The sequence below is a fragment of the Pectobacterium aroidearum genome (assembly GCF_015689195.1).
GTDB lineage: Bacteria > Pseudomonadota > Gammaproteobacteria > Enterobacterales > Enterobacteriaceae > Pectobacterium > Pectobacterium aroidearum.
On the sequence record NZ_CP065044.1, the window covers coordinates 4,437,059 to 4,552,401 of the forward strand.

General features: G+C 52.1%; 106 protein-coding genes, 1 tRNA gene, 5 pseudogenes and 1 CRISPR repeat array (1 of these 113 cut by a window edge). Of the genes and pseudogenes, 60 read left to right on the forward strand and 52 right to left on the reverse strand.

The features are described from left to right. The 10 genes from rtcR to I2D83_RS19790 form a co-directional block, all read left to right on the forward strand. Nucleotides 1–1,273, forward strand: the 3' portion of a protein-coding gene (rtcR, locus tag I2D83_RS19745; RefSeq protein ID WP_205947175.1) for an RNA repair transcriptional activator RtcR. The gene continues 305 nt to the left of window position 1, outside the view; 1,273 of the gene's 1,578 nt are visible here — the last part of the coding sequence; the start codon falls outside the window, past its left edge; it ends in the stop codon at nt 1,271–1,273. Between the two features lie 160 nt (nt 1,274–1,433). Then, nucleotides 1,434–1,703 carry a hypothetical protein gene (locus I2D83_RS19750; protein WP_181829915.1) on the forward strand — a complete coding sequence of 90 codons (270 nt, stop codon included), beginning with the start codon at nt 1,434–1,436 and terminating at the stop codon, nt 1,701–1,703. 14 nt (nt 1,704–1,717) lie between these two features. After that, nucleotides 1,718–2,062, forward strand: coding sequence for a type II toxin-antitoxin system RelE/ParE family toxin (locus I2D83_RS19755; protein WP_181829916.1), 345 nt, complete (start codon nt 1,718–1,720; stop codon nt 2,060–2,062). A 482-nt stretch (nt 2,063–2,544) separates the two neighbouring features. Next, on the forward strand, nt 2,545–2,880 hold the full coding sequence (locus tag I2D83_RS19760; protein ID WP_205947176.1) for a hypothetical protein: 336 nt from the start codon (nt 2,545–2,547) through the stop codon (nt 2,878–2,880). A gap of 592 nt (nt 2,881–3,472) precedes the next feature. Continuing rightward, nucleotides 3,473–4,468 carry a LysR family transcriptional regulator gene (locus I2D83_RS19765; protein WP_012773112.1) on the forward strand — a complete coding sequence of 332 codons (996 nt, stop codon included), beginning with the start codon at nt 3,473–3,475 and terminating at the stop codon, nt 4,466–4,468. Between the two features lie 251 nt (nt 4,469–4,719). Then, complete coding sequence (gene aspA / locus I2D83_RS19770; protein ID WP_012773111.1) at nt 4,720–6,159, forward strand: aspartate ammonia-lyase; 1,440 nt, start codon at nt 4,720–4,722, stop codon at nt 6,157–6,159. 382 nt (nt 6,160–6,541) lie between these two features. Further along, the gene (locus I2D83_RS19775) at nt 6,542–7,963 is read left to right on the forward strand and encodes a TolC family protein (RefSeq protein ID WP_012773110.1); all 1,422 of its coding nucleotides are present in this window, start codon (nt 6,542–6,544) and stop codon (nt 7,961–7,963) included. Further along, nucleotides 7,960–8,952 (forward strand): HlyD family secretion protein, encoded by a 993-nt coding sequence (locus I2D83_RS19780; RefSeq protein ID WP_181845041.1) that lies wholly within the window; start codon nt 7,960–7,962, stop codon nt 8,950–8,952. The genes I2D83_RS19775 and I2D83_RS19780 overlap by 4 nt, the downstream gene beginning before the upstream one ends. Further along, nucleotides 8,952–10,067, forward strand: coding sequence for an ABC transporter permease (locus I2D83_RS19785; protein WP_205947177.1), 1,116 nt, complete (start codon nt 8,952–8,954; stop codon nt 10,065–10,067). Before I2D83_RS19780 ends, I2D83_RS19785 begins: the two co-directional genes overlap by 1 nt. Further along, nucleotides 10,061–11,254, forward strand: coding sequence for an ABC transporter permease (locus I2D83_RS19790; protein ID WP_205947178.1), 1,194 nt, complete (start codon nt 10,061–10,063; stop codon nt 11,252–11,254). Before I2D83_RS19785 ends, I2D83_RS19790 begins: the two co-directional genes overlap by 7 nt. A 77-nt stretch (nt 11,255–11,331) precedes the next feature. On the opposite strand, the gene I2D83_RS19795 is transcribed toward I2D83_RS19790, so the two are convergent. The 8 genes and pseudogenes from I2D83_RS19795 to I2D83_RS19830 all read right to left on the reverse strand — a co-directional run bounded on the left by I2D83_RS19795 (nt 11,332) and on the right by I2D83_RS19830 (nt 19,387). Next, a complete protein-coding gene (locus I2D83_RS19795) occupies nt 11,332–12,492 on the reverse strand; it encodes a lipase family protein (RefSeq protein WP_181845039.1) in 1,161 nt (386 codons plus the stop codon). Between the two features lie 176 nt (nt 12,493–12,668). Continuing rightward, nucleotides 12,669–13,790 (reverse strand): ribosomal protein uL16 3-hydroxylase, encoded by a 1,122-nt coding sequence (locus I2D83_RS19800; RefSeq protein WP_205947179.1) that lies wholly within the window; start codon nt 13,788–13,790, stop codon nt 12,669–12,671. A 90-nt stretch (nt 13,791–13,880) separates the two neighbouring features. Further along, nucleotides 13,881–14,309 (reverse strand): GNAT family N-acetyltransferase, encoded by a 429-nt coding sequence (locus tag I2D83_RS19805; RefSeq protein ID WP_205947180.1) that lies wholly within the window; start codon nt 14,307–14,309, stop codon nt 13,881–13,883. A gap of 249 nt (nt 14,310–14,558) precedes the next feature. Beyond that, nucleotides 14,559–15,889, reverse strand: a pseudogene (locus I2D83_RS19810) (IS4 family transposase). A 355-nt stretch (nt 15,890–16,244) separates the two neighbouring features. Beyond that, complete coding sequence (locus tag I2D83_RS19815; RefSeq protein ID WP_205947181.1) at nt 16,245–17,114, reverse strand: DNA adenine methylase; 870 nt, start codon at nt 17,112–17,114, stop codon at nt 16,245–16,247. A gap of 65 nt (nt 17,115–17,179) precedes the next feature. Continuing rightward, nucleotides 17,180–18,601, reverse strand: a complete 1,422-nt coding sequence (locus I2D83_RS19820; protein WP_205947182.1) for a ParB N-terminal domain-containing protein — start codon at nt 18,599–18,601, stop codon at nt 17,180–17,182. A 119-nt stretch (nt 18,602–18,720) separates the two neighbouring features. Further along, on the reverse strand, nt 18,721–19,044 hold the full coding sequence (locus I2D83_RS19825) for a helix-turn-helix domain-containing protein (protein WP_205947183.1): 324 nt from the start codon (nt 19,042–19,044) through the stop codon (nt 18,721–18,723). Then, entirely contained in the window at nt 19,028–19,387 is a 360-nt protein-coding gene (locus I2D83_RS19830) for a type II toxin-antitoxin system RelE/ParE family toxin (RefSeq protein WP_039522019.1), read from the reverse strand. The genes I2D83_RS19825 and I2D83_RS19830 overlap by 17 nt, the downstream gene beginning before the upstream one ends. 999 nt (nt 19,388–20,386) lie before the next feature. Between I2D83_RS19830 and I2D83_RS19835 the strand changes: the two genes are divergently transcribed. From I2D83_RS19835 to I2D83_RS19865, 8 genes and pseudogenes are all read left to right on the forward strand, one after another. Then, on the forward strand, nt 20,387–21,265 hold the full coding sequence (locus tag I2D83_RS19835) for an integrase domain-containing protein (protein WP_205947184.1): 879 nt from the start codon (nt 20,387–20,389) through the stop codon (nt 21,263–21,265). 2 nt (nt 21,266–21,267) lie between these two features. Beyond that, nucleotides 21,268–21,468: a helix-turn-helix transcriptional regulator gene (locus I2D83_RS19840; RefSeq protein ID WP_005971237.1), complete on the forward strand. Its 201-nt coding sequence runs from the start codon at nt 21,268–21,270 to the stop codon at nt 21,466–21,468. Next, nucleotides 21,465–22,001, forward strand: coding sequence for an ash family protein (locus I2D83_RS19845; RefSeq protein WP_241007247.1), 537 nt, complete (start codon nt 21,465–21,467; stop codon nt 21,999–22,001). The genes I2D83_RS19840 and I2D83_RS19845 overlap by 4 nt, the downstream gene beginning before the upstream one ends. After that, nucleotides 21,994–22,830, forward strand: a pseudogene (locus I2D83_RS22435) (primase-helicase zinc-binding domain-containing protein); the annotation flags it as partial. The gene I2D83_RS19845 and the pseudogene I2D83_RS22435, both read left to right, overlap by 8 nt. 111 nt (nt 22,831–22,941) lie before the next feature. Beyond that, the gene (locus I2D83_RS22440) at nt 22,942–24,030 is read left to right on the forward strand and encodes a helicase RepA family protein (RefSeq protein WP_241007320.1); all 1,089 of its coding nucleotides are present in this window, start codon (nt 22,942–22,944) and stop codon (nt 24,028–24,030) included. Nucleotides 24,031–24,315: 285 nt separating this feature from the next. Further along, complete coding sequence (locus tag I2D83_RS19855; protein WP_005971241.1) at nt 24,316–24,636, forward strand: type II toxin-antitoxin system RelE/ParE family toxin; 321 nt, start codon at nt 24,316–24,318, stop codon at nt 24,634–24,636. Continuing rightward, nucleotides 24,626–24,910, forward strand: coding sequence for a helix-turn-helix domain-containing protein (locus I2D83_RS19860; protein WP_039499229.1), 285 nt, complete (start codon nt 24,626–24,628; stop codon nt 24,908–24,910). The genes I2D83_RS19855 and I2D83_RS19860 overlap by 11 nt, the downstream gene beginning before the upstream one ends. A gap of 498 nt (nt 24,911–25,408) precedes the next feature. Continuing rightward, the gene (locus tag I2D83_RS19865; protein ID WP_205947186.1) at nt 25,409–26,320 is read left to right on the forward strand and encodes a hypothetical protein; all 912 of its coding nucleotides are present in this window, start codon (nt 25,409–25,411) and stop codon (nt 26,318–26,320) included. Nucleotides 26,321–26,406: 86 nt separating this feature from the next. Here I2D83_RS19865 and I2D83_RS19870 read toward each other — a convergent pair whose 3' ends face one another. The 5 genes from I2D83_RS19870 to lptF all read right to left on the reverse strand — a co-directional run bounded on the left by I2D83_RS19870 (nt 26,407) and on the right by lptF (nt 30,569). After that, nucleotides 26,407–26,568 (reverse strand): CopG family transcriptional regulator, encoded by a 162-nt coding sequence (locus tag I2D83_RS19870; RefSeq protein WP_205947187.1) that lies wholly within the window; start codon nt 26,566–26,568, stop codon nt 26,407–26,409. Nucleotides 26,569–26,587: 19 nt separating this feature from the next. Next, nucleotides 26,588–27,844, reverse strand: coding sequence for a tyrosine-type recombinase/integrase (locus I2D83_RS19875; protein WP_205947188.1), 1,257 nt, complete (start codon nt 27,842–27,844; stop codon nt 26,588–26,590). Between the two features lie 220 nt (nt 27,845–28,064). Beyond that, nucleotides 28,065–28,149 (reverse strand) — tRNA-Leu (locus I2D83_RS19880). Nucleotides 28,150–28,377: 228 nt separating this feature from the next. After that, nucleotides 28,378–29,454, reverse strand: coding sequence for an LPS export ABC transporter permease LptG (gene lptG, locus I2D83_RS19885; protein WP_205947189.1), 1,077 nt, complete (start codon nt 29,452–29,454; stop codon nt 28,378–28,380). Further along, the gene (gene lptF, locus I2D83_RS19890) at nt 29,454–30,569 is read right to left on the reverse strand and encodes an LPS export ABC transporter permease LptF (RefSeq protein WP_205947190.1); all 1,116 of its coding nucleotides are present in this window, start codon (nt 30,567–30,569) and stop codon (nt 29,454–29,456) included. Before lptF ends, lptG begins: the two co-directional genes overlap by 1 nt. A 283-nt stretch (nt 30,570–30,852) precedes the next feature. Between lptF and pepA the strand changes: the two genes are divergently transcribed. The 4 genes from pepA (at nt 30,853) to I2D83_RS19910 (ending at nt 36,484) form a co-directional block, all read left to right on the forward strand. Continuing rightward, nucleotides 30,853–32,364 (forward strand): leucyl aminopeptidase, encoded by a 1,512-nt coding sequence (pepA, locus tag I2D83_RS19895; protein WP_010284628.1) that lies wholly within the window; start codon nt 30,853–30,855, stop codon nt 32,362–32,364. A gap of 104 nt (nt 32,365–32,468) precedes the next feature. After that, a complete protein-coding gene (locus I2D83_RS19900) occupies nt 32,469–32,918 on the forward strand; it encodes a DNA polymerase III subunit chi (protein WP_012773101.1) in 450 nt (149 codons plus the stop codon). Between the two features lie 12 nt (nt 32,919–32,930). Further along, complete coding sequence (locus I2D83_RS19905; RefSeq protein WP_181845806.1) at nt 32,931–35,786, forward strand: valine--tRNA ligase; 2,856 nt, start codon at nt 32,931–32,933, stop codon at nt 35,784–35,786. Between the two features lie 137 nt (nt 35,787–35,923). Then, nucleotides 35,924–36,484: an RNA 2'-phosphotransferase gene (locus I2D83_RS19910; RefSeq protein WP_205947191.1), complete on the forward strand. Its 561-nt coding sequence runs from the start codon at nt 35,924–35,926 to the stop codon at nt 36,482–36,484. Nucleotides 36,485–36,561: 77 nt separating this feature from the next. Here the strand turns inward: I2D83_RS19910 and I2D83_RS19915 are convergent, their stop codons facing one another. The 4 genes from I2D83_RS19915 to I2D83_RS19930 form a co-directional block, all read right to left on the reverse strand. Continuing rightward, entirely contained in the window at nt 36,562–38,181 is a 1,620-nt protein-coding gene (locus tag I2D83_RS19915) for a methyl-accepting chemotaxis protein (RefSeq protein ID WP_205947192.1), read from the reverse strand. A gap of 219 nt (nt 38,182–38,400) precedes the next feature. Continuing rightward, nucleotides 38,401–39,480, reverse strand: a complete 1,080-nt coding sequence (locus tag I2D83_RS19920; RefSeq protein ID WP_181829935.1) for an alpha/beta fold hydrolase — start codon at nt 39,478–39,480, stop codon at nt 38,401–38,403. 374 nt (nt 39,481–39,854) lie between these two features. After that, nucleotides 39,855–40,892 (reverse strand): M48 family metallopeptidase, encoded by a 1,038-nt coding sequence (locus I2D83_RS19925; RefSeq protein ID WP_180778931.1) that lies wholly within the window; start codon nt 40,890–40,892, stop codon nt 39,855–39,857. A gap of 218 nt (nt 40,893–41,110) precedes the next feature. Further along, on the reverse strand, nt 41,111–42,292 hold the full coding sequence (locus tag I2D83_RS19930) for a YjgN family protein (protein ID WP_012773092.1): 1,182 nt from the start codon (nt 42,290–42,292) through the stop codon (nt 41,111–41,113). 294 nt (nt 42,293–42,586) lie between these two features. Here I2D83_RS19930 and I2D83_RS19935 point away from each other — a divergent pair, with 294 nt between their 5' ends. Beyond that, nucleotides 42,587–43,090, forward strand: a complete 504-nt coding sequence (locus I2D83_RS19935; protein ID WP_205947193.1) for a GNAT family N-acetyltransferase — start codon at nt 42,587–42,589, stop codon at nt 43,088–43,090. 68 nt (nt 43,091–43,158) lie between these two features. On the opposite strand, the gene rraB is transcribed toward I2D83_RS19935, so the two are convergent. After that, the gene (gene rraB, locus I2D83_RS19940; protein ID WP_012773090.1) at nt 43,159–43,584 is read right to left on the reverse strand and encodes a ribonuclease E inhibitor RraB; all 426 of its coding nucleotides are present in this window, start codon (nt 43,582–43,584) and stop codon (nt 43,159–43,161) included. Between the two features lie 161 nt (nt 43,585–43,745). Between rraB and argF the strand changes: the two genes are divergently transcribed. Beyond that, complete coding sequence (argF, locus tag I2D83_RS19945; protein ID WP_181845804.1) at nt 43,746–44,753, forward strand: ornithine carbamoyltransferase; 1,008 nt, start codon at nt 43,746–43,748, stop codon at nt 44,751–44,753. A gap of 149 nt (nt 44,754–44,902) precedes the next feature. Here argF and I2D83_RS22450 read toward each other — a convergent pair. The 4 genes and pseudogenes from I2D83_RS22450 to I2D83_RS19960 all read right to left on the reverse strand — a co-directional run. Beyond that, nucleotides 44,903–45,001: pseudogene (locus I2D83_RS22450) on the reverse strand (hypothetical protein); the annotation flags it as partial. Between the two features lie 143 nt (nt 45,002–45,144). Further along, complete coding sequence (locus I2D83_RS19950) at nt 45,145–45,810, reverse strand: PAS domain-containing protein (protein WP_181829939.1); 666 nt, start codon at nt 45,808–45,810, stop codon at nt 45,145–45,147. Between the two features lie 4 nt (nt 45,811–45,814). Continuing rightward, nucleotides 45,815–46,498 (reverse strand): helix-turn-helix transcriptional regulator, encoded by a 684-nt coding sequence (locus tag I2D83_RS19955; RefSeq protein WP_012773087.1) that lies wholly within the window; start codon nt 46,496–46,498, stop codon nt 45,815–45,817. A gap of 359 nt (nt 46,499–46,857) precedes the next feature. After that, nucleotides 46,858–47,322, reverse strand: a complete 465-nt coding sequence (locus I2D83_RS19960) for a NanQ anomerase/TabA/YiaL family protein (protein WP_012773086.1) — start codon at nt 47,320–47,322, stop codon at nt 46,858–46,860. A 522-nt stretch (nt 47,323–47,844) separates the two neighbouring features. On the opposite strand from I2D83_RS19960, the gene pyrB reads away from it, so the two are divergent. The 9 genes from pyrB (at nt 47,845) to nrdG (ending at nt 56,996) form a co-directional block, all read left to right on the forward strand. Continuing rightward, a complete protein-coding gene (gene pyrB / locus I2D83_RS19965; protein ID WP_205947194.1) occupies nt 47,845–48,780 on the forward strand; it encodes an aspartate carbamoyltransferase in 936 nt (311 codons plus the stop codon). 15 nt (nt 48,781–48,795) lie between these two features. After that, nucleotides 48,796–49,260: an aspartate carbamoyltransferase regulatory subunit gene (pyrI, locus tag I2D83_RS19970; protein ID WP_205947195.1), complete on the forward strand. Its 465-nt coding sequence runs from the start codon at nt 48,796–48,798 to the stop codon at nt 49,258–49,260. Nucleotides 49,261–49,358: 98 nt separating this feature from the next. Then, complete coding sequence (gene ridA / locus I2D83_RS19975) at nt 49,359–49,745, forward strand: 2-iminobutanoate/2-iminopropanoate deaminase (protein WP_205947196.1); 387 nt, start codon at nt 49,359–49,361, stop codon at nt 49,743–49,745. 221 nt (nt 49,746–49,966) lie between these two features. Next, nucleotides 49,967–51,406 (forward strand): circularly permuted type 2 ATP-grasp protein, encoded by a 1,440-nt coding sequence (locus tag I2D83_RS19980; RefSeq protein WP_205947197.1) that lies wholly within the window; start codon nt 49,967–49,969, stop codon nt 51,404–51,406. After that, nucleotides 51,400–52,329, forward strand: a complete 930-nt coding sequence (locus I2D83_RS19985; protein WP_012773079.1) for an alpha-E domain-containing protein — start codon at nt 51,400–51,402, stop codon at nt 52,327–52,329. Before I2D83_RS19980 ends, I2D83_RS19985 begins: the two co-directional genes overlap by 7 nt. Beyond that, nucleotides 52,326–53,147, forward strand: coding sequence for a transglutaminase family protein (locus I2D83_RS19990; protein WP_181845802.1), 822 nt, complete (start codon nt 52,326–52,328; stop codon nt 53,145–53,147). The genes I2D83_RS19985 and I2D83_RS19990 overlap by 4 nt, the downstream gene beginning before the upstream one ends. 23 nt (nt 53,148–53,170) lie before the next feature. Then, nucleotides 53,171–53,908: a proteasome-type protease gene (locus I2D83_RS19995; protein WP_012773077.1), complete on the forward strand. Its 738-nt coding sequence runs from the start codon at nt 53,171–53,173 to the stop codon at nt 53,906–53,908. Between the two features lie 403 nt (nt 53,909–54,311). Next, nucleotides 54,312–56,450, forward strand: coding sequence for an anaerobic ribonucleoside-triphosphate reductase (nrdD, locus tag I2D83_RS20000; RefSeq protein WP_012773076.1), 2,139 nt, complete (start codon nt 54,312–54,314; stop codon nt 56,448–56,450). Nucleotides 56,451–56,531: 81 nt separating this feature from the next. Next, on the forward strand, nt 56,532–56,996 hold the full coding sequence (nrdG, locus tag I2D83_RS20005; RefSeq protein WP_012773075.1) for an anaerobic ribonucleoside-triphosphate reductase-activating protein: 465 nt from the start codon (nt 56,532–56,534) through the stop codon (nt 56,994–56,996). Between the two features lie 11 nt (nt 56,997–57,007). Here nrdG and I2D83_RS20010 read toward each other — a convergent pair whose 3' ends face one another. The 3 genes from I2D83_RS20010 to I2D83_RS20020 all read right to left on the reverse strand — a co-directional run bounded on the left by I2D83_RS20010 (nt 57,008) and on the right by I2D83_RS20020 (nt 58,688). Further along, complete coding sequence (locus I2D83_RS20010) at nt 57,008–57,661, reverse strand: Rossmann-fold NAD(P)-binding domain-containing protein (protein ID WP_205947198.1); 654 nt, start codon at nt 57,659–57,661, stop codon at nt 57,008–57,010. 118 nt (nt 57,662–57,779) lie between these two features. Then, a complete protein-coding gene (locus I2D83_RS20015; RefSeq protein WP_181845799.1) occupies nt 57,780–58,232 on the reverse strand; it encodes a YhbP family protein in 453 nt (150 codons plus the stop codon). A gap of 9 nt (nt 58,233–58,241) precedes the next feature. Further along, nucleotides 58,242–58,688 carry a winged helix-turn-helix transcriptional regulator gene (locus tag I2D83_RS20020; protein WP_012773072.1) on the reverse strand — a complete coding sequence of 149 codons (447 nt, stop codon included), beginning with the start codon at nt 58,686–58,688 and terminating at the stop codon, nt 58,242–58,244. A gap of 150 nt (nt 58,689–58,838) precedes the next feature. Here I2D83_RS20020 and I2D83_RS20025 point away from each other — a divergent pair, with 150 nt between their 5' ends. After that, nucleotides 58,839–60,095: an MFS transporter gene (locus I2D83_RS20025; protein ID WP_205947199.1), complete on the forward strand. Its 1,257-nt coding sequence runs from the start codon at nt 58,839–58,841 to the stop codon at nt 60,093–60,095. Between the two features lie 54 nt (nt 60,096–60,149). Further along, the gene (locus I2D83_RS20030) at nt 60,150–61,502 is read left to right on the forward strand and encodes a pyridoxal phosphate-dependent decarboxylase family protein (RefSeq protein WP_205947200.1); all 1,353 of its coding nucleotides are present in this window, start codon (nt 60,150–60,152) and stop codon (nt 61,500–61,502) included. Nucleotides 61,503–61,577: 75 nt separating this feature from the next. On the opposite strand, the gene I2D83_RS20035 is transcribed toward I2D83_RS20030, so the two are convergent. Next, nucleotides 61,578–62,036 carry a hypothetical protein gene (locus tag I2D83_RS20035; protein ID WP_012773069.1) on the reverse strand — a complete coding sequence of 153 codons (459 nt, stop codon included), beginning with the start codon at nt 62,034–62,036 and terminating at the stop codon, nt 61,578–61,580. A gap of 538 nt (nt 62,037–62,574) precedes the next feature. Here I2D83_RS20035 and I2D83_RS20040 point away from each other — a divergent pair. Then, nucleotides 62,575–62,835 carry a type II toxin-antitoxin system RelE family toxin gene (locus tag I2D83_RS20040; RefSeq protein WP_180778942.1) on the forward strand — a complete coding sequence of 87 codons (261 nt, stop codon included), beginning with the start codon at nt 62,575–62,577 and terminating at the stop codon, nt 62,833–62,835. A gap of 73 nt (nt 62,836–62,908) precedes the next feature. Next, nucleotides 62,909–63,280, forward strand: coding sequence for a helix-turn-helix domain-containing protein (locus I2D83_RS20045; protein ID WP_180778943.1), 372 nt, complete (start codon nt 62,909–62,911; stop codon nt 63,278–63,280). A 16-nt stretch (nt 63,281–63,296) separates the two neighbouring features. After that, nucleotides 63,297–64,729: a CRISPR direct-repeat array (repeat unit 29 nt; unit sequence CGGTTTATCCCCGCTGGCGCGGGGAACAC). Between the two features lie 84 nt (nt 64,730–64,813). Here I2D83_RS20045 and cas2e read toward each other — a convergent pair. The 12 genes from cas2e to I2D83_RS20100 all read right to left on the reverse strand — a co-directional run bounded on the left by cas2e (nt 64,814) and on the right by I2D83_RS20100 (nt 75,466). After that, nucleotides 64,814–65,107, reverse strand: a complete 294-nt coding sequence (cas2e, locus tag I2D83_RS20050; protein WP_180778443.1) for a type I-E CRISPR-associated endoribonuclease Cas2e — start codon at nt 65,105–65,107, stop codon at nt 64,814–64,816. Beyond that, complete coding sequence (cas1e, locus tag I2D83_RS20055; RefSeq protein WP_181830007.1) at nt 65,108–66,028, reverse strand: type I-E CRISPR-associated endonuclease Cas1e; 921 nt, start codon at nt 66,026–66,028, stop codon at nt 65,108–65,110. A gap of 24 nt (nt 66,029–66,052) precedes the next feature. Then, complete coding sequence (cas6e, locus tag I2D83_RS20060; RefSeq protein WP_181848365.1) at nt 66,053–66,700, reverse strand: type I-E CRISPR-associated protein Cas6/Cse3/CasE; 648 nt, start codon at nt 66,698–66,700, stop codon at nt 66,053–66,055. Further along, entirely contained in the window at nt 66,700–67,434 is a 735-nt protein-coding gene (cas5e, locus tag I2D83_RS20065) for a type I-E CRISPR-associated protein Cas5/CasD (protein WP_205947201.1), read from the reverse strand. Before cas5e ends, cas6e begins: the two co-directional genes overlap by 1 nt. A 9-nt stretch (nt 67,435–67,443) precedes the next feature. Next, on the reverse strand, nt 67,444–68,511 hold the full coding sequence (gene cas7e, locus I2D83_RS20070) for a type I-E CRISPR-associated protein Cas7/Cse4/CasC (RefSeq protein WP_180778445.1): 1,068 nt from the start codon (nt 68,509–68,511) through the stop codon (nt 67,444–67,446). A gap of 3 nt (nt 68,512–68,514) precedes the next feature. After that, nucleotides 68,515–69,147, reverse strand: coding sequence for a type I-E CRISPR-associated protein Cse2/CasB (gene casB, locus I2D83_RS20075; protein WP_205947202.1), 633 nt, complete (start codon nt 69,145–69,147; stop codon nt 68,515–68,517). Then, nucleotides 69,131–70,705 carry a type I-E CRISPR-associated protein Cse1/CasA gene (casA, locus tag I2D83_RS20080; protein ID WP_205947203.1) on the reverse strand — a complete coding sequence of 525 codons (1,575 nt, stop codon included), beginning with the start codon at nt 70,703–70,705 and terminating at the stop codon, nt 69,131–69,133. The genes casB and casA overlap by 17 nt, the downstream gene beginning before the upstream one ends. 560 nt (nt 70,706–71,265) lie before the next feature. Further along, complete coding sequence (locus tag I2D83_RS20085; RefSeq protein ID WP_181845791.1) at nt 71,266–71,607, reverse strand: type II toxin-antitoxin system HicB family antitoxin; 342 nt, start codon at nt 71,605–71,607, stop codon at nt 71,266–71,268. After that, a complete protein-coding gene (locus tag I2D83_RS20090; protein WP_181845790.1) occupies nt 71,604–71,858 on the reverse strand; it encodes a type II toxin-antitoxin system HicA family toxin in 255 nt (84 codons plus the stop codon). Before I2D83_RS20090 ends, I2D83_RS20085 begins: the two co-directional genes overlap by 4 nt. Before the next feature lie 44 nt (nt 71,859–71,902). Then, the gene (gene nadS, locus I2D83_RS22455; protein ID WP_420851260.1) at nt 71,903–72,046 is read right to left on the reverse strand and encodes a NadS family protein; all 144 of its coding nucleotides are present in this window, start codon (nt 72,044–72,046) and stop codon (nt 71,903–71,905) included. A 111-nt stretch (nt 72,047–72,157) separates the two neighbouring features. Continuing rightward, on the reverse strand, nt 72,158–74,878 hold the full coding sequence (cas3, locus tag I2D83_RS20095; RefSeq protein ID WP_205947204.1) for a CRISPR-associated helicase Cas3': 2,721 nt from the start codon (nt 74,876–74,878) through the stop codon (nt 72,158–72,160). A 36-nt stretch (nt 74,879–74,914) separates the two neighbouring features. Further along, entirely contained in the window at nt 74,915–75,466 is a 552-nt protein-coding gene (locus I2D83_RS20100) for a bactofilin family protein (RefSeq protein ID WP_181829950.1), read from the reverse strand. A gap of 470 nt (nt 75,467–75,936) precedes the next feature. Between I2D83_RS20100 and I2D83_RS20105 the strand changes: the two genes are divergently transcribed. From I2D83_RS20105 to I2D83_RS20125, 5 genes are all read left to right on the forward strand, one after another. Then, on the forward strand, nt 75,937–76,860 hold the full coding sequence (locus I2D83_RS20105) for an aminoimidazole riboside kinase (RefSeq protein WP_205947205.1): 924 nt from the start codon (nt 75,937–75,939) through the stop codon (nt 76,858–76,860). A 198-nt stretch (nt 76,861–77,058) separates the two neighbouring features. Further along, nucleotides 77,059–78,594 (forward strand): carbohydrate porin, encoded by a 1,536-nt coding sequence (locus tag I2D83_RS20110; protein ID WP_205947206.1) that lies wholly within the window; start codon nt 77,059–77,061, stop codon nt 78,592–78,594. 79 nt (nt 78,595–78,673) lie between these two features. After that, entirely contained in the window at nt 78,674–80,044 is a 1,371-nt protein-coding gene (locus tag I2D83_RS20115; protein WP_012773065.1) for a sucrose-specific PTS transporter subunit IIBC, read from the forward strand. After that, complete coding sequence (locus tag I2D83_RS20120) at nt 80,044–81,453, forward strand: glycoside hydrolase family 32 protein (protein WP_205947207.1); 1,410 nt, start codon at nt 80,044–80,046, stop codon at nt 81,451–81,453. Before I2D83_RS20115 ends, I2D83_RS20120 begins: the two co-directional genes overlap by 1 nt. 30 nt (nt 81,454–81,483) lie before the next feature. Further along, nucleotides 81,484–82,503: a LacI family DNA-binding transcriptional regulator gene (locus I2D83_RS20125; protein ID WP_181829955.1), complete on the forward strand. Its 1,020-nt coding sequence runs from the start codon at nt 81,484–81,486 to the stop codon at nt 82,501–82,503. Nucleotides 82,504–82,612: 109 nt separating this feature from the next. On the opposite strand, the gene exbD is transcribed toward I2D83_RS20125, so the two are convergent. Together exbD and exbB are read right to left on the reverse strand one after the other, a co-directional pair. Continuing rightward, nucleotides 82,613–83,038: a TonB system transport protein ExbD gene (gene exbD, locus I2D83_RS20130; RefSeq protein WP_010280259.1), complete on the reverse strand. Its 426-nt coding sequence runs from the start codon at nt 83,036–83,038 to the stop codon at nt 82,613–82,615. A 3-nt stretch (nt 83,039–83,041) separates the two neighbouring features. Then, nucleotides 83,042–84,052, reverse strand: a complete 1,011-nt coding sequence (gene exbB / locus I2D83_RS20135) for a tol-pal system-associated acyl-CoA thioesterase (protein WP_181845784.1) — start codon at nt 84,050–84,052, stop codon at nt 83,042–83,044. 701 nt (nt 84,053–84,753) lie between these two features. On the opposite strand from exbB, the gene I2D83_RS20140 reads away from it, so the two are divergent. The 5 genes from I2D83_RS20140 to I2D83_RS20160 all read left to right on the forward strand — a co-directional run bounded on the left by I2D83_RS20140 (nt 84,754) and on the right by I2D83_RS20160 (nt 90,076). Next, nucleotides 84,754–85,731: a TRAP transporter substrate-binding protein gene (locus I2D83_RS20140; RefSeq protein WP_182100448.1), complete on the forward strand. Its 978-nt coding sequence runs from the start codon at nt 84,754–84,756 to the stop codon at nt 85,729–85,731. A 114-nt stretch (nt 85,732–85,845) separates the two neighbouring features. After that, a complete protein-coding gene (locus I2D83_RS20145) occupies nt 85,846–86,352 on the forward strand; it encodes a TRAP transporter small permease (RefSeq protein WP_012773060.1) in 507 nt (168 codons plus the stop codon). A 15-nt stretch (nt 86,353–86,367) separates the two neighbouring features. Further along, nucleotides 86,368–87,660, forward strand: a complete 1,293-nt coding sequence (locus tag I2D83_RS20150) for a TRAP transporter large permease (RefSeq protein WP_012773059.1) — start codon at nt 86,368–86,370, stop codon at nt 87,658–87,660. A 244-nt stretch (nt 87,661–87,904) separates the two neighbouring features. After that, nucleotides 87,905–89,095 carry a cystathionine beta-lyase gene (gene metC, locus I2D83_RS20155; RefSeq protein ID WP_181829958.1) on the forward strand — a complete coding sequence of 397 codons (1,191 nt, stop codon included), beginning with the start codon at nt 87,905–87,907 and terminating at the stop codon, nt 89,093–89,095. Nucleotides 89,096–89,416: 321 nt separating this feature from the next. Next, nucleotides 89,417–90,076 (forward strand): DedA family protein, encoded by a 660-nt coding sequence (locus I2D83_RS20160; protein WP_012773057.1) that lies wholly within the window; start codon nt 89,417–89,419, stop codon nt 90,074–90,076. Between the two features lie 29 nt (nt 90,077–90,105). On the opposite strand, the gene I2D83_RS20165 is transcribed toward I2D83_RS20160, so the two are convergent. Then, nucleotides 90,106–91,095: an AraC family transcriptional regulator gene (locus I2D83_RS20165; protein ID WP_241007248.1), complete on the reverse strand. Its 990-nt coding sequence runs from the start codon at nt 91,093–91,095 to the stop codon at nt 90,106–90,108. Between the two features lie 231 nt (nt 91,096–91,326). Here I2D83_RS20165 and I2D83_RS20170 point away from each other — a divergent pair, with 231 nt between their 5' ends. The 3 genes from I2D83_RS20170 (at nt 91,327) to dkgA (ending at nt 94,336) form a co-directional block, all read left to right on the forward strand. Next, entirely contained in the window at nt 91,327–92,067 is a 741-nt protein-coding gene (locus I2D83_RS20170) for an NADPH-dependent oxidoreductase (RefSeq protein ID WP_012773055.1), read from the forward strand. A gap of 3 nt (nt 92,068–92,070) precedes the next feature. Beyond that, nucleotides 92,071–93,234, forward strand: coding sequence for an alcohol dehydrogenase (gene yqhD, locus I2D83_RS20175; protein WP_012773054.1), 1,164 nt, complete (start codon nt 92,071–92,073; stop codon nt 93,232–93,234). A gap of 274 nt (nt 93,235–93,508) precedes the next feature. Then, on the forward strand, nt 93,509–94,336 hold the full coding sequence (gene dkgA, locus I2D83_RS20180) for a 2,5-didehydrogluconate reductase DkgA (protein WP_012773053.1): 828 nt from the start codon (nt 93,509–93,511) through the stop codon (nt 94,334–94,336). Between the two features lie 42 nt (nt 94,337–94,378). On the opposite strand, the gene I2D83_RS20185 is transcribed toward dkgA, so the two are convergent. From I2D83_RS20185 to parC, 4 genes are all read right to left on the reverse strand, one after another. Beyond that, nucleotides 94,379–95,116, reverse strand: coding sequence for a GntR family transcriptional regulator (locus I2D83_RS20185; protein ID WP_205947208.1), 738 nt, complete (start codon nt 95,114–95,116; stop codon nt 94,379–94,381). Nucleotides 95,117–95,483: 367 nt separating this feature from the next. Beyond that, entirely contained in the window at nt 95,484–96,899 is a 1,416-nt protein-coding gene (ftsP, locus tag I2D83_RS20190; protein WP_012773051.1) for a cell division protein FtsP, read from the reverse strand. Between the two features lie 101 nt (nt 96,900–97,000). After that, the gene (locus I2D83_RS20195; RefSeq protein WP_012773050.1) at nt 97,001–97,738 is read right to left on the reverse strand and encodes a 1-acylglycerol-3-phosphate O-acyltransferase; all 738 of its coding nucleotides are present in this window, start codon (nt 97,736–97,738) and stop codon (nt 97,001–97,003) included. Between the two features lie 150 nt (nt 97,739–97,888). Next, a complete protein-coding gene (gene parC / locus I2D83_RS20200) occupies nt 97,889–100,159 on the reverse strand; it encodes a DNA topoisomerase IV subunit A (protein ID WP_194431469.1) in 2,271 nt (756 codons plus the stop codon). Between the two features lie 130 nt (nt 100,160–100,289). Here parC and I2D83_RS20205 point away from each other — a divergent pair. From I2D83_RS20205 to I2D83_RS20240, 8 genes and pseudogenes are all read left to right on the forward strand, one after another. After that, nucleotides 100,290–100,583: pseudogene (locus I2D83_RS20205) on the forward strand (TonB-dependent receptor domain-containing protein); the annotation flags it as partial. 435 nt (nt 100,584–101,018) lie between these two features. After that, complete coding sequence (locus I2D83_RS20210; protein WP_205947209.1) at nt 101,019–102,569, forward strand: BglG family transcription antiterminator; 1,551 nt, start codon at nt 101,019–101,021, stop codon at nt 102,567–102,569. Nucleotides 102,570–102,616: 47 nt separating this feature from the next. Then, nucleotides 102,617–103,096 (forward strand): PTS sugar transporter subunit IIA, encoded by a 480-nt coding sequence (locus tag I2D83_RS20215; protein ID WP_180778466.1) that lies wholly within the window; start codon nt 102,617–102,619, stop codon nt 103,094–103,096. A gap of 13 nt (nt 103,097–103,109) precedes the next feature. Then, nucleotides 103,110–103,424 carry a PTS fructose transporter subunit IIB gene (locus I2D83_RS20220; RefSeq protein WP_205947210.1) on the forward strand — a complete coding sequence of 105 codons (315 nt, stop codon included), beginning with the start codon at nt 103,110–103,112 and terminating at the stop codon, nt 103,422–103,424. A 25-nt stretch (nt 103,425–103,449) separates the two neighbouring features. Beyond that, a complete protein-coding gene (locus I2D83_RS20225; protein WP_181829965.1) occupies nt 103,450–104,541 on the forward strand; it encodes a PTS fructose transporter subunit IIC in 1,092 nt (363 codons plus the stop codon). Nucleotides 104,542–104,552: 11 nt separating this feature from the next. Beyond that, nucleotides 104,553–105,404 carry a class II fructose-bisphosphate aldolase gene (locus I2D83_RS20230; protein WP_205947211.1) on the forward strand — a complete coding sequence of 284 codons (852 nt, stop codon included), beginning with the start codon at nt 104,553–104,555 and terminating at the stop codon, nt 105,402–105,404. 89 nt (nt 105,405–105,493) lie between these two features. Beyond that, nucleotides 105,494–106,357, forward strand: coding sequence for a ketose-bisphosphate aldolase (locus I2D83_RS20235; protein ID WP_194431466.1), 864 nt, complete (start codon nt 105,494–105,496; stop codon nt 106,355–106,357). Between the two features lie 202 nt (nt 106,358–106,559). Then, the gene (locus I2D83_RS20240; RefSeq protein WP_181829968.1) at nt 106,560–107,141 is read left to right on the forward strand and encodes an NAD(P)H-dependent oxidoreductase; all 582 of its coding nucleotides are present in this window, start codon (nt 106,560–106,562) and stop codon (nt 107,139–107,141) included. Nucleotides 107,142–107,182: 41 nt separating this feature from the next. Here I2D83_RS20240 and I2D83_RS20245 read toward each other — a convergent pair whose 3' ends face one another. From I2D83_RS20245 to nudF, 7 genes and pseudogenes are all read right to left on the reverse strand, one after another. Further along, nucleotides 107,183–108,079: a LysR family transcriptional regulator gene (locus tag I2D83_RS20245; protein WP_205947212.1), complete on the reverse strand. Its 897-nt coding sequence runs from the start codon at nt 108,077–108,079 to the stop codon at nt 107,183–107,185. A 177-nt stretch (nt 108,080–108,256) separates the two neighbouring features. Further along, a pseudogene (locus I2D83_RS20250) lies at nt 108,257–108,801 on the reverse strand (aldo/keto reductase). Between the two features lie 193 nt (nt 108,802–108,994). Then, nucleotides 108,995–110,890: a DNA topoisomerase IV subunit B gene (parE, locus tag I2D83_RS20255; RefSeq protein WP_180778471.1), complete on the reverse strand. Its 1,896-nt coding sequence runs from the start codon at nt 110,888–110,890 to the stop codon at nt 108,995–108,997. 92 nt (nt 110,891–110,982) lie between these two features. Beyond that, on the reverse strand, nt 110,983–111,564 hold the full coding sequence (gene yqiA / locus I2D83_RS20260) for an esterase YqiA (RefSeq protein ID WP_205947213.1): 582 nt from the start codon (nt 111,562–111,564) through the stop codon (nt 110,983–110,985). Then, entirely contained in the window at nt 111,564–112,391 is an 828-nt protein-coding gene (cpdA, locus tag I2D83_RS20265; RefSeq protein WP_012773035.1) for a 3',5'-cyclic-AMP phosphodiesterase, read from the reverse strand. Before cpdA ends, yqiA begins: the two co-directional genes overlap by 1 nt. 107 nt (nt 112,392–112,498) lie before the next feature. Then, nucleotides 112,499–112,930: a DUF1249 family protein gene (locus I2D83_RS20270; protein WP_012773034.1), complete on the reverse strand. Its 432-nt coding sequence runs from the start codon at nt 112,928–112,930 to the stop codon at nt 112,499–112,501. Nucleotides 112,931–112,933: 3 nt separating this feature from the next. Next, a complete protein-coding gene (gene nudF / locus I2D83_RS20275) occupies nt 112,934–113,566 on the reverse strand; it encodes an ADP-ribose diphosphatase (protein WP_181845775.1) in 633 nt (210 codons plus the stop codon). A 42-nt stretch (nt 113,567–113,608) separates the two neighbouring features. Here nudF and I2D83_RS20280 point away from each other — a divergent pair, with 42 nt between their 5' ends. Beyond that, complete coding sequence (locus I2D83_RS20280) at nt 113,609–113,764, forward strand: hypothetical protein (RefSeq protein ID WP_012773032.1); 156 nt, start codon at nt 113,609–113,611, stop codon at nt 113,762–113,764. A 134-nt stretch (nt 113,765–113,898) separates the two neighbouring features. After that, the gene (tolC, locus tag I2D83_RS20285; RefSeq protein ID WP_205947214.1) at nt 113,899–115,290 is read left to right on the forward strand and encodes an outer membrane channel protein TolC; all 1,392 of its coding nucleotides are present in this window, start codon (nt 113,899–113,901) and stop codon (nt 115,288–115,290) included. Nucleotides 115,291–115,343: the final 53 nt, after the last annotated feature.

Genomic DNA, 115,343 nt, shown 5'->3' on the forward strand with positions numbered 1-115,343 from the left:
TACTGAGAACGAAGAGTATTTCATTCATATCACCACGGGTACTCACGTCGTGCAGATTTGCTGGTTCCTACTGACCGAAGCCCGCTACCTACCCGCCAAGCTGCTGCAAACCGCACCGGGAGAGAAAGCGGATCGTCCCGCACCGCAGGGCATCTATGCCGTTATCGATCTGGATCTCAGCCGCTACGCAACCCTCACCAGCCGCTTTCAGCACGAGCAAGAGCGCTCTGTCTCGTTCCTGAAATCGGGTATAGAAACGCGCAACAGCACGTTCAACGCGCTGATCGACCAGATTGAACGTGTCGCGCTGCGTTCTACCGCGCCGATGCTCCTGACCGGCCCGACCGGTGCGGGGAAATCCTTTCTGGCCCAACGTATCTATCAGTTACGCCAGTCTCGCCATCTGGTCAGTGGTCGGTTTGTTGCGGTTAACTGTGCCACGCTGCGCGGCGACAATGCGATGTCGACATTATTCGGCCATGTGAAAGGCGCATTTACCGGTGCATTACAAGCAAGAACGGGGCTCTTACGTGAAGCGGACGGCGGGATGCTGTTTTTGGATGAAATCGCTGAACTCGGGCTGGATGAGCAGGCGATGTTGCTCAAGGCCATTGAAGAAAAGCGCTTTTTACCGTTTGGCTCGGATAAAGAAGTCGGCAGCGATTTCCAGTTGATTGCCGGTACGCACCGCAACCTGCACGAGTGGATTGCACAGGGTAAATTTCGTGAAGATCTCTACGCCCGTATCAATATGTGGACCTTTCCACTGCCGGGCTTGGCGGAACGGCGGGAAGACATCGAACCGAATCTTGACTACGAACTCCAGCGCTTCACACGCGATCACCAAACGCAGATTCGCTTCGATAAAGACGCACGGCAACGCTACCTCACCTTTGCCTGCTCACCGCAGGCCGCATGGCGTGGCAACTTCCGCGAACTCGGCTCTTCCATCGCCCGCATGGCGACGCTGGCAGAACAAGGCCGCATCACCGTTGCACTGGTAGAGGAAGAAGTTGCCCGCCTGCGAGCAAGCTGGCGAAGTGATGCGCCAGCAATCGCGCTACCGCCAGAACTCGCCAATATCGATCTGTTTGAACAGCGCCAGCTTGAAACCGTGCTCGACGTCTGTCGTACCGCCAATTCGCTCTCCGAAGCCGGTCGCCAGTTATTCGCCGTTTCACGCCAGCAAAAACAGAAGCCCAACGACGCTGACCGACTGCGTAAGTATCTGGCACGTTTTGGGCTGAACTGGGAGGGGTTGAAGCGGGTATAAATTCATCATAAATTTATACCTTACGTGTAGGCTACGATATAATTATTCTGTTCCCCTCAGGTAACAGCAAGATGAAAGTCTTTGTTATCACCACATGGCAAGAGCCTACCGCTTATAGCCATATTTGCTATAAGCGATTGTTTTAATTAAGGCAGATGATATGAAAACCACAATGTCTCAGAAGTCGGCCCGTGAAGGCCTTGGCAACCCTGAACTGTTCCAGGGAGGTGTTTATATAACGAAGAACGGCTCCGCAGAACTCTTCGTGCAAACGGCGGCAGAACGGGAAGCAGAACTGCTTGAGAGAGAAAGAGAAAGGCAATCTAACGCACTCTTGAAGTTGGTGATGACGGCCAAGAAAGAAATTAAAAACGGTCAGGGAATGTCCGCAGAGGAAGCCTTACAAAAATTACGTGAAGCGCGAACGTAAAATAAGGAGCCAATTTGGCCAGTTCGTACACCATTAAAGTCGCTCCCGCGGCTGTCTGGTCTTTGCAGGACGCAGAGTCTTATAAATCTCACTATATCGGTATTGCGCAGGCCGCTACGTGGTCTGAATCGTTGTTCTTATCATCCATACAGGCCATTTCTCAAGATCCTGCACGCTACAGGCACAACGCGATATTATCCGATAAGGGAATTTCGCTCCGTGAACGTCTCTCAGTAGAAGATGATTTTCGCTGTTTGTATGATGTTGATGAAGAGAATGGCGTCATAGAGATCCTGCTTTTCGTCAGTATGAAACAGGACCTTGAGAAAATGCTCTATCGCTATCATGTGTTGAGCTGATTGGTTCCATAAGATAGCGCTCGATAAACAGAACGCTTTTCCGCCCCCACAGGCAGCATAGTCGCCTCATTTTAGGGGAAACACAGGGGGAGGTTCCCGCAGGGACGTCTCACCCCTGTGGTTGCCCCGTGTATCGCGGTTTGCCAGCGACGAGGCTTTCAGCCATTTCTGCGAACCCCATTCCAAAACGCACTGTAATTCCACTGTAAATCCATCCACCCTATTTCACGTTTTCCGCCGTTGGAATACAGTCTCTGTGCTGCGGCAACATCCGCAGCCGGGCTTGGAACCCCGACTATCTAGAACTGAAAACGCTTTGTTTTTTCAGGGGCTACGTGCACACTCTAATCCGTGGCTCAGGCAGGGCAACCGCAAGGTTGGCCGGTCGCTAGATCCGGTGTTCCAACCCTGTCTGGGTCACACCTTTAGTTTGGAACCTGAAGGCGTGATGAAATAATTATCTAGCAATGGAAGATTCAAACATGACGGACACTCACGCCACATCCGCTGACAGCACCATTACCATTTTCCGCGACCTGATCGCCAGCCTGCCTTTCGCGCAGTTAGATGACGTTCAGCTCTGCGACCTCGGCGCGATTGCCGCAGAATCGGTCGAAGGCTTATGCCACGGCCTGCATTACCTCGGCGACACGCTACAAAACGACGTGGAACTGCCACAGGAAAGCCTCAGCCAGCTAGGCGCCTGCCTCAACGCCACCGCACACCTAATTCCTGCACTGCTGGAAATGTGTGAGCAGGCGGAACGCCACGTTCGTACAGCAACACTAGTGGGTGATTCGCGTCTCACTACGCAGTAAAAACAATACGTTATAACTAACCAGGTTGAGTCTTAGCCACATTTTTATGCTGCCGTTGAGGTAGTTTCGTGCGCGATAATGACGTCATTTTCATGCGACTTCGTAGCACGCGCCCGACACGGGACGGCTCACACGCCGCTCGCCCCGTGACCCCAGGCTTTCGGCGGAAATTATGCCGCTGACGCGGTACCTTCGTCGGTATCTGACTTAGCGGACCGCTTGCGACACGTTCCCTACGTGGCGCAAGCTTTCGCCGCGTCCTGCGGCTCATCCGAAGCCAGCTATCTCCTCAGCATAATTTTTTACGCCGGATAACAGCAAAATCCGCAATCCCCTGTATTTATGTATAAAAACAACACTAACAAGGTGAAGAATACAATCGGTGCTCTAGCAGCCACACCGTGTCATTCATTTTATCTTCAGATCCGCTAAAGCTAGAAATAAGAAAAAATTAATCAGTGATGCAACCTGTATTTTTTCTGAAGTTAGCCGACTATTCTGACAACAGTTAGCGAGGTCGTAGTCAGCGAGATGAGATAGACTAACGCTTCATATTTCGACGACATTCACCTTGCAGCGTAGGCAAACTCACATGGTTAAACGCACAGTGTCCGCCAATAAATCGATCGATATGTACGCCGTCTATGTCTTTGTGACTATGGCGGAAGCAGGAAGCATGACGGCAGCCGCCGCGCGGCTAGGCCTGACGCCCTCTGCCATTTCGCAGACGATCCGCTTATTGGAAGAAGATTTCGGCGTCAAATTGGTTAACCGGGCTCGTCGCCCCTTTGTCCTGACGCCCTACGGCATTGCGTTGAAAAACCGGGGAGAAATCCTGACGGAGGAGATCGCAAACCTCAAAGCGCAGGTGCTAGAGGCGGGAAAAGGGATAAAACCCGACTTGCGTATCGGCCTGGTGGATTCGTTTGCCATCACCTGCGGTTCGGTGTTTACCAAGAGTTTGATGAAGAGTTCATCGCAGTTGCTGATTCGCACCGGGCTCAGCCCGCAGCAGGGTGAAGCGTTAATGCGCCGCGAGCTGGATTTGATTGTCACCAGCGACCCGTTGATCGACAGCGATAGCGTGGTGCGTCATCAGCTGTTTTCCGAAGGCTATTTCATTATCACGCCGCCGGATTACCGCAAACGCATCAAAACGGTTGAGGACATCCGTGAGCTTTCCGCCGCACTACCGCTGGTGCGCTTTAATCGGAATTCGCAGATTGGCATGCAGATTGAGCGTTATCTGCGCCGCATCGATGTCCGCGTACCGAACATGCTCGAATTTGATAACGCAGATACCTTAACGTCGATGGTGGCGGCAGGTATCGGTTGGGCGGTAACCACCCCGCTCAGTTTCCTGCAATCCGTTGCACACTCTCGCGAGGTGCTAACGCATATGCCGGAACAGCTGAATATCAAACGCTCGCTGTATATTGTCGGGCACCGTGATGAATACAGCGCGTTCTTTGAAGAAGCGTGCGATGTCACACACGATATTATTAAAACCGTATTTATTCCGAAATTGAAAACGCTGAACCGCGGAATAGAAAAGCTGGTTGAGATCAACCCGGATAATACGGAATAACAGTTAGATATAACTATTCACGATTGGGAGACGTAGCAAAAATGGAGGAATATATCCACTACTAGCCATTTAACGATGCTAATTCCATGTTCGTCTCCCCGAGAACGCTTTTTAGTCATGATTTTATAAAAATCGTGATGGGTTCGTGTTACCTGAAAACCAAAAAACAGGAAAGACAAACCCTAAAAAATCAGAGTCTTAATATTGAAAACGATGCTATGTACATCGAACAAGAAAAAGGAAGAAGATCCATGTCAACGAATATCCGTATTGAAGAAGACCTGTTAGGTACCCGTGAAGTCCCTGCTGATGCCTATTATGGTATCCATACGCTGCGTGCGATTGAGAACTTTTATATCAGTAATAGCACCATCAGCGATATTCCAGAATTTGTCCGCGCTATGGTAATGGTAAAAAAAGCCGCCGCACTGGCGAATAAAGAACTGCAAACCATCCCGCGTAAAATTGCCGACACTATTCTGCAAGCCTGTGATGAAGTGCTGAATAACGGTAAATGTCTGGATCAGTTCCCTGTCGATGTCTATCAGGGCGGCGCGGGTACGTCAGTCAACATGAACACCAACGAAGTGCTGGCGAATATCGGTCTGGAGCTGATGGGCCACCAGAAAGGCGAATATCAATACCTGAACCCGAACGACCACCTGAACAAATGCCAGTCCACCAACGATGCTTACCCAACCGGCTTCCGCATCGCGGTGTACACCTCCATCCTGAAACTGGTTGAGGCGATTACCCAACTGAGCGATGGCTTTGAGCGTAAAGCAAAAGAGTTCGAAAACATTCTGAAAATGGGCCGTACCCAGCTGCAGGACGCGGTGCCAATGACTCTCGGTCAGGAATTCCACGCGTTCAACGTACTGCTGAAAGAAGAAAACCGTAACCTGCTGCGCACCGCCGAGCTGCTGCTGGAAGTGAACCTGGGCGCTACCGCCATCGGTACACGTCTGAACACGCCGGATGAGTACCAGAAACTGGCCGTTCAACATTTGGCAAAAGTCAGCGGCCTGCCTTGCGTACCGGCTGAAGACCTGATCGAAGCAACGTCCGACTGCGGCGCTTACGTGATGATGCACAGTGCTCTGAAACGCGTAGCGGTAAAACTGTCGAAAATCTGTAACGACCTGCGTCTGCTGTCTTCCGGCCCGCGCACTGGCCTGAACGAAATCAACCTGCCAGAATTGCAGGCCGGCTCGTCCATCATGCCAGCCAAAGTTAATCCGGTTGTCCCAGAAGTCGTCAATCAGGTGTGCTTCAAGGTCATCGGTAACGATACCTGCGTCACCATGGCGGCAGAAGCGGGTCAGTTGCAGTTGAACGTGATGGAACCGGTTATCGGACAAGCCATGTTCGAATCCATCCAGATCCTGTCCAGCGCCTGCTACAACCTGCTGGAAAAATGCGTCGACGGCATCACCGCTAACAAAGACGTGTGTGAAGCCTACGTCTTCAACTCTATCGGTATCGTGACCTACCTGAACCCGTTCATCGGTCACCACAACGGCGATATCGTCGGGAAAATCTGTGCCGAAACCGGTAAGAGCGTGCGTGAAGTGGTGCTGGAGCGCGGCCTGCTGACCGAAGAACAGCTGGACGACATTTTCTCCATCCAGAACCTGATGCACCCAGCCTACAAAGCCAAACGCTACACCGACGAAAACGAAGCCGTTTAATTTTCGTTTTCTGTCACTTTTTAGATCGCTGCAATACGGGCCCGGAGAACACTCCGGGCCTTTTTTGGCTAATTATTTACCAATAAATAATCATTGTTATCTGCGTAATAAACGTGGTTCACAGGTTTTATTTCCGCTTCAATAAATTCTCCAATTTAACCTCTTCTATTATTTGAATAATTGGGAATTTAGACCAACACTAAATCATCCCCGAAAAATAATACGGAACACATCAGACGCAATACGCGGTTTGTTTACCTGCCGCCAGACGCGTTTTTACAGCCATTATCACCATCTGCACACGGACAAGCCTTGTGCTTTTTCAGCGGGCTTATGTTTATCAATTTGGCTCTATTTGGGTAAAAGGATGATTTCACCTGGCATGCCTCGAATAACACACAAAAAAATCCGGCCTCTGACTTATTTCCCCATCGCACTGCTGCTATTGCAGTGCTGGTCACCCACAACATGGGGGCAAACCATTTCGTTTAATCAGGCCTGGGCCCGACTGCTGCAAAGCGATGACAGCATTGCCGCCGAACACGCCGGGGTCGATCGCGCACAGTCTCTGAAAGAATCCGCCAAAGGCCTCTATTGGCCACAGGTCAACGTGGGCGCAAGTTATACCCGCCTTGATAAACCCGTCGAACTGGATGCGCGAGACTTAAACCCGTTGTCGAATCACCGGGACATCTTTGCCGCGCTCAATCAGCTGATTAATATCAGCGGTAATCCTTTTGTCACCCGTTTTACAGAGCAAAATGTGGTCACCAGCTCCGTTCAGGTCGTCTGGCCGTTATTCACCGGAGGACGGATTGATGCGGCACAGTCGATCCGCGCCGCGCAGGTCAACGAGGCAGAGCAAATGCTGATCGTCCGCACGCTGGCACAGTTTGAGGCGCTGGCACAGACTTACTACGGTGTGGTGATGGCGCATCAGGTAATGAAAACGCGTCAGGATATCGAGAAAGGCATGGCGCAGCATTATGACCACGCTCGCAAACTGGAAGCACAGGGGCAAATCGCCCGAGTCGAGGTGCTGTCTGCCCAATCTGCTTATGACATGGCGCGTATCGAAACACAAAAGGCGCGGCGGAGCATGGAGACAACCGAAATGGTCTTCGCCAAGCTCATCAAAACCGAAGGCGCAACGCCTTCCTCTCCGCTGTTCGTCAACAAAGCGCTTCCCGAACTGCCTGCGCTGGTGAAACAAACGCTCAATACCCATCCCGGCTTAAAAGTGCTCTCCGCCAAGCGCGATCAGGCCAAGGATCTAATCCGTATTGAACGCGCCAAATACGCCCCCGACGTGTTTCTGTTCGGCAACTATCAACTCTATGAACAGGACACGCTGGCCGCCAGAACGACACCGGACTGGATGGTGGGCGTCGGCGTTTCCGTCCCACTCATCAGCCGTGAAGGCCGCTCCGACAATATCGCCGCCGCGAAAAGCGCAGAAATGCAGGTTAACTATCTGGAAGCCGATATGCGGCAAAACCTTGAGATAATGGTCGAGAGTACGTGGCGGGAAGCCCGCCTGGCGTTGGAAGAGTTCAATTCCCTGTCTTCGACACAAAAACTGGCCGAAGAGAACGTCCGGTTACGCAACAAGGCGTTTATGCAGGGCATGTCTACCTCGCTGGACGTCGTGGATGCGCTAAACCAGCTGGCAGGAGCTAAAACGCAGCGAGCCTCCGCCGCCTATCGTTACGTGGTTTCCATCGCCAGACTGATGGCCATTTCCGGCCAGATAACCCGCTTCTCTGACTACCAGACCCAACACGCCATACAGGTGATGCCATGACACAATCTCTTTCGCGTTCAAAGCGCAAATGGTTCCTTCAAGCTGTTCTGCTGATTGTGGTGGTCTGGATAGCGTATCGTTTCTGGCTCGCCTATCAGCCCGAACCAATTCGCTTACAGGGACAAATCGAAGCACAGCAATATTCGGTGTCATCAAAAGTGGCTGGCCGTATTGCAGAAGTGCCGGTACAAAAAGGCCAGCAGCTTGACGTGGGCGATCTCGTCTTCACACTCCTGACGCCGGAGCTGGATGCGAAGTTGGAACAGGCGAAAGCGGGTGAAGCCGCGGCAGGTGCCGTGGCGCTGGAAGCGCAAAAAGGCGCGCGGGAGCAGCAGATCGCCGCCGCCAAAGATCAATGGCAAAAGGCCAAAGCCGGTTCCGAGTTAAGCCATAAGACTTATCTGCGCGTACAAAATCTCTATCAGGAAGGTGTGTTGCCGCTGCAAAAAAGGGATGAAGCCAAAGCCTCCTGGGATGCCGCACGCTATACCGAAGGGATGGCGTGGCAGGAATATCAAATGGCGCAGGAAGGTACGCGGAAAGAAACTCAGGTCGCCGCAGAGGAAAAAGCCCGTATGGCCGCTGGCTCCGTCGCCGAAGTGGAGGCCTATCTGGCAGAAGCTCGCGTCGTCAGCCCGCACACCGGCGAAGTCAGCAATGTGCTGTTACGCAGCGGTGAAATTGCGCCACAGGGCTTCCCTGTGGTCACGCTGCTGGACATGAGCGACATCTGGATCCAACTGGCGGTACGCGAAGATCTCCTTGAGCGCTTTGCGATGGGCACCGAGTTTGAAGCACGTATCCCGGCGCTGAACAACCAGACATTCCGGTTTAAGGTGTCTTACGTGTCCGTCATGGGGGATTTCGCCACGTGGCGCGCAACGGATACCCGACAAGGATTCGACATGCGAACGTTCGAAGTGGAGGCGCGTCCAATTGAACCGATTAATGGGTTGCGCGTCGGCATGAGCGCACTGGTAGAAATGTGATGATGCGCGAATGGAGCGCACTATGGCGCGACCGATGGGGGATGGCTTTAGCGCTCTGGCTGCCGCTTGTCACGATGCTGATGACCTGGTGGACGCTATCCGGGGCGATTGTTCGCGAACTCCCTATCGGCCTGGTCGATCTGGACAACAGCACGATGTCACGCCAGTTTGCCAGAGCGCTACATGCTTCCCCCTCTTTCAACCTGAGTCATCAATTCACGGCGGTGGCGGAAGGTTCTTCCTCGCTGCGCGGCGGCGAGATCTATGCACTGGTGGTCATCCCACGCCACTTTGAGCGTGATATGCGGCAGGGAACCTTACCCACCGTGACCGCCTGGAATAACGGGCAATTCGTTTTGGTTGCCAAAGTCATCAACAGCTCGCTGGCGCTGGTCGCAGGGACGTTCAACGGGCAGATTGCCGTGGTGCAGGCGCTGGCTCAAGGGGCAGCCGTTCCTGAAGCCAAAGGACTGGCGGTACCCATTGGCGGGCAGATTACCGCGCTGTTTAACCAAAATTCCAACTACGCCCAGTTTTTGCTGAACGCGATCATCCCCTCGATCTGGTCGATTCTGCTCGCACTATACGGCATGAATACGCTGGCACGGGAGGATCGGCACGGAACACTCTGGGTGCCAGAGAACCGCGCCGCCATCGGTTCTAAGTTCCTGACGCACTGGCTAATCGGCTGGGCATGGGGTGGCCTATGGAGCTATGGACTGTATAGCCTGCTCGATTACCCACTTAACGGTTCAGCGTTGCTGCTCGTTGTCTCGATCGGCGTGACCGCGGGTGCCTGCGTCGCACTAGGTATGGCTTTCTATGCGCTAATTCGCGATCCGGCACGCACCGTTTCGATTGTCGGAGCGTTAATGGCTCCCGGACTGGCGTTTATGGGCATCACCTTTCCTGCGGCAGCGATGGAAACATTTGCCACGTTCTGGCGCCAGTTGCTGCCCGTCGCGCACTATGGCGATATCGCGATTGCCATCACCAGCTACGGTGCCGGTATCATGCAGATCGCGCCCGCACTGGCAGCGCTCGCCCTGTTCTGGCTGCTGCTACCGTTCACTCTCTGGCGTTACCGTTCCAGTGGCAAGGAGATAGCATGCTGACCCTCGCCACCCTCATCCGGTTTGAGCTACGCAGCTTACTGCGAGATCCGACCCTCTTGCTCACCCTGTTCGGCGGGATCCTGCTCTATTCCTTTCTCTATCCGCGACCTTACCTCGCCCAGACGCCGCGCGAACTGCCGGTGGTGCTGGTGGATGAAGATGGAACGCAGCTCTCGCGCCGTCTGGCGTTTATGGCCGATTCCACGCCGGAGGTACGACTGGTGGCACAGCGCAATACGCTGGATGAAGCCAAAGCGCTGCTTCTGCATGGCGAAGCAAAAGGGATTCTCTATATTCCGCGCCACTTCTACCGCGATATCATGCAGGGAAAAAGCGTCACGGTAAGCTATTCAGCCGATGCCAGCTACTTTCTGATCTACGGCGCGATCGCGCAGTCTTTGGCAACGGTCGGTGGCACCGCGGGCGCACAGGTTAAAGTCGCACGGCTGCTTGCTCAGGGGGAAGGCATACCTGCCGCCAGCTCACAGTGGCAGGCTACCACGCTGAATACCGTGCCGGTATTTAACCCCACCATGGGCTATGTCGACTACGTGGTTCCCGGTGTTTTCATGTTGATACTGCATCAGATTTTGTTGATGGGATGCGGCCTGCTCGGTGCCGGACAAAACCAGCGCACGCAGTCCGGCGGCGTTCACTATTGGCAATACGCGACACCGTGGCGTTTACTGCTGGCACGCACCGCAGTCGTTGGCGGTGCCTACCTGCTGTCGCTACTCTATATGCTCGGTTTTTGTCTGGATGCCTACGGCATCGCACGCGAGGCCAGCATGAGCCAACTGCTGCTGTTTACACTGCCCTTTCTGCTCTCGACGCTGTGGCTAGGCGTAGTACTGGGAGCCGCCTTTACACGCAAAGATCTCCCCAGTCAGGCAGTGCTACTCTCTTCCATTCCAATTGTCTTTCTTTCTGGCTTCATCTGGCCTGTAGAAATGATCCCGGCCCCTCTGAACTGGCTGGCGCAGTGGATACCTGCCGTCTTTACGATTCAGGGGATATTACGCCTTAATCAGATGGGCGCTGATTTTTCTCAGATCGACGCTTTCTGGTGGCATTTGTGGATGCTGGCCGCGCTGTACGGCCTGCTGGCGTGGGGGATGTTAGGGTATCGGCAGCGGCAATACCGCCGGGAGAATCAGGCGGCGCGTCGATGGCTGGCACGTGATTGATAAACAGAAAAAACAACCGATAGCGAGCAGAATAACGTCCCGGCAGTCGCACCGGGACGTTGAGGTAAAAACGTCACTTAGTGTTTTTTCGTGTCAGCATGCAGATTTTTCAGTACGAAAGGAACGGAGTCACGTAGTGAAACGTTAACGGTTTCATCATGATTCATCCCCTTATATTCATGCACATCAACGGACGTTCCGGCTTTAGCGACATCACGCGCGAATGCACGCTGCATGATGGCCGGTACGTCAATATCCTGCATCCCGGTGCCAATAAATACCGGATGGGCGATTTTCAGGGTGTTATAGCGCAGACTTGCCGTCTGGCTTTCCAGTAATCCCTGTGTTGCGGGCTTCAGGCTATTGCCCGCATTCAGGCCATCATCCATCACTTTTTTCGTTAACGCATCGATACACATTTCACGCGCGGCGGACACATCAGCAGCGGCTTTCGGCGTGAAGTAATCATCAACATTCAGCCCTTTTTCTGTATCAGCGGCTGACAGATAGATGTACATCGCATAGGGAATTTTGGGATCGCCGCCCTCTTTCACCCCACCGCCCCCGGCGAAAAGTGCCGCCGCAGAGGTCTTATCATCAAAATAAGGGACGCCGGTCAACACGGTTGAGACAATATGCAGATCCGGCGCATAGTCAGGCTGATACCCCACGCTTGCAAAGGCCGCATGAGCCCCCTGCGACTGCCCCACAATGGTCAACTGATTGCGTAGCGGGAATGCGCCAAGCGCGGCTTTCACGCCGTCCAGCACGCTCCACGCTTCCCCTCGCGCATTGAGATAGTGATGCAACCCAGGAGATCCAAGCCCCGCATAGTCCGGGGCCACGACGGCAAACCCCAGCGACAGCCACGTATTCAGATACTGTGCATCACGCGCGGAACGTGGATTAAGAGAAGGCGCACAGCTTGTCTGCACGCCGACCGTCCCATGTGCCCACACGACGACGGGCCAGCCCCCTTTTGGCGCTTCGCCTTTCGGGATAAACACAGCACCGGTGTCTTCCCGTGGGCTTTTGCCATCCACGCCGCTCAACGAACGGTATCGAATCAGATACTGTTCTGCTGCTTCCTGTAGGCCATTTTTCGCATCCAGCGTCGTTTTTTCAATCAAAGAACCGGGCGTGTCCGCCTCTGCAGAAGAACGCAGAGGCAACATACCGACCGATATCACAAAAAATAACGTCAATACGCTTCGCTGTATCTGAGGTGAATGGAACATGACATCTCTCCAGGGTGGGTTGATTTCACATCACCCTAAAAGATAGCCCACTTACTCATTGCCAATTAATTCAATCAATAACTAATTGCTAGCAATAGCAAACCATTCATAAGCTAAGACGCGGCTCCAGGCCAACCCTGCAACGATGTACTCAGAAGCCGCCAGTGAGAAGAATATTATTCGTCGAAGAACCAGTATCCCTGATTAACCAGCCCGGTTAACTCAGCCACAAACGCCGGATTTTCCAGCGCGTCACCCAGCTCTTTTTTACCGAGAACGGTATAGCGACATAACGCATCAGCCGCTTTCGGATCGACCGTATCCAGCCGTTCACTGTTAATGAAGTAGCTACCACCCACTTCCAGCACCCGCAGCCCGCTCAGACGCGTCAACACATCACCGTCCATCAGCGCCCCCACAATCTCGTCCTGCTCGTAAGGTGGCTCCGCCGGAGCGATATCCAGTTCGTGACGCGGCGTCGTCACAAAACGACCGAACCACTGTTTCAGCGCTTCCGGCTGATTGATCACCTCGATCATCATCTCGCGCAGGCGGCCAAACTCATAGTCTTCAACCCGCCCCGGATGCTCCCGACAGGTCAAATCCGGGTCGCTATAATGCTCACCACCGAGATCGTTCTCCAGCACGTAGTCAGCGAAGCTGCTGATTAAGTCTCTGCCGTTTGGCCCACGGAACCCCACGGAATAGTTGAGTGCAGTTTCGTGAGTAAAGCCGTCGTGCGGGAAACCTGGCGGAATATAGAGAATGTCACCCGGTTCAAGATCTTCATCAATAATCGGCGGGAAAGGATCGACATGCAGCAACGCAGGGTGCGGGCAGAACTGGCGCATCGGCAACTTGTCACCCACGCGCCAGCGGCGGCTACCCATTCCCTGAATGATAAAGACATCGTACTGATCGATATGCGGGCCAACGCCGCCGCCCGGAACGGAAAAGGAGATCATCAGATCGTCCAAACGCCAGTCCGGCAACACGCGGAACGGACGCACGAGTTCAGCAGACGGCGCATGCCAGTGATTCACCGCCTGAGCCAACAGCGACCAACCGGTTTCACCCAGATTATCAAAATGCTCAAACGGCCCGTTGCTAGCCTGCCACTGGCCATTTTTATGGCTGACCAGACGGCTGTCGACTTCCGCCTCCATCGCCAGACCCGCCAGCTCATCCGGCGTAATTGGGTCAACAAAATTCGGGAAAGCGTTCTTCAATACAACAGGTTGTTTTTGCCAGTATTTTTCTAAGAATTCGGGCCAGTTAAGGTTAAGTTGATAAGCCATGCGTTGACACCAGTGAGAAGAGAAACGGGCCTGATTATAAAGAAGGTGATGCCAGCGCAACTTTGTCATTGGTCAATGGGCGGAGAACTATCATGCAGACTGCATATTTTGCTTTATGAGATAGTGCCTAAACATGCCTTCTTCAGGAAAATCGGGTAAAGACATGTGCAGTTGATAACCTTGCTTTTCATAGAAAGGAAGCGCCTGAAAACTAAAGGTATCCACAAGCGCATGACGGCACCCAAGACGCATCGCCTCCTGTTCCGCTTCCTTCACCAACGTGCTGCCGAGCTTCAGACCACGGGATTCTTCACTCACCCACAAATAATCAATACACAACCATAAGCCTTTACGTGTAGCGATCAATCCGCCAAGCATAGTTCCAGCACTATTGCGGTGAAAAATACCCAATTGCCCAAAAGAGGCAGGATTAATAAACCGATGGTTGTAGCTTCGCAGGCCCGCAAAAAGTGCTTCCCGATCGTTATCGGTAATGTCGTGCGTCACGATTAATTCCACTAGATCCTCCTCTGCTCCCGTTTATTAAAAATGCATGACTTGTATGAATAACGCATAGACGAAATCTGGTTTCAGCATAAATACAATCCGCCTTTCGGTACACGCTCTTTACATGGTGATTGTGCTTCTTTGTGATTAAGAAAGGCTGGATAGTTTAGGGGGGGTTAAGGGAAAAGAGGCTAAGGAAGAAGGTATAGCTGCTGAATTTTGGACATAAAAAAAGCCACCCTAAGGTGTAATGCCAGTCAGTTAAGCGACTGACTGGCATTTTATCTACGGGCCTTACTGTATTTTTGGGGCCTTTCTTTTACTATTCGTGGGAAGGCCCTTTCCCTTCTTATCGGTAATTTCACCAGTTGTCCCTGGCTTTCAAGATCACGCATTAGTTCCGGGATGCGGCCCGGTGAAGCACCCTGTAGTGTCATCAGCATTCGCATCACCATTCCGCACGATTCTGAGAAGCTCAGCTGATTTGGCCAGTATCCTTTCAGATGTCCTGCCATTTTAATCATCTGATATCTTACAAGATTATAGGCCAGTAATACTCCCCATAACTCCTGCTCCACGAGCTCAGGTTTCTTACTTCGCAGTGTCAGCCTGCTCAGTTGCATCGTCTGCTTTATCTCACGGTAGCCCAGCTCGATTTCCCACCGGTGGCTGTACAGGTCCGCCATCTCTCCACCAGGGAAGCGCAGCGCATCCGTCATCGACGTCAGCAGATGACAGACCTTTCCTTTGCGGGTCAGTGTCAGTAGCCGTGCTGTGATTTCCTCCCCCAGACCCGGCCACTTTTTACGGGCCTGTGGACTGGTTTTCAATTTTACCAGATGATCACCTTTACCCAGCTTCCTGACCTCTTCATACTGCGCCCCCTTTTTCAGCGGGATCAGCCAGTGCCGGTGTTTCCCCGCCTGATTCCAGGCATTCAGCAAACCCAGTGCGTAATAGCCTTTATCGAGTAAAGTCAGCGTGTTATCACCTGTCTGTGCTATCAACTGTTCTGCAAGCGCATTTTCACTCTCTTTCATCGTGCCAAAGGCTGCTGCCGTCAGCAGATGGCTGGTCAGCTCCATCTGGCAGACCATTTTTACCTGTGGATAGAGTCCCGGTTTTCCGCCATGTGTCTGGCGCGGGAAGGCGGCATCATTTTCTGGTGTATCCGGCGTTCGCCAGACCACGCCATCCACGGCCAGCAGAGTCAGGCCACACCAGTGTGGATGTGGCGTTTCACTATGCCAGAGCTGTGCAGTTTGTGTGAACACACGGCGAACGGCCTCACTTCCCAGGCGCTGGCGAGCCTGAATCACGGCACTCGGGGCGACAAAGGGACGGTTACCCGGCAGCATAATATCCAGACGGTTAACAATCTGGTGAAGGGGCTCTTTACGTTCAAGCGCCATGCCGACAATGCACCAGACCATCATTTCAAGCGGGAGACGCCGCTTGCGTAGCGTGACCGTGCCGGACTCGGCGAGACAACGTGAGACGAGTTCGGGGTCGAGATAATCCCCCAGAGAAGTCAGTGGGTTACGCAAAGAGTCGTAATGGGATACCAGATCAAGAGCCTGTCCAATGTGCATAAAAAAATCCGGAAACGGGTGAGCATTTCCGGATTTTTACACATCCACTGGATCGGTCAACCGATCCTTAACTGATCGGCATTACACCCTAAGGTGACTTGATTTTCATACGATGGTGCGAAGGCCGGACTCGCAACTAAATTTAATACATTGATTAATAGCCACTTAAAATAAACAAATGGATTTAATGACCACCATATTGACCCCTTTTATACAATAAGGGTTTTAAAACCATACTAATGATAGAAATAATAAATGAGCTATTTTTCCACATAAAATACTTGAATAACACTGCCATTTAATTATTTAATATTGTCTATAAAATAAAAACCATTTAGCTATAATTAAAAAATCACTAAGATAACTTGATAATTTTATCACCTATGAGGTTCTCAGGGATATTGATATCATTGCAAACAATTAACAACTCAGTACCGATACGCTTCTTTGCGGCACTATAATTCAAATAGAATTCATACATATTATTTATTTTATAAATTTCTTTTATTTTTAATGCATTATCATAAGTTAATATCCAAGGAACTCTAATAGATGAGATAACTTTAGATAAAGCGGCATGATCATTTTCATTGTAAAAATTCGTATATAAACTAGCCCCCTTCTCAAAATATGGAGGATCTATATACATGAAAAAATCATTTCCGCTGCGATCATCTATTTTTTTTATAAAATCTACTGCATCCTCATTATAAATTTTTATAGAATCTTTATGTTTTTTTATTTTTACTATTTTTTTTATTAAATCATCTTTATTAAATCTACAGTTCAGCTTGTAATCACCTTCTTGTTTTAGCCCGCCAATTACACCAGCTTTTAAAATAATTCCAGATCTATTCGTCCTATTGAGGAAAAATGATGAGAATCCTAAATCTAGTACATTAGCGCTATTCTTATTATTTTGAATATTTCTTTGTTTATACCATTCATCAATAGTTATCTCGGTATTTTCTATTCTATCTATAAACGCTTCTGTATCATTAAGAATAGAATGCCAGATAGCCCAAATTGAACGATCTAGATCATTCAAATGAATCTCTTCAGCAAACCCACCAAAAAGAAGAGCTAGCGCAAGCCCACCACCGCCAGCATATGGCTCGGCATATTTACATTTATTTAGTGAATTATTCTGGATTATATTTGAAACCATCGGATAGATGGCTGTTTTACCTCCAGGGTAGCGAAGAGGGGAATAAGTTACTGGCATAGCTCACCTAAAAATAACATGTACTTTTTGTATTATACAATATTATTCGTAATAAAAACCACTATTTATATATTCTTTGGCTTAGATTGATGTTCAACACAAATTGTAACTAATGGTTTTGCAATTAACCAAACTGATTTTAGCATATCCCTATCTGGTAGGGTATATTCACCATGCGCATAACGATTCAATGAGTCTAAAGAATTCCAGTTAGCACTATCTTTAGATATAAATCTTGTTAAGTCGGCCAGATAAGCCTTATTAGTAAACCATACATCTCTCTTCACGAGAGCATTAATGTTATCAGAAAGATTTTTAACTCTTCCATTACCGTTCAGACACTGATCTTTTTTCCCATGAATTTCAAAAATTCTTACTACTGATATTTCAACAATTGAACGTAACAATAAAGCAGCCGAATTTTTATACGTATCAATAAGCATGCCTTGTGCTTCTTGAATCAATATATCTAACTTATCGCTTCCAGTAATATAATTCACTCCCTTGGGAATTAAGGTTTCCTTAGGTTTTCTTCGAGGTTTACTAATCTCAACATCATCCGATGAGACCTTCGTATTACTATTATCTGGAGTAAAATCCACACTTCCATCATGTATTCCTACAGGTATCTTCTCCATCTCGCTTTCAATATAAGAATCTATTTGCTTACTTGTATTTAACTTACGAGAATCAATTTTCTTTGTAACAATATCAATTACAAACTGTCTCAGCAATGCGTTGAAATACGATTTAGAAGTATCTGTTCTTAATCTATTTTCTTCGATTCTAAAACCTGTTTTTTCTTTAAATATTTTTGAATTAACCAACCTAGATATAGTACTAATATTAAATTTTGACATTAACGCTTTATCTTCAATATCAGTAGGTAACTCTAGCTCTGTAAAATATCTCTCTAAAAGGTACTCTTGGACTGAATCTTGTATTTCTATAACTTTAACATTAAATCTTTCTGCAATATCCTGAATTGACTCACCACTGTCAATACCAATACTAGCAATAAATTTATTTTTTTGCTGTCTACTCCACTGAAGCTTTCCTTCTGCATGTAATTCAAAAAGAACATTTTCAACGGCTCTTCTTGATGGAGCAACAAATACATCTATTTTTTCTATCAAATCGGAGCCTAGACGATTTTTATATAATTCGATTTTTCGTCGTTTAGCTGGTGAAGGAACTAATTCTGGATCAATCAAACATTTCAGCGCAGATACTCGGCGGTTTCCTTCTACCACTACGTAGTTTTCACCCTCTTTAACTACATATATAGGATCGTGTGATATAAACCCCTTTTCTACAATTTTATGTGCAAGCCTTTCAATTCGTTCATTTTGGAATAAATAATTTAGTATATCTTTTGTTGTTCTAATTGTAATGTAACTTGGAATTCTTGGATTTTCTTTGTCAAGTCGTAAATTTGATACAGATAACGACAATCGTGGCCAAGAACTATAATCTATTCTACTCATAAAACTCCCTATTTTGTTTATAATTAGCAAGATCAGTATAATTCATTTTTGACACCAATATGATACTACCAAAGCTGTATATAGCTTAAAAGCCAGCATGGCAGGATAATTAAAAAACATCAAACCAATACCTTCAACCCATGTTTCTGCACCACGGTAAGCAATTTCAGCGACAACCCACTAGGGCGTTTTACGCCGCTTTCCCATTTCTGCACCGTTGAAACACTAGTGTTCAGGTAGCTTGCGAAAACAGGCTGGCTAACTTTCAGCTTTTCACGCAACGCTTTGATCTCAATAGGCTGAAGATCGTCCACGCTGTTGAGGCACGCTTTGTCAAAGTTACGCATGGTTTCCTGTGGAATAGCGTCGACGCTGAATAATCCAGAAGCCGCGCTATGGATAGCCTCAAATGCAGGACTCTTAAATTTACTTTTTGCGGTCATGACTAATCTCCACCAGTTCTTTACTCTTAATCAGTGCCGTAATCTTTTCATCGGCAAGGGTTGCGTAGTGCTTCGCCAACTCGCGGAATCCGGCCAGTTCACGATTATCGATATTCGCCATATCCTGCTTGGCATACAGGAACGTGTAAAACCAGTGCTGTCCACCTTTCGCCAGTATGATGGCGCGATCGCGATTCTGGTTCAGCCGCTTCTTATAAACGCCGCCGCCGAGATCGTCGGCTTTCCCTTGCATCACTGCCTCAATAGCCTCACATAACTCACTATCCTTGATGGCGTGGGATTTAGCCGCTTTAGTGAACCATTTGGTTTTGAATACACGCATCAGGTCGACATCCTGTAACCTTAACTATAGCACTTGGTGCTAGATTACTCGCTTTTCAGGCAGAGTCAAAGCGCTTGAAGTCTGCAAACCTTTGTCGTATTTTTGACCGTGAAACCCTGCTGTCGATGACAGCCACCAATGTTTCCAGTATCGGGATGATATGAGTGACCTGTGAGAAGCGCCTTCGGGTGGTCACACTGCCAAAGTCATAAGGAATGGAGCGTGGTCTGAGACTGACGCCTTCGGGCGACCACACGATACCCTTCTGTAACCTGAAAAGAAGGGAGCGCGATTAAAAGCGTGGTAAATCTGCTTAACTTCTGAAAGCAGATGTCGTCAGAGCCGCTATGAGCATGACGATGAAGCTCACTTTTACTTCAAGCCCAACATTGCTTTGGGCTTCACTATACCCAGCCAGAGAGCGGCTTCCATACCGTAGGAGACTGGCCGTAGCTGCAACGTTTATCGTTGTGGTGATTTCACTTCATAGGCGGCTTAAACAGCGCTTATCCTCGTAAGTTCGCGTTATCACGCGACTTCGATTTTACTCGTCTCAATGATTTGCGTCTGCGCGTGTGAACGTGCTGGCTGCGCGTTGCTATGCCGTCAGGCATCTGCTACGCGACTGCCGGCAACGTCTGCACCGGCGTCACTTTTTCCGTGTCAACGGATGAAAGTGACGCCGCAGCCGAAGCCCCCATCAGCCCCTGAGACATGCACCTCACCCACAGCGTCATGAATCTGACACACCCGTTTGTGCCGGACTGATCGCTTTTTTTACAGGAGATTGAACCGATACCGAGGCAGGCCTAACCGCCTGAGAGGAAATCCTGCAACCGCAGGCGGTCGCACCGAGTGCGTCACCGACACCTCCCAAGACCTCAACTGCTGTCCGCTCTGGCGCACAGGTATCGTTCAAGGCAGGTCAATTGCGATTGTTTCTGCCCTTTCCCATGCGCCAGAGAAAAGCATCCAGTTGAATTATGAGAGGTAAGTTGCATGAGTAAATTAAGTCGTGAAATGACCACGCTGGCGAAACAGGCTGGCGGGAGCTACAAGACGGTTCATGATCGTATCCGCATCATGGACAGGCTGTGTCGTCACCTGCTGGCGCTGAATATTCAGGTGCGTGACGTTAAGTATCTCAAAGCCAGACATATCGAAAGTTATGTCGCCGAACGCCTGTCACAGCGGATTGCACTTCGAACCCTGCACAACGAAATGGCGGCGCTGCGCACGGTGTTTAAGCAGGGAGGACGGGAAAAGCTCGCCGTTTCTGATCGCCTGACCAACAACGCGTTGGGGCTGAGTGGCGCAAGCCGTGCCGGGACAAAATTCGCTATCCCGGATGAGCGCTATCAGGCCGTTCTGCTTGCAGCGCAACAGCGTGATAAAGGGCTGGCCTGCGCACTTCAGCTTGCCCGATTGCTGGGGCTGCGTTCTCAGGAAGCGGTGCAATGCGCCAGTTCGCTGAAAACGTGGGAAAAGCAGCTTGAGCGCCATCAACAGACGCTGACCGTGGTGTTTGGTACTAAAGGCGGCAGGCCACGCGAAACCCGGATTATCGATCGCGAGGCGATTCAACGGGCAGTAAAAGAAGCGCTAAAGGTGGCCGAGGCGCGTAACGGCAGATTGATGGATAAACCCGACCTGAAAACCGCCATGAACTTCTGGCGTACACAGACCACCCGCTTAGGGCTGACCGGCCGCTATTCCCCGCACAGCCTGCGTTACGCATGGGCGCAGGATGCCATGCGTTATTACCTGTCAGAGGGCTTTTCCCGCAGTGAAGCCAGAGCATTAACCTCTATGGATCTCGGCCACGGTGATGGTCGGGGGCGCTATGTCGAGCGGGTTTACACCCGGAAGGAGGATTGAACATGACGGATAACACGTTGATTCGCTTATCGGGTGTGATGAAAAAGACTGGCCTCAGGAAATCATGGATTTACCTGCTGATGAAGCAGGGAGAATTCCCTCAGACGGTCAAAATCGGCGCTCGCTCGGTAGCGTGGGTGGAAAGTGAGGTGAATGACTGGATCGCGGCACGTATCAGCCAGCGCGGGGAGGTTAAACCATGATGCATTGTTATTTTTTTCTGGCGGGCAATTTACGATATACTGCTGATGCTGCGGCAAAATCCGTAGCCGGAATTGGCGTTCCGACATTTACCACGTTGCCTAAAAGACACGGATTTATTACGTGTCTTTTATTAGGCGATGCCTGCGCATACCTGTCAATGGTGGCTCAGGCGGGGGCTCCGCAAGGAGCGCCGGGCTACGTGGTAACCGGTTACGCCAACCCCGTCTGGGCTACCACCATCGAGGTTGGCGTCTCAGGTGGTAGTGATATCCTGCTTACCACGGAGGCTGCCTTATGGCTACGATCCTTCCCTTTCTCTACCCGCAATCTTTCTTTTTTTCTGCGGGGGTACATCATGTATGACCCCACTCCCCTGACGTTAGAAGAACTCGTCGATCACTGTCGGGCGCTGGCCTACGCCATCATTGAACTCGACAACGCACTCGCGAAAGAGTTGCTGATCTTTATCCTGTGGGAACGTCTGAACCAGTTGAATGACGCACTGCAAGCGGAGGTGGCTGACGATGAGTAAGTTCGTTTCAGACATTACCGCACAGTCGCGCCACCGCTGGCGTGCCATTCTGTCCGCACTGGCTATTCCGGTGCCTTCTGGCGGTAAACATGGCGCTTGTCCTGCCTGCGGTGGCAAAGATCGCTTCCGCTTTGACGACAAAGAAGGACGGGGAACGTGGTTTTGCAATCAGTGCGGTCATGGCGATGGCCTTGATCTGGTCGCACGGGTGAAAAACTGCGACCTGTCAGACGCCGCAAAACAGGTGGCCTTTTTGACGCTCCCCGCCTCAACTGCGCCAGCCAGGGAAAAAGCCGCTGAGCGCCCGCCGCTGTCCGATAAAATCAAGCAGATGCTGACCCATTCGAGGAACGGCGAGAGCGCCTACCTGAAAGCAAAAGGATTCTCTATCGTCCATGCCCGCCTGACCGCACAGCAAAAAATGCGTATCGGCGGCGTGCTGTTTGATGAGGGAAGCCTGCTGCTGAAACTGCATCGTGTTTCCGGTGAATTGATCGGCGCACAGTTGATCAACGACGACGGAGAAAAACGCTTGCTGCCGGGTTCACAGTTGAAAGGCGCTTTCATCGCCGTGCATTACCCGAAAGAGCCGGACACCATCGTGATCACCGAAGGGTATGCCACCGGCCTGACCATCAGCCAGATTACTACGGCGGCGGTGGTCGCGGCGGTGTCGGCCAATAACCTAATAAACGTCGCCCAAGCGCTGCGTGGCTGGTATCCCGATGCCACTATTATTCTGGCGGGCGATCATGACCTGCATGCTGATGGTTCAACCAATATCGGTAAAGAACAGGCTGAAAAAGCCGCGCTCGCGGTGGACGGCTGGGTGTCGTTACCGCCCACCACAATGCTCTGTGACTGGGATGATTACCGTCAGCAATATGGGCTTGAGGCCACCAAATCCGCGTTCAACAAACAACGCTATCAGCCCGACACGATGTATACACCTTTAGTCCGCACCGATTCCGCTACACCGGCATTCAACACCGCATTACCCCTGCGCAAAGGCTCTGACGGTTTTGATACGCGGCAGGACTACCTGATTAAAGGCTATCTGCCGAGTTCATCCGTTGCCAGCGCTTACGGTGCCAGCGGCTCGTATAAATCTTTTCTGGCGGTATCGTGGGGATGTCATATCGCCACCGGCAAACCGTGGGCAGGCAAGCCGGTGACACAGGGGGCGGTGATTTATGTCGTCGGCGAAGGCGGGATCGGCGTTCCCCGCCGTATCCGGGCATGGGAGCAGACGCTTAACGGCGGTAGCCCGATTGATGCGCTTTATCGCGTCGATTGCCCGATTTTTCCGGCCAGCCCGGAGAGTGTACAACAGGTGATTCGCGCCGCCCGCGATGTGAAAGTCGCCTCCGGTATGCCGGTTCGGCTGATTATTCTGGATACACTCGCCCGCTGTTTTGGCGGTTCGGATGAGAATGCGGCTAAAGACATGGGCGCATTCATTCAGGGATGTGATGCGATTAAGGCAGCGACACAGGCCACGGTGTTGATTATCCATCATTCCGGTAAAGATCAGGACAAAGGAGCACGCGGCTCCAGCGCCTTCCGTGCTGCGTTGGACGTGGAATTTAACGTCCGGCGTGAAGGTGAAGGCGGCGCGTTGATCCTCAGTTGCACCAAGATGAAGGATGCGGAAGAGCCGCCGCGTCGCGCCTATGACCTGAATGCCGTGGATCTGTACGTGGACGATGATGGCGACCAGATCACTTCGCTGGTGCTGAACGATGAAGGCCGCGAAGTCAGAGAAGATGAGGCTGCCAGCGATCCCGATTTAGCCGGTATTCCACGGCTGACGGAAAATCATTTTGCTCTGTGGCAGGCCATTCGTTCACGCACGGCCAACGGTGAAGGCTGCACCCGTTCATTAGTGCGGGATGATATGCGGGCAATGGGCTTTGATGTGAACAAGAAGTTCACCCGCTGGCTGGACAAGCTGGAAAAGGATGGCCTGATCGCCTTTGAAGGGGAACGGATCACGCCGCTCTCGCAACGGAATAAGGCGGGGGATTAAATGGGGGAAAGTGGGGGCGAACGGATAAGAAGTCCTTCTATCCGGCATTTTCCCCCACTTCCCACGCATATATAGGTGCGAAGTGGGGGAATGACTTAACTCGATAATAAATAAACATTTTTAACAAAGTGGTGAAAATCAGGTGGGGGAGGCCGTGATCCCTGAGTAAGTGGGGGAAAGGTGGGGGATGGTTTGCTAATGGTTTACTTTGCCGATACACGCTAAATATAACATTTGAGTTATTATAACTTATGAGTTATATTCCCCATTAATAAGGGGACTGACATGTATGAATTGATTTTTCACCCCGAAGCTGCAAGCGAAATTTATGACCTCGAACCTGTTATGCAGGCAAAAGCGCTTAAAGGGCTTGAAAAACTTGAAGCTAAAGGGCCCGAGCTAAGATATCCAGACACGGACATCATCGAAGGTGGGTTATTTGAGCTACGGGTTGGTAGAAAAGACATAAGCAGAACGTTTTTTGCTTACGCAAAAGGACGTAAGATCTATATTTTAAGGACGTTCGTAAAGAAAACCCCTAAGACGCCGAAAGCTGAAATAGCGCTGGCAAAGTCAAGATGGGAGGAATTGAAAGATGGCAGTTAAAGGTATCAACTTCTCTGAAGTTAAAGCGAAAGCACTTTCTAATCATGAAGTTAAAAAAGCGTATGAGGACGAAACTCAAGAAGAAGCGCTTCGCGCTGTTCTGATCGAAATGAAGTCCAAGTCAGGTCTGACAAGTACAGAGATTGCCGCTCGCATGGGGGTAAGCCAACCTGCGGTGAGCCGCCTTGAGAGAAATGTTTCCAGTGCGAGTATCTCAACCTTACAACGGTATGCCGCTGCTTGCGGTATGCAGCTTAAGCTGTCACTGGGTTAAGATTCGCGCGGTATTTATAAGCCGGATTTTGCACTGGTTTGCCGGTTAGCATCGGTGCTACAGGTTCCGGCTTGCTACTTCTATACGGTGGAAAACGATCTGGCGGAAATGATACTTAGGTATGATGAGTAGCTGGAAAATCATCCACATAAGAAAAATGAGCGCCAGCCCCTCCCAAAAAAGGGGCTGGCGCGGAGTTTAATACATATCTTTAACATTAAAAATTAGCCTAAATGCCAATTTTTCACAGTAAGTACATCATAACCATATAATAAAGATAGATATTTTATAAATCATTAATTAAAATATTTCAATAATCTTCCAACAACTCCCATAAAACCAGACATTAATAAATTAAAAAAACCATATTAGATATAACACATGACAACAAGGTTATTTAGATGATAAAATTTAATATAATTTATTGTTTTTAGTATAAATGAACGTGAAAATTAATAAATTATGACAATATGAAATATCAACTCATGGAGCTGTCAAATGAAAGCAATTGATCCGTTATTTATCACATTTGCCATAAATAATTTAATTGATATCATTAAAGAGTCAAATCACGTTAATTATTTCAAAGACTATTTGATGCCAATCATTACAGTTTGCATTTCTTCTGCTACAGCATATTTCATAGCACTAAAAGGATTTAAATATCAGGAAACCGTTAAAAATGAAAAAGCTAAAGCTGACACTTCAAATCAAATAATTTTACTCTTTCAGTCGATGCAAGGTTCTCTGGCAGCATTAAAAGATATATATGTTAATGAATTAACAGATAACCCTATACAAAGAGCACTAATTATACCTATGATTCCAATGAAGTTAAAACCTGTTCAAATCGAACCAGAAAGACTTATTCAGTTATTTAACCTAACTAATTCTAACATAGAAAAAGAGCCATGGACTAATATATCTGCAATCATGACAACCCTAAACAACTACAACCATATGATCACCATCATAGAAACGAGAAACTCAGTTAACGAAATTGTAATAAATAAGCTATCCCCTTTAGTTTTCGATAGCAAAATCGAAATTGAAAAAATACTCAAAACAATTGAGCCATCACTTCGGATAAAATATATAGATATAACTGAAATGATGATTTTATTTATTGATAACTTAATTGTTACGGTTGACGATTTTCTAAATCATTTCCCTGCTATAGCTGTAAAAAATTTAAATAAAAAATACATCCCCAATTATATAATCATAAAAAACTATCAAAATAACTACACATCATTTACAAGACTTTTATCTCGAAGTACCTCTGTAAACATTGAGACTCTTTCTCTGTTAGTGGAAATGGATGAAAAAATGGTAAAAGAAAAATATACAGATCAATCATTCTTGATTACGACAAATAAAGATTATTTAAACAAGCACAAAGCAGAATGAAAATATTTATATTATTGTCCACAGCTATACAAACGGATTTATTTTCACTACATCACATACGTCTTTAATAGGCAAAAAATTATCGATTATGCTTTCTTCAGTCTGGTGATGAACGCCTGCATATCAGCGTAATTCACAACACGTCCTACATCAACATCGGCAAGTCCTTGTAAGACCCTCTGATGACGCGGTTCTGCCTCCTCAATCAGAGAAGTGAGCGCTACCGCTGGTTTTTTCGTTTTTTTCATCGCTAAGACCCCCGATGAATTAAACATTTTTAAACTCATACGGCACCACATATTCATCCCAGTTCGCATCCAGATAATCCGCCCACCATTGCAGCATTAGCCTGCGCTCATCCAGATGTTCCGCTTTGTGGATATAGGCAGCACGGACGCCGTTGCGTTCCTGATGACTCATTTGCCGTTCTACCGCATCCCGTGACCACTGGCCGGATTCCACCAGTGCGCTACAGGCCATGGTGCGAAAGCCGTGTCCGCAAACCTCGGTGGTGGTGTCATAGCCCATGGTTCGTAATGCGTTATTGACGGTGTTTTCACTCATCGGTTTGGTTGGTCGATGATCGCCGGGGAAAATCAGTTCATGAGCGCCGCTGATGGCCTTAATCTCTTCCAGCAGCGCTAAAGCTTGTCGGGATAGCGGCACCAGATGTTCTGAGCGCATCTTTGCGCCACGCTGCGAATGCTTCACGCCGGGAATGGCTTCGCGTTCAGCCGGTATCGTCCACATGGCGCGTTTAAAATCGATTTCCGGCCAGCGGGCAAAACGTAGCTCACTGGAGCGGATAAAAACGCACAGCGTGAGTTTTAAGGCCAGTCTGGTTAACACCCGCCCTTTGTGGCGTTCTATCCTTGCCAGAAAATCCGGCAGTTTATTCAGCTTCAGGGCTGGCCGATGGGTAGCTTTTGGCGCGGCTATCGCCCCGGAGAGATCTTGCGCGGGGTTGCGCTCTATCAGATCGTTCTGCACCGCATAACGCATAATATCGGTGACGCGCTGGCGCAGCCGTGACGCCAAATCAAGATGACCGTTCTGTTCGACGACTTTCAGCGGCTCCAGCAGGTCTTTGGTTTTCAGGTCGGCAATATGGCGATGCCCGATAGCAGGCAGTAGATTTCGTTCCATATCGCGCCATACCCGTCCGGCGTGTGTTTCTGACCACCGATTTTGGCTAATGTTTCGGTGCCAGTCCTGCGCGACCTTCGCAAAAGTATTCAACGCCTCTTGCGCCTGCTCTTTTTCTTCTTCGCGCTTTTCCGTTGGGTGGATGCCTTCCAACAGCAGCAATCGTATCTCATCACGCTTCTCTCTGGCCTTCGCCAGCGAGACTAGCGGATAGGCACCGAACGCAATCCGGCTTTCCTTACCTTCAAAGCGGTACTTGAGATACCAGCGCTTAGAGCCGTTAGGACTTACCAAAAGATACAGGCCGTGCGCGTCCGCGAGCTTATAGGCTTTCTCGCGGGGCTTGGCGGTACGGGCAACAACGTCGGTCAGTGCCATAATTTGGGGGTCAACTCATAATCGAAGTGAATTGACCCTTATCTTGACCCCCAAATCATCTGGATGTCAATGGACGAAAAAAGACCACTGTGGATAAAACAGACAAAATCGCAGCGAGAGGAATGAAATTAAAATCGTTATTTTACAGATAGATATGGACGTTACTGGACGATTACGGACATAAAAAAAGCCACCCTGAGGTGACTTGATTTTCATACGATGGTGCCGAAGGCCGGACTCGAACCGGCACACCTTGCGGCGGTTGATTTTGAATCAACTGCGTCTACCGATTTCGCCACTTCGGCACAGAAGTAGTATGCGGAAAACGGGTGCATTATACCGTTTGACGGCCTACGCGCAACGTTAATCCACTCTGCGTTCGGTTAAGTGCTGAAAAAATCATCTTTGGCAACGTGTTATCCCCGCTTTGCCTTATAGGATGTGCTGATGTGCTCTGCTGGGAACATTTTCTGCAGGCAATAAAAAACGCCGAGGGAATCATCCACTCGGCGCTTTCTCTGGTGTAGCTGGTGCTATCGGCGTTTCAGCAGCAGCGCCACGCTGATGCACAGGAACACCGAACTCGGTAAGATGGCGCCCAGGATCGGCGGGATGCCATAGACCAGACTGAGCGGGCGGAAAATCTCATTCAGCAGGTAGAAGAGGAAGCCGAAACTGATACCGATTACGATGCGTGACCCCGCCGAGACGCTGCGCAGCGGGCCGAAGATGAAAGAGACCGCCATGAGCATCATCACCGCCACGGAGACCGGCGCAAAGATCTTGCTCCACATGTTCAGTTGGTAACGGCTCGACTCTTGTCCGCTTTGTTTCAGGTACTTAGCGTAATCATGCAGCCCGCGGATCGACAGCGCATCAGGCTCCAGCGCTACCACGCCCAGTTTGTCCGGCGTCAGGTTGGTTTTCCATTCACCACTAAGCGTCTGGCTACCGCCAATCTGTTTCCCATCGCTCAAATCCGATTCATCAACCTGCGACAGCCTCCAGACATTCCTGTCATCTTCAAACTCAGCGGAGGCCGCATAGCGTACAGAGAGCAGTTTGTTGTTATCGTCAAAGTGGTAGATGTTAACGCCAGATAGCTCTTTATCGCCCGCAACCCGTTCGATATAGATAAAGTCATTGCCGTCTTTTGCCCACAGCCCGCCCTGCGTAGAGATCATCGACCCACCGGAGATCATCTGAGAACGGTAGTTACGCGCCATCTGTTCCCCCTGCGGAGAAACCCATTCGCCAATCGCCATCGTCAACAGCACCAGCGGGATTGCGGTTTTCATCACGGCAGTCGCAATCTGCAAGCGGGTAAAGCCGGAAGCCTGCATCACCACCAGTTCACTGCGAGTGGCGAGTTGGCCCAGCCCGAGCAATGCGCCGAGCAGCGCCGCCATCGGGAAGAAGATCTCAATATCTTTGGGGACGCTGAGCAGCGTGTACAGCCCAGCACCCAGCGCCGAATACTCGCCCTGCCCGACTTTACGCAGTTGGTCGACAAACTTGATGATGCCGGAGAGCGACACCAGCATGAACAGCGTCGTCATGATGGTGGTGAAAATCGTTTTGCCGATATAGCGGTCTAATACACCAAACATCAGGCCGCTCCTTGTGTTTTAAGAGTACGAGGCTTAAAGCGAGCGCGCACTTTGCGCATCGGTACGGTATCCCACAGGTTAAGCATCACCGCGATGCCAAAGTACATCAAGTTGGTCAACCAGACCCATACCATCGGATCGATTTTTCCTTTACTGGCGTTAGAACGCAGCGAGCTTTGCAACAGGAAGAAGATCAGGTACAGCAGCATCGCAGGCAGCATGCTCAGCACCCTGCCCTGACGGGGATTCACCACACTCAGCGGCACCACCATCAGCGCCATAATCAGCACCGAAAGAATCAACGTCAGGCGCCAGTGGAACTCTGCGCGCGCATCGTGCGCGTCCGAATGCCACAGGGTTTGCATATTCATTTGCTGCACGTCGCTATTATTTAGCGTCACGCTCTGGTGGCCGATCACGGCCTGATAGTTGGTGAAATCCGTAATACGAAAATCACGCAAAAGCGCCGTGCCTTCGTAACGCGACCCGTTATCCAGCGTTACGACTTGCGCACCGTCTTCGTTTTGTTTGATATGACCGCGATCGGCAACCACGACAGAAGGCCGCGCGTTACCGCTGGGGCGCAGCTGCGCCAGAAAGACGTGCTGAAACTCCGAGCCTTTAACATTGCCAACAAACAGCACCGCGTTGCCACCCTGCGCGGACTGGAACTGCCCTTCGACCAGCGTCGCCATACCGGGGTTCGCTTTCGCTTCCGCCAGCACTTCTTCCTGATGCCGGGACGACCACGGGCTGAGCCACATGACGTTAATGGTCGCGATGACAGCGGTGAACACCGCCAAGGCCAGAGCGGCTTTTAGCAACACGCGTTTGCCCAGCCCACAGGCGTGCATGACGGTGATTTCGCTTTCCGCATAGAGGCGGCCAAACGTCATCAATACGCCAAGAAACAGACTTAATGGCAGGATGAGCTGCACCATCTCTGGCACGCCCAATCCCAACAGGGAGATAACCAAATTTGTCGGGATTTCACCATCAACCGCAGCGCCCAGTATCCGCACTAATTTCTGACAAAAGAAAATCAGTAACAGAATGAAAAGGATGGCCAGTTGGCTCTTAAAGGTTTCCCGTACCAGATATCGAATGATGATCACGCTTAATTACGCCTGTGAAAACTTGTCTTTTTGCAGGAAAATCGATAGTTTCTTCGCTAACGCGCCATTTATACTCATTTTTGGCAGCCCTCTTAGCTAAGACTGTATTACAACATACTGCGTTTGAGCTGTTGTATCAGAACCTGCTTATTAGTCACTAAAACAGGTTCGCTACGTCGTTAAGATTAACACAGGTTATGTTAACGCAACGGCGGGAAAGTATTACGGAGTGTCACATTCTAGCCGTTGCCCCCGCCTTTGTCTTTAAGATTCAGGAGAGTACATGGAGTTCAGCGTAAAAAGCGGTAGCCCGGAAAAACAACGCAGTGCCTGCATTGTCGTCGGCGTGTTTGAACCGCGTCGTCTGTCCCCTATTGCCGAACAACTCGATAAAATCAGCGACGGCTATATCAGCGCGTTGCTTCGCCGTGGTGAATTAGAAGGCAAAGTGGGGCAATCACTGCTCTTGCACCATGTACCTAACATTCTTTCCGAACGCATCCTGCTAATTGGCTGCGGAAAAGAGCGCGAGCTTGATGAACGCCAGTACAAACAGGTGATTCAGAAAACGATCAACGCTCTGAACGAAACCGGCTCGATGGAAGCGGTCTGCTTCCTGACCGAACTGCACGTGAAAGGACGTAACACCTACTGGAAAGTGCGTCAGGCGGTCGAAACCGCAAAAGAAACGCTATATACCTTCGATCAGCTTAAAAGCAATAAGGTCGAACTGCGTCGTCCGCTACGCAAAATGGTCTTCAACGTGCCAACGCGCCGCGAGCTGACCAGCGGCGAACGCGCCATTCAGCACGGTTTGGCAATTGCTGCGGGCATCAAAGCCGCGAAAGATCTCGGCAACATGCCGCCAAATATCTGTAATGCCGCCTATCTGGCCTCGCAGGCGCGCCAGTTGGCCGATACCTACAGCCAGAACATCATCACGCGCGTGATTGGCGAACAGCAGATGAAAGAGCTGGGCATGAATGCCTATCTGGCGGTGGGTCAGGGTTCGCAGAATGAATCGCTGATGTCCGTGATCGAATACAAAGGCGATCCAAACCCGGAAACCCGCCCGATCGTACTGGTAGGTAAAGGGCTGACGTTCGATTCCGGCGGCATCTCCATCAAGCCTGCCGACAGCATGGACGAAATGAAATACGACATGTGCGGCGCGGCCACGGTCTACGGCGTGATGCGTATGGCGGCCGAACTGGCGCTGCCGTTGAACATCATCGGTGTGCTGGCCGGTTGTGAAAACATGGTCGATGGGCGTGCCTATCGTCCAGGCGATGTGCTGACCACGATGTCCGGCCAAACGGTCGAAGTGCTGAACACCGATGCGGAAGGCCGTCTGGTCCTGTGTGATACGTTGACCTATGTTGAACGCTATGAGCCGGACGTGGTGATTGACGTCGCAACGCTGACCGGCGCGTGCGTGATTGCGCTGGGGCACCACATCACTGGGCTGATGGCGAACCACAATCCGCTGGCACACGAACTGTTGAGCGCGTCCGAGCAGTCTGGCGACCGCGCATGGCGTCTGCCGCTGACCGACGAATTTCAGGAACAGCTGGAATCCAATTTTGCCGATATGGCAAACATTGGCGGCCGTCCGGGCGGAGCGATTACCGCAGGCTGCTTCCTGTCCCGCTTTACGCGTAAATACAGCTGGGCGCATCTGGATATCGCGGGCACCGCCTGGCGCTCCGGTAAAGCCAAAGGGGCTACGGGTCGCCCGGTCGCGCTGTTATCACAGTTCTTGCTTAACCGCGCTGGACAGAACGACGTAGAATAAGGCTTTCGCGTCAGGGCAATGGCCTTATCATGTCATTGTCGTCTTATGGGCCGGACTTCCGGCCCTTATCACTTTCTGGCTCTTAGCAATCAATAGTGTGAACAATGAAAAACGCAACGTTCTATCTTCTCGAACACGACAGCAAAAGCGGTGAGCTCAGCGCCCATGAGGCTCTGGCATGCGATCTGGCGGCAGAACGTTGGCGAGCAGGAAAGCGCGTGCTGATTGCCTGCGAAGACGAGCAGCAGGCCATCAGGCTCGACGAGGCGCTGTGGCAACGCGATCCTACTGCGTTCGTGCCGCATAATCTGGCAGGCGAAGGGCCGCGTCACGGTGCGCCGGTCGAACTAGCATGGCCGCAGCGGCGTGGCAATGCGCCACGGGATCTGCTGATTAGCCTGTTGCCGCAGTTCGCAGATTTTGCCACCGCTTTCCATGAAGTGATAGACTTTGTCCCTTACGAAGAATCCTTGAAACAGTTGGCGCGCGACCGCTATAAAACTTATCGCAGCGTCGGCTTCCAATTGACCACGGCTACGCCGCCAACTCACTGAATTTTGAGCATAATGGAAACGAAATATAACCCGCAAGATATCGAGCAGCCGCTCTACGAACACTGGGAAAAACAAGGCTACTTCAAGCCGCACGGCGACACGAGTAAAGAAAGCTTCAGCATCATGATCCCGCCGCCCAACGTCACCGGCAGCTTGCATATGGGTCATGCTTTCCAGCAAACCATTATGGATACGTTGATTCGCTATCAGCGTATGCAGGGTAAAAATACTCTGTGGCAGGCGGGGACCGACCACGCAGGTATCGCCACGCAGATGGTCGTTGAGCGCAAAATCGCCGCAGAAGAAGGCAAAACTCGCCACGATTACGGCCGCGAAGCGTTCATCGACAAAATCTGGCAGTGGAAAGGCGAATCCGGCGGCAACATTACCCGTCAGATGCGCCGTCTGGGCAACTCCGTTGACTGGGAGCGCGAGCGCTTCACCATGGATGAAGGCCTGTCCAACGCGGTGAAGGAAGTTTTCGTCCGCCTGTATAAAGAAGATCTGATTTACCGCGGCAAACGTCTGGTGAACTGGGATCCGAAGCTGCGCACCGCGATTTCCGATCTGGAAGTCGAAAACCGCGAAGTGAAAGGATCAATGTGGCACCTGCGCTATCCGCTGGCCGATGGCGTGAAAACCGCCGAAGGGAAAGACTATCTGGTCGTCGCCACCACCCGCCCGGAAACCATGCTGGGTGATACCGGTATCGCCGTTAACCCGGAAGATCCGCGCTATAAAGATCTGATCGGCAAAGAAGTGATCCTGCCATTGATTGGCCGCCGTATTCCGATTGTTGGCGACGAACATGCCGATATGGAAAAAGGCACCGGCTGCGTGAAGATCACACCAGCACACGACTTCAACGACTACGAAGTCGGTAAACGTCATCAGTTGCCGATGGTAAATATCCTGACGTTCGACGGTGATATCCGTCAGAGCGCCGAAGTGTTTGATACCAATGGCGAAGCCAGCACCGTTTACAGCAGCGACATTCCAGAAGCCTTCCAGGGTCTGGAACGTTTTGCCGCACGTAAAGCGCTCGTCGCCGCATTCGATGAACTCGGCCTGCTGGAAGAGATCAAGGCACACGATTTGACCGTTCCTTACGGTGACCGTGGCGGTGTCGTCATTGAACCTATGCTGACCGATCAGTGGTACGTGCGCGCTGCCGTGCTGGCTAAGCCGGCGGTAGAAGCCGTTGAAGATGGTCGCATTCAGTTCGTACCAAAACAGTACGAAAACATGTACTTCAGTTGGATGCGTGACATTCAGGACTGGTGTATTTCCCGTCAGCTGTGGTGGGGTCACCGTATCCCGGCCTGGTACGACGCGAACGGCAACGTCTATGTGGGACGTACCGAAGCGGAAGTACGCAGTGAAAACAACCTCGCTGATGATGTCGTTCTGAATCAGGACGAAGACGTACTGGATACCTGGTTCTCATCCGGCCTGTGGACATTCTCTACGCTGGGTTGGCCGGAGCAGACGCCAGATCTGAAAGCATTCCACCCAAGCAGCGTGATGGTGAGCGGCTTCGACATCATCTTCTTCTGGATTGCCCGCATGATCATGCTGACCATGCACTTCATCAAAGACGAAGACGGCAAACCGCAGGTGCCATTCCACACCGTCTACATGACCGGCCTGATCCGTGATGAGGAAGGCCAGAAGATGTCCAAATCCAAAGGGAACGTCATCGACCCACTGGATATGGTGGACGGCATTTCGCTGGAAGCGCTGCTGGAAAAACGTACCGGCAACATGATGCAGCCGCAGCTGGCGGAAAAAATCCGCAAGCGTACCGAGAAACAGTTCCCGAACGGCATCGAGCCTCACGGTACAGACGCCCTGCGCTTTACGCTGGCGGCGCTGGCTTCAACCGGTCGCGACATCAACTGGGATATGAAGCGTCTGGAAGGTTACCGCAACTTCTGTAACAAGCTGTGGAATGCCAGCCGTTTTGTGTTGATGAACACCGAAGATCAGGACTGTGGCTTTGGTGCAGGCGAGAAAGTGCTGTCGCTGGCTGACCGCTGGATTCTGGCAGAATTCAACCGTACGGTGAAAGCCTATCGCGAAGCGCTGGACGGCTATCGCTTTGATATTGCTGCCGGTATTCTGTACGAATTCACCTGGAACCAGTTCTGCGACTGGTATCTGGAGTTGACGAAGCCTGTGATGAATGGCGGCTCAGAAGCAGAGTTGCGCGGTACACGCCATACGCTGGTTACCGTACTGGAAGCGCTGCTGCGTCTGGCGCACCCAATTATTCCGTTCATTACCGAAACCATCTGGCTACGCGTTAAAGCGCTGAAAGGCATTAGCGCCGACACGATCATGTTGCAGCCGTTCCCTGAGTTCGATGCCGCGCAGGAAGATACGCTGGCTCTGAACGATCTGGAGTGGATCAAGCAGGCGATCATCGCCGTGCGTAACATCCGTGCGGAAATGAACATCGCGCCGGGCAAACCGCTGGAAGTGTTACTGCGTGACGCCACAGCTGAAGCACAGCGTCGCGTGGAAGAGAACCGCAGCTTCATCCAAACGCTGGCGCGTCTGGAAAACATCACAGTGCTGCCTGCAGGCGATAAAGGTCCGGTTTCCGTCACTAAACTCATCGACGGCGCCGAGCTGCTAATTCCTATGGCTGGCCTGATCGACAAAGCAGCAGAGCTGGATCGTCTGGCGAAAGAAGTGGCGAAAATCGAAGCTGAGATTGGCCGCATCGAAAGCAAGCTGTCCAACGAAGGCTTTGTGGCGCGCGCGCCGGAAGCGGTCGTCGCCAAAGAGCGTGAGAAGATGGACGGCTATGCCGTAGCGAAAGCCAAACTGCTGGAACAGCAAGCGGTCATCGCCGCACTGTAACGCTAACCGGTTTCCAGACGGTAGTCTGATCGGTACGAAAGCCCCGTTGCAAAACGGGGCTTTTTATTTTTGCTCGAATAAAAAGGCTTTCAATTACAATCTATTCACTTCACACGATGCAGGAATGGAGTAACACAATGAGCAACACGAAGCATGATGATGTCAGCAAATTTCTGAGCTACGTTTTACGGCACAAACCCGAAGCCATTGGATTAACGTTGAACAGCGAAGGATGGGCAAATATTGCCGAGCTGATTAGCTGTGCGGCAAAAGACGGGCGTCTTCTAACCAGAGAAGTGATTCAATCCGTCGTCGATAACAGTGACAAAAAGCGTTTTTCTATTTCAGCAGATGGGTTATCAATCCGCGCAGCACAGGGACACTCGTCAGCGCAGGTCGATCTGCGTTACGAGCCCAAAGTCCCACCCGAGTTTCTTTACCACGGCACCGCAACCCGATTTATCGATTCAATCAATCAGCAGGGTTTGCGTCCCGGTTCACGTCAGTATGTACATTTGTCTGCCGATGAGGCGACAGCGATAACCGTCGGCCAACGGCATGGCAAGCCCACGGTGCTAAAAATAAAGACGCTGGAAATGCATCAGCAGGGGTTCATTTTTTATCAAGCGGATAACGGCGTCTGGCTAACGTTAACGGTTCCCGTGCCGTTTATCGATTCCACACCATTTATAGATTGATGAGTACGTACATGAATCGCCTGTCTTCACTTCCCAACCAGCATGAGCGAAAACAGGCGATGGCGATCGGTTAACGCTTAGCGGGCATCGGCCAGTGCAATGTTCTGGCGCAAGCTGGGCAGTACATTATCCATCTCCATGTTTTCTCTTGCGATCTGGAAGCGGGAAACGGACTGTTGCAAGTTAACTACCTGTTCCTGAAGTGCATTTGCCGAGGTTGCCACTTCTGATACCAAGGACGCATTCTGCTGAGTCACACCATCCATCTGATTGATGGCGATATTGATCTGCGAAATGCCGCGGCTCTGCTCGCTGGAAGCCAGCGTGATCTCATCCATGATATCGACCACTTTTTTCACATCCATCAGCACTTCGTCCATGGTGTTGCCGGCGACTTCAACCAGACCCGCACCCTTTTCAATACGGCTAAGAGAATCATCAATCATGGTGCCGATCTCTTTTGCTGCCGTCGCACTGCGTGCAGCCAGCATCCGCACTTCAGACGCAACCACCGCAAAACCTTTACCGTATTGACCCGCACGCGCCGATTCAACTGCGGCGTTCAGCGCCAACAGGTTAGTCTGGAAGGCGATGCCGTCGATCACGCCAACAATGTCGGAGATCTTGGCAGAACTCTGCTTGATGGAACGCATGGTATCCACCACTTCGGAGACGACATTACCGCCGCGAGACGCAGAATTAGAGGCTTTCAGCGCCAGATCGTTGGCTTTACGCGTGTTGTCTTCGTTGTTTTTCACCGTCGACATGATCTGTTCCATGCTTGACGCCGTTTCATCCAACGAGGCCGCCTGCTGCTCGGTACGACTGGAGAGATCGATGTTGCCGGAAGCGATTTCCTCAACCCCGACACTGATCGCATCGGTTCCGTTACGCACCACACGTACCATGTTTTCCAGCCCGTCACGCATACGCTGCACTGCGGCAAACAGGTGTGCGATTTCATTTTTTCCGCTGCTATCAATCTGCGCACGCAGGTCGCCTTCAGCAATGCGATCAAAGACGGAAATAGCCTGATTCAGCGGTTTCACGATCATATTAGTCATGACAGACCAGGCCAGCGCCGCCAGCAGTAGTGCACAGGCGATCGCCGTGTACAGAATGGTCTCCATCAGATTCACACGCCCATTCGAATCCGCATAGGCTTCATCAATGCTCTTCAGCTTAAAGGCCACCAGCGCTTTAGAGGATTTATCAAACGCGGCATACAGCACCGTCGATTTCCCTGCGCGCTGACGATATTCATCCAGATTTCCTGCGTTAAGCGCCGCAAATGCCGGATCGATAAAGTCCTGCATCAGCGTATTGCGCTTCTCGGCCATATCCGCAGAAATCACTTTCTCTTCGTCGGACTGCGGGTATTTCAGGTATTCCTGCCATTTTTCGCTGGCGCCATCAACTTTAGTTCGGGCACGGCCCAGTGCGACTTTCGCCGCCTCGACATCCCCTTTCCCCATTAATGATTCGTACAGACGCAAATCCAACCGACCACGCAACAGCAGTTCAGAGCTGTCATTCAGTGCAACCAGCCCTGGCAGCACTTCCATATCGACACGGGCAAATGATTTGTTTCCTGACTGAACCGCAACCAACCCTAGAACGCCGACAAAAAGCAGTAACGCCGCTAACGAAAACACCATCATGCTGAGTGCAGTACGGATCTTTATCTTACGAAACATAAATTGTCCCTGTGGTCTGAAATAAGAGAGGGTGAGCGCCAGCTCTACAGCGGAGCCGTTCAGTTATTTACGTAATGGTCGTTATATTTCCAGGCATGCTAAACCCACGAACCGAAATAAATTCGTTATAAAACCGTAATAAAATAAAGAAACGTATAAATAAACATATAAAAAAGACGATGACCGACAGAAAATAGACTTTCTGTCGGTCATTAAGATTTATTTTTTATTATTTTTCTGAGACTGATTTTTTTCTAAGAAACGTTGCAGCTCATCTTTATAAAACTTCGCCGACATCATTGTGCCATGCCCGCTGGTGTCTTTACTGGCAGGAATAAGGAACAGCGTTGCCTGCTTAATTTTCTTAAGCTCATTATCCAGGATGCCTGTTTCAACAGGATTACGCTCATCATCCGCAGAGTTAATCACCAGAACGGGAGCCTTAATTTTATTCAGTTCCGGTGCCGCATTATAATTCGCGGACGACCCCCAAATATAAATAAAGTCATTGGCATCGCTGTTAGAAGGCGCAGCCAGACGATCTTCAACCAGCTTGTCCGCTTGTGCACGCGTTGGTGCTTTGCTCTGGTACGCCAGCGTGCCGCCAGTGGTGGCGATACTGAACATAATGCTCGCCGTTTTCAGCGTTGGCGGCTGCTGCGTGTAATCACCATTATTCCAGACCGGATCGTTCTTGATGGATTCAATCAGGATGCGGCGCATCATCCAGTTACGCCCAGACAATTCATTTGGCAACGACGCCATTGGCACCAGCGCATCCATCATGTCCGGGTATTTTTCACCCCAGAGCCAGGTTTGCATGCCGCCCATGGAATATCCCATCACCAGACGCAGGTGGTTAATCCCCATCCCTTCTTTGACTAAGCGATATTGTGCCTGCACCATATCGTTATAATCGTACTGTGGGAATTTCATCCGTAAGCCGTCTGACGGTTTGGAAGATTTTCCAGAACCAATGCTCTCCGGCATGATAATAAAATATTTGCTGCTATCCAGCGCCTGACCCGGCCCGAACAGTTCCCCGCCAAAGCCATTTGCGAGCAGCGCTTTAATCGGCTGGTTCGTTCCATGTAACAATAAGACGGCAGGCTTGGTTTTATCGCCGATCGTGTAGTAGTGAATACGCAGATCTTTTAATTTTTCGCCACTGTTGAAGGTAAATTCTGGCGCAATCCAGTCGCCTTCTTTGGGCTCTGGGAAATTGGCCTGTGCATGCGTTAATGGTGACAGCATTAACAGAAATGCGCCCACCACCCCTGATAGTATTCGATTAATCATAAATAACTCTGCGGTAATCATGAAGTCGTGAAGCCGCGATTCTAATGTTTATTAGGAAAAATCCCAATAAACATGAGCGGACTAATAATAAAAAGAGATTATTCTCTGAATTTTTTATTTATCACGAAAGATTCTACAGACAGTTTTTAATAGGATGATATTTAACGAATTCCCTGCCTAAGTGCTTTACCACATTCCCCATATTCCCCATATTCCCAGCGTGAAATAGGCGCGTATAAAAACAGCAAAAAATGGATTTTTGCTCATATTTCTAGCGAGGAAAGGATCGTGTGTGATATCACCACACACGATCGACATTAGACGGGGGTTAGGTCGGGGTTGAGAATCAAGAGTTGAGAATCGGACACTGAGAATCAGTGTTTATTCATCTCTCTTTCAATCACCTTCAGTCGTTCATCCATATCCGGGTGCGTGCTCAGCCAGTCGGGCAAATCCAACGATTCCACTTCATCATGACTGCGGTCGTTAGCGACGAGAGCCTGATACATCGCCTGCATCGATTGCAGCGAACGCCCTTGCTGCTGCATTTCTGCTATTGCCCACGCGTCGGCTTCCCGTTCCATGTCACGGGAAAACTGCATCTCGTTGATGAAAGCGGCAGACTGCAACACGGTATCCCCCACGCCGCTGACATCTCCCGTCATCCACATGAACGTCAGCGATACCAGTGATGAACGAACAACCATGCGCATTGGGTGGCGGTAGGCGTGGTGCCCCATTTCATGCAGCATCACCGCAGCTAACTCGTTATCACTTTTCGCCAGCGTCACCAGATCGTCGCTGATAATCAGCGTGCCATCTGCCAGCATAAAGGCATTCGGCCCGATAGGCGCAGACATGATCTCCAGACGCAGCGGCGTTTTATCTTCCCGCATGTCTGCAGGCATAACCTGTTGAAACAGCGTTTGCATCGCCTGTTGGCGTTCAATAGGCAGCTTGGAAGGCGTAAAATCACTGTGCCGCAACAGCGTCAGCGTATGTTGCCCCAACTGCTGCTCAATGGCGGTAGGTATACGTAGCGCCAGTGCGGAACTCGCCCACGGCAGCACGACATAAACGTAATTGATGACTATCAGAATCGTGGCGAACAGCGTGAGAATGACGCCACGCTTATGACGCTCCAGACGATGGACAAGCCCCGGTCGGCGGCGGGCGGAATACCATGCACGAAAGGTGGGATCGTCGGCAGGCACAAAGCGGCCGCCGTCAGGAAACGTTAGCGTCAGAGGAATGGAACCCAACGCATCGGAAACCGTAACCTGCTCCAGCGAAAATGTCGTGTTCGATGACCCGGTGTTCAGCACCATCATCGAACCGTTGTCCGCTAAATGAAGAGAAGCGGCCACGCGGGCCGCCAATCCGGGGTATTGATAATGCCCCTCAATATTCATATTCCTGCCTTATACTCGTCATACTTCAAGTTGCATGTGCGTTGGCTACGCTCAAATACTCGGCCCGTCGTGGGCCTCGCCCTGAAGGGCCGCTGCACGCAGCGTTCAAATCTGCTCCCGGCAGATTTGTCACCCGAATCACTTACCTGAGTAAGCTCATCGGGATTCCTTCCCTTACCGCCTTCCTGAAACTCGAATTATTTAGAGTATATAACAACTTACAGACCGACGCCTAAATCGAGCGCCTGCACAGCTTCTTCGGCCAGTGCGCTGTTTGCCGTGTCCTGATGTGCCTGAACGTGCAGCAATGCCAGATCGCCTTCAACCGCTGTTGCATTCGCGATATAGCGAGCGTGACGAATCTCTGCTACTGGCGCAGCCCAACCCAAAGAGAAAATAGTGATCAGACTATTGGTTATCAGCAGCCCCATGTAAGACAGCGTTTGCATGGAAGAGTGCAATTTCACATCGCCATTCAGCGACGTCTGGTTAAACAGATAATTACGCTGTGCGACTACCAGATAGCTGCTGGAAACCAGCACGCCCAGCAGCGCCACAATGAACATCATAATAAAATTAAAGGCATTGCTCAGTAGCATCATCAGTATGAGATCTTCATTGCCGCCGCCCATCATAATGGTTTGGAACAGCGTGAAAATGAAGGAGCTCATGAACGACAGCGCTGCGATCAGGAAAGGCACAAAAATCAGCAGGCTAACCAAGGCGAATTTAATAAATGCCGCTTTCGTCAATTCCGCTTTAAACGCGGTTTTCCCGAAGGACAGGTTATTCACATAGAAATCAAGCTGCATCATTTTCATGATGCCGTTTACCGCAGCAAACCCTGGAATAGCAATCGCCAGTGCAATGAACCCAATCAGAATAGGGCTATTACTCTGCATACCGATCATGACCACAACAACCAGAGCGATATAAAAAGCCAGCATCAGCAGAATAGGGCAAAACAGCAATACCCAATACGCGCGGCCAGTCTGGCAATCATAGTTAAAACGGACGCCACGGTAGCTGGACATAATGGCGTTATAACGCCAGTTACGGATCACAATAATTGGAATAAGTGCCGCAAATGCCAGTGCGATAATAGTACCGAGCGTGGGTGACATCGCCAATATGATATAAAACAGAATGATTCCAGCGATAACCAGCAAACGCCCTTTGAGAATCTGAATGGGATCTGCATGGTAATCAAAACGGTCACCGTTAATTTCCGTGTTGCCGTAAAAATAACGACGGCGACGTACGGTAGCCCAGGCAGAATAAATGCCCAGAGTGATGACCGTTAATAACGCATTCACCAACCAAATTGCAAAATATTCCCCGGCCTTACCATGAAATTTCACGCGATGCTGCGTGTTATTTTCTGAAGTATTGATTGTCATAAACCTTTCATCCTAAAAGAAATAAGCCTCATAGACACGTCATTCGACACGTTATGGGCATACAAAAAGCGGCTTATTTAAGCATGTCCTGTTAATCACAACAATAAAAGTTAACAGCAATTAAACAAGTTTATATACTTGTAAATTACAAGGAATAGGGAAAGCCATAGAGAAACTCACATATCCGTAACGTCAGCCTGACAGGTATAGACGTTGCATCAATGTGGTCTGAAATGGTATTACAATCGGCCAGGATCATTCCCCTCGTAAACCGTAAGAACAAGAGTACGTATTATGACAACCGCGACCTCCGCCAAGCTTCAGGTACGCCCAATCACTGCACATGACGATGCCGCTATCGCTCGGGTCATCCGTCAGGTTTCTGCTGAATTTGGTTTGACGGCTGATAAAGGCTACACCGTGTCCGATCCGAATCTGGACGCGCTGTTTGCCCTCTATAGCCAGCCGCAAAGCGCTTACTGGGTAATTGAATACGAAGGCTGTGTGGTGGGCGGCGGCGGTATTGCACCACTGGTCGCGGGTGACGAAGATGTGTGTGAATTGCAGAAAATGTATTTCTTACCCATCGCGCGGGGCAAAGGGCTGGCGCGCCAATTAGCGATACAAGCGCTTGATTTTGCGCGTCAGCACGGCTTTCGCCGCTGTTATCTGGAAACGACGGGTCACCTGACCAGCGCGATCCGCCTGTATGAATCATTGGGCTTCGAGCCGATTTCCCACTCAATGGGCAACACGGGCCACACCGACTGTGAAGTAACGATGCTGAAGGTGCTGTAAAAGCAAATAAAAACGCCGCAGGGTATTCCTGCGGCATTCAGTGAGGCGTGTACTTTGAGATGAATGACTTAGTGGCGCTTGCCGTCATCGTCTTCGTCATAAAAATCTTCATCATCCCCGTCTTCTTCGCCTTCACCATCTGGATCTTCGAAGTAGGTACCCCAGCCGTCGTAATTCACACCGTGGCGTTCTGCCAACGCCAGCAGTTGTTCTACCTGTGCGTCGATCAGTTCCGCATTCAGCGCAACTTCACTGATGGCATCACAGCACATCAGCAACACGCCATCTTCCACTTCCAGTTCTTCCGCATCCGTCACTTCGTAGCCCAGTTTGAAGGCTTCTACAGCGACTTTTTCCAACACTTCAAACTTCTCAGCAGAGAAATGGTGTTCAATGGTATAGAGCGCGTCAGGATCGCTGCCATCATCCAGCAGTTCTTCAATGATCAGGCGTGTCTCTTCCCGTTGCTCTTCCAGTAATTCGCGGTTTGCCATGCCTCAGTCCTCATTAATCGACGTAATATTGCTTATTGTCCCACAGCCCTGCGGCTTGCTCCACCACAAAGTTTGATATCACCACTTGAATTTGAATAATTACACATATAAAGTGAATTTTAATTCAACCAATGATGTTGAGCCACATGGAGATGTACATCATGCAACCGTTCTACAAGCGTCATTTTTTAAGGTTAATGGATTTTACACCCGCAGAAATTGCCAATCTTTTAGCCCTGTCAACGAAACTGAAAGCCGATAAAAAAAACGGGACAGAAGTCCGCCGCCTGCAAGGTAAAAACATCGCACTCATCTTCGAAAAAGATTCGACTCGTACTCGCTGCTCTTTCGAAGTTGCTGCATACGATCAGGGCGCGCAAGTGACCTATCTCGGCCCAAGCGGTAGCCAAATCGGCCATAAAGAATCCATCAAAGATACCGCTCGCGTGCTGGGAAGAATGTACGACGGCATTCAATATCGCGGCTATGGCCAGCAGATTGTCGAAACGCTGGCGCAATACGCTGGTGTGCCAGTCTGGAACGGACTGACGAACGAATTCCACCCTACGCAGCTACTGGCAGATCTGCTGACGATGCAGGAACATTTGCCGGGTAAACCGCTGTCAGAAATGACGCTCGTTTACGTGGGCGATGCGCGCAACAACATGGGCAACACCATGTTGGAAGCAGCAGCGCTGACCGGGCTGGATTTACGCCTTGTTGCGCCAAAAGCCTGCTGGCCGGATGCTGGTTTGGTGGCAGAGTGTCAGGCCGCGGCAGAGCAAACTGGCGGCAGCATCACGCTGACGGAAGATATCGCTACGGGCGTCGCAGGCGCAGATTTCATTTATACCGACGTCTGGGTTTCCATGGGGGAACCGAAAGAGACCTGGCAGGAGCGCATCGCGCTGCTGAAACCGTATCAGGTGAACGCGGCGATGATTGCTGCAACGGGCAATCCGCAGGTGAAATTCCTGCACTGCCTGCCCGCTTTCCACGACGATCAGACGACGATGGGCCAACAAATGGCAGAACAATATGGTCTGCACGGCGGAATGGAAGTCACGGACGAGGTCTTTGAATCCGCGCACAGCATCGTGTTCGATCAGGCGGAAAACCGTATGCACACCATCAAAGCGGTGATGGTCGCTACGCTAGCGCAAGATTAAGATTTAGCCTGCCTTTGATATGTTTTAAAAACAGATCAGAGGTGGGAAGGCTCTTTTTCAGTGGGATTATCCCGTGTCGATGTTCTCTCGCCTGACTCCGGGCATTCAGCAGCCCCAGTGAGTGCGGGACAATGCGCAATCAATTCAGGCTCAATCAATTCAGGCTCAATCAATTCAGGCTCAAGAAAATCACCGAAAGAGGTCAGAGGATTACGGGTAGCGTCGTAGCAGGAAACAAGGTCGAGAGCCTAAGCAATGTACATAAAAAATCGGAAAGCAAGGCACGTTTGTGGATTCTTACACAGTAGTTGGATCGTTCAACTGATCCTTAACTGCTCGGCTTAGAGTCCTTTCCCGTCATTTTGACATGAGAGGCTCGAACCACAGCCCCTCAGGTAATCGACACATGCCCTTTTATCAGAAAAAAGGGAGGAATGTAGTTATCCCATCCTTTTTGGTTGCAGTGTTGGATCAGGGCGGTGCTGTTTGCCACTCCTGCTTTATCACAGCAACGCGTTATCCTGTTACGAAGCGTTGAGGAACTTATACCGAGTATGTCCGGAATACGGTTCTGCTTTACCCCGCTCTGCAGTAAAAGAACGGCCTCCCACTCTTTGTCGGTAAAAATATTTGCCGGTCGGGTGAACACAATGGGCTTCCTTTCGCATGGCATAAGAAAGGTTGAAAAGTAAACATTGGTGATTTCTATGTAGGTGCAAACAATCCCGTCATTGCCATCATTGAGCCGCCAAGGACGCTTCTCCACCAGAAAAGACCTGAGTCTATTTCGTCTTCCGTAATCAAATGTTTTGAGGACAATACTCATTTCATTTGTGGTCAATATTTTTTGGTCGTCATACAGTATATGACCGTAGTGTTCGCTGATATCGGGCGTTAAGTCAGTGTCGAGACAGCCTACAAGTTTATTTTCTGTTACGCCGAAATACTGACATGCCATCTTATTGCCATAAACATACTGAGAGTTACAGTCCTTTATTGCCCAGCCAAACAAAGAGTTATCAAAGTAATACTCAACAGGAGTCAAATCTGGGTCCATCAGGTTAGCCTCTGATAATGATATGTCCTTTTTTCAGAAAGAACAGCGGGATGTAGTTATCAAATCGGTTATCTCTACAGTATTCCTTTAGGCCTGATACTGAATTCAAACCTGTTTTTCTGTAGCAGCTTCTGAGTCTGCTGTTAACAGCGTCGACGGTGATTGAGAGGATGCTGCTTATATCTTTAAGCATCATCCCACAGACAAGCAGGTAAATAACCTCCCATTCCTTCTCAGTAAATATTGTAGAAGGGGGCTCGAAGGTGGAGTGTTGAATTATGGTTCCATTTAGCAACGAGGTCGGTGTGATGATCCTAACATGCCTGACGCTGATAACTGTGCCTATACAGTTGCGATGTTCATCATAGATTGGCTCCTGAATATTGTAGGCAGGCTGCATTATTTTTTCCGTGCCTTGAATATGCGTTGTAATGGCTCTCACCGCCTTACCAGTACGCTCTATCTCTCGTTCCTGCTGATTAAAAATGTCTGAAAATTCGGCGACAGGAACAGGGATATCCCTAATATTCAAACCTTCATAATCATAACGAGTTGATATGGTTTGCCAGGTTTTAAAGGTGTTATTGACATAAACAAAACGGGAATTTGTGTCTTTTATTGCCCAGCCGACAAGAGGATCGCTTTCAAACATTGCGATTAATCTGTCAGGTAACGTAATTTGTGTCATCAGTGTATCCCTACATTAAAATTACCCTACATTAAATATGCCGTACCTGATATGCACCTGTTTATAAAAACTGAAATAGAATAAAAAGTCTGTGACAGGCCAATGCCAGGGAAAACATCCTACATAAATTAAAGTAATAATATACCTATAATCGAAAGGTCATAAGGTTTTCTAGCAAGAAAATCATTTTCTTAATAATGCCAGTCAGTTAAGCAACTGACTGGCTATTTTTTTCTATGCCTTGCGGTATTTACGTAGTTTTTCCTTTACCACTCTGTAGAAGGGGAAAACCACCGAGAGGCATCTGAGGCATCATTTTCTTCCATTTTATGGCTGAACGTTCCTTGTTCACAAAAATCCTACACCAGCGACGCGTCGATTTTCACTACAGCTTTGCGTACGTGTGCCGGTTCACCAACAGCACACAGCGGTTTGTGTACTTCACCTGGGAAGAAGACGACAAAATCGCCTTCCTGCATCACAAACTGTTTTTCCTGTTCACCCGATGGCAGGAAGGCAATATCTTTATCCGCCAACCAATCGGTATCCGGCTTGCCCGCAGGCAGGTTACTGAACGTCATCCCTTCCACGCCGGACAGCACAATCTGAATGTCCAGATATTTGGCGTGATACTCGGCACGGCGTTTTTCCAGCAGATCGGTGCTGTCGTTGGAGATCAGCACAAACACGCTGTTGCCCTCGATATCATGCTTGCCCAGCGGGGTATCCGCCGTAATGTTTTTCTTCACGTATTCAATTGCTTCACGCAGTTTGGCAGGCAGATAAGGAACCAGTTCAAGGTGGTGGACATTGCCAGTAATCATAAAAACCTCGTTGATAGAAAAAATGAAACTCTGTTTTATAATCCTTATACTCTCCAAATGTGACACCCGCCAGCGCGTTAATACGAAAAAGTGAACTGCCCATCACTCTTCTCAATCTCCCCTCTTCCACCCGCGTGCGTTATGCATACCGCACCCTATCCGCAACCGATTGCGATGCGTAAAAAACCACGTTTTCTGCTTGAAATAGCCTAGTCGGCGCGTATAATTCCCGACAGTTTGCCGGGAGGGGTCATGCACCGTTACACCAAAAAATCCGCTGCTTATGTTGGTTCTCAACCACAACTGCCATCCGGCAGCCAGCCAGCGTTTTCCTTTCCGTTGCTCAATTATTCCATTAAGAAAGCCCCTCAATGAGGGGCTTTTTTTTGTGCCCAATCATCCACGACGGCAACCTTTGCAGGTCGTCACGTTGTGGCATCAAAAAGCGAATCAGGCATTTTTGCCGACAGCTCGGGCAGCCAGATACGACATTTCCTGTTTACTCGTTAGGAGAAAGACAACATGGTCAATCCGCTCTATCAAAAACATATTATTTCGATTAACGACCTCAGTCGGGAAGATTTAGAACTGGTGCTGAATGTCGCCGCCAGTCTGAAAGCCAAACCTCAGCCTGAGTTGTTAAAACATAAAGTGATTGCCAGTTGCTTCTTCGAGGCTTCCACCCGGACTCGCCTATCCTTTGAAACCGCGATGCACCGCCTGGGTGCCTCCGTCGTCGGTTTCGCCGACAGCAACAACACCTCGCTGGGGAAAAAGGGCGAAACGCTGGCCGACACCATCTCCGTGATCGGTCAATATGTTGATGCCATCGTGATGCGTCATCCACAGGAAGGCGCGTCCCGCCTTGCAACCGAGTTTTCAGGCGGTATTCCGGTACTGAACGCGGGTGACGGCGCGAACCAGCATCCGACGCAGACGCTGCTCGATCTCTTCACCATTCAGGAAACACAAGGTCGCCTGAATAATATCAACATCGCCATGGTCGGTGATTTGAAATATGGCCGCACCGTGCATTCACTTACGCAGGCGCTGGCGAAGTTCGAAGGCAACCGCTTTTACTTCATCGCCCCAGACGCGCTGGCGATGCCGGACTACATCCTGAGCATGCTGAAAGAGAAGAACATTGCTTACAGCCTGCACAACAGCATCGATGAAGTCGTCGGCGAACTGGATATTCTGTACATGACGCGCGTACAGAAAGAGCGTCTGGACCCGTCCGAATACATCAACATCAAATCCCAGTTTGTCCTGCGCGCCGCCGACCTGCACAGCGCCCGCACGAATTTGAAAGTGCTGCACCCGCTGCCGCGCGTTGATGAGATCACCATTGATGTGGATGCCACGCCTTACGCCTATTATTTCCAACAGGCAGGCAACGGTATTTATGCTCGTCAGGCGCTGCTGGCACTGGTCCTGAATCGCGAATTGGTTCTGTAAGAGGAAGAAACTATCATGACACACGATAATAAATTACAGGTTGAAGCGATCAAGCGTGGCACGGTGATCGATCACATTCCCGCACAGGTCGGTTTTAAGCTGCTGACCCTATTTAAGCTGACCGCGACAGACCAGCGCATCACCATCGGCTTGAATTTGCCGTCCAATCACCTTGGGCGCAAAGATCTGATCAAGATCGAAAATATCTTCCTGACCGAAGAGCAAGCGAATCAACTGGCGATCTACGCCCCGCAGGCGACCGTCAACCAGATTGATGAGTATGACGTGGTACGCAAGCTGGTGCCGACCCTGCCAGACCACATTACCGGCGTGCTCACCTGCCCGAACAGTAACTGTATCAGCCGCAGCGAGCCGGTTTCCTCGTCATTCAGCGTTAAACAGCGCGATGGCGACGTTCACCTGAAGTGTAAGTACTGTGAGAAAGAGTTTGAACGTCAGGCGGTACTGCAAGACCGCTAGTTTTCTACCTTGCCCCGTCATGGACATTGCCTGTCACGGGGCTTTTTTGAATAATGGCTGCGTCCGCGTTTCTTTTACGCCCCCATCAAGGAGATACCATGTCACGCACTATCAGTACTGAGCACGCCCCTGCCGCTATCGGCCCTTATGTTCAAGGCGTTGACCTCGGCAGCATGATCATCACGTCCGGCCAGATTCCGGTAAACCCAAAAAGCGGTCTGGTGGCTGACAACATCACCGCCCAAACGCGCCAATCGCTAGAAAACGTTCAGGCCATTATAGAAGCGGCGGGCCTGAAAGTGTCCGATATCGTGAAAACCACGGTATTCGTGAAAGATCTGCACGACTTCACCCTGGTGAATACCGCGTATGAAGCTTTCTTCAACGAACACGATGCACCGTTCCCGGCTCGCTCTTGCGTTGAAGTCGCCCGCCTGCCGAAAGACGTGAAAATCGAAATCGAAGCGATCGCCGTTCGTCGCTAAGCACCATCATTGATCGTTCTCTTCTCAAGACGCACCATGATGGCTGCGTCTTGCTGATTTTTAGCGTCTTTATTCTCCCCCCTCAGTGCAGACTTTCCTTGCTACGTACCAATTAGAGGAAAAAATCGTCTTCCCGTCTGACTAGATCACGCTTTTCTCAAAATGGCGCATTTTATGCATTGCCCTGTTATCGCTATTAAGCGTGCTGCCTGGGGATGACAATGATAAAAATGAAACTTCCATCTGCGCCTTATTATGACGAGATGCTTTCGTCACAAGGCCAACAACGTCAACATTACAATTCCTATTGGCAATGGCTTCAGCAAACCGACCAACAGGCCATTAAACAGAAGAAAGAGCAGGCAGAACTGCTGTTTCACCGTGTGGGTATTACGTTTAACGTTTATGGCGAGGAAGGAGGCACCGAGCGCTTAATTCCCTTCGACAGCGTACCGCGCATTATTCCCGCCCACGAATGGCAGTTGCTCGATCGCGGCATCCGTCAGCGGGTACAGGCACTGAACGCCTTTCTCTACGATATTTATCATCATCAGCACATACTCAAGGCTGGGATTATCCCCAGCGAGCAGGTGCTGGCCAATGAACAGTACCAACCCTGTATGCAGGGAGTGAACCTACACAACAACATCTACGCCCACATCACCGGGATTGATATGGTGCGCAACAGCGACGGTCATTACTACGTGCTGGAAGACAACCTGCGTACCCCATCCGGCGTCTCCTATATGCTGGAAAATCGCAAAATGATGATGCGGCTCTACCCGGATTTGTTTGCCAGCCAACATATCGCGCCTGTTGAACGTTATCCCAGCTATCTGCTTCAGACCCTACGTGAAAGCACGCTCGTTGACGATCCTACCGTGGTCGTGATGACGCCGGGGCGCTTCAACAGCGCCTACTTCGAGCACAGTTTTCTGGCGCAGCAAATGGGCGTCGAGCTGGTGGAAAGCGCGGATTTATTCGTGAAAGAGGGAGCCGTGTATATGCGCACCACGGAAGGCCCCTGCCAGGTGGATGTGATTTATCGCCGCGTGGACGATGCCTTCCTCGACCCGCTGGCGTTTCGCGCGGATTCGATGCTCGGCGTACCCGGTCTGTTGTCCGTGTATCGTGCTGGCGGCGTCGTACTGGCGAATGCTATCGGCACTGGTGTCGCCGACGATAAATCCATCTATCCCTATGTCCCTGAGATGATCCGTTTCTACCTGTCTGAAGAACCGATCCTCCACAATATTCCGACCTGGCAGTGCCGCAACCCCAGCGATCTGCGTTATGTGCTCGATCATCTGGATAGCATGGTGGTGAAGGAAGTTCACGGCGCAGGCGGTTACGGCATGCTGGTCGGCCCACGGGCCACGCGTGGGGAAATCGAAACGTTCCGCCAGCGGTTGCTCGCGCACCCGCACAACTATATCGGTCAGGAAACCTTAGCGCTCTCCACCTGCCCAACGTTCATCGATGACGGTCTGGCTCCCCGACATATCGATCTGCGTCCTTTCGCCCTGAGCGGTGAAGAAATCCGATTGGTTCCCGGCGGTCTGACGCGTGTCGCCCTCACGGAAGGTTCTCTGGTCGTCAACTCCTCACAGGGTGGCGGCACCAAAGATACCTGGGTCATGGAGGAGGATGAATCATGCTAAGCCGTACTGCCAGTGAACTGTATTGGATGGCACGCTATCTGGAACGGGCAGAAAGCCTCGCCCGTGTACTGGATGTGACCTACAAGCTTTCGATGATGCCGCGCCACAGCCAGCAGCAGCGCGATCTGGCTCTACCCCTGAATCTGACCGCCACACACGAACTCTTTCAGCAGCGCTACACCCGCTTTTCGATGAATAACCTGCTGAATTTTTTCGCGCTGGACAGCCAGAACCCCAGCAGCATCTACAACTGCATCGAAATGGCCTGGAACAACGCACACGCCGTGCGCGGCAGCCTGTCCTCCGAGGTCTGGGAATGTATCAACGCGACCCGCATCGATATTCGTAATCTGCGGCATCAGGGGGTAGATAATGTCGGGATCGATGCGTTCTTTGACTGGGTGAAGGAGCGCTCCCACCTGTTTCGCGGCGCGATGTTCGGCACCCTGCTGCGTAATGACGCCCAGTGCTTCATTCGCGTTGGTACGCTGATTGAGCGCGCCTATGCGACCGCACAGCTGCTGAAGGTGAAACACCAACAGCTCAATAACGACCCCGACCCGGTACGCGAGTATTATCGTCTGGATACCCTGCTGCGTGCAGTGAGCGCACGCGAGGCGTACCACAGCATCTATCGCCAGCCGATCAGCCCAGAAACTGTCACCGAACTTCTAGTCTTACGCGAGGACGTCCCGCGTTCGCTGCACGCCTGCATCGGCGATCTGGTGCTTCAGTTGGAAGCCATCGGCAGCCAACGCGCCAAAGTGCCACATCGGCTCGCTCATCTGCTACACGTCGAGCTACGTTTCAGCACGCTGGACGACATTCTGGCGCAGGATTTATCCACGTACCTCAACAATTTCATGATTAAAATCAACGAACTGGCAGACAGCATTCGTCATACCTATCTGGAGGCGCTATGAAACTCACCATCAACCATCTCACCCACTACCGCTACGATGAAGAAGTGAAGTTCAGCACCCAGTATCTGCGCCTGACGCCGCAAAACTCCGCCCATCAGAGAATACGGGAGTGGAAGCTGACGCTACCCACCTCAGCGGTTCAAACTACCGACGCGTATGGTAATGTACTGCATGTGCTGACACTCGATCACCCTCATCAGGACATTACGATTCATGCGGAAGGCGTGGTCGATATTCTCGACAGCGGCGCAGCAGAAAATCCCGAAATACAGGATGGGCTGTCACCGTTAGTTTTTTTACGCCCGACGCCGCTGACCGAAGCTGACGGCGAGATTCGAGCGTTTGCACAACGCTATTACCGTCCAGATGCTGCGGAGGAAAGCCTGAATACGCTGATGGCGGAATTACGGCTGAAAATGCCATATACTCCCGGCGCAACGCAGGTGCAGGATACTGCGGCGGCGGCATTTGCCATGCAGAAAGGCGTTTGTCAGGATCACACCCATGTGTTTCTCGCCTGCTGCCGTAGCCTGAGTATTCCTGCACGTTATGTGAGCGGCTACGTGTACAGTCAGGATACCCACCATGTCGCCATGCACGCCTGGGCGGAAGTGTGGTTAAACGGATACTGGCAAGGATTTGATATAACCAACAGTACCCGACAGCTCCATCAGCATCTGTGGCTGGCCGTAGGAATGGATTATATGGATGCCTGCCCGGTTCGCGGTACGCGGCTGGGAGGGGGATGCGAAGAGATGTTTTCAGAAGCTGAAGTCCGCTTGTTTGAACGGCAACAGCAGGTACAGCAGCAACAGTAGAATTTTTAACGAAAAGGTACCTTATGACGTACTGTGTCGCCATGTGTCTGTCTGACGGCCTGGTTTTTGCCTCCGATTCCCGCACGAATGCGGGCGTCGATCACATTGCAACGTTCAAGAAACTCTATGTTTTCCAGCATGAGAATGAACGCGTGTTAGTAATCCAATGCGCGGGAAACCTGGCGACAACGCAAAGCATTATCAGCCTGCTCAACGCCCGTATTGATGCGCAGCATACGCCAAATCTCATGCAGGTTAACTCCATGTATGACGCCGCGATGTTGCTCGGGGAAACCGTGCGAGAAGTGATTCACCGCGATAGCAGTGTTCAGCAGAACGGCAGCAATACCAATTTCGGCTGCAACCTGCTGCTAGGCGGCCAGATTGGCGGTGAAACACATCGGCTGTTTCATATTTACCCTGAAGGCAACTTCATTGAGGCCACGCCGGATACCCCGTATTTCCAGATCGGCGAGAGTAAGTACGGAAAACCGATCATCGATCGCGTGTTGACGATGGATACCCCTCTGGAACAAGCCATGTGCTGTGCGCTGATTTCTATCGATTCCACCTTGCGCAGTAATCTGTCGGTCGGTCTGCCACTGGATGTCATGATTTACCGCACCGGCAGTTTTGCCAGCACTGAACAGCAACGCATTACGGAAAACAACGCCTACTTCACGACGATCCGTAAAGCCTGGTCGGAAGGGCTACTGAATACTTTCCGCCAGCTTCCCCCGTTCCCCGATATTCAACCGTAATATCCACCTCCTCGTCGGCATTCGATAGTCAGCGTCACGCATGACGACGAATGCCGAAAACGGTATCGGGTATTTCAGATATTTCTGTATCGCCCCTCTCACTTACCATAAAAAAACGCCCGACAGACCGTCAGAGCACGCCGTGTAAGCCTTCGCGCCCCCCGCGCTCAATCTGGTCAAATGTTGTTCAAGTTCGATTTATCTACTAGGTGGGAATTTCTTTGCTCTACATCAATTTTGCTGCGATAAAAGCGCAAACACCCCTACGCAATTTCAATATATAGTGCCTATCCTATAAACACGACCTACATATAGTGTTTATCCACAATGTCATCCACAGCCCTCTGTAACCCTTGTCGGGTAGGGCTTTTGCCTGTGGATAACCTTTCCAGAGGAAGAAAACGTGAAACCAGTTGTGATTAAACGGGACGGTTGCCAGGTGCCTTTTGATGAAGTGCGTATCAAAGAGGCGGTCGAACGCGCGGCACATGCAGCCGGTGTCAATGATGCAGATTACTGCGCAACTGTGGCCTGTGCGGTCGCTCAACAAATGCAGGACAAATCGCGCGTAGATATCCGCGAGATTCAGGACGCCGTCGAAAACCTGCTGATGTCCGGCAATTACAAAAAACTGGCGCGAACCTACATCGAATACCGCCACGACAGAGACATCGCACGTGAACGCCACGGTCGGCTGAATCAGGAAATTCGCGGTCTGGTCGAGCAGAGCAACATGGCGCTGCTGAACGAGAACGCCAACAAAGACAGTAAAGTCATTCCCACCCAGCGCGATCTGCTGGCGGGTATCGTCGCCAAGCATTACGCCAAGCAGTACATTCTGCCGCGTGATGTGGTCCTGGCGCACGAGCGCGGCGAGATTCACTATCACGACCTCGACTATTCGCCCTTTTTCCCGATGTTTAACTGCATGCTGATCGACCTGAACGGCATGCTGACCAACGGCTTCAAAATGGGTAACGCGGAAATTGAGCCACCGAAGTCGATCTCAACCGCGACCGCCGTCACCGCGCAGATTATCGCGCAGGTAGCCAGCCACATTTATGGCGGCACCACGATTAACCGCATTGATGAAATTCTGGCGCCGTTCGTCACCGCCAGCCATGCAAAACATAAAGCCGTAGCAGAAGAGTGGCAGATTCCAGATGCAGATAACTATGCCCTGACCCGCACGGAAAAAGAGTGCTACGACGCTTTTCAGTCTCTGGAATACGAAGTCAATACGCTGCACACCGCTAACGGCCAGACCCCGTTCGTCACCTTTGGTTTCGGGCTCGGCGTCAGTTGGGAATCGCGTCTGATTCAGGAATCTATCCTGCGCAATCGCATTGCCGGGCTGGGTAAAAACCACAAAACGGCGGTCTTCCCGAAACTGGTCTTCGCCATTCGCGATGGCCTGAACCACAAAGCAGGCGATCCGAATTACGATATCAAACAGCTTGCGCTGGAGTGCGCCAGCAAGCGTATGTACCCGGATATCCTGAACTACGATCAGGTCGTCAACGTCACCGGCTCGTTCAAAACGCCAATGGGCTGCCGCAGCTTCCTCGGTGTTTATGAGGAAAACGGCCAGCAGATTCATGACGGTCGCAATAACTTAGGCGTGATCAGCCTGAACCTGCCGCGTATTGCGCTGGAAGCCGAAGGCAATGAAGACCGCTTCTGGACACTGCTCGATCAGCGTCTGGCGCTGGCGAAGAAAGCGCTGATGACACGTATTGCGCGGCTGGAAAGTGTGAAAGCCCGCGTTGCGCCCATCCTGTATATGGAAGGCGCCTGCGGCGTGCGCTTAAAAGCAGACGACAGCATTGCAGACATCTTCAAGAACGGACGCGCCTCGATTTCGCTAGGCTACATCGGCCTGCATGAAACGATTAATGCCCTCTTCGGTAACCAAACGCACGTGTTTGATGACGAAACGCTGCGTGCCAAAGCCATCGCCATCATCGCCTGTCTGAAAGATGCTACCGAGCAGTGGAAAGACGAAACGGGCTACGGCTTCAGCCTGTACAGCACGCCGAGTGAAAACCTGTGTGACCGCTTCTGCCGTCTGGATACCGCTGAATTTGGCGTCGTGCAGGGCGTGACGGACAAAGGGTATTACACCAATAGCTTCCACCTCGATGTAGAGAAGAAGGTAAACCCTTACCAGAAAATCGACTTCGAGCTGCCCTATCCGCCACTGGCTAACGGCGGATTCATTTGCTACGGCGAATACCCGAACCTGCAACACAACCTCAAAGCGCTGGAAGACGTATGGGATTACAGCTACAGCCGCGTGCCTTACTACGGCACCAACACGCCGATCGATGAGTGCTATGAGTGTGGCTTCACCGGTGAATTCGAGTGCACCAGCAAAGGCTTCACCTGCCCGAAATGCGGCAACCACGATTCGGCACGCGTTTCCGTCACGCGCCGCGTGTGCGGCTATCTCGGCAGCCCGGATGCTCGTCCGTTCAACGCCGGTAAGCAGGAAGAAGTTAAGCGTAGAATCAAGCATTTAGGCAACGGTCAACTGGGATAATCCCTTTCGGGCCGCCGCAATGCGGCCCACCTTTCGCGGCACCGTTAGCACACGCCCGCTTCATAACATGGGCTCTACCGTATGAATTACCACCAGTATTATCCCGTTGATGTCGTCAACGGCCCCGGCACCCGCTGCACGCTGTTTGTCGCTGGCTGCGTGCATGAGTGTGTCGGGTGCTACAACAAAAGCACCTGGCGACTGAATTCCGGTCAGCCGTTTACGCAGGAGCAGGAAGATAGGATCATCGCCGATCTTCAGGATACAGTGATTCCCCGACAGGGAATTTCATTATCTGGCGGCGATCCGCTTCACCCACGGAATGTGCCTGATATCCTGCGGCTGGTCGAACGCATACGCGCGGAATGCCCGGGCAAAGATATCTGGGTCTGGACGGGCTACGTGCTGGCGGAACTGACGCCGGAGCAGCAGCGGGTGGTCGATCTCATCAACGTCTTGGTCGATGGAAAATTTGTGCAAGATCTGAAAGATCCCGCACTGATTTGGCGCGGCAGCAGCAATCAGGTTGTCCACCGCCTACGGTAATTGATAAGAGTCTACTGAAGCGCCGGTAGCTTACCCAACGAACGTAATTGATCGGATTCCAGCACGGTGACCCGCGCTTTTGGTTCGGGCGAGAACGCCTGATTCAGCAATGCCTGCGCGACCGTTTTTCCCTCAATCGCCCGCCACTTTGCTGGGAACAGGCGGAACAGCGGCGCGGCCAGGCTTTCCAGCGGGCGGCTGTCTTCTCTTTCCCCCAGCAGCATCGACGGCTGCGCCAATGTCAGATGTTGCCAGCCCTGCTGCCGCAGCGATCTTTCCGTTTCTCCCTTCACCCGCGAGTAGAAGAAAGGCGATGTTGCATTCGCACTCAGCGAGCTAACCACTAAAAGGTGCATCGCGCCCAGCGCCAGTGCCACTTTTGATCCCTCCACCACCAGCGTGTAATCCACGTAGCGGAACGCCTGCTTACTGCCCGCCGTCTTGAGCGTCGACCCCAGACAACAAAATGCGATGTCGACAGGATCGGTCAATTGCGCCAGCGCGGCAGACAGATCGGGATCGTGCGGATTGACCACTTTCTCTGAAGACGCCAGCGGCTTACGGGTCGGTGCATAGATCGTTTCGACCCGATTATTGGCTTTCAACAGCTGTAACAACTCATGCCCCACTAACCCCGTTGCACCTAATAACAATACCCGGCTCATCGGTTTCCCCCTTGTTCTACGTCTTGCGCTATCTCATCTTTTTCGATTTCTGCTGTTATTAATGACAAATGTTATTAATGACAAATGTTATTTATGACAAATGTTATCTCTACTGAACCTACTCATCGCGCTGCCAGTAGCGTTTCTTACCAAAGCCCAGCGCATTGTCCGTCATCTTGATTTCTGTCAGATCGAGCCGCCAGATCGGCGCTTGCGATGCCCGGGCAATGGGAAAACGCGTGTTATACCGCGCTCTGGCCTGCTGGGCTTCATCCCCCTCTAACAGCACCGCCTGTCCCCGAAACTGCACGCCCTTAATCAGCATCACACTCTTCGGCTGGCCGCTGACCGTACCCGCTACCTGTGGCAGCCTGACCATCATTTCACCGTGGCGCGTCTGCAACTCTGTCATCAGATAGAAGGCTATTAATTGATCGTCATAAGTATAGAAGCAACTCGCACACCATAATTCCGAATTTTCACCCACGCATAACGTCAGAACGTGTAGCTTCTTCAGATAACGGGAGATTGCCTCAAGATCGCTGCCTGTTTCTTTCGGTTCTTTCTGCATGACGGCACCTCAATCCACTTTCTGAACGAATGTATCCTGCCCGACCACTGGCTGGCCTTGCGCAGAATGCGGCAGCATAGCTTGCAGAGGCTGACCAGTGTGTCTGTCCAATAACAGTGAGTGAGGTTCCCCCTCCGCGAACAGTTGCTGCTCCCCCCACTGGCGTAACGCCACAACAAGCGGGAACAGTTGCTCGCCTTTTGGCGTCAGTACATATTCTTGATAGGCCGAACTGTCGGAAACAGGCTGAACGGACAAAATACCTTCGTCAACCAACGTGCGCAGACGGTCGGTAAGAATATTTTTGGCAACGCCCAAACTGCGCTGAAAATCGCTAAAACGGCGACGATTGTCGAAGGCATCGCGGATAATCAGCAACGCCCAGCGATCGCCAACCACATCCAGCGCGCGGGCAACGGGACACGCATCCTCTTTCAGACTTTTGCGCTTCACCATGACGATTTCTTCCCCTTTTTCCTGTTCAGCTTGCCTTACCTACAGGCTGAAAAGCTGACCGTGCGTTTCTGGTTGCAGAATAAAACCAGAGTGTTTATGCTTCAACTGGTTTTATTTTGAAACCAACAATGAGTAGTGAAAGCTAATATTATGAAAACCAGCCCTATTCATACCACGTCATCCGTCACTGAATGCGATCTTTACAGCACGCAGACGACATTGCCGCGCGCGTTAGTTTTGCTGTTTGCCTGTGCCAGCGCCCTCAGCGTCGCCAATGTGTATTACGCACAGCCGCTGTTGGGTGCATTATCGGTAGATTTTCACATCAGCATCGCTGCCGTTGGCGGCGTGATGAGCGCAACACAGCTTGGCTGTGCGCTGGCGTTAATTCTGCTAGTGCCGCTGGGTGATATCCTCAATCGACGCTATTTGATGCTCGCCCAGTTGGGTGCGCTCATCGTGGCGCTGATCGCCGTTGGGCTATCCACCACGTCCCTGGCTCTATTGATCGGCATGCTGGCCGTGGGCATGCTCGGCACGGCAATGACTCAGGGGCTGATTGCTTATGCCGCGACGGCTGCCGCACCGCAGGAGCGCGGGCGCGTGGTGGGTGCGGCACAGGGCGGCGTGGTGATTGGGCTGTTGCTGGCGCGCGTGCTGTCCGGCTTTATCGCCGATGTCGCAGGCTGGCGCAGCGTGTACTTTTTCTCCGCGCTGCTGATGCTCCTGCTTGCCGGGCTTTTATGGCGCACACTGCCGCATCAGCTGCTTGCCCGGCAACGCCCGCACTATTCCGCGTTGCTGCTCTCTATGCTGACCCTGCTGCGTCAAGAACGGGTGTTGCAAATACGCGGCACCATCGCTTTACTGATGTTTGCTGCCCTGAGCATTTTCTGGAGCGCACTGGTTCTGCCGCTGAGTCGCGAACCGTATTTCTTTTCTCATACGGTTATCGGTGCGTTTGGTCTGGTGGGGATTCTCGGCGCATTGGCGGCGGTAAAAGCGGGCTCATTGGCCGATAAAGGCCGCGAACAGTGGGTCAGCGGCATCGCCCTGTTATTGCTGCTGACATCGTGGCTGCCGCTGTGGTTAGCCCCCTATTCTCTCCTCGCGCTGGTGGTCGGCATCATCGTTCTCGATCTGGGCGGACAGGCCATTCACGTCACCAACCAAAGCATGATTTTCAAGACGCATCCCGATGCGCACAGCCGTCTGGTTGGCTGTTATATGTTGTTTTATAGCATCGGCAGCGGGCTTGGCGCGATGGCAACGACAGCGGCGTATGACGCTGCGGGCTGGTCAGGCGTGTGCCTCCTTGGCGCAGCCGTCAGCCTGACGGCGCTGCTTTTCTGGAAAGTGACGCTGCACGCCTCAGCGCCGTCACCGGCCGATTCCACGCCATCGTGATAGCGGAACAATGCTTCTTGATAAACACACCATCCTATTGATAAGGGAAAAAGCATGAGCGAACTGACATTACTGGCTGATGCCGACGAGCGCGGCCGACGCTATCTGGCTGAGAATGCACAGCGTCGGGTTTTCCCCGATGCCGCTGCCCTCGCCGCGCTGGCACGTTTTGATGAAGCGCTACCGCAACAGGGCTTCTCGCCAGAAAGCACGCTGACACTGCTGGATGAGGTCGGCTCACCGGCTACCACCGCCTCCAATGGCCCAAACTATTTTGGCTTTGTTATCGGTGCCTCATTGCCGGTCGCCGCCGCTTCCGAGCGATTAATGATCGCCTGGGATCAGTGCGCCTCCACCTTTGATAACTCGCCGGTATCCGCCACGCTGGAACGCCTCGCCAGCCGCTGGGTACTCGATGCGCTGAACTTGCCCAAAGAAAGCGCCGTGGGTTTCGGCACCAGCGCTACCGCCTGCACGCTTTCCTGTCTGGCCGCCGCGCGTCGTGCCCTGCTGGCAAAACAGGGCTGGGATTTTGACAACGATGGGCTGCTCGGTGCACCTGAAATTAAGGTCGTGATTTCGGAACTGACGCACATCACGGTGAAGAAAGCGCTGCGCGTACTCGGCTTTGGGCTGCGCCATTTACGCATCGCGCCTGTTAATGCATATGGGCAGATCGATGTCGCACAGCTTCCTCCGCTGGACGATCGCACCATTCTGTGTTTACAGGCGGGTGAGGTCAACACAGGTGAATTCGATGACTTTGCGCAGATCATTCCAATCGCTAAAGCGGCAGGTGCCTGGGTTCACGTTGATGGCGCCTTCGGACTCTGGGCCAGAGCCTCGTCCCACGCAGCGCTCACCGAGGGCATCGAGCTGGCCAATACCTGGACAACGGACGCGCATAAATGGCTGAACACCCCTTACGATTGTGCGATGGCGATTTGCCGCGATGCGGATGCGCTGGCGGAAGCCATGAACGCGGATGCCGTCTATTCCAGTGCGGCGCGAGATGCGCAGAAGAACCTGACACTCGAATTTTCCCGCCGTCCACGCGGCATTCCGGTATGGGCGGCACTGCGTACGCTGGGGCGCGACGGCGTGGCAGAGATGGTCGAACGACACTGCCGACAGGCAACCTTCATCGCCGACGGCCTGCGCCATGCGGGTTTTGAAGTACTGAATCGGGTGGTGCTTAATCAGGTTCTGCTGCGTGGGGAAACCGACGGCCAGACGACAGCAATACGAGACGCGTTGCAGGCGTCGGGCAAAGCATGGTTTGGCGGCACGATGTGGCAAGGACGTCCGGCACTGCGCATCAGCGTGTCATCCTGGCGCACGCAGGACGACAACGTGCAGGCGCTCATCACGCTGCTGACGGAAATCAAAGCTCGAACCCCACGCTGAGCGCGGTATAAAACAACTATCCCCGTAAACGCGGGGATAGGGAGACGTCATCAGACTACGGCGCACTAAAATACGCTAGACGTAAACGCTAATGCTGGAGACCTGCCCCTGAAAGCGGTTCAGCGCCTCGGCCGCACGTTGCAGGCTTTCGGTATTTTGCACTTCGCTACGGGATGATGCACCCGCGACACCCTGCTGAATGGTGTCGAAAACATTAATCGGCTGAAAGACATTGGAAGGCGGCACACTGCCGACATTTTCGCGCGGCGACGAGATAAAACCCAGTAGCGCGGAACCCTCTTCACGCCCCAACCGCCCACTGCTGACAAGGCCTTCTACCGTTTCATACAGCTCGGCGGGGCTAATGCGGGTGAAATCATACCGCGTCGTCTGACCAACAGGAACAGCACCGCTACCCGCCTGATAAGACTGAAGCTGTTCGGACAGTGCCGCTTTCTCAGCATGCTCTGTGGAACGCTTCGCCATCACCTGCTGGCTGGCAAAGACGGACGACTCTGCGGCTTCAACTTTCATATCACCTCCTTACGGTAACGTATGGAAGACAAAAATGATTGGCATCGCGCATCACCGTGACGGTGAATGCAAAAACGGCGTGCTTTAATACTGACACGCAATCCCCCATCGCGCCAGCCAGCAGCGGGATTTGGCCCATGCGGGGAACATGTAGACCAACATGCAACAAGGGGTATAACCGTTCATCCCCGCTGACGCGGGGAATACTGCCCCGACTCAGGTCCGGGGAATTTGATTACCGGTTTATCCCCGCTGGCGCAGGGAACACCGTACTGATATTCATGATAGCGATAACTCCTACGGTTTATCCCCGCTAGCGCGGGGAACACGGCGGCGATTTCTGCGAGTCGATCATCAATCGCGGTTTATCCCCGCTGGCGCGGGGAATACGTATATGGCTCTGATCCAACGTCAAATTCCCGCGATTTGTCCCTGAAGGAACAGCATAATCATCAACAAAAAATAAGAAAAATGAACACAACCCTTAAATTGTCTTATAATTAACTTATATCAGGGAAGGGTTTCGTTTGAGGGATGCATGCTTAAGATTAGTTGGTCAAAACGGGCATTAAAACAACTCGGCACCATTGACACCAGATATCGAAAACGAATCAAAGAAAAAGTGGGCGAGCTGAGTACATTTCCAGATGTGAATCTGGACCTGAAAAAACTCGAATCGTCTGGTAAACAATATCGGCTACGGGTTGGGGATTACCGCATTATCTTTGAACTAATCAACGAAATACCACAGGTGTGCGAGATACTTGAAGTCAAGCGTAGGACAACGACGACATACTAAGAAGGAAAGCGCATCCTTCTTTACACCACATCTGATTTTCACCCATCGAAAGAAAATGTTGGAGCAATACACTATGAGCATACAAGTCATTCGGGATAAAAGCGGTAAACCTGAATATGCTGTTGTTCCGTATGAGTTATATCAGAAACTTATTGAAAATGCTGACGATCCCGCCCTCTATGAGAGCATTCCCTACGATCATGGCGCAGAGGATGACGTCTCTATTCCTCACGAAGTGGTTAGCATCCACATTGATCAAGACGTCAGCTTACAGGCAGCCTGGAGAATTTTCAGAGGCTTTTCTCAGCAAGAAGTTGCAACCGCGCTTGGCATGACCCAAGCAGCCGTCTCTCAGCTTGAATCCCCAGATTCAAGGCCGCAGAAACGCACCCGAGAAAAACTGGCTAAGCTGTACCACTGCGAACCAGAACAGCTAATCCTTTAGCCGCTTCCACGGACTAGGGTTTATCCCCGCTAGCGCGGGGAACACAGCAGCGTCTTTAGTGCCTCTGTTATGCCCTACGGTTCATCCCCGCTGACGCGGGGAATACATCTCATTTTCTGCCAGCTCGGCCGCATCGCCCGGTTTATCCCCGCTGGCGCGGGGAACACTGGGGAAGGCGCTCTGGTTGCCGGTGATAATGGCGGTTTATCCCCGCTGGCGCGGGGAACACGGCCTCGGCTTTATATTTCCGAGTTTTCTCCCCGGTTTATCCCCGCTGGCGCGGGGAACACTCCAGTGCGATAGTGTTCGCTGATGCGGCTGACGGTTTATCCCCGCTGGCGCGGGGAACACCAGCGCCTGATATGAACGCAGTCACCGCAGTTCGGTTTATCCCCGCTGGCGCGGGGAACACGGCCGAAGGTGTGGCGCACTACGCTGTCAGGGCGGTTTATCCCCGCTGGCGCGGGGAACACTTGTAAAAATCATCATGCTCCATCCATATTGTCGGTTTATCCCCGCTGGCGCGGGGAACACTGCTCTGATCCAGCCCGGGCGATATTGACCGCCGGTTTATCCCCGCTGGCGCGGGGAACACGTCAGACAACTACCGCCCGCATCACTCAAACGCGGTTTATCCCCGCTGGCGCGGGGAACACAAAGGGTCACACGTCAGAAATAAGCTATCTCCCGGTTTATCCCCGCTGGCGCGGGGAACACTCCAGCGGCGTGATACCTGCACCGAAGGCCTACGGTTTATCCCCGCTGGCGCGGGGAACACGATATCGTGTATCAATTACCGCCTGAAAGAGTCGGTTTATCCCCGCTGGCGCGGGGAACACAGCAATACATCAGAGAGCAGTGTCATTGATTTCGGTTTATCCCCGCTGGCGCGGGGAACACTGGGGTGCATTCGATAAACAGGATGTGAATGACGGTTTATCCCCGCTGGCGCGGGGAACACAGGCGCGCCGCAAAGAAGACAAAAGTGATGACCGGTTTATCCCCGCTGGCGCGGGGAACACAATCCCGCTCTGAGGATAAGATATTCAACGACCGGTTTATCCCCGCTGGCGCGGGGAACACCACAAAAATCATGGGATGAGGCGGCGGCTGCGCGGTTTATCCCCGCTGGCGCGGGGAACACGAGAAGCTATCAATATGACAGCCGGCTGGAAGCGGTTTATCCCCGCTGGCGCGGGGAACACGCTGCATTTCTGTCGAGAAACGTTTGGGATGCCGGTTTATCCCCGCTGGCGCGGGGAACACGCCGCACTATTCCTGAGTGACGCCGAACTATCCGGTTTATCCCCGCTGGCGCGGGGAACACCTCTCCGCCACTGCGCCTCATACGCTATTGCGCGGTTTATCCCCGCTGGCGCGGGGAACACATGACTTGACACCGTTTACCCATTTACCCATACGGTTTATCCCCGCTGGCGCGGGGAACACTCTAAAATTAGAGAGTTGTTTTATAACACTTTTTTCGGCATAAAAAATTCTACCGATTTTTCCATGTTGTTAAAGATCGCTAACTTATTGATTTTCAATAGGTGAAAAAGAGACTAACCGCAGACCGTCCAGATCTACCGGCATTCGGCGGTTTTCTCCCCACGTTTGGAACTCAAAACCAGACTCCGTATTGGTCGCCCACGCCATCACAACGTTGCCCTGCTCCGCCAGTTCAATAATCTGCTGCCAGACCATCTCTCTCACCCGCTGTGAAGTATCACCGACATACACTCCCGCACGGACTTCCAGTAACCACACCGCCAATCTGCCACGCAAACGTAGTGGGACATTCTCCGTCACAACCACCAGCATGCTCATTTAACCCTGCCCCCGGTGGCCGCTGTCGCCAAACGGCTTCGGTTCAGGGATCGCAGGCGGCTGTGCATCATCCGGCGGTAGCGGCGGCGTAATGCCACCCGCAGACAACACCTCTTCAATCAGGGGAATTAGTTTGCTCAGCGTTTTCTGGCTGCGGAAAATATCACGACAGGCAAGCCGTACTTCACGATCCGGTTCGGCAGGGTTACGAGCTGCAATTTCAAACGCTTTCGCCACCACACCCTCGAATTTGATGATGTCGGCAATGTCGTAAACAAAAGAGAGCGGTTTGCCGCTGTGGACAAACCCGATCGCAGGGGCGTAACCCGCCGCCAATACCGCCGCTTCCGTAATACCGTACAGGCAGGACGTCGCCGCGCTAATGCACTGGTTAACCTTATCGCCCCGTTCCCAGTCTTTCGGGTCGTAGCGGCGGCCATTCCATTTCACACCGTACTGCTGTGCCAACAGCGTATAGGTTTGACGCACGCGGGCACCCTCAATCCCTCGGAGCTGATCGACCGAACGGCGGCTCGGTGCAGGTTCACCAAATCGGAGCTCAAACATTTTGCGCACCACTTTAAGACGCAGATCCTCATCCAGCGCCAGCTTAGCCTGATAGAGCAATTTGTCCGACCGCGCGCCGCCGGGCTGACCAGACGCATACAACCGTACGCCCGCTTCGCCGACCCATACCAGCAGCGTCCCAACCGTTGCCGCCAGTTTCACGGCCGCATGAGAAACTCGTGTACCCGGCTCCAACATAATGCAGGCCACCGAGCCAACGGGAATATGTGTGCGCACACCGGTTTTATCCACCAGTACAAACGCACCGTCGATAACATCAATCTGCCCGTATTGCAGAAAGATGAGTGAAACCCGATCCTTGAGTGGGATCGGGTTAAGCGGAACATACATGATCAACTCTCCCTGTAACGAGGCAGGCTATGCCCGTTTCAATAACAGCAGGCCACACCCCAATGCTTTGCTTTTCCCTAATCCTTGTCGGGCAGCCATTGCAAAGCGTTCAGCATCCGTAATATGGAGTACCCCGTCATAATCCACAGTGCTGAACATAATCGCTGTCGACTGGCCGGGCTTGTTCAGGCGGTGGCGTTGATACCCATCAACCCGGCACGACGACACCGTGAAGCCCGCGTTTTCCCCTTGGCGCACCAGCCATTCATGAGCACGCTGTTGCTGATGTTGCCACAGTTCTACACCAGATAGTCCGACGGCTTTCGCCTGATGACGCGCATCCATCAGCACATCGCTACGTTTGCCGTCCCGCGTGACCACCGGATTAGCGCGCAACGAAAACGCCAACGCCATGCCGTTATGCCACTGCGGCTGATACAGTTTGGTTTCCACCTGAAACAGGTTGTGACCCGCCTGCGGAGCCTGTTCGGAGAGCAGATAAAATAAGCTTTTGGTTTCATGCGCGTCTTCGCGGAATAAGAATGACCGCTGCGACTGATCGGGGAAGAGCTGCCAAAGCCACTGGTGGCTGGCATAGCCCCCTGCATGCAGCCGTTTCTCCGCCATGACGCGCGGCAACGCATTGAGTTGCAGCGTTATTCTGGAAAAATACATCATTCCTCTCCCTTTTCACTGCCGACATATTGCACGCGGGAGGTAAACTGCCAGCGCCGCCGATCGGCAGGCTGATCGTTGCGTGAAACCTGATACTGCGGCGTTAGCCCCGTGTCGCTTTCCTGTTCCCAGTAGCACACACCTTCGGCATGACCGATTATCTCTAATGCGGGGTCATTCAGTGCGGGTGTCTGCTTGGCTAACTGCCACACCTCAGCAAGCGAGCCAGTAAACAGGTGTGGTGCTAACGGCACCGCAGGCGGACAACTTTTACGCCCGAAATAGAGCGTAAACACCGGTGATAGCAACGCCTCTCGCAGCGCACTTAACGAGTAAGGTGCATCCAGCGTGGCACTAATGGCGATGTGATAATAGGCATCACAGCGGTATTCGCGTGAGGTCAGCATGGTTTCGAGCGATTGTCCCGCCTCCGGCCGCAGTTCATCACGCCTTGTATAACGCGGCACTTTGCGGTTTTCTTTCGGCATCTGCACCGTATGGTAGTCATTCAGCCAGGTTTCACGATCGGAAAGCGGCCTCACCGCCACATGGTAATGCTGATTAAAAACTGTCAGCGCGGCTCGATCGTCACGCCGGATCCCCAGCGCCGCTGCCAGCAGCCCCAGCAACGCCGAACGGCTAGGCACCGTCGAGGTATGGCGCACCTCACCAACCGCCACTTCCCCCCACGACACCAGTGGGGCATAGATCTGGAATACCAGATAGTTATCCATATCACGCCCCTACTGGCTGATGAAATCCAGTAACCCTTGCAGCGAACCGCCTTCGCTTTCCGCTTCCACGTTCAGTTCATAGAAAGGAACGCTACCCGCAGAGGCGTACACCCGGTCAAATTTGGTTTTTTGTTTACGCAACAGATCGATAGCATCATTGACCTGATCGTCATTGCGGATGGGCTTGAAAAACGCGACCGACAAGGTGCGCGGCTGCTCGCTTCCCTTTTCTGCCAGCGCATAAGTTGCCAGCGCTCGGCTAGCAAAGCTGTTCTGCTTGCCGCCCGGCGATACGGTCAGCGCCGTTTCCGTCAACGCACGCAGGGTACGTGCCACCAGCGCTTCATCATGATTCAGATTTTCCAGCAGCAGATCGCGGTTAATGCAAACATAGTGATAGAACAGTGCCGAGGCAAAGCTCTGCTCGCCCATGTGTGCCGATCCGCTGTCGGCTGACGTATTCAGATCATCCACCGCCGTGAAGAAATCATCTTCGATGGTGACGGCACTCACGCCCAGCGCGTGTGCCACCTGACAGGCCGCTTCAACATTGAATTCCGGCTCGGCGGCCAGCATCCGACCAAACAGCGCGATATCGACACTCGTGGCATCCTTACGCAGTAGCTTTAGTTCTTCGCTATTCGGCTTACGTGATTCTGCGATCAGACGAGCAACCAGTTGATCGATCAACGCCCTTTCCCGCACGCTGAAGTGAGCAAGCTGTTCGATATCGTATTTTTCCAGCGGATCTTTACTGCCTTTTTCTTCTTTTTTCGGTTTACCGAACTGCTCCGCAATGCTCTTCGCCGCTTCATCGGCCAGCTTTTCACTCATACCGCCGGCAATCAGCGCCGTGTAGATATCGCGCCCTACGCGGCGACTGCGGGTACCGATATGGCCGTCCATCGCGGACTCAAAAACCTCAGAGGTACGCCATGCACGTTTCAGGCTTTGCGAGGACACCCGCAAACGCTCGACGCCGCCAACGATTGCCGTTTTCGGACGACCCGCATCATCACGGTTCAAGTTAGAAGACGGGTAAGCGGTTAAAAAATGAAGCTGGATAAAAGTGGTCATCAGTTATTCCTTGTCTGAGGCTGTCGTTGACGTTTCTGTCGTGTCTGGTTCATCGGCGGTGAGGTTTTGCGACGCCTGAGCATACTCGCACGCCCAGCGCACCGCATTGCGCCGCAAAGGATGAATCGTCGGTGCGCGGTTTTCCTGCCGCGCCTGCCACTCGTCCGCCCAGAGGAAAAGGCCGTCCGCCAGCGAAGGGAGGTTTACACCTGCGTCGCCGCGTATTTGCACCGCACGGAAAAGCTGGCGATACAGTTCTTCCGGTGTTTGCGCCCGCTGTAGCCGTTCAAAACGCAAAGGAGAAAGAAAAGGACGATCGCCGCCCTGCTTTTCACCTAGCTGCGCGGCGAAGCTGGTCTTCAACATGTTTTTCTCCGCATGTGCCGCAACGGAAACAAAAATCGCCAGCGCCACAATGCGGTGTTCCTTTTCCAACTTTGCGGCCAATTTCCCCGCCAAAGCGTGATACCCCGGACAGGTCAACACGCCGTAAGGGGGAGTAGCACGGCGCAACGCTGCCCGACGTGCACGACCATTGCCCGCAGCACTGTGGCGATTTTGTAGATCATCGAACCAGTCACTAATCTTTTTTGCGTCATCCTTGTTGATGACCAAAAAATCAGCCGTGTTTGCCATCCACTGCCTCCTGCATCTGTTTAATGGATTCTGCCGCTTTTTGCTTATAGAAAAACGCACTCAGCTTTTTCCGCGTTCCCGCCGCCTTAGCCAGATCGCGATGTTCGTCTGGGTTGCTAAACACACGTGCATCGTAGTTATCCAACAGATAACGATAGAGCGCCTTTTGCCACGTTTTCAGCGCCACAGCGGGAACATCACCCTGAGCTAACGACTGATACAGCCGTATAAAATCAGGCTGTGTTTCCTGCCAGAATGCAACATCAATGGCGCTGAAATCCCCTTTTGCATCCTTAGGGCGCGAAAACCAGGCTTCCTTAATCATCTGACGCAGCAGCGTGGCACTATCTCGTGCCAGTTCCACCGCCAGTTGCAAATGCTCTTTATATTCACGCAACGCAAGGGAATCATCACGAAAACGGGCAGAGGCAAACAATTGCGGGACGTGGTGCTCATACCAACAACGCGCCTTCATGTTGTCCATATCGTAGCCAAAACACCACAGCCCAGAGTCTCTACGCAGTTCATCCCGCCGGATATTGTGGTGCACAACCGTGGCGGGAAAGGTGTTATTGAGCTTATCTTCCACCGCAATCATCAGCCCTAACCAGTCACGGTACGCTAGTCCGCCCGGCTGCCCTTTCACCGAAAGAAAAGGGGCATCGCCGCCTTTCAGCGCTCGACGATAAGGGGTAAGCGGGTGCCGCCAGCTGTCGTACTGAATGCCGTAGTTTTTGGTACGATACTGCGTGAGCAATGCGGTCGATTTCGTGCCGCACAGATCGCACTCCCCCGCCTGTAGCGCAGTGAAATCCAGCTCAATACGGCGCGGCATGCCCCAATAGGCTTGCAGCCGATGCGCATTTTCTGGCGTCACGGGCGGGTGAGCACCATCGCTGGTGGGCGTGGCGGCTAACCACGGGAACACCGTGGCATCAGGCTTGCCCTTGGGTATCACCTCCTGCGTCACCACATTCATCCAGAGCTTTTTCCAAAGCGGCAGCTCGGTTGCTTCCGGCATAAGCAGCGTGGTAATCGGCCCACCGCCACGCATTCCGGTGCGATGCCCCTGCCCACCAGATGGCGCATTGGTTTGTAGCGTGAACAGCGCCATTGCCGCACAATGTGGACACACCGCGTTGAGCGTACCGCGCTTGATGAAGTGATCTTTATTTAGCTTGAGCGTATTGCCGCCGGGGGCATCGATCAACAGGCCGGAAATTGGCGTCGGGTCGCTGTCGAGTGTGGCAAAATCCTGCATAAATGCGGGCTTCTGTGCGCCAAACTGCATCGCTGGTGCCAGCGTGGCTAACGCTTGCGAAAAGTCGGAGTCAAGTCCTTCTTCCCAGATCTCGCTCCAGTCATCGTCATCGGCAGGCGCATAGGCGGTTTGCAACAGGCCGATAAGAAGCTGATAGCCCGCCCCCTGCAAATCGGCACGCGGCCAGGCGAGATCGATAATATTGTCGTCGGGGAGCTGCTGCGGGGAAATGTTACCCATCCGACCATCCGCAAAGACGGCGGGCAACCAAGGTTCTTCAATCAATGAAAAATACATCGTACCTCCTGTGTGTGCCGCATCCCTGCGGCAAGCCTGATTAAGGCTGCTTCTGCGACCTCTTTTTTAACGCATTCAATCCGCGACGCCAGAGAGATGGCTCACGTTTGTGGCTTAGCGTTACAGGCAGGATGCGGCGGCGGTGCCTCCGCTTTGGCTTGGTGAACGGTGATGTTTACCGTAATAGGGATAACTGGAATAATTAACAATCTATATATTCCTTCTGGCGTTATTTGATTTGTAGGATAAAGGTGCCACCTAGTCCATTAAATGGGTGTTCAGTGCCTTGTACTTGAACACCACTTTCTGGACTTTCCTTTAAGCGGATTCACGTAACAAGTAACAATGTAGAAGAGATATAAATTTTCACAAGAGTATTTCGAATGTGAAATTGGCGGTAAAAACTTAGCGATATGCTAAATTTAACGAGTTAGCGTTCCCCGTACCAACGGGGATAAACCGAGTATTTCGAAAGTGCTTCATACTTCCCCGCGCCAGCGGGGACAAACCGCGAGAAGAAAAATAGCGAGTCAGGCCGCCAATTTAGTGGCCTAAGAGTATTAAGAATGTCGTTCAAGAACCAAATCGACGCCTTCGTTTAACAATTCGTTAATGGAAACTCCGGTCGCCTGCGCCGCTACCGCCAGCGCAGCATGACGCTCTGGCGTCAAGCGCGTTGTGACTTTTCCACTGTAGGATTTATAGGGTTCAATACCATCACGGCGACATTCATCAAGGAAAATAGCGAGAGAGGTTGCCCCTTCTTTTTTCAGTTCATCAACGCTATAGGCGTAAAAATCAGCGCCGCCATTCAAGCCAATAAATTCTCCCCGGAACATTTCAATTTCCGAGTCAAAAGCAATAACGGCAGGATGGCCATCGATAAGAAGTTTATTAATCATGGTCTTACTCCTAAACTTTCTAACCATATCCGAATGGAGTTAACCGCCCCTTTATCAGTGGTCGGTCTAGGATGTGGCCGATGGAAAATTTTTTTCTCACCTTGCAACAATACCGCGATCCTAGAACCTTCCCTTTCATGAATCTCAGCCCCCAGAGCAACAAAGAGAGATTCTATGTCACTCCATTTTATTGAACCATTAACTGGACGAGAAAACAGATCTGACAGCGTTTTTTGGTGTCGTTTGTTCATATCGATATGGTATCACTTTATGACACTATTTTTATAGTGTCATATTATGGTATCAAACTCCAACTTTTGATGATATCAGCGCTGGCTCCCAAAGCTTGTGCCATTTCACGTTGAGAAACATTAAGCAGTTCTCTTATCGCCCACACATCTGCGATCTCATAGCGTGTCACTTTGGTTGGTGCTTTCACACCATTTTTTATGTCTACAGTTTACTCTAGGAAGTTTTTAGTCCATCAAAAAAGCGCATTTCATACCTATCGGCGAATACTGCGACAACGCCTCACAATGCAGCTTTCCTCTCACGAATCCAATAGCATCAACCCAACCCGTTCGCTATAAAACGCATGGGTTTCACCCCGATTCAGCAGCAGTACCTCTGCTTGTGGGCGGTGTAATTGCTGCCGAAACCGCTCCAGCGCATCCCCTTCCAGTAGCGGTAATCCGGTTTTACGTTTCTGCCACCAGCTTAACCGAACCTGCACGCGGCTCTGTTCCCAGGCGAAAGAGTCAGATGCAGCGTAAGGCTGTGGTAGCTCGCCATCGTTTTCCGGTTTCCACGCCAGATACAGATCCAGCGTTTCCTCGCCCATACGGGTGGAGATATCCACCGCATCGCTCCAGCCAGCTTCACTGGATTGAGCACAATAACCGTGAACCAATGCTAACGATGACTGACACGCAACTGAACGCTGACCGTATCGTTCACCCAATACCTTGTTGGCTATCGCTTCCAGATCCGTAGGCACTGCGCTCTGTTCTTCATACACGCTGTTGATCAGCTGTCGCGCCGCTTCCGGCATTTTGATCGCACCGTGTTCGCGTAATATCGCCTGTGTGCGCCACAGCGCAGCATGATCGGGATAAACGTAACCGCTGTTACGCAATTCATCGCCTAGCCAGTCAGCCTCCGCTTCCGGCTGCCAGATCGGAGCCATGATATGCAGCACCGCTGCTGGGCGCTCATCCGTTAGCGGCGCAGCGTCCGCCTCCGTTTTACGACGCCCGTCGAGAAATCGAATATGTCGCTGTAGTCGCCCTGCGCGTTGAATCAGCAGGTCGATGGGCGCAAGATCGCTAATCATGTTATCCACATCGATATCCAGCGACTGCTCGACAACCTGCGTGGCAATCAGTACCTTACCGGCACGCTCATCCGGCATACTGTCTTTGCCAAACCACGCCAGCGCCCGTTCTTCAATCGCCATCCGATCGCAAAAGGCAAAACGGCTGTGGAACAGCAACATATTTTCCTCTGCAATACCCGACTCAATAAGTTGGCGATAAACAGCGATAGCATCATCCACCGTATTCCTGATCCAACAGATCGATTGCCCTGCCGCTACGGCCGCTTTCACGCATTCGATGCCCTGCAACCGCTCATTCAACCAGCTAATCTTGACCTCACGTTTTACTTCCGCCCGCGTTTCCAGCGCCACTTCTCGCAGTCCTTCACGCGTTAATTGCGTCAACCAGGGGTAAGCCGCATCGGGGTCAGGTTGTGCAACTTCACAGGCAATCCCCTGCGAAAACGCCCGCGTCAGCTTTTCACGCAAGTTGAGCGGCAGCGTTGCAGTGAGGATAATGACGCTGCCGCCCTGCTGCGCATGAAAGCCAATCAGCAGCTCGATCAGCTTGCTCATGTAGGCGTCATACGCATGTACTTCATCCAGAATCAGCAGCTTGTTCTGTAGCCCCAATACCCGTAGCGACTGGTGGCGAAATGGCATCACCGCCATCAGTGCTTGATCGAGCGTACCCACGCCGATATCCGCCAGCAGTGCTTTCTTACGCGAGTCCGCGAACCAGATGTTGCAGTCTTTGCTGGCAGCATTTTCTCCCTTGTCATATTGTGCCTGCCCCTGACAATCACCTTCCCACAGCGATTGCATAAAGGCTGATGACATATGTCGCGCCCCATGCGCCAGCATCAGCGAGGGATTGTGCTCTGGTGAATATAATGTGCGATAGGCTTTCGCCAGCCGTTTGTACATGGCATTCGCCGTTGCCATCGTCGGCAGGCCGACATAGATACCGCTCGCTTTTTGCTGCGCCATCAGCCGATGCGCCAGGATCATCGCCGCTTCCGTTTTCCCTGCACCGGTCACGTCTTCCAGAATGAAAAGCTGCGGCCCGTCAGCGGAAATATCAGCCTCTAACGCCTGCTGTTGCAGCGGCGTTGGCCGTTGGATAAACGGAAAAAGCTGTTGGATAGTATGAAAGGGGTCGGGAGGAAGCGTACGCGGCAAACGAGAGACGACCTTTTCTGCCGTCGGTAGCGCGTATTCACGCCAGTAGGTTTCAAGCGGCATCGGCGTGCTGCAATAGCGAAAATCCTGCTGGCGCGAGCCCAACCAATCCGCCAATACGGTCAAGCCAGCTAGCGCCCAGCTTTGCTGCTTCAGCCGGTTTCGCCAGCCTTTATCAGAGAAGCAGGCAGGAAACGTAGACGCTTCGGGAAAGCACGTTTCCAGATCGTTCAGGTAATGTTCTACCGCCAGATAATCATCACGATGAAAGGCCAGACTACCTTTGCATTCCGCCGCCGGTTTGCCGTGGTGCCCGGTAACAATGTTCAGCCAGATCTCCAGCGTATTTTTCACCACCGAAGTGAGCTTTTTCGTCCCTAAAGGGAATAAATGGGGGATGTCATCACGCATCGTCCATAGCCAGAAGCCCAGATCGTCGTGCCTTTCACGCCCAGATTGCCCCGAATACTGGACTAACGGGGAATCTGGGTTGACATATTTGCCCTGAAAACCACGGGCAAATTTCCCGATATCGTGCCACGCTAGAAAATACGCAAACCATACGGCGACATCATCACCGCCAGATGCCAGTTCATGCAGCACATGGTTAGCCTGAAAATAGTTTCCCTTTAATAAGAAATAACCGCAGGCCGCCACATCCAAACCGTGATAAGGCAGCAGATGATAATCATCCCCCTCCAGTGCATCCGCCGATCTTTTGGCTTTTCCCCAATACTGGAAATAGTACCGACCGATGACATCTTCCGTATCCATAGATTTTACCTGTCAGAATAGCCTTTCCCGACGACCTCACGCCGTTGGCACATTACCCGCTAGTGCGACAACGTTTTCTTGTTCTGCGGGCGCCTTAGCGGCTTTCTCTTTTTTCTTGTCCACGTAGGTCTGTTTTTCCTGATTCTGCGTAGGTGGGGTCAGCGGGTGGGACTGACCGGTGAAGACGCCGCCTTTTTCGATGGAGAGTTCATCGGTGAAGATATCGCCGAATACTTTTCCCTGCGCCAGAATAGCCACGACGCTGGCAGCGATGCGTCCTTCAACGCGACCATTGATGATGATCTGCTGCGATTTCATTTCGCCATTTACCTGACCAGTGTGCTCCACTTTAATCGTGTTATCGCACTGCACATCGCCTTCTACCCGGCCTTCGACGGTGATATTGCCATCCACCACCAGAGATCCCGTCATGCGTGCGCCCTGAGAAATGAAGGTGTCTTTTTTCACGCGCACAGGGTTCACTGAATTAATCAACTCGTTCGATGGGCTGATCGCGGGGGAGCTGTTTATTTCACTGCGCTCTTGCGGTTCTTTTGCGTCTTTTTTGTTTTTATCAAATGAAAACATCGTGTTATTCCTTTTAACAGTATAGAAAAATGCGATCGCGACACTCGCGGCTAGTACGGCAGCCACTCCCTGACCGTAATATCGAAGGGGGAATTCGCTATAAATATCAATAAGCCAGGCGGCGACCAACAAAGCCCATAACGCCCATATTCCCCAAAGCAGGTTGTAATTACGCACCGGGGTAGCCCCGGAAAGAGGTGGGGTAATGCATATCCTTCTCCATTCGTCCTTTTTGCAGCTTGAATCCCAGATTAATTCAGCCACGCTCAGTAACTATCGGATGACAGTTCCTTTTATTTAGTCCGATGACCGTGGCAACGTGATGACTATCGCATAAATTTTCACCAACGCGATGGGGAAAAGTGCGTTTTATTGATGTGGGTGCGTCTCTACAGCGAAGAGTATTGCTTAGCTAAACCGATTCTTCTATTTTAGCAAACAGTCTAATTCTCGTTGATAAGAGTAACGTTATGGCAAATAGAATTTGGGTCATGGGCGACGCGGTTGTCGATCTCATCCCGGAAGATGCGGAACGCTATCTGAAATGCCCCGGTGGAGCACCGGCGAATGTCGCCGTTGGCATTGCCAGACTGGGCGGAAACAGCGCGTTTATCGGTCGCGTCGGTGACGATGTTTTTGGCCATTTTCTCAAAACAGTGCTGGAACAGGAAAACGTCGATATCCATCACATGGCGCACGACAGGTTCCACCGAACCTCAACCGTGGTCGTGAGCCTTGATGAAACAGGGGAACGAGCCTTCACATTTATGGTACGCCCGAGTGCCGACCTGTTTTTACAGCCGGAAGATCTACCGATATTCAACCGGGGAGAATGGCTGCACCTCTGCTCTATCGCCCTCTCACAGGAACCCTCACGCAGTACCGCCTTTGAGGCAATGCGGCAGGTAAAAGCCGCGCAGGGGCGGGTCAGCTTCGACCCGAATATCCGTGACGATCTCTGGCAAAGCGAGCAGGAACTGCGCGACTGCCTGACACAGGCGCTGATGCTGGCCGACGTGGTGAAGCTGTCACGTGAAGAGCTGGCTTTTCTGTGTTCAACACCGGACGTTGAAGCAGGGATTCAGCAGTTCATGCAGCGCTACCCCACACAGCTCTTGCTAGTGACGCTAGGCAGCGAAGGCGTCTGGTTGCACGATCGCCACCAACTACGACATTTTGCCGCACCATCGGTGACCCCTGTCGATACTACGGGGGCAGGAGACGCTTTCGTTGCCGGTTTACTGCATGGCCTGGCGCAGTATGACGACCTGTCACAGCCGCTTAGCTGGGATCCGATTATCGCGCAGGCACAGCGGTGTGGCGCGCTTGCCACCACGGCAAAAGGCGCAATGACCGCACTTCCCTACGCTCAGCAATTGCACGCGCTCCCTTAGCCCAGCCCTAATCCCTCCGTTTAATACGGTTACCGCCCGGTTTTGTAGTCAGGATCACAGTTACAGAATCGGGCGAGTGAAATTTCTTGCTAACCCTCCTGCTGGCTTTTATTTTCCTCATGAAAAACCGGTTTAGCAATTTAGCTAAACAAGAGAAATCCAAAAACAATAAATCTCCTTCACGACGAGAACGAAAAAATGAAACCAAGCCACCTTGCTGTGACGATAGGATTATTACTCTCCTCCCCGCTTTATGTTTCTGCTGCCAACACCGATAGTATTGAAGCTCGCCTGAACGCCATGGAGCAACGCCTGCAACAGGCGGAAGCCCGTGCTCAGGCCGCCGAGGCCAGAGCTGACGCCGCGGAAAAGCAAACCCAACAGCTCGCCACTCGCACGACGCAAACCGAACAGAAAACCCAGCAGGTGGAGCAGCGCACGACGGCGCTGGCTAAGCAAAAATCATTCGCCGATGGATTTGAATTCCACGGCTACGCGCGTTCCGGCCTGTCGATCAATGATTCCGCCACCAGTTCCAAAACCGATATCGGGCCGGGCATGTCCCCTGCGGGTCAGACTGGCGGACATATTGGTCGTTTAGGCAATGAAGACGACACCTACGTCGAGATCAAACTGGAACACAAACAGAAGCTGGATAACGGTGCGACCACTCGCTTCAAGGTGATGATGGCGGATGGCCAGCGCAGCTATAACGACTGGACGGCAACCACCAGCGACCTGAATATCCGCGAAGCCTTCGTCGAGCTGGGTTCATTACCGACCTTCACCGGCGCCTTTAAGGACACCACGCTGTGGGCGGGTAAACGCTTCGATCGCGATAACTTCGATATCCACTGGCTGGACAGCGACGTGGTCTTCCTCGCGGGCACCGGCGGCGGGATCTATGACGTGAAATGGGCGGATAGCGCCAAGAGTAACTTCTCGCTGTATGGCCGCAGCCTCGGCGAAATTACCTCGCTGGATAACGACATCAAAAACTACGTCTTTACCGCGAATAACTACGTCGGGCCCTTCCAGTTCATGCTGAGCGGGTTAACCGCGAAGAACAACGATGTAAAACAAAATACCGGTACAAGCCGCGATAACACCTTCGTTACCAATACCAATGCGGGCGATAAAGGCTATCACGCCATGGTGGCTTACCACGGCGACAGCTTCTACGGCTTACGCGACGGGACATCGAAAACCGCGATCCTCTACGGTCACGGACTGGGCGGCGAAGTGAAGAACATCGGTGCCGACGGCAACCTGACCAACGACGCCAACACCTGGCGGTTTGCGACTTACGGTACGACCGCGTTGAACAAAACCTGGAGCTTTGCTCCATCCATTCTGGCGCAAACCAGCAAGGACCGTTACGTCAACGGCGATAGCTACGAGTGGGTAACGTTTAATGCGCGCCTGATTCAGGAAATCACCGAAAACTTTGCACTGGCCTATGAAGGCAGCTATCAATACATGGACCTCGATCCGCGCGGCTATCGCAGCCTGAATCAGGTGAGCGGCGGCTTCTACAAATTGACCTTCGCACCGACGTTCAAGGTTGGCGATATCGGCAACTTCTTTAGCCGCCCTGAACTGCGCGTGTTTGCCAGCTACATGGACTGGGATAAACGACTGGATAATTACTCCAGTGAAGATACGTTTGGCTCCACCGGCTTTAAAGCAGGCGGCGAATGGAACTTCGGTATCCAGATGGAAACCTGGTTCTAACCCTTGCCCGGCCTTGGCGTCGATTACACGCTAATCGACGCCAAAGACACTGCATATCCGATTGAAAAAGAGGAATAACATGGATATCAACAAAACCGCCGCCGCGCTCATCCCCCTTCTTGGCGGAAAAGAGAATATCGCCAGCGCGGCTCACTGTGCGACTCGTCTGCGTCTGGTACTGAATGACGACAATTTGGCAGACAAGAAAGCCATCGAGAACGTTGACGGCGTGAAAGGCTGCTTCCAGAACGCCGGACAAATGCAGATTATTTTCGGTACGGGACTGGTTAACAAGGTATATGCCGAGTTCATCAAAGCGGCAGGCATCAGCGAATCGAGCAAGTCCGAAGCGGCCTCCATCGCAGCGAAAAAGCTGAACCCACTGCAACGTCTGGCGCGCCTGCTATCAAACATCTTCGTCCCTATCATGCCGGCGATTATCGCTTCCGGTCTGTTGATGGGGCTGCTCGGCATGATCAAGACCTACGGTTGGGTCGATGCCAGCAGCGCAATCTTCGTAATGCTGGATATGTTCAGCTCCGCTGCATTTATCATTTTGCCTATCCTGATCGGTTTTACTGCCGCGCGGGAATTCGGCGGTAACCCCTATCTGGGCGCGACGCTGGGCGGCATTCTGACTCATCCAGCGCTGACCAACGCCTGGGGCGTCGCGGGCGGCTTCCAAACCATGCATTTTTTCGGCATGGACATCGCCATGATCGGCTATCAGGGTACCGTGTTTCCGGTCCTGCTGGCCGTCTGGTTCATGAGCATCGTGGAAAAGCGCCTGCGTAAAATCGTCCCTGACGCATTGGATATCATCGTTACGCCTTTCCTGACGGTCATCATTTCCGGCTTCGTGGCGATGTTGATCATCGGTCCGGCTGGGCGCGCGCTGGGCGATGGTATTTCTTTCTTACTCAGCACATTGATTACTCACGCGGGCTGGCTGGCCGGATTGCTGTTCGGCGGCCTCTATTCCGCCATCGTCATCACCGGTGTTCATCACAGCTTCCATGCCATTGAAGCCGGACTACTGGGCAACCCTAATATCGGCGTCAACTTCCTGCTGCCAATTTGGGCAATGGCGAACGTGGCACAGGGCGGCGCGTGTCTGGCGGTATACTTCAAAACGCGTGATGCCAAAACCCGAGCGATTGCCGTTCCCGCAGGGCTGTCTTGCCTGCTGGGCATCACTGAAGCCGCGATATTTGGTATCAACCTGCGCTTCATTAAACCGTTCCTGGCTGCACTGGCTGGCGGTGCGCTCGGTGGCGCGTGGGTCGTCTTCAATCACGTCAATATGACGGCCGTCGGGCTGACCGGTTTTCCAGGTCTGGCCATTGTGCAAGGAGGATCGATGCTTAACTACCTGATTGGGATGTTCATTGCCTTCGGTGCCGCCTTTACCCTGTCCTTATTGCTGAAATATAAAACGGATAGCGAATAATGAAGGAAGTCCACTTATTAAAGCGCATGGCGCACGCCCTGATGTCAGGTCACTCACGGAAACAGGAAGACCCGTATCGCCCAGAATGGCATCTGTCCCCGTGCGTTGGTCTGCTCAACGATCCGAACGGATTTATTCATCACAAGGGGCGTTACCATCTGTTTTATCAGTGGAATCCTTTGTCTTGTGCCCACGGAGCGAAATTCTGGGGGCACTGGAGCTCTGCCGATCTGGTGAACTGGACACATGAGCCCGTCGCACTGGTGCCGAGCGAAAGCTATGAAAGCCACGGCTGCTACTCCGGTTCTGCCGTAGTGGATCAGGGAGCGCTCATGCTGATGTATACGGGTAACGTGAAATACGACGACGGCTCGCGTACCGCGTTTCAGTGCCTCGCCCGTGAGAATCCTAACGGTGAATATGACAAACTGGGAGCGGTTCTGACGCTCCCTGACGGCTACACCGGACACGTTCGCGATCCCAAAGTGTGGCGTCATGACGACCGCTGGTACATGGTGCTCGGCGCACAGGATCTCGACCTACAGGGGAAAGTGCTGCTCTACCGTTCTGACGATCTGCTGGCATGGGAAAAGATCGGCGAGATCGCCGGTTCCCGTCTAGGCGGACTCGGGGATTTTGGCTACATGTGGGAATGCCCGGACCTGTTCCCGTTAGATGGAAAAGACGTACTGATTTGTTGTCCGCAAGGCGTTCCCGCCGAAGAAGAGCGCTACCTGAATACCTTTCAGGCTGGCTATGTTATCGGCTCACTCAATTACGACAATGGTGCTTACCCGCATCAGGACTTCCACGAACTGGATCTCGGCTTCGAGTTTTATGCCCCACAAACCACGCTGAGCGAAGACGGGCGACGCCTGCTGTTCGGCTGGATGTCGATTCCCGATGAGAATGAATTTTTTGAACCGACGATCGAATACGGCTGGATCCATACCATGACCTGCCCACGCGAGCTCACGCTGCGTGGCGATCGTGTTTATCAACGTCCCGCGCGTGAACTGCAGCAGCTACGCAGGCAACAGTACACCTGGCATGGTGCCGCAGACTACGCCTCTCCGCTCCATGCCAACAGCGCGGAAATCCTTATCACCGTTCAGGGAGAATTCCAGCTCAGCCTCGCCTCTCAGTTGGTTCTCTGCTGGGATGGAGAACGCGTCACGCTGAGCCGTCGCAACCGCCGCACTGGCGAACCCGAACACCGCTACTGGCGCGGCGAGCTGAGCCAATTGCAGATACTGTGCGATCGCTCCAGCGTTGAAATCTTCATCAACGACGGTGAAGCCGTGATGTCTGCGCGTTATTTCCCAGAAAGTGAAGCGACCATGACGTTCAGCGGCTCTGGGCGATTAACGCTACAGCACTGGCTGTTAGCGCCATGCGTGATAGAATAACTTTCCTTTTTTCTGATAGCAGACCTCGCGGTGAAACCGACTAAACGCATAACAATCAGTGACATCGCCGCGCTGGCCGGTGTATCAAAATCCACTGCCAGTCTGGTACTTAACGGACGTAGCAAAGAGTTTCGCGTTTCTGATGAAACCCGCGATCGCATTTTGGCCGTCGCGCATGAGCAGCGTTATCAGCCCAGCATTCACGCCCGTTCGCTGCGTTCCTCACGCAGCAACACGCTGGGTCTGGTGGTGCCAGAAATGACCAACTACGGCTTTGCCGTGATTTCCCGCGAGTTGGAGATGCTGTGCCGTGAAGCAGGGCTACAGTTGCTGATTGCCTGCACCGACGAAAACGCCAGTCAGGAGATGATGGCGGTGAACAGTCTGGTTCAGCGTCAGGTCGATGGTCTGATTGTCGCCTCCAGCCTATTGAGCGATATCGAATATCAGAAAATTAATCAGCAGTTACCTGTCATACAATTTGATCGGGTGATTGGTGATTCCACGCTGCCGATGGTGATTTCCGAAGCGGTAGAATCCACGGCAGAAATGGTCGAACGTATCGCTCGCCAACATCGTGACGAGTTCTATTTCCTTGGCGGCCAGCCGAGAATCTCTCCGACTCGCCACCGTCTGGAAGGCTTCCAGCTCGGGCTGGCACGCGCAGGCATCGACTGCAAGCCGGAATGGATTATTCATGGCAGCTATCACCCCAGCGCGGGTTATGAAATGTTTGCCCAACTGTGTGCAACGCTGGGTCGTCCGCCAAAAGCGCTGTTTGTCGCCGCCTGTGGCCTAATGGAAGGCGTGCTGCGTTATATGAACCAACATAACCTGATGGAAAGCGGCATCCGACTATGCTGCTTTGACGATCACTATCTGTTTGATTGTTTACCGTTGAAAATCGATACCGTGGCGCAGGATTGTGAAAATCTGGCACGCAACAGCTTTGAGATGGTAACCAGCCTGATTGCACAGCAGCCGCTTGAAGAAGATCGGCGCTACATCCCGACACGGATTCACTGGCGTCACCCTGACTCGCGGGCATAGGCTTAACGCCCAAAGCTCCTTGCCGTCATCCAGAAGCTACAGACGTAAAAAAAGGAACGCGGTTTGGACATTCATCCCGCATTCCTTCTTAACACACAACCTTCAACCGTTATTTAGCGGCAGCGGTTTCCGCACCAACCAAGCCAACCTTGAGGTAGCCCGCTTTACGCAGTGAATCCATCACGCTCATGATGGTTTCATAATCGACGCTTTTATCTGCCTGAAAGAAGATCGTCGTTTCTTTGTTAGCACTGGTTTTCGCATCCAGCACCTGAGCCAGCGACTGCTCGCTAACGACCTCTTCTCCCAGAAACATTTGCTTATCCGCTTTTACCGTCAGATAAAGCGGTTTTTCCGGTCGCGGCTGCGGCGCTGCCGATGACGCAGGCAAATCGACACGAATGTCCACGGTTGCCAGCGGTGCCGCCACCATGAAGATAATCAGCAGAACCAGCATGACGTCAATGAACGGCGTGACGTTAATGTCATGCATTTCACCGTCATCACTCACGTCCTCCTTCAAATGCATCGCCATGACTTAACCCACCCGCAGTTTATGCGCTGCTGAAGACGCCCGGTTGTCGTTGCTGGCAGCCACGTCGAGATCGCGGCTTTGCAGCAGCAGCACTTGTGCAGCGACATCGCCGACCATCGCTTTGTAGCTGGCGATCGAACGTGCAAAGACGTTATAGATAACCACCGCAGGAATTGCGGCAACCAGACCAATCGCCGTCGCCAGCAGGGCTTCTGCGATCCCCGGCGCGACCACCGCCAGATTGGTGGTTTGCGTCTGTGCAATACCGATGAAGCTGTTCATGATGCCCCATACCGTACCGAACAGCCCCACGAATGGCGCAACCGCACCGACCGTTGCCAGATAGCCGTTACCACGCCCCATATGACGACCAGTAGCCGCCACGCGACGTTCCAGACGAAATGCGGTACGTTCTTTAATCCCGTTGTTGTCATCAGAACGTGCGGAAAGTTCCAGTTCGTTCTGCGCATCCACCAGCAGTTGCTGTGCAACGCTGCCAGTTTTGAACGCGTCCGCCGTTTCCAGTGCATCATCCAGCGTTTTCGCCTGTTCCAGTGCCAGATATTCACGGCGCAGGCGGCGTTTCGCACCAGACATCTCAACGCTTTTACTGAAGAAGATCGCCCAGGTAATCACGGAGGCCAGCAGTAAGCCGATCATCACCGTTTTCACCACGGCATCAGCGTGCTGGTACATACCCCAGACGGATAAATCGGTTTTCATCAGGTTATTGGTGCCCGGTGCCGCACTGGCAGGCAGCGCGAGTGCGGACGCAGGTGCCTGTGCATCAGCAGTCACAGGGGCAGCAGGAGACGCCACAGCAGGCTGAGAGGCAGTAGCAGCATTCTCTGTCGATAACGGTGCCGTTGCAGGAGCCGCAAACGCATTTCCACTTAGTCCCGCCGTACACAGCAGGATAACCAGCACGCTACGGGAAAATGCGCTGAACGCGCCACGTTTTTTTTGCCAGGTTGATAACACCTGTTGAGTTGTATTACTGACAGCCGTCTTCACGCTGTGCCTCCACCATTCGTTCTGTACAATCATGTGTTCTGTACAATACCCGCACATACCCACAGGTATGATGCCGCAATAACGCAGCCTGAAATGATACCAAACCCTGAACGAATTGATAGTCGTTCTCATTATTATTTACACCAGATAACGCACTTTTCTTGCGTTCTGACAGAGTTTTTGGGGGTATTGCCTGCATATCGGCAGAAAAAGCATAAAAACAAGAAAGAAGGTGTGCATTACGGAATATCCCAGGCGAGATAGCCCGAAAACACGGCGTGATATCCCAGATATTATGATCGAATTTTTATTATCAGCTTTTTGTGATCAACATTAAGTTATCACACCATTTCACAATGGCTGACGATAAGTTTTCTGAAACAAATAGATACATAAGAACACAATAAGATAAATAAAAACACCATGTTACGCATATTCCTAAGAGTCAAATAGGAATGAAATCCATATAAAACAGCATTTCATATTAGCTTTTTCTTTTGTGACACGAGTCATTCTACAAAGTTGTATAATAGGTTAGCTTAACTCGTAGAGAATACCGACGAGCGCCACAATAATATCTAATGGTTAGCCGTCTTCTCATCATTAAACCCACTCTTCATTACTCTATTTTTCATGGGTTTATATTTTTAATATCACCATTTGATTATCGATAATGTCACCCCACCTCTGGAGATAATTCAATGAAGCTGTCGAAAACATTGATCGGCGTTTGTCTGGGTTCTACTGCACTCCTGATGAGCCAAGCGATTCAGGCACAACAAATTAAAGCCTCTGATGTTCACCCTGAAGGTTACCCTAATGTCGTCGCAGTTCAGAAAATGGGAGAGAAATTAAAAGCCGCCACAGGTGGCAGGCTGGAAATTAAAACCTTCCCCGGCGGCGTATTGGGCGATGAGAAGCAAATGATTGAGCAGGCGCAGCTCGGCGCGATTGATATTATCCGTGTATCCATGACGCCCGTTGCCGCTATTTTACCGGAAATAGAAGTCTTCACACTGCCCTATATTTTCCGTGATGAAGATCATATGCATAAAGTACTGGATGGAAAAATCGGCCAGGAAATTGGTGACAAGATTACCCATAGCAGCAAATCAAAATTGGTTTTTCTGGGCTGGATGGACGCAGGAACGCGTAACTTAATCACCAAACAGCCGGTGGTGAAACCGGAAGACCTCAAGGGCATGAAAATTCGCGTCCAGGGCAGCCCGGTCGCGCTGGCAACGCTAAAAGCCATGGGCGCCAACTCGATCGCGATGGGCGTTAGTGAAGTCTTCAGTGGCATGCAAACTGGCGTCATTGACGGCACTGAGAATAACCCACCAACGTTTGTCGCACACAACTACCTGCCTGTCGTGAAAAACTATACCTGGAGCCGCCACTTCATTATTCCTGAGCTGTTCCTGTACTCCAAAACCAAATGGGACAAACTTTCTCAAGAGGATCAGGATCTTATCCTGAAGCTGGCGAAAGAAGCGCAACAAGAACAGCGCGTGCTGTGGAATGAATATACTCAGCAATCTCTGGATAAAATGAAGGCCGGTGGCGTTCAATTCCATGAAATTGATACCGAGTACTATTTCAAAGCCACACAGCCCGTACGCGATCAATTTGGTGCCAAATATCAGGATCTGATTAAAGCCGTCGCTGACGTCCAATAATCAATATCTCATCTCAGCGGATAAATAGTCTGCTATTTATCCGCCATCATGAATAGCCTCGTATTAACAATTACCCTTCGCGGTTCACTCCGCGAAGTGAATATAGGTGGCGCAATGGCACAGTCTTATCTTTCCAGCATGGATGTACTCTATCGTATTGCCATGTGGGTTTCTGGTCTGGCGTTATTAATTATGACGATCGTAATTCCTGTCGGTATATTCGCACGCTATGTATTAAATGCCGCATTATCCTGGCCAGAACCCATTTCAATTATCTGTATGGTGACGTTTACTTTTGTAGGCGCAGCCGTCAGTTACCGTTCCAACTCACATATTGCCGTCAGTATGTTAACCGACAGATTGCCAGAATCCGGTAAGAAGATTTGTGTTCATCTGTCGAACCTCCTGATGCTCTTAATCAGCCTGTTTATTCTCTATTACAGCACGTTACTTTGTCTGGAATTATGGGAACAGCCCGTTGCGGAGTTTCCGTTATTGACTGCAGGTGAAAGTTATTTACCGCTGCCTATCGGTTCGTTAATCACCGTGCTCTTCATCATCGAAAAAATGTTTTTCGGCCCGCAGGATAAACGCCCTGTGGTAATGCTTGGCAGTTCTTAATTCGGAGCCAATACCATGGATGCATTTATTCTGATTGCCTCACTGGCCGTGTTGTTAGCGGTCGGTGTTCCCGTCGCCTACGCGGTAGGGTTAAGCGCCATTGTTGGCGCGCTCTGGATCGATCTGCCGCTTGAGGCTGTCATGATCCAGGTTACCAACGGCGTGAACAAATTTTCGCTGCTGGCAATTCCTTTCTTTATTCTGGCTGGGGCAATTATGGCCGAAGGCGGGATTGCTCGTCGGCTGGTCAGCTTCGCTTACATCTTTGTCGGCTTTATTCGCGGCGGCTTATCGTTGGTTAATATCGTCGCCTCTACCTTTTTCGGCGCGATATCTGGCTCCTCCGTCGCAGACACAGCCTCAATCGGCTCGGTGATGATCCCGGAAATGGAGAAGAAAGGTTATCCGCGCGACTTCTCCGCCGCCGTCACCGCCAGCGGATCCGTACAGGCCATTTTGACACCGCCGAGTCACAACTCCGTGATCTATTCGCTGGCAACCGGCGGTACGGTTTCAATTGCCTCGCTGTTTATCGCAGGGATCCTGCCCGGCCTGCTGCTCAGTCTGACCATGATGGTGATGTGCGTCGGTTTTGCCCATCGCCGCGGCTATCCAAAAGGCGAACGTGTGCCGTTCCGTCAGGCGCTGAAAATCTTTGTCGATACCCTATGGGGGCTGATGACGGTCGTCATCATCATGGGGGGGATTCTGTCAGGTATTTTTACCGCGACCGAGTCTGCGGCCATCGCCTGCCTATGGTCCTTCTTCGTGACCATGTTTATCTATAAAGATTACAAGTGGTCGGAACTGCCCAAGCTGATGTACCGCACGGTCAAAACCGTCACGATCGTGATGATCCTGATCGGCTTCGCCGCCGCGTTCGGTGCCATCATGACTTACATGCAGTTGCCCGCCCGCATCACCGAGTTTTTTACCTCCATCTCGGATAACAAATACGTCATCCTGATGTGTATTAACATCATGCTGCTTCTGCTGGGTACGCTGATGGATATGGCGCCGCTGATCCTGATCCTGACACCCGTTTTGCTGCCCGTCGCTCTCTCGCTCGGCATCGATCCGGTGCATTTCGGCATGATCATGCTGGTGAACCTCGGGATTGGTCTGATTACGCCGCCAGTGGGATCGGTACTTTTCGTCGCCAGTGCGGTGAGTAAACAGAAGATAGAACAGGTCGTTAAAGCGATGCTGCCCTTCTACTGTGGGCTCTTCCTTGTGCTGATGCTGGTCACGTATATTCCGGCCATTTCGCTGTGGCTGCCCAAACTCTTTGGCGTTCATACGGGTTAATCTGTCCCAATTGCGCCATGTTTTCTGGATTGTATTGGATAACATGGCGCTTCTTGCTTTCTTCCTGAAATGTTTTCATCTACCTCCCATCTTATCCTACTTACGCCCACACGCAGCCCAAGCCGTGATAACGTAGAGTTAATACATTGAATAGCGCCCCCTTGTTTCCTCACACTCTCACTATCGGGAATATCTGGCGTATTGGGTCATCCGGCAGGATTGAATAGAAAAGGTAATAGTGGTTATGACAAGCAAAAAAACGGCAACAGCGTTAGTCGCCGCAGGACGCAGCAAGAAATTCACCCACGGCTCCGTAAACCCCGTTATTCAGCGCGCTTCCTCGCTGGTATTCGATACCGTGCAGGACAAGAAGCACGCCACCATTAACCGAGCCAAAGGCGCGTTGTTCTATGGTCGCCGCGGTACGCTGACCCATTTCGCATTTCAGGAAGCGATGGTGGAGCTGGAAGGCGGTGTAGGCTGCGCGTTGTACCCCTGTGGTGCCGCTGCCATTTCTAACGCAATCCTCTCTTTCGTTGCGGCAGGCGATCACATTCTGGTGACGGAGTCGGCCTACGAACCGACACAGGATTTCTGCACGAAAGTGCTTAACAAGCTGAACGTCAGCACCACCTATTTCAACCCGCTCATCGGTGCCGATATTGCCGAACTGATCCAACCCAATACCAAAGTTGTCTTTCTCGAATCGCCGGGCTCCATCACCATGGAAGTCCATGATGTGCCCGCGATCGTACAGGCCGTGCGCCGCATCAATCCCGAAATCGTTATCATGATTGATAACACCTGGGCAGCAGGCATTTTATTTAAAGCATTCGATTTCGATATTGATATCTCTATCCAGGCGGGTACGAAATACATCGTTGGCCATTCCGATGCCATGCTCGGCACGGCAGTGGCGAATGAGCGCTGCTGGGCACAACTGCGCGAGCATTCCTATCTGATGGGACAAATGGTGGACGCCGATACCGCCTATGTCGCCAGCCGTGGCCTGCGCACGCTGGGCGTCAGGCTCAAACAGCATCAGGAAAGCAGTATCCGCATTGCGAAGTGGCTGGCTGAGCGGCCGGAAGTCGCCGTCGTTAATCACCCTGCGTTGCCAGAATGCAAAGGGCATGAATTCTACGTCCGCGATTTTAACGGCTGCAACGGCTTGTTCTCCTTTGTGCTGAAGGAGAAATTAAGCAAGGAAGCACTGGCGCACTATCTGGATCATTTTGAGCACTTCAGCATGGCGTATTCCTGGGGGGGCTTCGAGTCTCTGATTCTGGCGAATCAACCGGAAGAACTCGCGGCGATCCGCCCGGCGAGCGGTGTGGATTTTACCGGCACACTTATTCGGTTACATATTGGACTTGAAGACAGTGACGATCTGATCGACGATCTGGCCGCGGGTTTCAGCAGGCTGAGCGCCTAGCAAGGCGTCAGCAAGCTGACGCACTGTCAAACGGCAGGAAAAAATACAGAAAATGTGACGGCCATAAGGCCGCCATGTCTTGATTTCCCCTGCGGGGCGGTGGGTAATGCGTTATGATAATCATGAGTCAACGCTTACTAAAAAACCGCGTTACCTTAACCAAAAATTAAGCATTAAGCTTTATCGTATTCTCACAACAATGCGGCAAAGCGTTTTGCCCATACTGATTTTAGGGCTTGATAGGCAGTAGATTTCAGGTAACCCAGCGTTCCACCGCCGCTGCCTGAAAGATAGTGAATATCGTCACTGGCGGGAAGTAATATGAGTGTGGTTCACGACATTATTCAGGCGCTCTGGCAGCAGGATTTTAGTGCACTGGCCGATCCCCACGTCATTTGGGTGGTTTACGGCATTCTGTTCACGACGCTGTTTCTGGAGAACGGTCTGCTGCCTGCCTCTTTTCTGCCCGGCGATAGCCTCCTGCTGCTCACCGGCGCCATGATTGCCAAAGGCGTAATGAGCTTTTTCCCTACGATGATCCTGCTCACCATCGCAGCCAGCCTCGGCTGCTGGCTCAGTTACCTGCAAGGGCGCTGGCTGAGCGATACGCGTCTGGTAAAGGGCTGGCTATTACAGCTTCCCGCCCACTATCACCAACGCGCCCATCATCTGTTCCATCGCCACGGCCTGATGGCGCTGCTGGTTGGCCGCTTTTTAGCATTTATCCGCACGCTGCTGCCGACAATGGCCGGTATTTCCGGGTTAAATAATACGCGCTTTCAAATCTTTAACTGGCTCAGCGGTTTGCTGTGGGTCGGGGGGATTGTCACGCTCGGCTATGCGCTCAGCCACATTCCGCTGGTCAAACGCTATGAAGATCAGGTGATGACCGCGCTGATCCTGCTCCCGATTATTTTGCTGATCAGCGGCCTGATTGGCATGGCTGTCGTAGTGTGGCGTAAAAAACGTGCCGTCGCCTAATTGGGCTACCGCACGTTTTCTTAACGCTTTCAGCTTTCCTCAACCACCATATTGCTGGCCTTTAATCTCGCCGCTTCATCGCTTGGCGTCGCACCGAAATAGCGCTTAAATTCCCGGCTAAACTGCGACACGCTCTCATACCCTACGCGAGCCGCCGCGACTCCCGCTCTCAGCCCCTCGTTGATCATCATCACGCGCGCTTTATGTAAGCGATAGGATTTCAGATACTGCAAAGGCGATGTGTTGGTCACCGCTTTGAAGTTATGATGAAACGCCGAAATGCTCATGTTCACTTCGGCTGCCAGCTGTTCCACATTCAGGTTATCGGCATAGTGGTTTTCGATACGTCGCAGAGACTTGGCAATCTGACTGAAGTGCGTGTGCCGATTAACCAACGCCTGTAATGCTGCACCGCGTTCGCCGCAGAGCATATGATAGATAATCTCGCGCACAATCGTCGGCCCCAGTACACGGGCATCGCGTGGGTTATCCATCGCATCTAACAGCCGTTCAACCGCACACAGAATCTCATCGGTCAGCGGCGCGCTGTTCACCCCGCACGTACAAGAACAGGGGCGGACCGCGCTATCGTCGTCACCAATGTCGATCAGCAAGTCCTGAAGCATCTGGATATCGATACGGATCGCCATCCCCACCAGCGGATGTTCAGCGCTGGCTATCGTTTCACATTCGAACGGCAGCGGCACCGTCATCAGCAGGTAGTTTTCCGGGTCATACTGGAAGGTTTTCCCCCCTACATAGCCAATCTTTTGCCCCTGAAAAATGATGACGATCGTCGGCTCATACATGACCGGCACGCGCGGGTGGTGCTGTTCCGTATAAAGAATTTTGACCTGAGGCACGAGCGAAGGCGTGGCCCAGTTTTTGGTCGAGCAGCGGATAGCCTGTTGCACGATACGTTGCCGTACCGTCTGCTGCGATTCTGTGAGTTCCTGAACGATGGGTTTCTGATCTGCGGGGTTCTGAACAAGCCCCTCGCATTGGCCTTCGGTCAACATAATTGGCTTTCCGTCAAAATAGAGTTATCTCGCTACTGGTTCGCTTTGTCTGCCCGAAGCCGCTCTCCTGACAGAAGAAATAAAATGACATACCTGCGAATTATTATCACCCTTTTCTCCTACATTTTGTAGAAATAGGCAATAAGCAAACAGAAATGTGCATTGAACGTCTTTCGTGGGTTGATGACAATATTGAGCATACATTCGCTTCTTCATCACCCGGGAAAAGACATGAATAAAACGATTGAACTGTTCACCTCACACCGCAGTGAACGCAGCTATCTTGATAAAGCGATTCCCGATGACGTGCTGGATGCCATTATTCAGTCCGCCCATCTGGCACCGACATCCGTGAACTCTCAGCAGGTTTCGCTCATCGTCACCCGCGACCCGGAACGCAAGGCACGCATCGCCGAGTTGGCTGGCGGCCAGCCGTGGATTGCCAAAGCGCCCGTCTTTATTACCGTGGTACTGGATATGCATAAAACACAGGTCGGGATTGCCATGAGCGGAAAGCAGCAACACGCGCATGAAAGCCTCGAAAGCCTGATCGCTGGCACAACGGATGTCGGTATCGCGCTTGGCACGCTGATGGCCGCGGCACGCTCATTTGGTCTGGGCATCGTCCCGATTGGCGGCATTCGTCGCGAGCCGCAGGCAATGATCGATTTTCTGGAACTGCCTGAACTGACGTTCCCCGTCGCAGGCGTCGCTATCGGTTATGTGGACACCCCTGCGCATCAAAAACCACGCCTGCCGCTGAATTCATTCCGCCATGATGAAACCTACCATCAGGACGTTCTGCCTGCGGCTATCGAGCAATATAACCAAACGCTGGTGACACACTGGCAGCAAACCGGCCGCGCAGACGGTGACAACTGGGGTGATAACACCGCCAGCTACTATCAGCACATTTATTTCCCGAAAGTCTTACCCGCGATCCTCCAACAGGGCTTTAAACTGGACAAATAACCTATGCTAAATTTCACACTTCATACCCCTACCAAAATTTTGTTTGGCGAAGGCCAGATTGCTGAATTAGGCAAAGAAATTCCTGCCGATGCCCGTATCCTCATTACCTACGGCGGCGGCAGCGTGAAGCACAATGGCGTACTGGATCAGGTCTATCGCGCACTAGAAGGCCGCAACGTACGTGAGTTTTCCGGCATTGAGCCAAACCCGACTTACGAAACGCTGATGAAAGCCGTCGAGGTCGTCCGTGCGGAGAAGATTGATTTCCTGCTGGCGGTTGGCGGTGGCTCTGTGGTTGATGGCACGAAATTTATCGCTGCCGCCGCAGATTATCAGGCTGCGCAGGACCCGTGGCATATTCTGCAAACCGGTGGGGCGGAAATCGATCGCGGCGTCGCGATGGCAGCCGTGCTTACCCTGCCAGCGACGGGTTCGGAATCCAACAACGGGGCAGTCATCACCCGTAAGTCGACCAATGATAAGCTCGCCTTCCGTTCGCGTTACACCCAGCCGCTTTTCGCCGTACTCGACCCGGTGGTGACTTACACCCTGCCCGCTCGCCAGATCGCGAACGGCGTGGTCGATGCCTTCGTTCATACCGTTGAGCAGTACCTGACGTATTCCGTCGATGCCAAAGTACAGGATCGTTTTGCGGAAGGCTTGCTGCTGACGCTGGTTGAAGAAGGCCCACGCGCGCTGGCAGAACCGGAAAACTACAAGGTCAGAGCCAATGTGATGTGGAGCGCTACAATGGCGTTGAACGGCCTGATTGGCGCCGGCGTACCGCAGGACTGGTCAACCCACATGCTAGGCCACGAATTAACGGCGCTGCATGGCCTCGACCATGCCCAGACGCTGGCTGTCGTGCTGCCCGCTATGCTGGCGGCAAGAAAAGCCCAGAAACGCGACAAACTGCTGCAATACGCCGAGCGCGTCTGGAACCTGCGTGACGGTAGCGAAGACCAACGCATCGACGGTGCAATTGCCGCTACGCGTGACTTCTTCGAGAAAATGGGCGTACCGACCCGCATGTCTGACTACCAGTTGGATGGCAGTTCCATCCCAACACTGGTCGCCAAGCTCAACGAGCATGGCCTGACGGCACTAGGCGAACACCGCGATATTACGCTGGAAGAAAGCCAGAAGATTTACGAAGCGGCACGCTAAGCCTTCCACACCTCATCATGCGAGTTACAGGAGAAAACACTACCGTTTAAACAACACTTATACCCTCACCTCAATGCTGTGTCTGTTAAGGGGAGCCGATCGGCTCCCTTTATCATCAGGCTACGTATAACCGACCAATTTTTCTACTAGACTGAAATCATATGCCTGTTCCTGCTAGGGATCACGTTCCGCAGTGTCCGTGATATGAACAGGTCGCCCATCCAGTTAACCCTATGATATTTTTATGGATTAACGGATACAAAAGGAGAATGAGATGACGCAACCGAAAGTTAAGCTGGCGGACGGTAACATCATGCCCCAGTTGGGCCTTGGTGTCTGGCGAGCAAGCAGTGAGGACACGGTGATCGCCGTGACTGAAGCATTGTCCATCGGTTATCGGGCGATCGATACCGCCGCTATTTATAAGAACGAAGAAGCCGTGGGTCAGGCGCTAAGTTCCGCGAATCTGCCGCGTGAAGAGGTATTCATCACCACCAAGCTCTGGAATGGCGATCATACCGATCCCCAGAAGGCGCTGGAGGAAAGCCTGAGAAAACTTCGGTTAGATTATATCGATCTCTACCTGATTCACTGGCCGCTCCCGCAGCAGAACACCTTCGTGGATGCCTGGCGCGGACTCATCAAACTTCAGGAACAGGGTCTGGCGAAAAGCATCGGCGTCAGCAATTTCCACATTCATCATTTACAGCGGTTAAAAGAAGAAACGGGCGTCTTGCCAGTTATCGATCAGGTCGAACTTCACCCCCTTCTCCAGCAAAGGCAGCTCCACGCCTGGAATGCGACGCATCATATCCAAACTGAATCCTGGAGCCCGCTGGCACAAGGCGGCGAGGGCATTTTTGACCATCCGGTTATCCGTAAACTGGCAACAAAATACGGGAAAACGCCGGCACAGATCGTGATTCGCTGGCATCTGGACAGCGGGCTGGTGGTGATTCCTAAATCAGTAACACCTTCCCGTATCAAGGAAAACTTCGAGGTGTTCGATTTCCGTTTGGATAAAGACGAGCTGGGTGAAATTGCCAAGCTGGACAGCGGGAAGCGACTGGGATCGGATCCTGACGAGCCGAGAAACGACTAGCCCAGCGCTGATGCCAGCATTCACCGTGCTGGCATTTTTCTTCTAATCGGCAAACTGAATCTCATACACATCGCTACGGCAATGCGCCTCGCTGTATTCCAACAGTTCACCCTGTTCGTTATAAACGTGCAGTTGGCAATACAGCAACGGCGTTCCCACCGCGGTACCAAGACGTGCCGCGATCTCTGCCGCACAGGCAATCGCTTTGAAACGATAGCGCTTTTTGTCCGGCGCGATCCCACGCGACACCCAATATTGATAGAGAGACTGTTCAAGCGCTTCCGGGTCAGGCAGAAACTCTTGCGGTATCCACGTCGTTTCCAGCGAGACAGGCTCGCCATTGCTCAGCCGAACGCGTCGCAGATAGGTGACGGCCTCACCTTCCGGCAGAGACATTTTCGCCGCGATAGCAGCAGGCGGAACCTGTATTACCTTATCCAGCCACAGGCTACCAGCGATGCCGCCCTGTTTCAGCACCAGCGCAGTGAACCCTTCATCCTCAGCGCTCAACGCGTAGTTAAGCCGTTGCGTAACGCGAGTTCCCACCCCCTGCTGGCGAACAATCAGCCCTTTTTCTTCCAGCAGCGACAGGGAACGGGAAACCGTTACGCGCGATAATCCCAGCTGTTGCGCAATCAACCGTTCCGCAGGTAAAAACTGGCCTGCCAATGCCTTCCGACGGCCGATTTCTGATTCAAGCAACGACGCGAGCTGCATATAGCGAGGCGCCGACGACGCCTCAGCCAGTTGATCCCTGACCCAAAGCAGTAATTCCCGCATAGTGCAGCCTTTTTAGTGACGCAGCATTCTGGCTGCGTGCAGGTTAAAACAGAAAGTGAACCTGATTTCATGGCGAAACGAAACGTTCTGACTCTGAAATTGTTGTAATAAAAAATGTTTTTTAGCACGGTTCAGACCCGGAACAGCATGCGGCTCAACCCGCGATTCACCCTTAATTCATAACAACATCAATCTATAAGGTATCGTCCGCACGGCTACGCATCTTTAATTTTGGTTTGTCTGAATAGAGGTGGATCACAGTAACAATGATGTAAGTATTGGAACCTCCGCCGTCAGACAGAACTGCCGTCGCATTTGCACGGCAGAGGGAATAACGGCGGAAGGAGAATGGCAGGGGTAAGTGGCGTTACATTGCAGACTGTACGATGAGCTGCCCGGTTGAACCGCGATCGGCCAATTCCAGCGTCTGGCTGTAATACAGGAAGGGGAACGCCATTGAGGAAGGCTGCATGAAATACACCAGCAGCTCGACATCGTTATCCACCCACACCGTATCTTTCCAGCCGCTGTCTTCCACCGCCGGCGGGCCGCCATTCGCGCTACGCACCAGGAATTTAACGCCCTGAATATGGAAAGCCTGCGGCGTGTCGGCGTGGATAATCCAGCGCTCGCAGCGGCCAAGCTGCGTTTGTACATCGGCACGCGTCATGTCCCACATCGCGCCATTGATGCCAGGCAAGCTGTCACCCAGACGGAATTCGCGCGTGCGGCTGATGCTGCCTTCAATGATGTTGTCGGCCAGCAGGCGCATCGGCAGGTTATCCGTCACCAATGGCAGCAGACCCGTCGGTTTAAGCGTGAGTATTTGAGTAGAAATCAGGATACTGGAAGGCTCAAATAAGCCGCGCAGGCGATCCATAATCCCGGCCGACTCCCCTGCCGTCAGCGTAACGTCCTCGCCTTGCGACATGTCGATCAGAATTTCGCGTCGTTCACCGGGTGCGAGAGACAGCTGATTCACCGCCATCGGTGCCGGTAGCAGCCCCTGATCGCTGGCAATCACATGCATCGCCCGACCATCGCTCAGCCGCATCACGTAACGCCGGGAGTTCGAGGCGTTCAACAATCTCAGGCGAACCCAGCCGCGGGACACCTCAACAAAGGGATTTTGGATGCCGTTGACTAATAGCGAGTCACCAACAAAGCCGCCGTTAGAAGGCGGGCTATAAATAGGGACACCAAAGTTATCCAGTCTTTTATCCTGAATAATCAAGGGAAAATCATCAACACCGTAGTGATTGGGCAACGGCAGGGCTTTACTGGCTCGGTCTTCCACCAGCCATAATCCAGCCAGCCCGTTATAGATATGTGGTGCCATGCGGTTCGGCGTATTCGCATGATACCAGCAGGTCGCCGACGGCTGACGAATGGGCACCACTGGCGACCAGTCGGTGCCCGGAGAAATAATACGGGCTGCCCCACCCATTAGCGGCCCCGGCACTTGCAACCCGCCGATTGTCATCGCGACAGGCTCATTCAGACGGTTACTGTAAATCAGCTTAACGTCATCGCCGTCATAGACGCGTACCGTCGGCCCTAAATAACGGCCGTTGATTCCCCAAATGGCTGTCTTACGATCGCCGGAAAACGCCCAATGAGCACGCTGCATGGTCAGAAAAAGAGGCTGGCCTCGGCGCGACTCCAGTAATGGCGGTATCGGCAATGCGGCGGAATTCCCACTGGCTTTAGCCGCCAGTGGCGTCATTCCCGCACATAACGCAAGGCCCGATGCCTGAATAAACTGACGTCGGCTGAGTGACATAATGACTCCGTAAATCCATTAACCGTAAGCAAAGTTTAACTTCCAATTCTTTCTTGAATAGAAAGTCGGAAGAAATAATCGCGTAACCCGATGGGGTAAACTTATTTTTTGTCTGCCGCTTCGCGCGCCGCCACTTCCGCATCCAGCTCGGCAATCTTGGCCGCCATTACATCATGGCAGTGTGTAGCCAGCTCGCGAACCTGATCTTTGGTATACGCACGGGTATCAATGGGCGGCAACATTTCTACGATAACGAGGCCATTATTCCAGCGGTTCAATTTCACTTTATTGCTGGTCGTAGAAACGCAAATCGGCACAATTGGCACTTCAGCGCTAATCGCGGCATGAAAGGCACCGGTTTTGAAGGGTAGCAGGCCGCGTCCACGGCTGCGCGTACCTTCGGGGAACATCCAGATAGAAGTGTTTCGTTCTTTAATGTGCTTCACCACCTGAGCGATGGTGCCGTGCGCTTTCGCGCGGTTTTCGCGATCAATCAGCAAATTACCCGTCAGCCAGTAAAGCGGCCCGAAGAACGGGATCCACAGCAGGCTTTTCTTACCCACGGTAACGGTACGCGGCTGGACTGCTTTGGATACCGTGACCATATCGTAATTATTCTGATGATTCGCGATATAGATGCAGTTGCCATAATGGGCGGCTTCTTCTGGTATCCGCATTTCTACTTTCAGGCCAAAGACCGTGGACAGACGTCCAAAAAGATGGCCGAAGGTCGCCACATGACGGGGATTTCTAGGGCTGAACAGGCAGTAAAACAAGCCAAAAATACAGACCAAAATCGAAAAGATAACGACAACCAAAAAACGCAAAATGGATAACATAGCAACCTCATTAGCCGACAGCCGCCGCTAGTATAGCGATTTCGCGCTAAAACACACGGTGATTCAATTTGCTGCAGGATGGCAACCGGAAACTAAAGAAAGGCGGTATTACACCGCCTTTCTCAACATACACAGGGCAATACGGAGGGGTTATTCTTCGCTGCTGCCAGTGCTAATCTGCTGCGGTGCATCCACCTCGATCCGGTCAATGCGCTGTAGCCCACGCAGCAACGTGCCTTTCCGCCCGCGCTCACCCTGATACTTCTGAAGCTCGTTCGGACGCAGCACCAGCTTACGCTTACCGAAATACAGCGTGACGGAAGCCTGTGGTGGCAGCAGATACAGCCAGGTCAGACGGTCTTTACCTTCAGCAAAATCAGCCGAGGAGATGGACACAATCTTGTTGCCTTTGCCTTTCGACAGCTGTGGCAGATCGGAGACAGGGAACAACAGCATTCTGCCTGCGGCAGTGATCGCCATCAGCAGGTTATCGTCACCGTGGATCTCCATCGGAGCTAACGCCTTCGCATTATCCGGCAGTGTAATAATCGCTTTACCTGCGCGGTTGCGCGCGACCAGATCGTTGAAGGTACACACGAAACCGTAGCCTGCATCCGATGCCATCAGCAGCGGCTGATCGTCTGCGGCCATCAACACCTGTTCAATCGTCGCGCCCGGCGGCGGCGTGAGTTTGCCCGTCAGCGGCTCGCCCTGACCACGTGCGGAAGGCAGCGTGATCGGGTCCAACGCGTAGCTGCGGCCAGTGGAGTCAATAAACACCACTGGCTGATTGCTCTTACCTTTCGCAGCGGCGCGGAAGCTATCACCCGCCTTGTAATTCAGCCCGGCAGGATCGATGTCATGCCCTTTGGCGCTGCGCACCCAGCCCATTTCCGACAGCACAATGGTGACCGGTTCTGACGGCACAAAGTCATGTTCACTCATCGCTTTCGCTTCGCTGCGTTCATACAGCGGCGAACGACGATCGTCGCCATAGGTTTGCGCATCCGCCTGAATTTCTTTCTTAATCAGATTGCTGAGCTTACGATCTGACGCCAGCAGCGCTTGAAGCTGATCGCGCTCTTTTGCCAGATCGTCCTGCTCACCGCGGATTTTCATCTCTTCCAGCTTGGCCAAATGACGTAATTTCAGCTCCAGGATCGCTTCAGCCTGTGTTTCACTCAGGCTGAACTGGCGCATCAGTACCGGCTTCGGCTCATCTTCCGTACGGATGATATGGATGACTTCATCAATATTCAGGAACGCAATCAGCAAGCCTTCAAGGATATGCAGGCGCTTGAGCACTTTTTCCAGACGGTAGTTCAGACGGCGGCACACCGTGTCACGACGGAATACCAGCCACTCGCTCAGGATCTCGACCAGCCCTTTCACGCTAGGGCGACCATCCAGACCGATCATATTCATGTTAACGCGATAGCTCTTTTCCAGATCGGTCGTGGCGAACAGGTGATTCATCACCTGATCCATATCGATACGGTTCGAGCGCGGCACCAGCACCAGACGGGTTGGATTCTCGTGATCGGATTCATCGCGCAGGTCTTCCACCATCGGCAGCTTCTTCGCACGCATCTGGCTGGCAATCTGTTCCAGCACTTTGGCACCGGAAACCTGATGTGGCAGCGCGGTAATGACGACATCACCGTCTTCTTTCTTCCAGACTGCGCGCATACGTACCGAGCCACGGCCATTCTGGTAGAGTTTGCGCACTTCATCGCGCGGCGTGATGATTTCAGCTTCCGTCGGGAAATCTGGCCCCTGCACGTGCTGCAATAAATCGTCCAGCGAAGCCTTCGGATTTTCCAGCAGCATGACCGCAGCGGCGGCGACTTCACGCACGTTATGCGGTGGAATATCCGTTGCCATGCCGACGGCGATCCCAGTGGTGCCGTTCAGCAAAATATTCGGCAGACGCGCAGGCAGCATCTTCGGCTCCTGCATCGTACCGTCAAAGTTCGGGATATAATCGACCGTACCCTGCCCTAACTCCGACAGCAGAATTTCAGCATATTTGGACAGCCGCGATTCGGTATAACGCATGGCGGCGAAGGATTTCGGATCGTCCGGCGCCCCCCAGTTCCCCTGACCATCCACCAGCGGGTAGCGGTACGAGAACGGCTGCGCCATCAGCACCATGGCTTCATAGCAGGCGCTGTCGCCGTGCGGATGGTATTTACCCAGCACGTCACCCACGGTACGGGCGGATTTTTTGAATTTGGCGCTGGCATTCAGCCCCAGTTCGGACATCGCATACACAATGCGACGCTGCACAGGTTTCAGGCCATCGCCAATGAACGGCAATGCCCTGTCCATGATGACGTACATGGAATAATTCAGGTATGCATTTTCGGTAAACGTGCGCAGCGCAAGGCTTTCTGCGCCGTCATGAGTCATCTCACTCATTTATCTCATTTCCCTCACATCGCGGCGCGATGGTTACGCTTTCCGGCACGCCATAGTGGCGGTATGTTTGGCGGGAATAGTACCTTATCTGATGAGGTGATGTCACAGGGAACAACGTTGCGGCTCACTCCAGGCGAAGGATACCAGCCGTGAAAGCTACACCAATGCAGGCAGCGCTATCACCGCCTCGAGTGCCGAATATATGCGAATTCCCGGCTACGGCATGGTTGACCTGACGGCCTACTACCGCGTGAACAAAAACGTGAAAATCAACGGCGGCGTGTATAACCTGACTGACCGTAAATATTGGGATTACCTCAGCAGTCGCCAGATTGAAACCAACGATCGGCAGGGGCAGTATGATCGCGCCCTCTCCGTGCAGCCTGGCCGTTCCTTCCAACTGGGTGTGAACGTGGACTTCTAATCCGCGTCGCTCACGATTCAATGAAAAAGGCGATGTCTGCATAAGGCATCGCCACCGTAATCAGGCAAGAGCGCGCACCACGGCTTTCTTGCCTTTTTATTTTTCTCTATACGCTCTTCCCGCCACGTCCCGTTTAATTGCGCCGATATCATTATTTCTACAGCATTAAATAATGACGATGCCGATCAGAATGTCTAATTTACCTCTCGCTATAACGTGATCGCGATCTCAATTAATATTCCGTCAGCGCCATGTTTTAATTTTGTCCTATTCAGCGGACAGCATTTAGTATTGTCCCTCTCGACTATCGCGACTAGATTAATGATTACAGTACGTGACGTAAATAAACCAACAGAGAAAATAAAACAGGAAATTATTTAGAAAAAATTATCAATTCGATAAGCATCAGAAAATCTAAAAATTCATGAGGGTAATATGATGCAGCCACTCACCTCCCGTCAGAACCGTTTATTGAAATATCTGTTACAACACCAGGGATATGTAACGGTTAAAGATATTGCACATTACCTCGATGTGTCTGAAAAAACTGTCTATCGTGATATGCAATTTGTCGAAGCCTTCCTTTCTGTCTGGAATATTTATCCAGACAAAAAGGTCGGTGCGGGAATCATGTTAACCACGGATGACGATCGCCATCTCACACTGTTAGAGCAGCAAATTGTCGTGGACGACGGAGAGACCGATGCGCTGATCAACAATGCGCGTCGCGTCAAAATTGCCTCACAACTGCTGAGTGACACGCCTCATGAAACATCCATCAGCAAGCTGTCAGAACGCTACTTTATCAGCAGCGCCTCTATCGTTAACGATCTGAAAATCATCGAAAGCTGGTTACATCCACTGGGGCTGGCGCTGGTGCGCAGCCAGAGCGGCACGCACATTGAAGGCAGTGAGAATCAGGTGCGTCAGGCGATGGCCTCGCTCATTAATGACGTCATGCACCATAAAGAACCTGGCCCGCTTAACCATTCTCGTCTCGACCCCGGCAGCTATAAGGCACTGATCAACTATTTCGGTGAAGAAGACGTGTCCTTCGTCGAATCGCTGTTACAGGACATGGAACGACAACTTTCTTATCCACTCGGTGAGCCTTATTACATCAATATTTTCACGCATACCTTAATTATGATGCACCGCATTGCGCAGGGAAAAGCGTTAATGATGGCGGAAGAATCCGTTCATCAGCAGGTTGATAATCGTATATTCTCGATCGCTCAAAACATGGTGAGCCAAATAGAGCAGCGCGTCGAGAGCACACTGCCTTCTGATGAAGTCTGGTTTATTTACCAATATATTATTTCCTCCGGCATTGTGATGGAGGAACGGTCGGATAACCAACTGCTTCGCTATCAATTTTCTAACGGTGAATCACGCAGAATCACGCATGCACTGACGCAGATATTTTCTGATTTAATTAATATCGATTTGCGCACAGATAAGTTATTACATGAAGGATTACTTATTCACATCAAGCCATTGCTTAACCGCTTAAAGTACCAAATACATATTCGCAACCCGTTATTAGACGATATCAAAAGCGAATTTATCGATATTTATGATATGACTCAGCAAGCAATGGACGAAGTCTGTCAGCGATTTCAATTAAAACCGGTCGCTGAAGATGAAATCGGCTATCTGACCATTCATTTTCAAGCCGCGCTGGAACGCCAAATTGCGCATAAACGTATTCTGGTGGTGTGTTCCAGCGGCGTAGGAACGTCACACCTGTTGAAAAACCGCATCCTGCGCGCATTCCCTGACTGGATTATTGTTGGCGTGGTTTCGGCCAGCAATATGCAGAGGTTTTGCCAGCAGGAAGAGATTGAGCTGATTATTTCCACGATTCATCTGGAAGAACAACACATTCCTGTCGTCTATGTTTCCGCCTTTTTTAATGACGATGACATTAAACGCGTTACCGAAAAAGTTATCGCCAATCAACTGCATCAGGCCGTCCCCCACTGATTATTGGCCGACCGTTATTTTTAACATTTATAGATGAGGTGTGATAAATGGATATCAATAAAATACTGAATGTAAATCGCGTAAAGCTAACTATGTCCGCGACCAATAAAGACGAAGCCATTAATGAATTAACCGATCTGCTGTATGCCGATGGCGCTATTACCAATAAACAGGATTTTATTCATGATGTCTGGTTACGTGAGGCGGAAGGATCGACCGGTTTTGAAAACCATATTGCGATCCCCCACGGAAAATCCTCCGCCGTAAAACAGACCACGCTCGCGATTGGCCGCACCCGTCAGGATATTCCGTGGGAGACGCTGGACGGTAGTCAGGTTCGCTGCATTATTCTTTTTGCCGTGCGTCTGGAAGATCAGAACACGACACATATTCGCCTGCTGTCTCAGGTTGCCAGCGCGCTGGCCGATGATGAGGTGATTGCTCAACTGCTGGACGAATCCGATCCCCATAAAATTATTCGGCTGTTTAGTCAGTATGCAGAAACAGCTCCCGTCACTCCGACATAAGACGAGGCTCAAAATGAATATTGTTTGTGTTGCCGCCTGCACGGCAGGCATTGCGCATACCTATATCGCGCGCGAGAAACTCATTAAGGGTGCCAACGCCTTAAATTACGCTATCAAAGTAGAAACTCAGGGAACCATTGGTACAGAGAATGAATTAATGCCTGATGAAATAGCCGCAGCCGATGTTGTTATTCTGGCCATCGATATAAAAATAACAGGCGAAGAGCGATTTAAAGGTAAGCCTATTGTTCGGGTAAAAACGGAGGTCGTTATTAAATCTCCGATTAAATTTCTGGAAAAAGTCGCTAGTTCTTTAGCGGGTGCCTGAATATCTCAATTTCGGGGTAATAATTATGAACACCAGAAAAATCACCATTGGACAGGAAATAAAGCGGCATCTTCTTACCGGTATTTCCTGGATGATCCCGCTCATTGTCGCCGCCGGGATCTGTATTGCCCTCGGTCAGGTTATCGGCGGCCCGGATGTCGGCAAGCAAACCGGCAGTATTGCGTGGATGCTCAACCAGATCGGCGGCTGGGGGATGGGGCTGATTGTTCCGCTCATCAGCGCCGCCATCGCTTATTCCATTGCCGACCGCCCCGGCTTCGCTCCCGGCCTGATCGTAGGTTTTATCTGCGGTCAGATTCAAACCGGATTTATCGGCGGTATTCTCGGCGGCTTCTTAGTCGGCTACACCGTGCTACTACTGCGCCGCTACATCAAACTGCCCACCTCGATGCAGGGGCTGATGCCCGTCATGATCCTGCCGCTGCTCAGCACCATTATCGCCGGGCTGCTGATGATGACGTTTATCGGCCAGCCCATCGTCTGGCTGCAAAAAGCGCTGATTCATCTGCTGGAATCCATGCAGGGCGGTTCGAAATTCCTGATGGGGGCGATTTTAGGTGCGATGGCGACCTTCGATTTCGGCGGACCGGTGAACAAGACGATGTCGCTCTTCGCGGACGGCATGCTGGTCGATGGTATCTACGGACCAGAAGCCGTCAAGTTTGTCGGCTCAATGATTCCGCCCTTCGGCATCACGCTGTCCTTCCTGCTAACCCGCTACAAATACACCCGCGCAGAAAAAGAGGCGCTGAAAGCCGCCTTCCCGATGGGGATCTGCATGATTACCGAAGGTGTCATCCCCATTGCCGCACGTGACCTGTTCAGAGTCGTTGCCAGTTGCGTCGTTGCCTCCGCTATCGCGGGCGGGCTCATCATGGTCTGGGGCGTGGAGGCGCCCGTGCCACACGGCGGCATGTTTGTCGTCCCGCTGTTTACCAAGCCGCTGATGTTCTGTCTGGCACTCGGTATCGGCACGGCCATCTGCGGCGTGATGCTGTCGCTGATTAAGAAACGCGTAACGCAGGCAGATGAAGAGTTCGACGACGTTGACGACAGCAGCGTGCGTGACGAAGACATTAAATTCACTCTCGAATAACAGGAGCCGCCATGTATGCCGCAATGAAAGCCCTCATTGATGACGCGTATCAACAGCAGTATGCCGTGCTCGCCATCAACTGTTTCAATCTGGAGACCGCCCGTGCGGCCATTGCCGCCGCCGAGCAACAGCGTGCGCCGCTGATCCTGAATGTGTATCAGGGTCACAGCGCGCACTTTCCTCCGCACCTCGCGGTGCCACTGGCCAAAGCGCTGGCCGAGCAGGCCACCGTTCCCGTGGCGCTCAGTCTGGATCACGGTACGGCATTCAACCTGATTGGTCAGGCATTCCGCGCCGGTTTTACCGGGCTGATGATCGATGCTTCCAGTCACCCACTGGCGGAAAACATCCTGCGTACGCAACAGGTGGTGACCATCGCTGCGACAGCGGGAGTCTGTGTGGAAGGCGAGCTGGGTCACATCGCCGACGCGCCCGTCTACGACCAAGAGGACGCCGCGGTGAAAATGACACAGGTGGAAGACGTCGTTCCCTTTATCCGCCAAACCGGCATCGACCTGCTTGCCGTGTCGGTCGGCACCGCCCACGGCATGTACCCGCCGGGGGTAACGCCATGGATTGATTTCGAGCGACTTGAAGCCCTGCATCGGGAATCAACGGTGCCGTTAGCGCTGCACGGCGGCAGCGGCACCAAGGCTGACGATATTCGCCGCGTCAGCCGTCACGGTGTCGCCAAAATCAACGTCGGCGCGGCCGTTTTTGAGGCAGGAAAAACGGCATTGCAGCAGACGCTGCATCAGCATCCAACGACGGAGTTATCCGACTTACTGGCAACGATGGAATCTGCCTGCCGCGACGTGATCGTCGATTATCTCGGTTGGTCAGGTTCAGCCAACAAAGCCTGACCGTTCGCCCTTTACCCGCTTTCGCCATCAGTGGTTTTCCACTGGTACAGGAACGCTTTGCCCTTTATCCGACACAGGAGAGACATAACATGTTGATTTCAATGACTGACATCCTGAAACCCACGCGTGAACACCGTTTCGCTATCGGCGCATTTAACGTGGCCGATAGCTGCTTTATCCGCGCCGTAGTGGAAGAAGCCGAAGCGACGAATACCCCGGCCATTATCTCTATCCACCCGAGCGAGCTGGAATTCGTTACCGATGAGTTCTTCGCCTATGTGCGAGAAAGAACGCTGCGCAGCCCCGTACCGTTTGTCATCCACCTCGATCATGGCGCCTCGATCGCACACGTTCTGCGTGCTATTCAGTGCGGATTTACCTCCGTCATGATCGACGGATCGCTGCTGCCTTATGAAGAGAACGTGGCGCTCACCACCGAAGTGGTGAAACTGGCGCATGCCGTTGGCGTTTCCGTGGAGGGAGAATTAGGCACGATTGGCGACACCGGCACCACGATAGAAGGCGGCGTCAGCAAAGTGATCTATACCGACCCCGAGCAGGCGGAAGATTTCGTCAACCGAACCGGCGTTGATACGTTAGCCGTCGCCATCGGTACGGCACACGGTATTTACCCCAAAGACCTGAAGCCAGAGCTGCAAATGCATATCCTGCGGGATATTTCGCAGCGGGTTTCTATTCCGCTTGTCTTGCACGGCGGTTCGGCCAACCCGGACGCCGAAATTGCCGAAGCGGTGACGCTTGGCGTGGGCAAAATCAATATCTCCAGCGACATGAAATTCGCCTATTTCCAGAAAGCGCGAGAAATCCTCAGCCGTGAAACCTGGTGGGACCCGAATGCCATCTACCCGGAACCGATTAAGGCGGCAAAAGAGGTGATTCGCTATAAAATGGCGCTCTTCGGCTCAACGGGAAAAGCCAGTTTATATCAATAGATACGCCGCACAATCTGACCAAGGCAAGAGAAGACTCTCTTGCCTTTTCCTCCGACCACATTATTTCAATAGAGCACCATTCTGCTTCTTATTGTTGACATTCAGTCAACAGTGTTATGCGCTACCGCACATTTTTCTGCACGAATCTCTCCTCTAGACTACGCCCAACATCGTCGTTGATAACCGATTCGAGAGCAGACCTATGCAAAACATTTTACTGATTGATGCAGGCAAATCCTTCGCTCACTCCAAAGGTGAGTTGAACCATACCCTTACCGAGGTCGCTGCCAGTTTCCTGCGCGACAAAGGTCACGACGTCCGCGTGACGGTCGTGGACAGCGGCTACGATATTGAACAGGAAATTCAGAACTACCTGTGGGCGGACACTATCATTTACCAGATGCCAGGATGGTGGATGGATACGCCGTGGATCCTGAAGAAATACATCGATGAGGTGTTTACCGCTGGCCACGGCTCGCTTTACGCCAGCGATGGCCGCAGCCGTTCGGATGCCAGCAAAAAATACGGTTCTGGCGGGCTGTTACAAGGCCGCAAATATATGCTGTCTCTGACGTGGAATGCGCCGCTGGAAGCCTTCGACGATCCTGAACAGTTCTTCCACGGCGTGGGCGTGGACGGCGTGTATCTGCCGTTCCATAAGGCGAACCAGTTTATCGGGTTATCCCCCTTGCCGACCTTCATCTGCAACGATGTGATAAAGGCACCGGACGTCCCTGCTTATCTTGCAAACTACCGCCAGCATCTGGATGAACTCTTTGCCTGATCGACGTTTTACGCGTCTCTCCACCGCTGTGAGTCACCATCTCACAGCGGATTTTCCGTGAGCGTCTCGCTCATGAAATCCAGAAAACAGGTAATGCGCGCCGCCAATTGGCTATTGCGGTAATACACCGCGTAAACCGGCAAGCTAGCCTCCACGGTCTCCTCGGTGAGGATCGGCACCAGCCGCCCCGCCGCCAAATCGTCCCGAATCAGGAAGGTAGACATGCGCACAATCCCTTCGCCCCGCAGCGCCAACTGACGCAATATCTCACCGTTTGATGCCAGCAGCGCGGGGGTGATGGGATAGAAATTCTGAAGTCCGTGCCGTAATGGCCAGTGATTCAGCGACTCCACCTGAGTAAACCCCAGGCAAATATGATCGGCCAATGACTCAACCGTCATCGGCGTACCATGCTGCTGTAAATAATCAGGGCTGGCGACGATGTGTAGCTTGCTTGCGCCGAGCGGTCGGGCGTGAATGGTGGAATCTTTTAACGTACCGATGCGAATCGCGATATCGGTATGCTGCTCAAGTAAATCAATAACGAAATCATCGGTATTGAGCTCAAGAATGATTTTAGGATACCGACGGCGAAACTCCGGCACCAGCGGCACGATCACATGCTGCATAAACGCCGAGGCCGAATTGACCCGCAGCCGCCCGCTCGGTTGCTCGTGGCGCAGCAGTACCTGCTCTTCAGCGTGTTCCACCGCGTGAAGCACGCCACGGGCGTGCTCAAGAAACATCGTGCCTTCTTCGGAAAGGGAGAGACGTCGCGTGGTTCGGTGCAGCAAAGTCGTGCCCAGTTTGTCCTCCAGACGCCGCAGCGCCCGACTGATGCCCGACGTAGTTTGTCCCAGTTGTTCCGCTGCCGCCGTGATCGAACCGGTGTCGATCACCACCACAAAAGCCTGAAGTTCCTCAAGCGTGACTTTCATACCCGCGTACACCTGCCATCGATTCGGTATTTACCAAGCGTTATCGTGTGTTCGCATCATACCGCAGTCACCTGTAAATGGCTGCCACGTCAAACACCGCTCTGCCGAAGCGACTTATTTACCCCGGCAGGGATAAAACCGCTGAGAAATGTTTTAGGCAATGACACATCAACGCCTCTATGCCTGCTTTTTAGCCTGCGTCTGCGGGGTATTCTGTGCCATGACGCCGACCAGTTTATGTGGCTGGTAGCTTTCTTCCAGATAGCGAATTTCATCGTCGCTCAGCGTCAAATCCACCGCTTTCACCGCGCCGTCGATATGGTGTTTCTTCGTTGCCCCGGCCACGGGGGCGGTAACTTTGGTGAGCAGCCACGCCAGTGAAATCTCGGTCATTGACACGCGGTGTCGGGCGGCAAGCTCAGCCCGTCTGAAATCTGTTGCTGGGTGCGCGGCAGGAACTTGGTGGCGACCACCACATCATCGCGTTTCGCCATATCGCGCAGGGCCTTGCCGACATAGCGCTCACTGGAACCGCGTTGATAGGCGATGGCGGTGTCATAAAAGTTGATGCCATTTTCCAGGCCATAACGGATGATCTCGCGGCTTTCTGCCTCTCCAAGCGTCCAACTATGCTGTCCTGTGGATGCGTCACCGAACCCCATACAGCCCATACATATACGGGAAACGGTGAGGTCGCTGTTGCCAAGTTTGGTGTATTGCATGGTTTCTCCCTGTGCTGAATACGCTTATTGAGACAGCGCTTTTCCGTTGCTGGGTTATCAGGTTAGGTTACTGGCAGGATCGGGATAAAACAGAGGAATATGCCTGTTTTCGCAGTTCGAGTGAACATCTCGAAAACAGGCGATAATACGGGTTAACGAATCGCTTCTGAGCGTACGGTGAATCGTGTGGCGGTTAGACCTCGATCTCCGCCTTGTCACCCTTCTCTTGCAGCCAGTTGCGGCGATCTTCCGAGCGTTTCTTCGCCAGCAGCATATCCATCATCGCCATCGTCTGATCGATGTCGTCTTCTTTGATGGTCAACTGCACCAGACGGCGCGTATTCGGATCCAACGTGGTTTCGCGCAACTGTAGCGGGTTCATTTCGCCCAACCCTTTAAAACGCTGAACGTTCGGCTTGCCTTTCTTGCGCTTAAGCTGTTCCAGAACGCCTGCTTTTTCCTCTTCGTCCAGCGCGTAGTAGACCTCTTTGCCCAGATCGATGCGGTACAACGGCGGCATCGCGACATAAACGTGTCCACCCTGAACCAGCGCCCGGAAATGGCGGACAAACAGCGCGCACAGCAGCGTCGCGATGTGCAGACCATCAGAATCCGCATCCGCCAGAATACAGATCTTACCGTAACGTAGTTGGCTGAGATCGTCGCTGTCAGGATCGATGCCGATCGCCACCGAAATATCATGCACTTCCTGCGACGCCAGCACCTCATCGGAGGAGACTTCCCAGGTATTCAGGATCTTACCTTTCAGCGGCATGATCGCCTGAAATTCACGCTCGCGCGCCTGCTTCGCCGATCCACCTGCCGAGTCCCCTTCCACCAGAAACAGCTCGGTTCGGCTGAGATCCTGCGAGGTACAATCGGCCAGCTTGCCCGGTAGCGCTGGCCCGCTAGTCAGCTTTTTACGCACCACTTTCTTGGCGGCGCGCATACGACGCTGAGCGCTGGAAATCGCCAGCTCGGCCAACTGCTCCGCCGCCTGCACGTTCTGGTTCAGCCACAGGCTGAAGGCATCTTTCACCACGCCGGACACAAACGCGGCGCATTGACGAGAAGAAAGACGTTCTTTGGTCTGCCCGGCAAACTGCGGTTCCTGCATTTTGACTGACAGCACGTAAGCACAACGTTCCCAGATATCGTCTGCGCTCAGCTTCACGCCGCGCGGCAGAATATTGCGGAATTCGCAGAATTCACGCATCGCATCCAGCAACCCCTGACGCAGGCCGTTAACGTGTGTCCCGCCCATTGGCGTCGGAATAAGGTTGACGTAGCTTTCCATCAACAGTTCACCGCCTTCCGGCAGCCACAGCAGCGCCCAGTCTACGGCTTCGGTATCGCCAGTAATCGACCCCAGAAACGGTTTTTCCGGCAGCGTAATCAGGCCATTCACCGCTTCGCACAGGTAGTCGTTCAGACCATCCTGATAGCACCAGCGCTGCTCGGTATTATTAACTTTGTCTTTAAAGATGATTTCCACACCGGGGCATAAGACCGCTTTGGCCTTCAGCAGGTGCGTCAAACGAGAGACGGAAAAACGGGCGCTGTCGAAGAACTTCTCATCTGGCCAGAAGTGTACACGCGTCCCGGTGTTACGACGCCCGCAGGTGCCCGTTACAGTGAGCTCCTGCACTTTATCGCCGTTGGCAAACGCGATGTCATACACCTGACCGTCGCGTTTAACGGTGACTTCAACACGGGTAGACAGGGCGTTCACCACGGAAATCCCTACGCCGTGCAAGCCGCCCGAGAACTGGTAGTTTTTACCGGAAAATTTACCGCCTGCGTGCAGACGACACAGAATCAGCTCAACGGCAGGCACACCCTCTTCCGGGTGAATGTCCACCGGCATCCCACGGCCATCGTCAATCACTTCCAGCGACTGATCGGCGTGCAGAATCACATCAATACGGCGCGCATGACCCGCCAGCGCTTCGTCAACGCTGTTGTCTATGACCTCTTGCCCCAGATGGTTAGGACGCGTGGTATCGGTGTACATTCCCGGACGACGGCGCACCGGTTCCAGTCCGCTGAGTACTTCAATCGCATCAGCGTTATAACTTGATTGAGCCATAGTTTGCGTTAATTCTTTGAGTTCAGTGAATGGGGTTTAACGAACCGCGCCTTCGCGAGTCGTTTTTCAATCCATAATGCATAGGTGGCGATTCAGTCTGTCGTGAGCCCTAAGAAATTCACAATTGGCGTGAAAAAATGCTCAAATCCGACAAAGGCATGATTGCCCCCTGACTCCACAGTTTGACGGCAGGCGGTGTAATACGCGACTGCCTGACGATAATCCAGAACCTCATCCCCCGTCTGCAACAGCAGCCAGAGCAAATCCGGCGATTCCAGTCGGTCAACCTGCATGACCTTCAGATCGTAAACGTGCCGAGACTCTAGCACATATTGTTCACCGGTGTAGGGGTTCTGGTATTCGCCCAGATGGTCCAGCAACAGTTCAAACGGCCTCACCGCGGGATTCACCACTACGGCAGGCAGCATAAAACACTGGGATAACCAGGTGGCATAATAACCACCGAGGGAAGAACCAACAATCCCTACCGGGCGGCCAGCACGTTCCATAATCAATGATTCCATCATCTCGGCGGCCTCTGCCGGATAAGGCGGAAGCTGTGGAATTATCATATCAATTTCAGGATGCTGTTCTGCCAGCCACGTTTTCAGCGCGGTCGCTTTCGCCGACTGCCGCGTACTGTTGAAGCCGTGCAGATAAAGAAGCGTGGGCATTAGTAACCGTCCGAATCCATGTCAGGCAGGAATTCGCTGCCCGACAGACGATAGACCTCAGTTTCCAGACGACCATCCGGAAACAGGTCCAGATAGCGCCATCCCGGTGCGACATCATCAATCGTGAAGTTAGTGCAGTGCGGTTTAAACTGTACGCAAGTCGATGGCGTCGCCAACAAGCGGCGACCATGCCAGTCAAAATCCATCTCCTGATGAATATGTCCACACAGCACGGTGTTCACCTGCGGATAACGATCCAGCACCGCAGACAGGCTATGCGCGTTACGCAGGCTGTGTTGATCGAGCCAGGTACAGCCGGAAGGATGCGGATGATGGTGCAGCAGTAGCAACGTAAAGCGATCGGGCTGACTTTTCAGGCTGCGCTCCAGCCATTCAAGCTGGTATTCACTCAGTTCACCATGCGGGACGCCAAATACCTGACTATCCAACAAAATAATCTGCCACTTGTCACCCAGCAGCACATGCTTGGATGGCGCAATACCGGCCTCAGCCAATGCATCAACCATCGCCGGCTGGAAATCATGGTTACCGGGAAGCCATACGCAAGGTGCAGGGATCTGCGCAATGCCGCGCGAGAAGTGATGATAGGCTTCCAGCGTGTGATCCTGCGCCAAATCGCCCGTCGCCACGATTAAATCGAACGCATCCTGCCGAGCCTTGATGGCATTCAGCACAGCGTGATAGCTACGATAGGTGTTGATACCCAGCAAGGTTTCATGCTCGCCCGCAAAAAGGTGGGTATCTGTTATTTGTAAAATCCTGACTCTGGCGCCACTCGCCACAGGCAGTGTCAACAGGCTTTCCAAATGGTGTCCTTGGTTACGTAAATCTGTCTCTACCCGTCATCTCTCAAATTGCAGAATACGCTAGCTTCCCTTGACGGCTCGGCTATCGCCACCCTGCGTCTTGAAATCTATTGGGTATCAAAAACCGGTATCGACATCGAACCATACGCCAAACAATACTTCAGCCAATCAGCAAGAAACTGATTAATTTGATGCTTTTCGTCACGCTGATGTAACTTCTTATTAGGATAATCATAACGTGCTTTGAAGCGAAAGATCTGCTGGCTGGCACACACTTCCGCAACCAATGCATCATGATACAACCTAACGCTCATCATTGGCAGACTCCAGTAGCTGACAGCGGGCGCTGTCTGCTTAATTTCGACCAATGAGGTATAGCGGGTAGACTCAAGAATCGTCAGTTGATAGATCGCATTATTGACGTGATAAACCGCGATTTCACCGACTTCATCAATTTTAGGCAACAAACGCCGTAATTGCATGAAGTTGGTTTCACATAGCCTCATCATGGCAGGGAAATCCGGAGTATAACGTTTCATAAATCAATCCACCCACGCGCGTTTCAGTTCTTCATGGTGCAACGCCAACCATTGCAAGGCAATGACAGACGCAGCGTTATCAACGATGCCTTCTTCAACCCATTGATAACTTTGTTCACGGCTCACGACATGTACGCGAATATCTTCATTCTCTTCCGACAGACCATGAATGCCTTTTGCCGTTCGCGTATCGACTTCGCCGACCATCACCGCCAGACGTTCGCTGGTGCCACCGGGGCTAGCGAGATAGTTGATTATCGGTCGACAACGGCCAACCCTTAGCCCCGCTTCTTCCTGCGCTTCGCGCCGCGCCACCTCTTCGTGGCTTTCTCCCGGTTCAATCATGCCAGCCACCAGCTCAAACAGCCAGGGAGACGCGCTGGTGTCATAGGCAGCAATGCGAATCTGTTCTATTAATACCACTTCATCACGTACGGGATCGTAAGGCAGCAACACCACGGCATGGCCACGCTCCAGGATCTCACGGCTAACTTCACCGCTCATACCGCCATTAAACAAGCGATGGCGGAATCGGTAACGCTCCAGCGAAAAAAAACCGTCGTACAGCGTTTCGCGTGCAATAATTTCTACATCATCTTTGGTGAAAGTAACCGGACCGGATACGGAAGACGCCATGGCTGCACTCCTGTAACAAGTATTAATGGAATCCGGTATTGTATGGCGGATTCCGCTGTCATTATACTCATCATTGTTTTTGAACGTTTATTAGGCGTGACGTCGGCGAAGGGGATTTCCGTCCATCGCATCACGTTTCGGTACCTTACTGAACAGCAAAACGTCGCACTGGATCATCCAACGGGTCAATTTACCTGACCATTTGGACATATTCCGCTGAAAGATGGCACGTTCAGCTACCTTATCCTATTGGCAGATTCTGATAGAATCGACAATTATTCGTCTACAGACAGCGCTACCATAGCGAGATTGCTGCACAACAAGGAATGCAAATGAAGAAATTGCTCCCTCTTCTGATTGGTCTGAGCCTGGGCGGTTTTAGCGCCATGAGTCAGGCGGAAAACCTGTTACAGGTCTACCAGCAGGCAAAAAGCACCAACCCTGATTTACGCAGCTCTGCGGCAACCCGCGACGCCGCGTTTGAAAAGATTAATCAAGCGCGCAGCCCATTACTGCCACAGTTAGGTTTAGGGGCTGACTATACCTATAACAGAGGCTACCGTGACAGCAAAGGCGTCGACAGTAATGTGAAAGGCGCTTCACTGCAATTGACTCAGACCTTATTCGACATGTCCAAATGGCGTGCGCTGACGTTGCAGGAAAAACAAGCGGGCATTGAAGACGTCACCTATCAGACAGCCCAGCAAAACCTGATGCTGAATACAGCAACCGCCTATTTCAACGTCCTGCGTGCCATTGACTCACTGTCCTACATCAATGCGCAGAAGCAGGCGATTTATCGCCAGTTGGATCAAACGACACAGCGTTTCAACGTGGGTTTGGTTGCCATTACCGACGTTCAGAACGCCCGTGCCCAGTATGACAGCGTGTTGGCAAATGAAGTGTTGACGCGTAATACGCTGGATAATGCGTTGGAATCACTGCGCCAGATTACTGGCAATTTCTACCCGCAGTTGGCCGGCCTGAACATCGAGCGTTTCTCTACGCAGAAGCCTGAAGCCGTTAACAACCTGCTGAAAGAAGCTGAAAACCGCAACCTGAACCTGCTGTCCGCACGTTTGAGCCAGGATTTGGCCCGTGAGCAGATTCGTTCCGCTGAAACAGGCTACATGCCGACCTTAGATCTCACTGCATCGACGGGCGTGAGCGATACCCGTTATTCAGGTTCCCGCACGAATAGCGGCAACTTCAATGATACTGACGCTGGTCAGCATAAAGTTGGTATTAACTTCACTCTGCCACTTTATAGCGGCGGCGCGACCAACTCACAGGTGAAACAAGCTCAGCACAGCTACGTCAGCGCCAGCGAACTGCTGGAGAGCGCACACCGTTCTGTTATCCAGACCGTACGTTCATCGTTTAACAATATTTCTGCCTCCATCAGCAGCATCAACGCTTACAAACAGGCTGAAGTGTCTGCACAAAGCTCTCTGGATGCGATGGAAGCTGGTTATCAGGTAGGCACGCGCACCATCGTTGACGTACTGGATGCCACCACCACACTGTATAACGCGAAACAGCAGCTCTCCAGCGCACGCTATGATTACCTGATCAATCAGTTAAACATCAAATCCGCGCAGGGTACGCTGAATGAAGCCGATCTGCAGGCTCTGAATGCGGCACTGGGTCAGCCGGTTTCAACGACACCGACCGTAACGGATAACAACGCTCCGCTGGCAACAACCGCCTCGGCACAGCGTTAATCGGCTAGCAGCGTTTACCGATACAGAGGGGAACTACGGTTCCCCTTTTTCAT

Bases quoted from the DNA above. Each gene is read 5' to 3' on its own strand.
- I2D83_RS19750 (WP_181829915.1), top strand. From the start codon at position 1,434: ATGAAAACCACAATGTCTCAGAAGTCGGCCCGTGAAGGCCTTGGCAAC.
- I2D83_RS19760 (WP_205947176.1), top strand. From the start codon at position 2,545: ATGACGGACACTCACGCCACATCCGCTGACAGCACCATTACCATTTTC.
- I2D83_RS19765 (WP_012773112.1), top strand. From the start codon at position 3,473: ATGGTTAAACGCACAGTGTCCGCCAATAAATCGATCGATATGTACGCC.
- aspA (WP_012773111.1), top strand. From the start codon at position 4,720: ATGTCAACGAATATCCGTATTGAAGAAGACCTGTTAGGTACCCGTGAA.
- I2D83_RS19775 (WP_012773110.1), top strand. From the start codon at position 6,542: ATGCCTCGAATAACACACAAAAAAATCCGGCCTCTGACTTATTTCCCC.
- I2D83_RS19780 (WP_181845041.1), top strand. From the start codon at position 7,960: ATGACACAATCTCTTTCGCGTTCAAAGCGCAAATGGTTCCTTCAAGCT.
- I2D83_RS19785 (WP_205947177.1), top strand. From the start codon at position 8,952: ATGATGCGCGAATGGAGCGCACTATGGCGCGACCGATGGGGGATGGCT.
- I2D83_RS19790 (WP_205947178.1), top strand. From the start codon at position 10,061: ATGCTGACCCTCGCCACCCTCATCCGGTTTGAGCTACGCAGCTTACTG.
- I2D83_RS19795 (WP_181845039.1), bottom strand. From the start codon at position 12,492: ATGTTCCATTCACCTCAGATACAGCGAAGCGTATTGACGTTATTTTTT.
- I2D83_RS19800 (WP_205947179.1), bottom strand. From the start codon at position 13,790: ATGGCTTATCAACTTAACCTTAACTGGCCCGAATTCTTAGAAAAATAC.
- I2D83_RS19815 (WP_205947181.1), bottom strand. From the start codon at position 17,114: ATGCCAGTAACTTATTCCCCTCTTCGCTACCCTGGAGGTAAAACAGCC.
- I2D83_RS19820 (WP_205947182.1), bottom strand. From the start codon at position 18,601: ATGAGTAGAATAGATTATAGTTCTTGGCCACGATTGTCGTTATCTGTA.
- I2D83_RS19825 (WP_205947183.1), bottom strand. From the start codon at position 19,044: ATGACCGCAAAAAGTAAATTTAAGAGTCCTGCATTTGAGGCTATCCAT.
- I2D83_RS19830 (WP_039522019.1), bottom strand. From the start codon at position 19,387: ATGCGTGTATTCAAAACCAAATGGTTCACTAAAGCGGCTAAATCCCAC.
- I2D83_RS19835 (WP_205947184.1), top strand. From the start codon at position 20,387: ATGAGTAAATTAAGTCGTGAAATGACCACGCTGGCGAAACAGGCTGGC.
- I2D83_RS19840 (WP_005971237.1), top strand. From the start codon at position 21,268: ATGACGGATAACACGTTGATTCGCTTATCGGGTGTGATGAAAAAGACT.
- I2D83_RS19845 (WP_241007247.1), top strand. From the start codon at position 21,465: ATGATGCATTGTTATTTTTTTCTGGCGGGCAATTTACGATATACTGCT.
- I2D83_RS22440 (WP_241007320.1), top strand. From the start codon at position 22,942: ATGTATACACCTTTAGTCCGCACCGATTCCGCTACACCGGCATTCAAC.
- I2D83_RS19855 (WP_005971241.1), top strand. From the start codon at position 24,316: ATGTATGAATTGATTTTTCACCCCGAAGCTGCAAGCGAAATTTATGAC.
- I2D83_RS19860 (WP_039499229.1), top strand. From the start codon at position 24,626: ATGGCAGTTAAAGGTATCAACTTCTCTGAAGTTAAAGCGAAAGCACTT.
- I2D83_RS19865 (WP_205947186.1), top strand. From the start codon at position 25,409: ATGAAAGCAATTGATCCGTTATTTATCACATTTGCCATAAATAATTTA.
- I2D83_RS19870 (WP_205947187.1), bottom strand. From the start codon at position 26,568: ATGAAAAAAACGAAAAAACCAGCGGTAGCGCTCACTTCTCTGATTGAG.
- I2D83_RS19875 (WP_205947188.1), bottom strand. From the start codon at position 27,844: ATGGCACTGACCGACGTTGTTGCCCGTACCGCCAAGCCCCGCGAGAAA.
- lptG (WP_205947189.1), bottom strand. From the start codon at position 29,454: ATGTTTGGTGTATTAGACCGCTATATCGGCAAAACGATTTTCACCACC.
- pepA (WP_010284628.1), top strand. From the start codon at position 30,853: ATGGAGTTCAGCGTAAAAAGCGGTAGCCCGGAAAAACAACGCAGTGCC.
- I2D83_RS19900 (WP_012773101.1), top strand. From the start codon at position 32,469: ATGAAAAACGCAACGTTCTATCTTCTCGAACACGACAGCAAAAGCGGT.
- I2D83_RS19905 (WP_181845806.1), top strand. From the start codon at position 32,931: ATGGAAACGAAATATAACCCGCAAGATATCGAGCAGCCGCTCTACGAA.
- I2D83_RS19910 (WP_205947191.1), top strand. From the start codon at position 35,924: ATGAGCAACACGAAGCATGATGATGTCAGCAAATTTCTGAGCTACGTT.
- I2D83_RS19915 (WP_205947192.1), bottom strand. From the start codon at position 38,181: ATGTTTCGTAAGATAAAGATCCGTACTGCACTCAGCATGATGGTGTTT.
- I2D83_RS19920 (WP_181829935.1), bottom strand. From the start codon at position 39,480: ATGATTAATCGAATACTATCAGGGGTGGTGGGCGCATTTCTGTTAATG.
- I2D83_RS19925 (WP_180778931.1), bottom strand. From the start codon at position 40,892: ATGAATATTGAGGGGCATTATCAATACCCCGGATTGGCGGCCCGCGTG.
- I2D83_RS19930 (WP_012773092.1), bottom strand. From the start codon at position 42,292: ATGACAATCAATACTTCAGAAAATAACACGCAGCATCGCGTGAAATTT.
- I2D83_RS19935 (WP_205947193.1), top strand. From the start codon at position 42,587: ATGACAACCGCGACCTCCGCCAAGCTTCAGGTACGCCCAATCACTGCA.
- rraB (WP_012773090.1), bottom strand. From the start codon at position 43,584: ATGGCAAACCGCGAATTACTGGAAGAGCAACGGGAAGAGACACGCCTG.
- argF (WP_181845804.1), top strand. From the start codon at position 43,746: ATGCAACCGTTCTACAAGCGTCATTTTTTAAGGTTAATGGATTTTACA.
- I2D83_RS19950 (WP_181829939.1), bottom strand. From the start codon at position 45,810: ATGGACCCAGATTTGACTCCTGTTGAGTATTACTTTGATAACTCTTTG.
- I2D83_RS19955 (WP_012773087.1), bottom strand. From the start codon at position 46,498: ATGACACAAATTACGTTACCTGACAGATTAATCGCAATGTTTGAAAGC.
- I2D83_RS19960 (WP_012773086.1), bottom strand. From the start codon at position 47,322: ATGATTACTGGCAATGTCCACCACCTTGAACTGGTTCCTTATCTGCCT.
- pyrB (WP_205947194.1), top strand. From the start codon at position 47,845: ATGGTCAATCCGCTCTATCAAAAACATATTATTTCGATTAACGACCTC.
- pyrI (WP_205947195.1), top strand. From the start codon at position 48,796: ATGACACACGATAATAAATTACAGGTTGAAGCGATCAAGCGTGGCACG.
- ridA (WP_205947196.1), top strand. From the start codon at position 49,359: ATGTCACGCACTATCAGTACTGAGCACGCCCCTGCCGCTATCGGCCCT.
- I2D83_RS19980 (WP_205947197.1), top strand. From the start codon at position 49,967: ATGATAAAAATGAAACTTCCATCTGCGCCTTATTATGACGAGATGCTT.
- I2D83_RS19985 (WP_012773079.1), top strand. From the start codon at position 51,400: ATGCTAAGCCGTACTGCCAGTGAACTGTATTGGATGGCACGCTATCTG.
- I2D83_RS19990 (WP_181845802.1), top strand. From the start codon at position 52,326: ATGAAACTCACCATCAACCATCTCACCCACTACCGCTACGATGAAGAA.
- I2D83_RS19995 (WP_012773077.1), top strand. From the start codon at position 53,171: ATGACGTACTGTGTCGCCATGTGTCTGTCTGACGGCCTGGTTTTTGCC.
- nrdG (WP_012773075.1), top strand. From the start codon at position 56,532: ATGAATTACCACCAGTATTATCCCGTTGATGTCGTCAACGGCCCCGGC.
- I2D83_RS20010 (WP_205947198.1), bottom strand. From the start codon at position 57,661: ATGAGCCGGGTATTGTTATTAGGTGCAACGGGGTTAGTGGGGCATGAG.
- I2D83_RS20015 (WP_181845799.1), bottom strand. From the start codon at position 58,232: ATGCAGAAAGAACCGAAAGAAACAGGCAGCGATCTTGAGGCAATCTCC.
- I2D83_RS20020 (WP_012773072.1), bottom strand. From the start codon at position 58,688: ATGGTGAAGCGCAAAAGTCTGAAAGAGGATGCGTGTCCCGTTGCCCGC.
- I2D83_RS20025 (WP_205947199.1), top strand. From the start codon at position 58,839: ATGAAAACCAGCCCTATTCATACCACGTCATCCGTCACTGAATGCGAT.
- I2D83_RS20030 (WP_205947200.1), top strand. From the start codon at position 60,150: ATGAGCGAACTGACATTACTGGCTGATGCCGACGAGCGCGGCCGACGC.
- I2D83_RS20035 (WP_012773069.1), bottom strand. From the start codon at position 62,036: ATGAAAGTTGAAGCCGCAGAGTCGTCCGTCTTTGCCAGCCAGCAGGTG.
- I2D83_RS20040 (WP_180778942.1), top strand. From the start codon at position 62,575: ATGCTTAAGATTAGTTGGTCAAAACGGGCATTAAAACAACTCGGCACC.
- I2D83_RS20045 (WP_180778943.1), top strand. From the start codon at position 62,909: ATGAGCATACAAGTCATTCGGGATAAAAGCGGTAAACCTGAATATGCT.
- cas2e (WP_180778443.1), bottom strand. From the start codon at position 65,107: ATGAGCATGCTGGTGGTTGTGACGGAGAATGTCCCACTACGTTTGCGT.
- cas6e (WP_181848365.1), bottom strand. From the start codon at position 66,700: ATGTATTTTTCCAGAATAACGCTGCAACTCAATGCGTTGCCGCGCGTC.
- cas5e (WP_205947201.1), bottom strand. From the start codon at position 67,434: ATGGATAACTATCTGGTATTCCAGATCTATGCCCCACTGGTGTCGTGG.
- cas7e (WP_180778445.1), bottom strand. From the start codon at position 68,511: ATGACCACTTTTATCCAGCTTCATTTTTTAACCGCTTACCCGTCTTCT.
- casB (WP_205947202.1), bottom strand. From the start codon at position 69,147: ATGGCAAACACGGCTGATTTTTTGGTCATCAACAAGGATGACGCAAAA.
- casA (WP_205947203.1), bottom strand. From the start codon at position 70,705: ATGTATTTTTCATTGATTGAAGAACCTTGGTTGCCCGCCGTCTTTGCG.
- I2D83_RS20085 (WP_181845791.1), bottom strand. From the start codon at position 71,607: ATGATTAATAAACTTCTTATCGATGGCCATCCTGCCGTTATTGCTTTT.
- I2D83_RS20090 (WP_181845790.1), bottom strand. From the start codon at position 71,858: ATGAACAAACGACACCAAAAAACGCTGTCAGATCTGTTTTCTCGTCCA.
- cas3 (WP_205947204.1), bottom strand. From the start codon at position 74,878: ATGGATACGGAAGATGTCATCGGTCGGTACTATTTCCAGTATTGGGGA.
- I2D83_RS20100 (WP_181829950.1), bottom strand. From the start codon at position 75,466: ATGTTTTCATTTGATAAAAACAAAAAAGACGCAAAAGAACCGCAAGAG.
- I2D83_RS20105 (WP_205947205.1), top strand. From the start codon at position 75,937: ATGGCAAATAGAATTTGGGTCATGGGCGACGCGGTTGTCGATCTCATC.
- I2D83_RS20110 (WP_205947206.1), top strand. From the start codon at position 77,059: ATGAAACCAAGCCACCTTGCTGTGACGATAGGATTATTACTCTCCTCC.
- I2D83_RS20115 (WP_012773065.1), top strand. From the start codon at position 78,674: ATGGATATCAACAAAACCGCCGCCGCGCTCATCCCCCTTCTTGGCGGA.
- I2D83_RS20120 (WP_205947207.1), top strand. From the start codon at position 80,044: ATGAAGGAAGTCCACTTATTAAAGCGCATGGCGCACGCCCTGATGTCA.
- exbD (WP_010280259.1), bottom strand. From the start codon at position 83,038: ATGGCGATGCATTTGAAGGAGGACGTGAGTGATGACGGTGAAATGCAT.
- I2D83_RS20140 (WP_182100448.1), top strand. From the start codon at position 84,754: ATGAAGCTGTCGAAAACATTGATCGGCGTTTGTCTGGGTTCTACTGCA.
- I2D83_RS20145 (WP_012773060.1), top strand. From the start codon at position 85,846: ATGGCACAGTCTTATCTTTCCAGCATGGATGTACTCTATCGTATTGCC.
- I2D83_RS20150 (WP_012773059.1), top strand. From the start codon at position 86,368: ATGGATGCATTTATTCTGATTGCCTCACTGGCCGTGTTGTTAGCGGTC.
- metC (WP_181829958.1), top strand. From the start codon at position 87,905: ATGACAAGCAAAAAAACGGCAACAGCGTTAGTCGCCGCAGGACGCAGC.
- I2D83_RS20160 (WP_012773057.1), top strand. From the start codon at position 89,417: ATGAGTGTGGTTCACGACATTATTCAGGCGCTCTGGCAGCAGGATTTT.
- I2D83_RS20165 (WP_241007248.1), bottom strand. From the start codon at position 91,095: ATGTTGACCGAAGGCCAATGCGAGGGGCTTGTTCAGAACCCCGCAGAT.
- I2D83_RS20170 (WP_012773055.1), top strand. From the start codon at position 91,327: ATGAATAAAACGATTGAACTGTTCACCTCACACCGCAGTGAACGCAGC.
- yqhD (WP_012773054.1), top strand. From the start codon at position 92,071: ATGCTAAATTTCACACTTCATACCCCTACCAAAATTTTGTTTGGCGAA.
- dkgA (WP_012773053.1), top strand. From the start codon at position 93,509: ATGACGCAACCGAAAGTTAAGCTGGCGGACGGTAACATCATGCCCCAG.
- I2D83_RS20185 (WP_205947208.1), bottom strand. From the start codon at position 95,116: ATGCGGGAATTACTGCTTTGGGTCAGGGATCAACTGGCTGAGGCGTCG.
- ftsP (WP_012773051.1), bottom strand. From the start codon at position 96,899: ATGTCACTCAGCCGACGTCAGTTTATTCAGGCATCGGGCCTTGCGTTA.
- I2D83_RS20195 (WP_012773050.1), bottom strand. From the start codon at position 97,738: ATGTTATCCATTTTGCGTTTTTTGGTTGTCGTTATCTTTTCGATTTTG.
- parC (WP_194431469.1), bottom strand. From the start codon at position 100,159: ATGAGTGAGATGACTCATGACGGCGCAGAAAGCCTTGCGCTGCGCACG.
- I2D83_RS20210 (WP_205947209.1), top strand. From the start codon at position 101,019: ATGATGCAGCCACTCACCTCCCGTCAGAACCGTTTATTGAAATATCTG.
- I2D83_RS20215 (WP_180778466.1), top strand. From the start codon at position 102,617: ATGGATATCAATAAAATACTGAATGTAAATCGCGTAAAGCTAACTATG.
- I2D83_RS20220 (WP_205947210.1), top strand. From the start codon at position 103,110: ATGAATATTGTTTGTGTTGCCGCCTGCACGGCAGGCATTGCGCATACC.
- I2D83_RS20225 (WP_181829965.1), top strand. From the start codon at position 103,450: ATGAACACCAGAAAAATCACCATTGGACAGGAAATAAAGCGGCATCTT.
- I2D83_RS20230 (WP_205947211.1), top strand. From the start codon at position 104,553: ATGTATGCCGCAATGAAAGCCCTCATTGATGACGCGTATCAACAGCAG.
- I2D83_RS20235 (WP_194431466.1), top strand. From the start codon at position 105,494: ATGTTGATTTCAATGACTGACATCCTGAAACCCACGCGTGAACACCGT.
- I2D83_RS20240 (WP_181829968.1), top strand. From the start codon at position 106,560: ATGCAAAACATTTTACTGATTGATGCAGGCAAATCCTTCGCTCACTCC.
- I2D83_RS20245 (WP_205947212.1), bottom strand. From the start codon at position 108,079: ATGAAAGTCACGCTTGAGGAACTTCAGGCTTTTGTGGTGGTGATCGAC.
- parE (WP_180778471.1), bottom strand. From the start codon at position 110,890: ATGGCTCAATCAAGTTATAACGCTGATGCGATTGAAGTACTCAGCGGA.
- yqiA (WP_205947213.1), bottom strand. From the start codon at position 111,564: ATGCCCACGCTTCTTTATCTGCACGGCTTCAACAGTACGCGGCAGTCG.
- I2D83_RS20270 (WP_012773034.1), bottom strand. From the start codon at position 112,930: ATGAAACGTTATACTCCGGATTTCCCTGCCATGATGAGGCTATGTGAA.
- nudF (WP_181845775.1), bottom strand. From the start codon at position 113,566: ATGGCGTCTTCCGTATCCGGTCCGGTTACTTTCACCAAAGATGATGTA.
- I2D83_RS20280 (WP_012773032.1), top strand. From the start codon at position 113,609: ATGGCGGATTCCGCTGTCATTATACTCATCATTGTTTTTGAACGTTTA.
- tolC (WP_205947214.1), top strand. From the start codon at position 113,899: ATGAAGAAATTGCTCCCTCTTCTGATTGGTCTGAGCCTGGGCGGTTTT.